The sequence below is a fragment of the Stenotrophomonas sp. YJH_SMC_91 genome (genome assembly GCF_059368495.1).
This window is the reverse complement of sequence record NZ_JCAFRT010000009.1, coordinates 1-112,000: the sequence shown is the minus strand read 5'-3', so window position 1 is coordinate 112,000 and position 112,000 is coordinate 1. Positions and strand designations below refer to the sequence as shown.

Below are 112,000 nucleotides of genomic sequence, written 5' to 3'. Positions count from 1 at the left end.
CAGCAGCAGCGGCGAGCGCAGGCCATCGATATGGGTCAGCACGCGCGCTTCGCGGTAACCCGCTTCATTGCGCGCCGGCAGGTCCATGTAGCGTTCGGTGTAATGGCTGTCGTACAGGCCCCAGTCGGTCACCGGCGCACCGGCCACGCCACAGGCGTACTGGTTCGAAGCCTTGGCCAGCAGCATCAGGGTCATGTAGCCGCCGTTGGACCAGCCCTGCACGCCGATGCGCGCCGGGTCCACCCATGGCTGCTGCTTCAGCCAGGCCACGCCGCGCAGCTGGTCGGTCACTTCCACCGTGCCCTGCTTGCCATACAGCGCACCACCGAAGTCGCGGCCACGGCGCGGGGTGCCACGGTTGTCCAGCGAGAACACCACGTAGCCCTGCTGGGCCAGGTACTGGTTGAACAGGTGGTCGCCACGGCCGGGCCAGCTGTCGGTGACGGTCTGGCTGGCCGGGCCACCATAGACGTACACCGCCACCGGGTAGCGCTTGGACGGATCGAAGCCGGCCGGCTTGATCAGGCTGTAGTTCAGCGGGGTCTTGCCGTCGGCAGCCATCAACGTGCCGAACTCCACCGGGCGCTGCGCATCGCGGTAGCGCGCATACGGATGCTTGGGATCGGCCAGGTCGTTCTCGAGCAGGGTGGCGATCTTCTCGCCATTGGCGCGGAACAGTTCGATCTGCGGCGGCGTGGTGCTGTTGGACCAGCTGTCCACGTAGACGCTGGCGTTGCGGGCGAAGCTGGCGCTGTGCATGCCCGGCGCCTTCGACAGGCGCTGCGGCTCACCGCCCTGCAGCGACACCGCGTAGATCTGGCTTTCGCGCGAACTTTCGATGCCGGCACGGAAGTAGGCCTTGCCGGCCTTTTCATCGACCGCCAGCAGCTCGTCCACCGGCCAGTTGCCGTGGGTCAGCGCGGTGGCCTTGCCCTTGCTGTCGATGCGGTACAGGTGCTGGAAGCCGGTGCGTTCGGACGACCACAGCACGCTGCCATCGTCGAGGAAACGCAGGCTGTTGTGCAGCGGCACCCAGGTCGGGCTGGTCTCGTGGGCGAGCACGCGCTGGCGGTTGGAGTCGAGTGCCACTTCCACCAGGTCCAGCTGCTTCTGGTCACGCGACTGGCGCTGGAAGCTCAGGTGCTGCGCATCGCGCCAGTCCACGCGGGCCAGGTAGATGTCCTGTTCCTTGCCGAGGTCGACCCAGCGCGGCTGCGCATCGGCGGCCGGTGCGATCACGCCCAGCTGCACGCGCACGTTGGCGTCGCCGGCGGCCGGGTAACGCTGTTCGATCACATCGGTGCGGTCGGCGTAGACCTCGTAGCGCTTCTGCACCGGCACCGGTGCCTCGTCGATGCGGGCGAAGGCGATGGCCGAATCGTCCGGTGCCCACCAGTAGCCGGTGTGGCGGTCCATTTCTTCATCGGCGACGAACTCGGCAACGCCGTTGCCGATGGTGGTGCTGCCGTCGCGGGTCAGCTGCAGCTGCCTGCCGCTGGCCAGGTCGATCACCCACAGGTTGCGGCCGCGGATGAAGCTGACGAAGCCGCCCTTGGGCGACAGCTTGGCGTCGGTGGCGAAGCCTTCACCATGGGTCAGCTGGCGCACCGCCGCCTGGCCCTGCTGCTTGAGGTCGTACAGGTACAGCTCGCCGCCCAGCGGGAACAGCAGGCGCTGCGCGTCCGGCGACCACTGGTAATCGACGATGCCGGTCATCGCGGCGATGCGCTGGCGCTCGCGGCGGGCCTTCTCCTCGTCGCTGAGGGTCTCGGTGCCGGGCAGCACCACCTTGGAATCAACCAGCAACCGGGTCTGGCCACTGTCGATGTCGTAGGTCCACAGGTCCAGCTGGTTGCGGTCGCTGTCCTTGCCGCGCAGGAAGCTGACCTGCGAACCGTCGGGCGCCACCTTCGGCTTCATCAGGGTTGGGCCGGACAACGGCAACGGGCCGGTGATGGCTTCCAGGGTCAGCTTTTCAGCGTGGGCGGCGGTACTGGTGGCGAGCATGAGGGCGAGCGAAGCGAACAGGTGGCGCATGGAGGATCCCGGCAAACGGCAGGTCCGCCCCCGCGATGGACGCGGAGCGGTCGTCCCCCATCCTAACCAAGCCTGTGCGGGAAGGCAGCATGACCTTCTGCCCATGGCCTGGTGCTGGGGTCAGAGCCCTTTGCGCTGCAAAGGGATCCGACCCCGAGGCGGTCAGCGCTGGCCGAACAGGTGCTTGCGCTCTTCGTCGCTGAGCGGCTTGCCGGCGTTGGGGTTCACCTGCTGGCGCAGGGCATAGGCCCGCTGGGTGGCCGGGCGTGCGGCAATGGCTTCATGCCAGCGCTTGAGGTTCGGGAACGCGGTGAAATCCACCGGCAGCTTGTCGTAGGCGCCGATCCACGGGTAGCTGGCCATGTCGGCGATGGTGTACTCGTCGCCGGCCAGGAAGGCGTGCTGGGCCAGGCGCTTGTCCATCACCCCGTGCAGGCGGCGCACTTCGTTGTCATAGCGCTCGATGGCATACGGGATCTTTTCAGGCGCGTATACGTTGAAGTGGCCCATCTGGCCGCTCATCGGGCCCAGGCCGGCCATCTGCCAGAACAGCCACTCCAGGGTGGTGACGCGGCCGCGGGGGTCGCTGGGCAGGAAGCGGCCGGTCTTCTCGGCCAGGTACAGCAGGATCGCGCCGGACTCGAACACGCTCTGGGGAGCACCGCCATCGGCCGGGGCCTGGTCGACGATGGCCGGCATCTTGTTGTTCGGCGAGATCGCCAGGAATTCCGGCTTGAACTGGTCGCCCGAGCCGATGTTGACCGGGTGGATGCGGTATTCCAGGCCGGTTTCTTCCAGCAGCAGGGTCACTTTGTGGCCGTTCGGGGTGGGCCAGTAATACAGGTCGATCATGGCGGCGGCTCGGGGTGCGGAAAGGAACCTGAAGTCTAGTGCGTGAGTTGGGTTGGCACCGTCATGGCGGGCCGGTAACCTCGCCTCTCCCCCGCAACGCAGCATCCCTCGCATGAGTGCAAACCGCCCGCCGCTCTCCCCCTTGTCCACGCTGATCTTCGCCTCACGCTGGCTGCAGCTGCCGCTGTACCTGGGCCTGATCGTGGCGCAGTGCGTCTACGTGTTCCTGTTCGGCAAGGAACTGTGGCACCTGATCTCGCACTCGGTGTCGATGGGCGAGCAGCAGATCATGCTGATCGTGCTGGGCCTGATCGACGTGGTGATGATCTCCAACCTGCTGGTGATGGTGATCGTCGGCGGCTACGAGACCTTCGTCTCGCGCCTGCGCCTGGAAGGCCACCCGGACCAGCCGGAATGGCTGAGCCACGTCAATGCCAGCGTGCTGAAGGTGAAGCTGGCGATGGCGATCATCGGCATCTCCTCGATCCACCTGCTGAAGACCTTCATCGCCAGCGGTGCGCTTGGCGGCATCCCGCTGTGCACGCCGGAGCAGATGAGCGTGGCCGCTGCCAACATCGGTGTCGCCCGCTGCTCGATGCTGACCCAGGATGGCGTGCTGTGGCAGACCATCATCCATTGCGTGTTCATCCTGTCGGCGATCGGCATCGCCTGGACCGACAAGCTGATGTCCAACAGCCACAGCAAGTCGCACGACAAGGCACACGACCACTGAGGTCGCCGCCGCCAGCGGCTTGACCGCCGCTGCCCCATTCCGGCCACCGTCCCTTGTGCGCGGCGGTGGCCGGGATGCTAGATTGCACCCTCGCCGTTGCCGGCGGTGGCGTCGGGAAACGTCACCCTGCCGCGCCCGGACCGCAGGTCCCGGCCATGCGTATCAATGATTTACGTCACGTCGTCTTCTAGAGGGGAGCAGGATGTCGCACGTCTCAACGATCACCGCCGCGCGCCGGTGGCTGCCGGTTGCCCTGGCACTGGCACTGGCCGCCTGCTCGGGCAAGGAAGAATCCGCAGCGCCTGCTGCCGCCACGGCGCCTGCCGCTGCCGCACCCGCCGCACCGGCGGTTGCTGCCAAGGTGCAGTCCATGGGCACCGAGCAGCTGCGCGAGTCGGCCAGCCAGGCGCTGCGCGAGAACCGCATGTATGCACCGGCCGGCGACAACGCCATCGAGTACTACCTCGCCCTGCGTGACAAGACGCCGGACGACGCCTCGGTGAAGAGCGCACTGACCGACCTGCTGCCGTACACCCTGATCGCCGCCGAGCAACACCTGGGCCGCGAGGACTACACCGAAGCGCAGCGCCTGGTGGCACTGATCGAGAAGGTGGATGCATCCGCGCCGGCCCTGCCGCGCCTGAAGGACGGCCTGGCCAAGGGCGTGCAGAACGCAGCCAAGCGCACCGAAGCGGAAGCCGAGAAGGCCAAGAAGGACGCCGAGGACCGCAGCAAGCAGCAGACCGAGCAGCAGCGCCTGAGCGAGCAGCGCGCCAAGGAAGCCGACGCCGCCAAGCAGATTGCCGCGCAGCAGGATGCCGCGCGCCGCGACAACGAGCGCCAGGAAGCCGAGCGCCAGGCCGCCGCCCGCCGCGAGGCCGAGCAGAAGCAGCAGCAGGCTGCCGCCCAGCAGGCCAGCGCCGCACGCCAGGCCGCCGCACCGGCAGCGCCCACCCTGCGCCCGGTCAGCACACCGGCGCCGCGCTATCCGGGCGAAGCGCTGCGTTCGGGAACCTCCGGCGAAGTGCTGGTGGAGATCACCGTCGGCACTGACGGCTCGGTGGTGAACGCTCGCGTGCTGCGCGCGACGCCGGGACGCGTGTTCGACCGTGAAGCCCTGAACGCGGTCAAGCGCTGGCGCTTCGAGCCGGTCAGCGCGCCGGTGACCACCCGCCGTACGCTGGTGTTCGCGCCGGGCAACAACTGAACGAAAAAGGGGACGGAGGGGATTAAGTCGTTTCTGCCCCTGCAATGACGCCAAGGCCCGGCATGTCCGGGCCTTGTCCGTTTCAGGCCGCTCCATCGATCAGGTGTTGCAGTGCCGGATCGCGCGCCGTCAGCACCTGGAACAGGCCCAACGCGTGCAGGCCCGGCAGCAGCGCACGCAGGTCGGCTTCGGCAGTGGAACGGGTGGCAACATCGCTGGCGGGATCCTGCCAGTCACGGACGCTGGCCAGGAAGGCGCCGACACTGCCCTTGCGCACGGTGAGGCCGTTCACCTGCACGTCGTTCTGATGGTCGGGGAGGATGTCGTGTGGCTGCATGGGGAAGCGCTCCGTTGAAGTGGGCCCCAGTGTGGGGGTCCGGAGGCGACGTTTCTGCCGTATAACTGCCAATCGATATGGCAGATCAGACAACCGCCGCATTGCTCGCCCCCGCGCTGGCCGATGCCACCGATGGACCGGCGGTGCTGGCGGCCCGGCTGCACCAGCTCGGCAAGCGTCGCACGGCCCGCCACCGGCATGCGCGTGGGCAGCTGCTGGGTGCGTACCAGGGGCTGCTGCGGATCGCCGCCGACGACCTGCACTGGCTGCTGCCCGCAGGTCACGTCGCCTGGATACCGCCCTTGCTGCCCCACGCGCTGCTGGGCGCAGACGGGTTCAATGGCTGGAGCCTGTACTTCAACGCGGAGGCCTGCCTGGGTCTGCCCGCCACACCACGCATCTTCCAGCCCAATGCGCTGCTGCAGGCGGCGACAGCACGTGCGCTGCAATGGCCCCATGCGCCACTGGATGCTGCGCAGGCACGCCTGGCCGGCGTGATCGCCGATGAGATTGCCGCCAGCACGCCGCTGCCGCTGGCCCTGCCACAACCGCGTGACCAGCGCCTGGGCCGGATCGCCGCCGCGCTGGCTCGCGCGCCGCACGACAACCGCAGCGTCGAGGACTGGGCCGCCAGCAGTGGCCTGTCCGGCCGCAGCCTGGCCCGCCACTGGCTGGCCGAGACCGGCATGACGCTGAGCCAGTGGCGGCAACGCCTGCGGGTGCTGCTGGCGCTGCCACGCCTGCTGTCCGGCGAGCCGGTGATCAGCGTCGCGCTGTCGATGGGGTACGACACGCCTAGTTCATTCATCGCCGTGTTCAAGCGCGAGATGGGGGTTACGCCTGCGCGGTATGGAAAAGGGGACGGAGGGGATTAAGTCGCTTCTGCCCTCCCCCACGCCATCTCGCGGCATCGCCTGATGCCCTTCAAGGTCACGGAGGCGGCAGTCTGATGAATTCTTGAAGCCCCGAACTGCCATGCCTCGACAAGCACGCCTGATGTTGGCCGAACAGCCGTACCACGTAACCCAGCGCGGTGTGAACAAGGGGGCGATCTTCGTTGACGATATCGACCGTCAGCTGTTTCTGCACCTGTTGCACAGCGCGTTCCTGAAGCATCAGGTCGCACTGCATGCCTACGTATTGATGGGCAATCACGTTCATCTGTTGGCCACACCTTCCACGCGTGTTGGCTTGGCGAATGCGATGCGGATGCAGGGCAACAACTATGTCCAGGCGTTCAATCAGCGGCATCAGCGCAGCGGACCGCTCTGGCAGGGCCGCTTCCATTCTTCGATGGTGGACAGCGACGCCTATCTGCTCAGCGTCTATCGCTACATCGAACTCAATCCGGTTCGTGCAGGCATGACTGCCGCCCCGGAAGATCACCCATGGTCGAGCGTGCATGGAAACCTGCAGCGGCGCCACGATCCGATGCTGACGGAACATCCCGCATTCCAGGCGCTCGCCCCGACCCAGCGACAGCGGGCAATGCTCTATGCGGAGTTTCTGCAGGACATGAACGCGTCCGCTGACCTGCCGGCAATCCGTGCGCACAGTGCCGGCCAGCATCCGTTGGGAAATGCAGCTTACCTGCGAATGGTGGAACAGACCCTGGGTCGCCCCGTGATGCTGCGCAAGCGGGGGCGCCCTCAGAAGAAGGGCGCGGGGGGGTTAGAAACGACTTAATCCCCTCCGTCCCCTTTTACGGTCAGCCGGAGATGGCCAGGCGCTCGTTGTGGTAGCGACGCACGGCGGCGAACCACAGCACGGCGGCCAGGCCGAGGCTGGCGCCGAGGTAGATGGCCCAGACCGCGGGTGTGATGGTCTCGTGGCGGATCACCTTCAGCAGCATCTGGTTCTGCGACAGGAACGGCACGGCGTACTGCCACAGCTGGCTTTTCACCGGGTAGGCGATCAGCGCATAGCCCGGCAGCATCGGCAGAAGCATCAACCAGGTCATGTGGCTCTGCGCTTCCTTCATGCTCTTGGCCGCTGCGGCCAGGAAGGTCAGCAGCGAGGTGCCGATCAGCAGCATCGGCAGCATCACCAGCAGCATCTGCACCATCGCCATGATGTTCATGTTGAGCTGGCGGCCGATGTTGCCGGGGGCGATCTGCGCGCTCACCTTGAACGCGGCCAGGGTCAACAGCAGCGACGCAAAGCCGACCATGCAGGCGGCGGCGATCTTGCCGCTGACAATGGCACTGCGCGACCCCGGCGTGGCCAGCAGCGGCTCCAGCGACTGCCGCTCACGCTCGCCGGCGGTGGTGTCCATTACCAGATAGGCACCACCGAGGAACGAGGTGAGGGTCAGCAGGATCGGCAACAACGCCGACAGCATCAGGCCACGCTTGGCTTCGGCACTGGCCATGTCCTGGCTGGCCACGTCCAGCGGCCGTGCGACCTGGGCGTCGATGCCCCGCGCCATCAGCCGCAGCGCCCCTACCTGCCCGTTGTACGTGGCCAACGCCGCCTGCAGGCGCGCAGTGGGCACCTCGGCGGCACGTCGTGTGCTGTCACTGATCACCTCCACCAGCGCTGGCTTGCCATCGGCCCAGTCCCTGCCGAAGTCCGGGCTGATGCGCAGCGCCACGTCGATGTCCTGCGAACGGATGGCCTCGGCCAGGTCCTTCGGCGCAGCAGCGGTATTCAGGCCCTGGGCAGCCAGGAAGCGCACCAGGTTCGGCGCATGTTCGGCGCCGATGGTGGGAATCTGCAGCGGCTGCTCGATCTGCGTGCGCACGCGGCTTTCGGACAGCTTGCCCATGCCCAGGATCAGCAGCGGGTACAGCAGCGGCCCGAACAGCAGGGTCAGCGCCAGCGTACGGCGGTCGCGCGACAGGTCACGCAGCTCCTTGCGCATCACCGTCATCAGGGTCGACATCATGCTCATGCGTGCAGGCCCTCTTCGCTGCCGATCAGTTTCACGAACGCATCCTCCAGGTTGGATTCGCCGGACTGCGCGCGCAGTTCATCGGCGCTGCCGGCGGCCATCACCGTGCCCTTGGCGATGATCACGATGTGATCGCACAGCGCGGCCACCTCCTGCATGATGTGGCTGGACAGGATCACGCAGCGGCCTTCTTCGCGCAGGCCCAGCAGGAAGCGGCGCAGTGCGCGGGTGGTCATCACGTCCAGGCCGTTGGTCGGTTCATCGAGAATGACGTTGCGCGGGTCGTGCACCAGTGCGCGGGCGATCGCGGTCTTGGTGCGCTGGCCCTGCGAGAAGCCATCGGTCTGGCGGTCGAGGATGTCCCCCATGTCCAGCGCGTGCGACAGCACCTCGATGCGCTCGCGGATGCGCTCGGCCGACAGGCCATGCAGTTCGCCGAAGTAGGCGATGTTCTCACGCGCGGTCAGGCGCTTGTAGACGCCACGCGCGTCGGGCAGCACGCCGAGATGGCGACGCACTTCCACCGGATTGCGCGCAGCATCGACACCATCGACGCTGATGCTGCCCTGGTCGGGGGTCATCAGCGTGTACAGCATGCGCATGGTGGTGGTCTTGCCGGCACCATTGGGCCCCAGCAGGCCGGTGATGCGGCCATCCTCGGCGCGGAAGCCGACGTTGGACACGGCCTGGATACGGCCGGTGCGGGTGTCGAAGGCCTTGTGCAGGTTGTCGGCGACGATCATGGTTCCCATCCGTTGAACGAGGTGAACGCCGGCACGTAGCTCAGCGTGTCCAGGCAGCCGGCATCCAGCGCCTTGGCATCGGTCGTGTCGATGAACTGGCCAAGCAGGCGCGGCATGCAGCCGGCGGTCAGCGTGCCGTGGCCCTGGCCACGGGCAACCAGCGCGCGTCCATTGGGCAGGCCCTTGAGGACCTGCTCGGCATAGCGCGGCGGGGTTACCGGGTCCAGTTCACCAGACAACAGCAGCGCCGGTACGTCACTGCGCAGCGGCACGGCATTGGCTGCCGGTGCCGGCCGGTGCGGCCATGCCGGGCAGGCGGCAAAGAAGGAACTTGCCACGTCGTTGCCGAACAGGCGCCCGGGATCCTCGGCCGGCGCCTGGTAGCGCGGCGCGTCTTCGCTGCAGATCACCGACCAGTGCATGCCACGGTTGATCTGGAAATTCATGCTGCGGTTCGCACCGCGCGCCAGCGAGGCGAGCGGCGCGTAGCGGCCGTGCGCGGCTTCATCAAGAACCAGCGGCAGCAATGAGGCGTACTGGGGTACGTAGGAAAACGCAAACGCCAGGCCCACCACACTGTCCGGTGTCAGCACATCCTTCCGGGTGTCGTAGGTGCCAGGATCGCGATACTCGACCGGAACCGGTGCACGGCGCAGGGTCTCGACCACGCTGCGCAGCTGCGCACGGGTATCGGTCGGGAAGCGCCGGCTGCAGGCAGCGTCCTTGCGGCACTGCGCCGACTGCAGGGCGATCGCGTCTTCGAACGTCCTGGCGAAATCGCCGCCCACCACCAGCTCATTCGGCACCACGCCATCGATGACGATGCTGCGGGTGTGCTGTGGATAGGTACCCGCATAGCGCTGGGCCACGCGGGTGCCGTAGGACGCACCGATCAGATTGACCCGGTCCACGCCCAAGGCCTGGCGGACCGCGTCCAGGTCGGCAATGGCTTCGGTGGTGGTGTAGAAACGTGCGTCCGCACGTCCCTGCAGGGAAGCCGCGCATCGCTGGGCATAGTCGCGCAGCAAGGCCTCGGAGGGCGCCGCGTCCTCGTCCATCGGCAGTTCCTTTCCGTCCGCGCCGAGGCAGCTGAGCGGGTTGGAGCCGCCGGTGCCGCGCTGGTCGACCAGGAAGATGTCCCGCTGCTTGCGCACCTGGCGCAGCGCGGTATCGACGATGACGGCCAATTCGCTGGCGGCCTGGCCGGGGCCACCGGCCAGGAAGAACACCGGGTCGGGCTGGCTGGAGCCGCTGCTGCCCGATTCCAGCCAGGCGATGCGCAGGCCGATGCGCCGGCCAGCGGGCTGGGCCCGGTCCTCCGGCACCTGCAGGGTGGCGCACTGCGCTTCCACGTTGGCACTGGCACCTACCGTGGACAGCGTGCAGGGCTGGAAGTCGATCGTGCCGAAACGGCGGCTGGGTGCATCGCTGGCGCTTTCGGCGCCGGGTGACGGTGACTGGCTGCAACCGGCAAGCATCAGGCTGGCCAACACTGCGGCCAACGCGAGGTGGTGTCTTTGCATCGTGCTCGTTTCCCCTGGAGGACGTTCCTGGCAACCACGACGGGCTGCCGCGGAAGATGTGACTCAACTTACACGGGCACGGCGTCGTCGGCGATGGGCAGACGCGAAATCTCCGCCGGCGTGGCGCAGGCCAGGTGATCGCGGCCGGCGGCCTTGGCCCGATACAGCGCCGCGTCTGCCGCTGCCAGCAGCGTGGACAGCTCGCCCTGGCCGTCGTCCATCGCCAGGCCGATGCTGGCAGTGAACGTCACCGGCCCGGTGGCCAGCCGCGCCGGCTTCTGCTGCAGAACGGTACGGATCGCCGCAGCCCGCGCCATCGCTTCCGCCTGCGTGCTGCCGGCCAGCACCAGCACGAACTCCTCGCCACCGTAGCGGCCCAGCAGCGTGTCATGGCCCTGCAAACCGTGCTGCATCAATGCAGCGAAGTGGCGCAGTAACTCGTCTCCGGCCAGATGGCCCCAGCGATGCAGAGCAGGAAGCCAAGCACGGTGAGGGTGGGGACATCCAGCGACATGCGGCGCTCATCGGCCGGGGTGGCGCGCGCATCTTGGCGCCTTGTGCTGCGTTCCCCGCGGCGCTGCCTGGCCCGATGGAGATGCGGGGTCTGAAAACGGCGAGCACGGCGGCCGGTGCCTGCGCAGAATCCGCGGAAAACCAAGGAGACGCCCATGCATGCGTGGTACCTCGGTGGCATCGACCACCGCCCGTTCCTGCACCTGTTCGAAAAGAGCGACACCGCGCTGGCTGCGCTGGGCATCCGGCGTCGCTGGGCCGGCGAATCAGGAGGACACCCCTGCCGGATCAGCCTGAGCGATCCGCCCGGTGGCAGCGAGCTGCTGCTGTTGTCCCATGTGCACCTGCCCCTGCACTCGCCGTATCACGCCTCGGGCCCGATCTTCGTGCAGCGTGGCGTGACCCGCTGCGTGCTGCCGCCGGGCGAAGTACCCCCGTACGTGCAGCGCCGGATGATCTCGTTGCGCGCCTATGACCAGGCTGCATTGATGCTGGCCGCCGAGATCAGCGCAGGCACGGATGTCGGCGCTCGGCTGGACGCGCTGTTTGCCGACCCTGACGTGGCCTTCGTGCAGCTGCACAACGCGGCCCACGGCTGCTTCTCGTGCCAGGCGGATCGCGTCGGCATGGCGCCGACATGACCGGATCTCCACGACGTGATCGTTGCCACGCCGGACACGTGATCGCCAGCGCATCCGTTCAGGCCCACGTGAAGCCCGCGGGAAGGGCTTCACACCCACAGTCACGGATCAGCATTTCCATGGTTCCGCACCCGGCACCGCAACTCGATACTCGCCATGGTGCCGCCGAAAGTCCGCCGCGCAGCGCAACTCTGCGGTCACCGCTCTCTTTCGACGACCACAAGGAAGCGCCATGTCATTCCAATCCACACCGCTGCTGCTGGCTACTTCATTGGCCGCCGCTGGCCTGTTGCTGGCCGGCGATGCTTTTGCCCACGGCACCATGACCACGCCGGTCAGCCGCGTCTATGCCTGTTTCCAGGGCAATCCGGAGAACCCGACCAACCCGGCCTGCGCCGCCGCGAAAGCGGTGGGCGGATCGCAGGCGTTCTACGACTGGAACGGCATCAACCAAGCCAACGCCAACGGCAACCATCAGGCGGTGGTGCCCGACGGCAAGCTGTGCAGCGGCAACAATCCCACCTTCCGCGGCCTGGACGTGAACCGCAGTGACTGGCAGACCACGCCGATCCACGCCGATGCCAATGGCAAGTTCACCTTCGTGTTCAAGGCGACCGCGCCGCACGCCACGCGCGACTGGCGCTTCTTCGTCACCCGCGACGGCTGGCAACCGGGCAGCCCGTTGCGTTGGGCCGACCTGCAGGAGTTCTGCACGCTGGGCAATACACCGCTCTCTGCCGATGGCACCTACAAGCTGCAGTGCACGCTGCCGCAGCGCACCGGCCAGCATGTGATCTACAACACCTGGCAGCGCTCGGATTCGACCGAAGCGTTCTACACCTGCATGGACGTACGCTTTGAAGGCGGCAGCGGTGGTACGACGCCGGCACCGCAATGGCAGGATGCCGGCCCGGTCACCGCCCGCGGTGAATTGCCGGTGGGTACGACGCTGGCACTGCGCGTGTTCAATGCCAGCGGCAACGATGTCGAACGTGTGGAAGCGACGCTGGCCAGCGGCCAGACCTCGGCCGCGCAATGGCCCTTGGCGCTGGCCCGCAAGGTCAATGCCAGTGCCCAGCATGCGCGCGTGGGCGTGCTTGCCAATGGCGTGATCACGCCGTCGGCGTCAGCCACCGACAATCGCGTGTACCTGAAGGACGGCAACCGCTTCCAGCTCGATACCCAGGTGCCGGACCCGGGTACGCCATCGCCGGGTGGTGATTTCGACCACGTGTACCCGGCGGGCATCGGCAGCTATGTGCCGGGCCAGACCGTGGTGAAGAGCAGCGACGGCAAGCTGTATGCCTGCCGCCCGTTCCCGGAGGGTGCATGGTGCAACGTCAATGCCGAGGCCTACCGGCCGGGCGTGGGCGCGGCCTGGCGCGATGCGTGGATCGCGTACTGACGCAGTGATGTGGGAGGCGGTGCACATCACACCGCCTCCTGGCTCCCCTGTCGCGCAGTGGGGCGCGCGTTGCAGAAACAGAGGAACGCAGCAGCCTTTCAAACTTGTCTGATGGGCATATGGCGGCTACATGGGAAGACTCCGCGAGGTTTCCAACACTTCGCAAAGGAGTTCCTGCATGCACCTGTCCCATCGGGCCGTCCTCGCACTGTCCGCCGTTGTCGGCCTGGCACTGTCCGGCAACGCCTTCGCCCACGGCACCCTGTCCAAGCCGCTCAGCCGCGTGAAGCAGTGCCACGAGGGCAATCCGGAGAATCCGACCAACCCGGCCTGCGCCGCCGCCAAGGCCATCGGCGGCGCCCAGCCGTTCTACGACTGGGCCGGTGTCAACCAGGCCAACGCCAATGGCAACCATCAAGCGGTGGTTCCAGATGGCGAGTTGTGCAGCGGCGGCAACAGCAAGTACCGCGGCCTCGATCTGAACCGCAGTGACTGGCCGACCTCGCCGATCCGCGCCGATTCGCGCGGGCGCTACACTTTCGAGTTCAAGGCACCGGCCCCGCATGCTACCCGCGAGTGGAAGTTCTACGTCACCCGCGACGGCTGGCAGCCGGGCAGCCCGCTGCGCTGGGCCGACCTGCAGGAATTCTGCACGCTGGGCAACGTGCCGGTCTCCGGCGACGTCTACAAGCTGGATTGCCCGCTGCCCAAGCGCAGCGGCCAGCACATCATCTACAACACCTGGCAGCGCTCGGATTCCGGTGAAGCGTTCTATACCTGCGCGGACGTGCGCTTCGAAGGCGGTGGTGGCGTTGAACCGCCGCCGCAGTGGCAGGACGCCGGCCCGGTCACCGCCCGCGGTGCGTTGGAAGAAGGCACCACCCTGACGCTGCGCGTGTTCAACGCCCAGGGCAATGATCTGGAGCGTCCGGAGATCACCCTGGCCGCAGGTCAGACCGCTGCGAACCAGTGGCCGCTGGCGCTGGCCCGCAAGGTCAACGCCAGTGCACAGCAGGCGCGTGTGGGCGTGATGAGGAACGGCGTGATCACGCCGGTCGCCTCGGCCACCGAGAACCGCGTCTACCTGAAGCCGGGCAACCTGTTCCAGATCGATACCCGCCTGCCGGGCCCGGTCGATCCGGTCGATCCGCCGGGTGGCGATTTCGACTTCGTGTATCCGGCAGGCCTCGGCAGCTACAAGCCGGGCGAGACCGTGGTGAAGGGCACCGACGGCAAGCTGTACGCCTGCCGCCCGTTCCCGGAAGGCGCCTGGTGCAACATCAACGCCGATGCCTACCGCCCGGGCACCGGATTCGCCTGGCGTGATGCCTGGATCGCGTACTGAGGCAGGGCACCGGGGGCGGCGTGATGCCGCCTCCGGTCTGCGGGATTGCCGGCCAGCGGCCGGCACTACCAGGGTTCGTGGGGTCGCCGGCCAGCGGCCGGCACTACCCTGGCTTACTTGCTGCTGACGTACTTCTCGCGGCGGATCTGCGGGTTGCCCAGGCCAGCCGCCTTGAGCAGCTCGGCGCAGGCATCGACCATGTCCGGGTTGCCGCACAGGTAGGCGATGTCGGTGGCCGGGTCCGGCGAGAAACCGGCCAGGGCCTGCTGCACGTAGCCATGCTGCACGTCCGGGTGTGGATCGGCCGGCAGTTCGCGCGACAGGCACGGAACATAACGGAAGTTCGGGTGCTTTTCGGCGAAGCTGTAGAAATCTTCGCTGTACAGCAGCTCGCCCGGGCTGCGCGCACCCTGCAGCAGCACGATCTGCACGCCACGCTCAGCCATGGCCGTTTCCAGCAGTGGCAGCATCGAGCGGTACGGCGTGACGCCGGTACCGGTGGCAATCAGCAGGTAGCGGGCATTGTGGTCGCCGGGGTTCAGGCAGAAACGGCCGTAAGGGCCGGACGCGCTGACCTGGCCGCCGTGCTCCAGCGCCTCGAACAGCGCCGTGGCGGCGCCGCCGGGCACGAAACTGACCGCGATATCCACCGCCTCGCCCGGGCCCAGCGCGTGGTCGTGGATGGTCGCCAGCGAGTAGCTGCGCTTGGTTTCGGTGCCGTCGGCGTAGCTGAAATGGACCTGGATGAACTGGCCCGGCTGGAAATCCAGCGGCTGTCCATCGTCACGCACGAACTGGTAATGGCCGACGGTCGGGGCCAGCATGCGGCGGCCGACCAGCTTGAGGGGGAATTGAACAGGCACGACTTTTCGGGACAGTGTGTAGCCGGGGCAAGCCCTCGGGGTCTTCTATAATAGCCCCTCCCCGCCCCCTCTCCAGCGCCAGCCCATGGGCGCGAAGGCTTCGAGCTTGGCATCCCAGAACGATACGGCGCCCGCCCTGCGCGTGCGCGACCTGCGCAAGACCTACGACAACGGCACCCAGGCCCTGAAGGGTGTTTCCCTGGAAGTGGCCCCGGGCGACTTCTTCGCCCTGCTGGGCCCCAACGGCGCCGGCAAGTCGACCCTGATCGGCATCATCAGCTCCCTGGTCAACCTCAGCGAAGGCCAGGTGGAAGTGTTCGGCAGCGACCTGGTGCGCAACCGCAGCGCCACCATGCGCCTGATCGGGCTGGTGCCTCAGGAAATCAACTTCAACCTGTTCGAGAAGCCCTTCGACATCCTGGTGAACTACGCCGGCTTCTATGGCGTACCGCGCGAGGAAGCCGAGCAGCGCGCCGAAGAGGAACTGAAGCGCGCGCACCTGTGGGAAAAGGCACAGGTGATGAGCCGCACGCTGTCCGGCGGCATGAAGCGCCGGCTGATGATCGCCCGCGCGATGATGACCCGCCCGCGCCTGCTGATCCTGGACGAGCCGACCGCCGGCGTGGACATCGAGATCCGCCGCGACATGTGGCGCGTGCTGAAGGAGATCAATGCCGCAGGCACCACGATCATCCTTACCACGCACTACCTGGAAGAAGCCGAGTACCTGTGCCGCCACCTGGCGATCATCAACCATGGCCAGATCGTCGAGCAGGGGCCGATGCGCACCCTGCTGGCCAAGCTGGACGTGGAGGGCTTCCTGCTGGACATCGACGGTGACCTGCCGGCACAGCTGCCGGTGATCGAAGGTGCGACGCTGACCGCGCCGGACCCGCACACGCTGGACATCGACATGCCGCGCGCAATGGACCTCAACCGCGTGTTCGCCACGCTCAACGAGGCCGGTATCCGCGTGCGTTCGATGCGTACCAAGAGCAACCGCCTGGAGGAGCTGTTCGTGCGCCTCACCGGCAACCTGGAGAAGCCTGCATGAGCACCACCGAGCTGACCGACGGCCAGCGCAACCGCATCGCGCTGATGACCATCGTGCGCCGCGAAGTCGCCCGCATCATGCGCATCTGGGGCCAGACCCTGGTGCCGCCGGCGATCACCATGACCCTGTACTTCCTGATCTTCGGCAACCTGATCGGGTCGCGCGTGGGTGACATGGGCGGCTACACCTACATGCAGTTCATCGTGCCGGGCCTGGTGATGATGAGCGTGATCCAGAACAGCTACGGCAACATCAGTTCCTCGTTCTTTGGCGCCAAGTTCGGCCGCCACGTGGAAGAACTGCTGGTCAGCCCGATGCCGAACTGGGTGATCCTGTGGGGCTACGTGGCCGGCGCCGTGCTGCGCGGCCTGATGGTGGGCGTGATCGTGCTGATCATCGCGATGTTCTTCACCCCGGTGCGCATCCCGCACCCGCTGGTGATGCTGACCACGGTGATCCTGGGCGCGACGATCTTCTCGCTGGCCGGCTTCATCAACGCGGTGTATGCGAAGAAGTTCGATGACGTGGCGATCGTGCCGACCTTCATCCTGACCCCGCTGACCTACCTGGGTGGCGTGTTCTATTCGGTGAAGCTGCTGCCGGGCTGGGCCGAAGCGGCCACGCACGCCAACCCGATCTTCTACATGGTCAACGCGTTCCGCTATGGCCTGCTGGGCAGCAGCGATGTACCGCTGCCGGTGGCCTACGGCCTGATGATCGGTTTCGTGGTGGTGCTGACGGCGTTGGCGCTGTGGCTGCTGCGTCGCGGCGTGGGCATGCGCAGCTGAGTTTTGCCTGCAGGGCCTGCGGCCCTGCACCCGCTGAATCAACGTCAACGTCAACTTCAACGGCAAAAGCTGACTAGCCGGGGATGGCGGGGTGGGTCCGGTTGCGGGCGACGCCGTGAATCCGTCCATGGAGGCTTGGCCGCGGCATCCATGCCGCAGACACCCCCGCAACCGGACCCACCCCGCCTTCGACAGATTGCCGCTGCTGTTGGTGGGTGTCGACCTTGGTCGACACGATGGATCCACGCCATGCGTGGATGGAGCGTTCACGGCAAGGCCGACGCCCGGATCTTTTCGTTCGGAATTGCGGCTAGGCTGTGGCGATGAAGATCACTTCCATTCCATTGGACAAGGCCGTTGTGGACGGCCCCATCGATGCCTTCAGCCATGCGTTGCTGGGCGATTCACCCACGCTGGATGAGGTGCTGGAATACCTGGCCTCGCGGCACGCGGCTGATCCCCGGTATCGCTACCTGTGCACGCTCGATGATGTCGGCCAATGCCGCTACACCAGCATGCATGCGTCCGACGACGCGCGCATCGCGCTGTACGAGGACGAAGATCCGGAAACCCCCGAAGATGCATTGGCGGCACGCGAGCGGTTGCTGGCGCATGTGGTCGCGCAGCTCGAGCATTCCTCTCATCGGCTGGAATGGAGCGCGCTGGCGGGCACGCTGATGTGCAGCAACGAGGACGTCGAGGCGCTGGTCGCCGCCAATGCAACGCCGGACCTGATCGTCGACGAGGTGGTCTGCGTACAGCAGGTGCCGGTGGACCGCGATGACCTGCTGATTGCCGCCCTGCCCAACGGTTACTTCAGCGCGGACTGGGACATCTTCCAGAATCACGCCCTGATCCGGCACCTGCAGGAACACCATGACTACCGCTTGTTCGGGCTCGGCGCATCGTGGCTCGGCTTCCAGCGCGACAGCGCGCCGTCGCCTGCACAGGCAAATGCGTTGGTCGCGGACCTGCAGCGCGTCTACGCGGCCGGACCGCACGACACGTGGTCAAAACTGGCTGCAACCCTGGCCACCCGCGCCACACTGCTGTTGGGCTACACCGAAGACTTCAGCGAACAACTGCCCTGAGCACCGCTCTACACGAGCGAGCGCAGCGAGCGACCCGCCTCCGCTCCTGATCTGTTTTCCGTGGTGGCCGCACCCGGAAACTGTCAGGGGTCGTGTGCGATGGGCTCGCGGGGGTATCCGCGCCTTGGATGGCGCGGCTAAGCCCCCAGGGGTGAGGGCGCTTTGCTTGCGAAGCATTGCTTCGCAAGCGCCCGAACGCACAGCCGCCAGCGGCTGGGCCGGACCGCGGAGCGGGGTTCACGGCGTCCCCCGCGAACCCATCGCACACGACCCAGCTCATGAAACCAACTGCGCGAACCACCACGAGGGGCTCCGCCGTTGGCCGCAATCTCCGGCACAATCGCAGATCTGATTCCCCAGAAAGCGGTGAACGTGCAATGCGCATCCTGATCCTCGGCGCCGGCGGTACCGGCGGTTACTTCGGTGGTCGCCTGGCCCAGGCCGGCGTGGACGTGACCTTCCTCGTGCGCCCCGCGCGCGCCGCACAGCTGGACCGCGATGGCCTGGTCATCCGCAGCCCGCTCGGCGATGCCAGCTTCCCGGTGCAGCACGTCACCGCCGATGCGCTGCCCGCATTGGCCGCGCAGAAGCCGTTCGATCTGGTCATCCTCAGCTGCAAGGCCTACGACCTCGACAGCTCGATCGACGCCATTGCTCCAGCCGTGGGCGCGAACACCACCGTGCTGCCGATCCTCAACGGCCTGCACCACTACAACGCGCTGGACCTGCGCTTCGGCCGCGAGGCGGTGCTGGGCGGCCTGTGCTTCATCAGCGCCACCAAGGCACCTGATGGCGCCGTGCTGCATCTGGGCAAGCCGGCCAAGCTCACCTTCGGCGAACGCGATGGCGGCGCGGCGTCCGCACGCGTACGTGCCTTCGCCGCCGCCTGCGCGCAGGCCCATCTTGATCACCTGGCCAGCGAACACATCGGCCAGGAACAGTGGATCAAGTACACCTTCCTGACCGCGCTGGCCGCCGCGACCTGCCTGCTGCGTGCGGATATCGGCACCATCGTCGCCACCGATGATGGCGAGGCGATCGTGCGCGGCCTGTACGACGAATGCCTGGCCGTGGCCGAAGCTGCCGGTGAGCCGATTCCCGATGCCGCGCAGGACACCGCGCGCGGCACCCTCACCCAGGCCGGCTCTGCATTGAAGGCATCGATGTTGCGGGACCTGGAGGCTGGCCAGCAGGTCGAGGCCGAGCAGATCGTCGGCGACATGCTGGCGCGTGCACGCAAGGCCGATCAGGAAGCCCTGTTGCTGCAGGTCGCCTACAGCAGCCTGCAGGCCTACCAGGCACTGCGCGGCGCGTGAGCCTCCCGTTGCGGGCCAGCGCGCTGCCTACGCGGGTGCTGATCCTCGGTATGGGCTGGAGCGGATGCGTGCTGGCCACGCAGCTGCAGGCACGGGGAGTGCACGTCGTCGGCACGGTGCGTGACCCCTCGTCGGCGCCGGACGATGGCCTGCTGCGGCATCAGCTGCACGCTGACACTCCACCGTCGCCCGCCCTGCTCGATGAGGTCGCGCAGGCCGAGGCCGTGCTGTGCAGCGTGCCGCCAGATGCTGCGGGCGACCCGGCACTGCGCCTGCTGCTGCCGGCTCTGCGGGCCAGCCCGGCACTGCGCTGGGTGGGCTATCTGTCGTCCACGTCGGTGTATGCCGATCGGGCCGGCGGCTGGGTTGACGAGCACAGCGCAGCCGATGCCACCGAAGCAGCCGGCGTGCAGCGCCTACGTGCCGAAGCGCAATGGCGTGCGCTTGCAGAGGAACGTGGCATCGCTTCGGCGGTGTTCCGCCTGCCCGGCCTGTACGGGCCGGGGCGCAATGCGTTGCTGCAGCTGTCACAGGGCCGTGCCCGCCATGTGATTCGGCCGGGCCTGGCGTTCAACCGCCTGCACGTAGAGGATCTTGCGGCAGTGATCGTCGCGGCGATGCAGCGACCGGTTGCGCAGGGGATATACCTGCCCAGCGATGACGAGCCGGCACCACCGCAGGATGTGCTGGCCTTCGCCGCGAAGCTGGGCGGGTTTGCGATGCCACCTGCCGTGGCCTGGGACGACCCTGCACTCAGCCCGACGCTACGCCGCTTCTACGAGAGCAACAAGCGCATCGACAGTCGTGGCACGCGTGAAGCGCTGGCGTGGCAGCCGCGCTTCCCCAGCTACCGTGAGGGCCTGCGCGACCTGCTCCGGTAGTGCCGGCCGCTGGCCGGCACCACGGTTGATTGCCGGCCAGCGACCGGCACTCCCATCAACCCGCGTCGGGCAGGCGGAAGAACGCACGCGTCGCCGCAGTCGCATTGGCCGCCGTCACTGCAACGTCCTCGCCACGGTCACGCGCCAGTTCTTCCACGATGTGCGAGAGGAACATCGGTTCGTTGCGGCGGTCCTTCGGCATCGGCTTCAGCGTGCGTGGCAGCAGGTAGGGCGCATCGGTCTCGATCATCAGGCGGTTGGCCGGGATGTTCTTCACCAGTTCGCGCAGGTGCGCGCCACGGCGCTCGTCGCACAGCCAGCCGGTGATGCCGATGTACCAGTCCTGGTCCAGGTAGTCGAACAGCTCGTCGCGTTCGCCGGTGAAGCAATGCACCACCGCCGGGCCTATGCGACCTTCGAAGTTCTTCATCTGTGCCATGAAATCGGCATGCGCGTCGCGCTGGTGCAGGAACAGCGGCTTGCCATTGTCCGCGGCCAGCTGCAACTGGCGCTCGAAGGCACGGTGCTGCGCCGGGCGCGGCGAGAAGTCACGGAAGTAGTCCAGCCCGCACTCACCCACCGCCACCACTTCCGGGTGATCATGCAGCGCGCGCATCTCGGCATCACATTCCTCGGTGTACTCCACCGCATGATGCGGGTGCACGCCGGCGGTGGCATACAGGAAGCCCGGGTGCTGCTGCGCCAGCTGCACGGCCAGCGGCGAGTGCTCGCGGCTGGCACCGGTGATGACCATCTGCACCACGCCGGCCTGCCGTGCGCGGTCCAGCACGGCATCGCGGTCGCGGTCGAAGGAGTCGTGGGTCAGGTTGGCGCCGATATCGATCAGGTGCATGGTCATCGCGGGGGAAAAGTGCCCGCGCATTGTACCTGCGGCCGCCATGGCCCCTTATCCTTTGTCCATGAATGCCCCGCTCTTCCCGATTTCCCCGCTGCTGCCGCAGATCCAGCAGCACCTGGCCGTGCAGCCACGGCTGGTGCTGGAAGCCCCGCCCGGCGCCGGCAAGACCACCCAGGTACCACTGGCCCTGCTCGAAGCACCATGGCTGCAAGGCCGGAAAATCATCCTGCTGGAGCCGCGCCGGGTCGCCGCACGCAGCGCCGCGCTGTTCATGGCACGGCAGCTGGGCGAAGAGGTCGGCGGCACGGTCGGCTACCGCATCCGCTTCGAGAACAAGGTCTCGGCACGCACCCGCATTGAAGTCGTCACCGAAGGCATCCTGACCCGCATGCTGCAGGACGACCCGATGCTGGAAGAAGTCGGTGCGATCCTGTTCGACGAATTCCACGAGCGCCATCTCAGCGGTGACCTCGGCCTGGCGCTGGCGCTGGACGTGCAGGCGCAGCTGCGCGATGACCTGCGACTGGTAGTGATGTCGGCCACGCTGGATGGCGAGCGCCTGGCACGCTTCCTCGATGCGCCGCGGCTGAGCAGCGAGGGCCGCAGCTACCCGGTGACGGTCAGCCATTTCCCGGCGCGCCGCGATGAGACGCTGGAACTGCAGGTGCGCCGCGCGGTGCAGCAGGCCCTGGCCGATCACCCCGGTGACCTGCTGGTGTTCCTGCCCGGCCAGCGCGAGATCGCGCGGGTGCAGGCTGGCCTGCAGGAATCGCTGGATGCCGGCGTCGAAGTACTGGCCCTGCATGGTGAGCTGCCGGTGGAACAGCAGGCGCGCGTGCTGCAGGCCGCCAGCGATGGCCGCCGCCGCGTGGTGCTGGCCACCAACGTGGCCGAGTCGTCGGTGACCCTGCCCGGCGTGCGCGTGGTGATCGACAGCGGCCAGGCACGCGAACCGCGCTACGACCCCAACAGCGGCTTCACCCGGCTGGACGTGGTGTCCATCGCCCAGGCGTCGGCCGACCAGCGCGCCGGTCGCGCCGGTCGCGTGGCCGAAGGCGTGGCCTGGCGGCTGTGGCCGCAGTCGCAGCGATTGGAGCCGCAGCGCCGCGCCGAGATCGACCAGGTGGAACTGGCCGGACTGGCACTGGAACTGGCCGCCTGGGGCAGCAGCGACCTGCGCTTCCTCGATCCGCCACCTGCCGGCCCGATGGGCGCCGCCCGCGAACTGCTGCAGCGGTTGGGCGCATTGTCCAGCAGTGGTGCGATCACCGCACTCGGCCGCCGCGTACTGGCGCTGGGTACGCACCCACGGATGGCGGCGATGCTGCTGGCCGCGCCCGATACACGTTCGCAGGCGCTGGCGGCCGATCTGGCCGCGCTGCTGGAAGCGCGCGATCCGCTGCGCCAGGGCGGTGACGCGCTGGCGAGCCGCTGGCGCGCACTGGCCGCGTTCCGCAATGGCCGCACACCGGGCGATGCCAACCGCAGCGGGCTGGCCGCCATCGATGCCGCCGCCAAGCAGTGGCGTCGCCGCCTGCGCTGCGAAGCCACGCCGCCGGCCAGCATCGAGGCCCATGAGCTGGGCGACCTGCTCGCTCACGCCTTCCCTGATCGGATCGGCTTCCAGCATCCCAGCGATCCACTGCGTTACCTGCTGGCCAATGGGCGCAGCGCGCGCCTGCACGAGCTGAGCGACCTGCGTGGCGAACCGTGGCTGGTGGCCAGCGAGCTTCGCTTTGAGGCACGCGATGCGCTGCTGCTGCGTGCCGCACCGGTGGACGAAGGCCAGCTGCGCAGGGCGTGGCCGGAGCGCTTCGTCACCGAAGACGTGGTGCGCTGGGACAGCGAGCGCCGCGCCCTGGTGGCCCTGCGCGAGACCCGTTTCGACCGGATCGTGTTGGACAGCCGCTCGGCCGGCCGGGTCGATCCGCAGCACGCCGCGCAGGCACTGACCGATGCGGTGGCCGAGCTCGGCCTGCAGGCGCTGCCGTGGACCGAAGGCCTGCGCCAGTGGCAGGCACGGGTGGAATCGCTGCGCCGCTGGATGCCCGAGCTCGGCCTGCCCGACTGCAGCGACGACGCCCTGCTGGCCAACCGTGCGCAGTGGCTGCAGCCCGCGTTCGCCGGCAAGACGCGACTGGATGCGCTGGACGAATCCAGCTTTGGCGAAGCGCTGAAATCGCCACTGGAGTGGTCACAACGGCAGCTGGTCGAACGCCACGCACCGACCCGCATCACCGTGCCGTCCGGACTGGAGCGGCCGATCACCTATGCGCTGGACAGCGAGAGCGGCGATCCGCTGCCGCCGGTGCTGGCGGTGAAGCTGCAGGAACTGTTCGGCCTGGCCGACACGCCGCGCATCGCCGATGGCCGCGTGCCGCTGACCCTGCACCTGCTTTCCCCCGGTGGCCGCCCGCTGCAGGTCACCCAGGACCTGCGCAACTTCTGGGAAAGCACCTACGCCGAAGTGAAAAAGGAGATGAAGGGCCGTTACCCGCGCCACCCATGGCCGGATGATCCGTGGACGGCGACGGCCACGCACCGGGCCAAGCCGCGCGGAACCTGAAGGGCGGGGTCGGATCCCATTGCATCGCGATGGGCTCTGACCCCAGGCGTGGCGCTGGGGTCAGAGCCGTTTCCCAACGGAAAGGGATCCGACCCACCCTGCCTGATCCTGAATGGCTACGCTAAAGTCACACCGCCTGCGTCCCCGACTGACATACCGTTTACGGGCAACACGCGACACTGGACTTCGACCCGAGGCAAAGGACCCCCGCATGAGCAAGCTGACCGTAATCACCGACCGCGCTCTGGAGCGCGCCCTGGAGCTGGCCCACACCGCCGGCGATGGCCTGAAGAGCGCCGGTGGCAGCCTGCGCAACGCGGACTGGATCAAGACCGGCGCCGCCCTCGGCGCAGTGAAGACCGGCGGCAAGGTCGCCACCAAGTTCGCCCGCCGCAACCCGGCCGTGACCATTGCCGCGGCTGCCGTCGGCGTCGGCCTGCTCGGCTATGCGCTGTACCGCAAGCAGCAGAAGAAGAAGGCTGCCAATGGCCACGTGGTGAATGGGCAGGCGCAGCGCATCAACGCACGCGACCGCCGCAACGACACCGTGGTGGACGAGCACAGCGATATCGGCAGCGACGCCTGAGTGTGACCAACCGGGTCAGAGCCCTTCCTGCGGAAGGGATCTGACCCCGAGCCGGGGCCGGATGCCGCGAGGTATCCGGCCCTTTCTGTTTCAACCGATCTGCCGCCACTGCCCCGGCTGCAGGTCGTCCAGCCGGTAGGGCCCCATTGCCACCCGCACCAGCCGCAGCGTTGGCAGGTTCACTGCCGCGGTCATGCGCCGCACCTGGCGGTTGCGGCCCTCGCGGATCGTGATCGCCAGCCAGGCATCGGGCACGGTCTTGCGGAAGCGCACCGGCGGATCGCGTGTCCACAGCGACGGCGCCGGATCGAGGCGCTCGATCTTCGCCGGCAAGGTCGGCCCGTCGTTCAGCTCGACGCCGTCGCGCAGCTGTTGCAGCTGCTCATCGCTGGGCGTGCCTTCCACCTGCACCCAGTAGGTCTTGTCGGCCTTGTGCCTGGGATCGGTGAGCTTGTGCGCCAGCGTGCCGTTGTCAGTCAGCAGCAGCAGCCCCTCGCTGTCATGGTCCAGGCGGCCCGCGGCATACACGCGCGGCGGCAGGCCGAACCCGGCCAGCGTCGGCCGCGCCGGCACGCTGCGGTCGGTGAACTGGCAGAGCACGTTGAAGGGCTTGTTGAAGGCGATCAGCATTGCGGGCACGGCAGTCGGCGGGTGGGGCATTGTCCCATTCCCGCATCGCCGCCGCGATCACCACTCAGCCGAAGACCTTCCTTTCCATCAACAGCGCAACGAGCACCACCACGGCGCCGCACGTGGCGGCAGCGTTGGCGCGATACCGTAGCCGCGCTACCGGTGGGCAGGCCCTGCGCGCACGTTCGTCCCACAGGCAGCCCACGAGCAGCACCGCAAAACCTGCCGCCGCCACGAGATCATGCACGTGACCCGCATGGAACACGAAGTCGTACAACCGCGGCAGCGCCATCAATGCGAAGGCGAAGTACAGCACTTTCTTCAACAGCACACTCCATTGGTGGCAGCGCCGGGCATTGCTCGGCCGCTACCCATTCCGCCCAACACCGCGCTGCGCGCTCACCAGGCACGGCCCGGCGCCCCGCTTTACGGCTTGATGAAGCGCAGGGTCATGCGGTCGCTTTCGCCGATCGCCTGGTACTTCGCATCGTCGGCCTTGTCGTGCTGGTTGGTCGGCGGCAGCGTCCACACGCCGTTCGGGTGGTCCTTGGTGTCACGCGGGTTGGCGTTGACCTCGCTGCGCGCGTCCAACCTGAAGCCGGCGGCCTCGGCCATCGCGATCACCTGCTGCTGGCCGACATAGCCGGTGTCATCGTCGTCGGCCACGTCCGCCTTGGCGCGGTGCTCGACCACGCCCAGCACGCCGCCCGGCTTGAGCACGTTGAAGAAGCCCTGGAACATGCCCTGCGCCTGGCCGGCCTTGCGCCAGTTGTGCACGTTGCGGAAGGTCAGCACCACATCGGCTGAACCGTCCGGGCCGAACACCGGCTTGGCCGGATCGTAGGCCACCACGGCAGTCTTGCCGAACTGTGCCGGTGCAGCGGCGTACTTCTTTTCCAGGCTGTCGCGGCTGCGCTGCTGGTAGTCACGGCCGCGGCCTTCGGGCACCGCCATCGGATCGACCACCGCAGCAACGTAGTGGCCCTTGTCGTGCAGCAGCGGCGCCAGGATCTCCGAGTACCAGCCGTTGCCGGGGGTGATCTCGATGACGGTCTTTTCCGGCGTCACTTTGAAGAACGACAGCGTCTGCGCCGGGTGGCGGAAGCCGTCGCGCTTGACGTTGTTGGCATCACGGGTGGGTGCCTTCACCGCCGCGTCGATGGCCGGCGACACCTGGATCTTCGCCGGCGCCACCGTGGCCGGTGCGGCGAACGCGGGAACAGCGGCAAACAGGGCCGAAGCAAGCAGCAGGCGGCAACCACGCAGGGACGAAGCAGGCATCATCGGAGCGACTCCAGCGGAAGATGCGGCGAGACTAGCAGCCGCGGCGTCCCAGGTGTTCACAAAACGTTAGCTGCGTGCGTATCGCGGAACACTGTTTTGTGGTCGCCGCCGCAGCACGGTCACACTACGCGTTTTATTCTGGAGCACTTCCCCCAAGGAGTCCGTGCCCATGACGGCAACCCGCGAACTGGGCCGTTCCGGCCTGCATGTACGTCCGCTCGCCTTCGGTGGCAACGTGTTCGGCTGGAGCGCCGATGAGAAGGCCAGCTTCGCCCTGCTCGATGCCTTCGTCGACGCCGGCTTCAACCTGGTCGACACCGCCGATGTGTATTCGGCCTGGGTGCCGGGCAATGCCGGCGGCGAATCGGAGACGCTGATCGGCAAGTGGTTTGCCCGCAGCGGCAAGCGCGACAAGGTGGTGCTGGCGACCAAGGTGGCCAAGTGGGCCGAACGCCCCGGCCTGACCCCGGACAACATCAATGCGGCGGTCGAGGATTCGCTGCGCCGCCTGCAGACCGACGTGATCGATCTGTACCAGGCCCACGAGGATGACGAGTCGACGCCGCTGGAAGCGACCCTGGCTGCATTCGGCCGGTTGATCGAAGCTGGCAAGGTGCGTGCGATCGGTGCTTCCAACTACAGCGCCACGCGCCTGGCCGATGCGCTGAAGGTGTCCACCGACTACAAGCTGCCGCGTTACGAAACCCTGCAGCCGGAGTACAACCTGTATGACCGCGCCGGCTACGAAAAGGAACTGGAACCGCTGGTGCAGCGCGAACAGATCGGCGTGATCGGCTACTACGCGCTGGCCAGTGGCTTCCTCAGCGGCAAGTACCGCACGCCGGCCGATGCGGCCAAGAGCCCGGCGCGTGGCGAGAACGTGGTGAAGCGCTATCTGAATCCGCGTGGCCTGCGCATCCTGCAGGCACTGGATGACGTGGCCAGCAAGCACAACGCCAGTGCCGCGCAGATCGCGCTGGCATGGCAGATCGCACGGCCGTCGATCACCGCGCCGATCGTCAGCGCCACCAGCGTCGAGCAGCTGCACGATCTGCTGGCGGCGGCCAACGTGTCGCTGAGCGTGCACGATGTCGCGCAGCTGGATGCCGCCAGCGCGGAAGCGTGAGGGCCGGTAGTGCCGGCCGCTGGCCGGCATTGCACACATACCGCAGAAAATAATTGAACAAAATGGTTGCGCACGACTAAATCGTGGTTTATCGTGCGCACCTCGTTTCAACAACCACTGGAAACTTCCCTTGAACGCGCATTCCGTCGCCATCGCCAAACTGCTGCCATGCCTGCGCATGGACGGGCCGGCGCGCGCGTTCGGCAAGGAAGACCAGCTGACAACGGCCTGATACCCGCCCTGCGGAGATCGGCCACCCCGATCTCCGAGGCCTGACGACGCCCTCGGAACGCAAGTCCCGGGGGCGTTTTCGTTTGCGTCGACACAAGGACCCGCGATGCCAGAACTGCACCCCGCGCGGCGACCCGCCGCTCACTGACCCAGGCTTTTCCCGCCCCGCCGAAGGATTTACTTCGCGCGACTGGCAGCGCCTGGACATTATCTGCATCGCATCAGAACATTATCGCTCGCCGATAATGTCGGTGGCCTGCACCCTCGATTATCCAACGGTCCCGTTTCAACCACGGGCTGGTGCGCGCGGCGTTGCCGTGGCGTATGCCGGAGGTCGCGGACATGCCATCGCCTGGATCGCCTGCTGGAGGCAGGCACCGGTTCGCCGGTACGCGGTTCGATTCCGCGCGGTCCCCAACTGGATAGCTCAGCTTGGTCAGAGCAACGGATCCGTAATCCGTCTGTCGTGGGTTCGATTCCCACTCCAAACCACATGACCTGTCACGTCATGACTTGAAGCAACACCCGGGGCGCAAGCCCCAGCGGCCATCGTCGCCGTCCACCGACATCGCCTTCGGGCAGGAACGTGGAAGGCAACGGACCTCACGCCGGGCCCCGGCCCGCCGCCACTGCCAGCCACGTTCCGCACCGGTGCTGCCTGCCGGGAACGACGATGGCAGCACTGCCGGCGCATCGAAGGCTCCGCGCGCGGACCGTCCGCCGATGGCCGCCCTCTTCCGCTGCCTGCACGTGATGTGCAGGCAGCCTCGCCACGACCGGATCGACCCGGGTCATGGCGATTCATCCGCAACGGGTCGAACCACCAGAGCCATACAAGGAGAGACTCCCATGTTCTGGACCATCAAGGTCGTGATCGGCGACGGCGAGCGCGGCCTGGTGTATCGCAACCGTCGTTTCCAGCAGATCCTGCTGCCGGGCGTGCACCGCCTGTCGCCGTTCGGCGGCCGGCCGCACGTGGACATCCACACTGCATCGAAGGGCGCGGCCTACACCGGCAGCGACCAGGACAGCCTGATCGAAGCGCTGGGCGCACAGCTGGACACGCACTTCGTGCTGGCCAACGTCGGCGCCAGCGAGGTCGGCCTGTTGCTGCGCAACGGCCGCATCGATGAAGTGCTGCCGCCGGGCAGCCGCCGTCTGTACTGGCGCGGTTCGGTCGATACCCAGGTTCAGGTAATGGCGTTGGGTGACGAGCCGCGCATTCCGGCCGACGTGCAGCAGCGGCTGGGTCAATTGGGCGTGCTGCCGCGTGTGGCGGTGATCAGCACGGTGCCGAGCGAGTCGGTCGGCCTGCTGTTCATCGATGGCACGCTGCGGCAGACGCTGGACGCCGGCCTGCACGCGTTCTGGAACTTCAACGGCAACGTGTCGGTGGAGCGTGTGGAACTGCGTGCACGTTCACTGGACGTGTCCGGCCAGGAACTGCTCAGCCGCGACAAGGTGACCCTGCGGGTGAACCTGGCCGCGACCGTGCAGGTGGTCGACCCGGTGCGTGCGCACCGCACGCTCAGCAATGCCGATGATTTCGTCTACCGGCAGCTGCAGTTCGGCCTGCGCCAGGCAATTGCCGCGCGCAGCTTGGACGAGCTGCTGGGTGACAAGGCGGCACTGGACGGCGAGATCGCTGCGCATGTGCAGGCGGCGATCGAAGGCCACGGCGTGCGCTTGCTCGGCGTCGGCATCAAGGACGTGATCCTGCCGGGCGAGATGAAGGAGATCCTCAACGGCGTGGTGCTGGCCGAAAAGCAGGCCCAGGCCAGCGTGATCCGTCGCCGCGAGGAGGCCAACGCCACGCGTTCGCAGCTCAACACCGCAAAGCTGATCGAGGACAACCCGGTGCTGATGCGCTTGAAGGAGCTGGAGGCACTGGAGAAGGTCACCGAGAAGATCGACACGCTCACCGTGTTCGGCGGCCTGGATGGCGTGCTGAAGCAGCTGGTGACGATCAGGTAGGGGGTAGCGGTGGCGCAGGGACGCGCCGCCGGCCCATCAAGGACATTAAAGAAGACATGGACACTCAACAGAACTATCAATGGCTGCATGCCGAGGGCACCACGCCGATCAAGGGCTGGGTCAACGGTGTGCCGCTGGAAGCGCAGGCGCATGAGCAGCTGCGCAACATCGCTGCGATCCCGTTCGTCGGGCCGTGGGTGGCCGTGATGCCGGACGTGCACCTGGGCAAGGGCGCGACCGTAGGCTCGGTGATCCCGACCCGCGGGGCGATCATCCCGGCCGCGGTCGGCGTCGACATCGGCTGCGGCATGGCGGCGGTGCGTACCACGCTGCGCGCCAACGACCTGCCCGATGACCTGCGGCAGCTGCGCAACAGCATCGAGCGCAGCATCCCGGTCGGCAATGGGCGCGGCGGCGAACATCACCGCATGCCCGACAGCATCCACACCCGGCTGGTGCAGTCCGGGCTGGCCGCCGGCCTGGAGAAGATCAAGGACAAGCACCGCCGCATCCGCACCGACAAGCTCGACCGCCAGCTGGGCACGCTGGGTGGCGGCAACCACTTCATCGAACTGTGCCTGGACGAGACGGACACGGTGTGGGTGATGTTGCACAGCGGCTCACGCAGTACCGGCAACCTGATCGGCACCTACTTCATCGAGAAGGCGCGCGAGGAACTGGCCCGGCGCGTGCTGGGCTTCCACCTGCCGGACAAGGACCTGGCGTTCTTCATGGAAGGCGAGCCGCTGTTCGATGACTACGTCGAAGCGGTGTCGTGGGCGCAGGACTACGCCCGGCAGAACCGCGAGGCGATGATGTCGCGCGTGCTGGCCGAGATGCGCCACCGGCTGCCGAAGTTCCAGCTGGCGGCGATGGCGGTGAACTGCCACCACAACTACGTACAGAAGGAGACGCACAACGGCCAGGAACTGCTGGTGACGCGCAAGGGCGCGGTCAGCGCGCGTGAGCGCGAGCTGGGCATCATTCCCGGCAGCATGGGCACGCGCAGCTATATCGTGCGCGGCAAGGGCAACGCGGACAGCTTCCACAGCTGCAGCCACGGCGCCGGCCGGGTGATGAGCCGTGGCACGGCGCGCCAGCAGATCACGCTGGCCCAGCACCGCGAGGCCACCGCGCACGTGGAATGCCGCAAGGACAGTGGCGTTCTGGACGAGTCACCGGCCGCGTACAAGTCGATCGACGATGTGATGGCTGCGCAACTGGACCTGGTCGACGTGGTGCACACGCTGCGGCAGGTGCTGTGCGTGAAGGGGTAATGGAGCGGTGCCGACCAAGGCCGGCCTCTACCAGAGCAACACGTCGCGTCGGGGGTCAGATCCCTTTCTGCGAAAGGGATCTGACCCCGGCACATTCAGCGCGGCACGCTGTCTTCGGCCACCAGCGCATGGTGCACGCCGATGCCCGCGCGCACGCCTTCGGCCATGGCCAGGGTGATGTTGCCCACCGTGGTCGCATCGCCTGCGGCATACACGTTCGGCACCGAGGTGTGCTTCATCGCATCGACCTCGATCAGCACGCCCAGCGGGCTCTCGACCAACGTGCAGCCCAGCTGCTGCACCAATGGCGTGGCCATCGCCTGGGTGGCCGGCACGAACAACGCACGCTGGGCGATTCGGCGGCCGTCGGCCAGCTCCACTTCCAGCCAGGTCGGCTGGTCGCCCTGCACGCCCAGCACGGGTGACGTCTCGATCTGCACGCCGCGCTGCTGCATGGCAGCGCGTTCCTCATCCGTGATGTCCAGTCCCATGCTGAAGAACGTGACATTGCCCCAGTCCGCGAACAGCGGCGCCTTGCTGGCGGACATCGGATGACCGCCAAGCAGGCCAATGGCACCACCACCCACTTCATAGCCATGACAGTACGGGCAGTGCAGCACGGTGCTGCCCCAGCGCTCGGCGAGGCCCGGCAACGCCGGCAACTGGTCGGCGATGCCGCTGGCGAGCAGCAGCTTGCGCGCGGCCAGCACCTGGCCATCGGCGGTACGCACTTCCACGCCTTCGGCGCTGGCGGTGGCCTGCACGGCTTCGGCATGCACCCAACGCACCGTGGGGTAGTCCAGCAGCTGCTGGCGCGCCGTCTTCAGCAGCTCGGCGCCACTGATGCCATCCAGCCCGAGCACCCCGTGCGAATGACTGGCGAAACGGTTGCGCGGCGAACCGGCGTCGATGACGGTGACCGGGCGACGGGCACGGGCCAGGATCAGGCCGGCGGCAATGCCGGCATAGCTGCCGCCGACGATGAGCACATCAGGATTCATGGTGACCTTCCAGGGAACGGTGATGGGCAAGATGGCGGGCGAAGTCGGCGCCGAGCTGGTCCAGCGTGGTCGCCTGCAGCCGCGCTTCGAGCAGGCGCTGCGCTTCGCGCGCCCCTTCGAGCAGGGCGCTGTTGACCAGCTGCTGGATCGGGCAGCCACCGCCGGAGTCGCGTGCGCCGACCTGGACCAGCGGTGGTGCGCCCACCGCCAGGTAGATGTCATGCAGGGTGATCGCCGCGGCATCGCGTGCCAGCAGGCTGCCGCCGCCGTGGCCGCGGGTGCTGCGCACCAGGCCGGCCTTGTGCAGCTGCGCCAGCAGGCGACGGATCACCACCGGATGCGTCGGCAGGCAGGACGCCAGCTGCTCGGACGTACGCGGGGCGGCATGGCCGACCAGGTGCGCCATCACATGCAGGGCGTCGGACAGTGGATTTGCGGATTTCATGTAACAACGATAGTTACATTTAAATTCTCTGTCGAGGGTCTTCTTTCGTTCCATATGGACACATTTGTCCTATGAAACATCCCCTTCACATCACTAAACGAAACGGTAATGTGATGAGCGTCGCACTTCAGACGCGTGGGGACAGGTCGATACCGCATTGCCCCTTCCCGAGAGTCCCTTCCATGAAAGCGTCTGTCCGTGCTCCGCGCCTGCAGTCCAAGCTGCTCGGCGCGGTTTCCGTTGGTCTGGCCGTGGTCCTGCTGTGCGCATTGGCGGGCCTGGCCTCCGCCTGGTTGAAGCTGTCCACCGAGGTTCCACCCGAAGTCGCGCACAGCCGCGACGCCGAACGCCTGCAGCGCGAGTTCCGCGGCCAGGTGCAGGAATGGAAGAACGTGCTGCTGCGCGGCCACGACGACGCGCTGCGCCAGCGCCATCTGGACGCCTTTGACAGCGAGGGCCGCCTGGTCGAGCAGCTGGCCAGGGGCCTCGTAGCCAGCCCGGACATACGCACGCGCGAACTGGCGCAGTCCTTCATCGGCCTGCACACGCAGCTGCAGAAGGACTACCACGCCGCCCTGCAGGCGTTTGCGGAAGCCGGCTACGATCCCGCCGCCGGCGACAATCTGGTGCGTGGCAAGGACCGCCCGGTGGCGACCGCACTGGATGCGCTGAGCACGCATGCCACGCAGGTGGCCGAAGCAACCGTAGCGGCGCGGTCGCAGCAGGCGCGGCAGACCCTGCTGCTGTGCGCGGCGCTGACCGTGCTGGCCGCCGTGTTGCTGCTGATGGGCCTGGCCTGGTGGCTGCGGCGCGCGGTGGTGCAGCCGGTGCTGGCGGTGGAAGCCGCTGCGCGTGCCGTGGCCGCCGGTGATCTGCAGCACGTGGTGCAGGTGCGCAGCCGCGACGAGATCGGTCGCCTCGCGCAGGCGATGCAGGCGGTGCAGTCTACGCTGCGCGGCGTACTGGACGCACAGGCGACGATGGCGCAGGCGCATGACGCCGGCACCATCAGCCATCGCATGGATGCCAGTGCGTTCCCGGGCGCGTTCGGCACCATGGTGGCCGACTGCAACACGCTGGTTGACGCGCACATCCAGGTGAAGATGCGCGCGATCTCGATCATGGGCCGCTATGCCGTCGGTGACCTCAGCCAGGACATGGAACGCCTGCCCGGCGAAAAGGCCGTGATCACCAACGCGTTGGATACGGCCAAGGCCAATCTCGGCATGATCAACGGCGAGATCCGCCGCCTGGCCGAAGCCGCCGCCGCCGGTGACTTCAGCCAGCGCGGCGACAGCGCACGCTTCGAGCATGATTTCCGCGCAATGGTCGACGGCTTGAACCGATTGATGCAGACCACCGAACTGAACCTCGGCGAGGTCTCCAGCATGCTGCGCGCGATTGCCGATGGCCGCCTCGGCGCGCGCATGCACGGTGATTTCCAGGGCGTGTTCGCGCGTATCGCCGGCGACGCGAACACCACCGCTACGCAGCTGGCAACCATCGTCACCGACATCAAGCACGCCTCCGGCAACATCCACACGGCGGCGGCGGAGATCGCCGCCGGCAACAACGATCTGTCGCGCCGTACCGAACAACAGGCCGCCAACCTGGAAGAGACGGCGGCATCGATGGAGGAACTGACCTCCACCGTGCGCCAGAACGCCGAGCATGCGCGCCAGGCCAACCAGCTGGCGATCGGCGCGCACACCGTTGCCTCTCACGGCGGCAGCGTGGTCGGCCAGGTGGTGAGGACGATGGGCGCGATCGAAACCTCGTCGCGGCAGATCGCCGAGATCATCAGCGTGATCGACGGCATCGCCTTCCAGACCAACATCCTGGCGCTGAACGCCGCGGTGGAAGCGGCACGCGCCGGCGAGCAGGGCCGCGGCTTCGCGGTGGTTGCCAGCGAAGTGCGCACCCTGGCACAGCGTTCGGCGGCAGCCGCGAAGGAGATCAAGGCGTTGATCGAAGCGTCGGTGGAACAGGTCGGCCACGGTGCACGGCGCGTGCGCGAGGCCGGTGACACCATGGCCGAGATCGTGGCGTCGGTGCAGCGTGTCACCGACATCATGGCCGAGATCTCCGCCGCCTCGCAGGAGCAGAGCGCGGGCATCGAACAGGTCAGCCAGACGGTGATCCAGATGGACGGCACCACCCAGCAGAATGCCGCGCTGGTGGAGGAAGCCAGCGCCGCCGCGCGCAGCCTGGAGCAGCAGGCGAACCGGTTGATCGACGCGGTGGATGTGTTCGATCTGTCGACCACCGCCGCAGCGAAGGACGCGCTGGCGCGCGCGGCCTGATTGATCCGGTTGCCGGCCAGCGGCTGGCAACCCCGCCACCACATGGGTAGCGCCCGACCGTTGGTCGGGCGATGGCAGGGGCCGTGCGGACCAACGGTCCGCACCCACCGTAACCTGCGGTAGTGCCGGCCGCTGGCCGGCAACCCCATCACCACATGGGTAGCGCCCGACCGTTGGTCGGGCGATGGCAGGGGCCGTGCGGACCAACGGTCCGCACCCACCGTAACCTGCGGTAGTGCCGGCCGCTGGCCGGCGACCCCACCACCACATGGGTAGCGCCCGACCGTTGGTCGGGCGATGGCAGGGGCCGTGCGGACCAACGGTCCGCACCCGCCGTAACCTGCGGTAGTGCCGGCCGCTGGCCGGCAACCCCGCCACGACCTCAGCGCAGGTAATCGCTCCGCGCCATCGCTTCACCCAGGTAATCCAGGAACGAGCTGATCCGCGCCGACACCGCCGTGTTGCGGTAATACACCGCGTGGATCGGCTGGTACACATCCAGCGTCTGCGTCGCCAACACCGGTACCAGGGTGCCGGCGGCGCGGTCGCGGTCGGTCACGAAGTCGGACAGGCAGGTGATGCCCACGCCTTCCACCGCCAGTCGGCGTAGTGTTTCGCCGCTGGACACCGCGATATCCGGACGCACCCGCAGCAGGCCATCGGCATCGCCCGGCAACGGCCAGTGATTCAACGATTCCGGTTCGTTGAAGCTGAGCAGGGTGTGCTGGCCCAGCGCGGCGACGCTGGCCGGTTCGCCGTGTGCCGCCAGGTAGGCCGGACTGGCCACCAGCCGCAGCTGGCAGCGACCCAACGGCCGCGCATGCAGGGTGGAGTCGGCCAGCGGCCCGATCCGGATCGCCAGATCGGTGCGCCGTTCCAGCAGGTCGATGTAGCGCTCGGAGCTGTTCAACTCCAGCTGCACCTCCGGGTAGCGCGCGCGGTACCCGCCCACCAGCGGCGCGATCACGTGCAGCACGAACGGCATCGCCGCATCCACGCGCAGGCGTCCGGCCGGGCGCTCGCGGCGGGCGGCCATCTGTTCCTCGGCGGACTCCACCGCATCGATGATCGCCCGTGCATGGCGCAGGTAGGCCTCGCCCTCTGCGGTCAGGTGCAGGCGGCGGGTGGTACGGGTCAACAGGGTGGTGCCGAGCTTGTCTTCCAGCCGCCCCAGCGCCCGGCTCACGCCCGACGGCGTCTGCCCCAGCTGTTCGGCGGCAGCACTGATCGACCCGCTGTCGATCACCGCGAGGAAGGCCTGCATTTCATCGAGAGTGGTCTTCATGCCTCCATTATTGACTGGGCGGCAATAGTGATTGGCGTGAAGACCGGTTTTTCGGCAAAGGTGCGCCGCGCACACTGCGCGCCTTCCTTCCCTCCGGAGCCGGCCATGATCCGTGGCATTCCCCTCGCCCTGCTGGCGCTGACCCTCGGTGCCTTCGCCATCGGTACCACCGAGTTCGTCATCGTCGGCCTGATTCCCACCATTGCCGCCGACCTGCAGGTCAGCCTGCCCTCGGCCGGCCTGCTGGTCTCTCTGTATGCCCTCGGCGTGGCCATCGGTGCGCCGGTGCTGACCGCGCTCACCGGCCGCGTACCGCGCAAGTCGCTGCTGGTGGCGCTGATGGTGCTGTTCACCCTCGGCAACGTCATCGCCTTCCTGGCGCCGGGCTACACCTCGCTGATCGTCGCCCGAATCCTCACCGGCCTCGCCCACGGTGTGTTCTTCTCGATCGGTTCGATCATCGCCACCGCGGTGGTGCCGAAGGAGAAGGCCGCCAGCGCGATCGCCATCATGTTCACCGGCCTCACCGTGGCGCTGGTGACCGGGGTGCCGCTGGGCACCTTCATCGGCCAGCACCTGGGCTGGCGCGCCACCTTCCTGGCGGTGGCCGCTCTGGGCGTGATCGCCCTGCTCGGCGCGCTGCTGTTCGTGCCGCGCAGCGTGCCGCAGAGTGCGCCGGCCAGCTTCCGCCAGCAGCTGGCCGTACTCGCCCAACCCCGCCTGCTGCTGGTCTATGCGATGACCGCGCTGGGCTACGGCGGCACCTTCCTGGCCTTCACCTATCTGGCGCCGATCCTGCAGGACGTCACCGGTTTCTCCGCCAATGCGGTCAGCCTGGTGCTGCTGGTGTACGGCGTGTCGGTGGCAATCGGCAACCTGTGGGGCGGGCGCATGGCCGACCGCATGGGTCCGGTGCCCGCACTGAAGCGCATCTTCGCCCTGCTGGCCATCGTGCTGTTCGTGCTCACCTTCACCGCCTACAACACCTGGCTGATGCTGCTCACGGTGCTGGCACTGGGTGCGGTGGCGTTCGGCAACGTGCCCGGCCTGCAGGTCTACGTGGTCAAGCAGGCGCAGCGCTATGCGCCGCAGGCCACCGACGTGGCCTCGGGGCTGAACATCGCCGCCTTCAACATCGGCATCGCGCTGGGCGCCTCGCTCGGCGGGCTGGTGGTGGAGAACATCGGCCTGATGCACACGCCGTGGCTGGGCGCGCTGGTGGTGGTGGGCGCGTATGCATTGACCGTGCTCAGCGGCCGCCTGGACCGCCGCGACGGCATCGATGACCGCGCCGATGGCATCGCCGTGGCCGCGCATTGAGATAAGTCATGCCGTGCCGGCGCCCTGCCGGTACGGTGGTGCAATGCACCGTTGCCGGCACGCATGCGGCCACTGGCCTACCCTTTGCCGGATATTCGCATCCCTCCCCTTTGCTGGAGCTCCCCATGACTGTCCCCGCCTTCGGTCTCGGCACCTTCCGCCTCAAAGACCAGACCGTGATCGATTCCGTGCGCAATGCGCTGGATGTCGGCTACCGCGCCATCGATACCGCGCAGATCTACGGCAATGAAGCCGAGGTCGGCCAGGCCATCGCCGATTCCGGCGTGCCGCGCGAAGAGATCTACCTGACCACCAAGGTCTGGATCACCGAGTTCAAGCGCGAAGCGCTGCTGGCCAGCCTGCGTACCAGTCTGGAAAAGCTGCGTACCGATCATGTGGACCTGACGCTGATCCACTGGCCGTCGCCGAACGACAAGGTCGACGTGCCGATGGAGGAGTACCTGACCGCACTGGCCGAGGCCAAGGCACAGGGCCTGACGAAGCAGATAGGCATCTCCAACTTCACCATCGCACAGACCCGCAAGGCGATCGGCATCCTCGGTGCAGGCGCCATCGCCACCAACCAGATCGAGATCCATCCGTACCTGCAGAACCGCCTGCTGGTGAAGTTCCTGCAGGACAACGGCATCCACATCACCGCCTACATGAGCCTGGCCTATGGCGAGGTGATCAAGGACCCGGTGATCCAGGCCATTGCCGGCCGCCACCAGGCCACTCCGGCGCAGATCGCGCTGGCCTGGGCGCTGCAGCAGGGCTTCTCGGTGATCCCGTCGTCGACCAAGCGCGAAAACCTGTCGGGCAACCTGGAAGCAGCAGCGATCCGCCTGACCGACGAAGACATGGCGCAGATCGCCAAGCTGGACCGCGGCCATCGCCTGGCCAACCCGGAAGGTATCGCCCCGGCCTGGGATTGATCCCGCTGCGGTTACGGATCGGAATCGGTAGGTGCCGCCCTTGGTCGGCACCTACCGGACGGTCAGCGCTCGGCAACACCGCGCAACATATCCAGGACGCTCTCGATGTCCAGTGGCTTGCACAGAAAGCCAGCCGCGCCCAGCGCCTGCGCCCTGTCAATCACCTCTACCCGGGTGTCTGCGCTCATCACCAGAACGGGAGGCGCCGCAGGGTCCCTGACCAGCGCCTCCAGTACGTCCCATCCACTGCAACCTGGCATGTGCAGATCCAGCAGAACTACGTCGGGCGCCAGCGCCTTGATGACGGCCTGAGCATCGTGACCATCTTTCCGGAAGCTGAGGCGATGGCCTGCACACTGCAGCAGGTGCTGCACCACCTCGCGGTTGGTCTCCACGTCTTCGAACAGCAGGCAGTGCAGCGGACGAACCACCGCCGCGTGCAACTGGAAAAGCTCACCCAGGGAAGGAAGCGGCTCAGCCTCATCGGCCACGGCAGCAGCGAAGCACCACACGAATGAGGCGCCGCCGACATCGCTGCGGCCGACGCTGATCGTTCCGCCCATGGCATCGGAAATCAGCCGAACGATGTACAGCCCGAGCCCGACGCCCTGTTCGCAACGTGCTTCGCCCTGACTGACCTGCACGAAAGGCGAGAAAATCATGTCTCTCTGCGCTTCGTCGATGCCCGTCCCGGAGTCGCAGACCGAGATCCGCACCTGCCAGTCATCCACCGCTCGAACGGCGCCAACCGAGACCCTCGCCTCGCCCGCCATGGGACTGAACTTGATGGCATTGCAGAGAAGATTGGTCACCACCTGTTCGATGCGACCGCCATCTGCCAACAGCCATACGTCTGCTCTCCCCACATCCACCTGCAGTACCACGCCTTTGTCTGCAGCCGCAGGCATGCAGCTCGCCTGCGCCGCCTCGATGATGGAACGCAGCGAACAAGGATGTGGCCGCAGTTTCAGCTTGCCACCATCAATGCTGGCAACATCAAGTACATCATCAATGCGACGTCGGAGCGCCTGGGCCTGCCCTGCAACGGTGGCCAGTGCGTGTCGCTGGGCAGCACTTGCCGTATTGACCTCCAGAAGCTGGATGCCGCTGATGATGGCATTGAGCGGCGTGCGAAGCTCATGACTCATGGTGCCGACGAATCGCCCCTGCGCCTCACGCGACGCAATGGCACGCAACGCGATTTCGCGCATCGCTGCCACCAATGACGCCACGACCAGCGGCAACAGGATGGTCAGCGCCAGCGCATAGGCCAGATAGGCGGGCCGCGAGAACCAGTAGCCTTCGGGGGCTGCCCAAAGCAGCGCCACGGCCGTTACCGCGATTGCCGGCGCCATGGCCTTGCGTCCGTAAGCCACCGTCGCGGCGATGACGAGGAACGGCAGGATTGCATTGAGTGCCATCAACAGGATGAAGGCCGCGTGCACCTGGATGGCCACCATCGCCAGACTGAGCAGAAGGCCCGCCGCGTCGTACCACGTGTCGTGACGCGCCCTGCGAAGGTTTACAAAGAGTGCCCACGCTACAGATACCGCCAGAAGTACAACGGCGGCCGGCAGCACCCGCGCTGCCTCATCGGCCAGAACAGGCTGAGGGCCATCGATCCAAAGCCAGCACCACAGCACCGCAAGCGCCTGCAGCAGCACACGGAACCCACTGGCGCGCGGCTCCTGGAAGCATGACAGCAGTAGAGCCAGACGATGCATTTCCAGCACGCGCGCAGCATGCAGCAGCGCTGCCGGGGACGACATTGGAGAGGGCGTGTACGGATCATGCATGTCAGCGGCCCCCGGTCAGTGATTGACCTGTCGTGCGTCCCAGAAGGCGCTTTGCCGAGATTGCCAGCGCGCAGCCGCGCAGCCGCACGCTGCCGATGGCTTCGCCGGAGCGGAGAGCATCAGCCAGATTTTCGCAGGCATCGGCAATCCTGCAGCTGCCCAAGGCCGAGGTCACACTTTTCAAGGCATGCATGCGCGAAAGCTCCTGTTCCAGGCAACCCGGGGATTCATTCTCCGCAGCGCTCATCCAGCGCGAAATCGCCTCGTCCAGGTCAACGACAAACGATGAGAACTGGTCTGGCGCGGTCGCTGCAATCAGGTTGAGCATCGATCGCTCCCCGAGCTCAGGTCCGTCTGCAGGATGTCGCCGCGGCTCTACGCCTTGCGTTGAGTTCAAGCGTCGCATTGCTTTCCTCTGCTTGTCGCATTCAACACCTGAAGAGATGCGTTTCCGCGTTCCGCGACACCCAAACAGAGGCCTGAAGCGACAACGTGCGGAGCGTACGGACTACTGCATCCGTTGATGGATCTGCAGGAACAGCTGCGGAAACATGCTACCCAGTAGATGCCCGCCTGCAACCGCGAGCAGGATGGCGCCCACGATGGCAACACATCTGACCGGGAGTGACATTCGCTTCAGATCCATGGCATCCAGCATGGAAGCAACGATCGCGTAACGCCATCGGATTCCTTTCAAATTTTCCTGAGGTTCGACATGCTCGCCCTGACACTCTTTCTGCTGCTCTCGTGTGCGGTTCTGGTTCGAAAGCGACACGTGCGTAGCGGCGCCCTGCTCGCCGTAGCGCCACTGGCCATCCTGGCCAGCGCGAGCGCGCCCATCACGCAACTGCTGCTGGACCTGGCACAGGACGCGCCGCCAAGCACTGCAACAGCGCACCATCCACGCACGGCGATTGTCGTGCTGGGCGCTGGCATCGATCAGGACGCTCACGGCTCCAGGCCCGGCCTGGCTGGCTATAGCCGGTTGATGGCCGCAACGCAGCGCTACCTCGCCTGCGAACGCACCGGCGAATCCTGCGTGGTGCTGGTCAGCGGTGGCGCTACTGCGCCAGACAATGCCGCAGAAGCCAACGTCTACGCGCGTGAACTGATTGCGCTGGGCGTGCCTGCGGAACACATCATCCGCGAGCACGCCAGCGTGAACACCTGGCAGAACGCCAGCAACAGCAGCCGAATGATCCAGCGCGACAGTGTCCGGGTAGTGCTGGTGACCTCTGGCCTGCACCTAAGGCGAAGTCTGATCTACTTCCGGCACTTCGGTGTCGTGGCCGAGGGCTTGCCCAGTGATCGCCTCCGCGCCTCGCCGGGGTGGCTTCCCTCTGCGTACAACCTGCTGCTGATCGAAGTGATGCTGCACGAGTACATCGGCGTCCTGCGCTACCACGTTTACAACGGCATGGGTTGGAACGAGGAATCCATCAAGCTGGACAGTGTCACGCCTGCAGCAACCACCCACGCATCGCCGCACTGACCTCGTCCGGCTTCTCCATCGGGGCAAGGTGCCCGCAATCGGGCACCACCACCAGCTGCGAGTGCGGCACCAGGGCATGCATTTCCTCGCTTACTGCCAGCGGCGTGATGCGATCGTTGGCCCCGCAGATGATCAACAGCGGATCGCGGTAGCCAGCCAGCACGTCATGGCCGTCAGGGCGTTCCAGCGCGCTCTGGCGCAGGAACACTTCCGCGCCCAGGCGGGCGGTCATGTCGCGCACGCGCTGCACCAGCACGTAGTCATCCAGCCGCGAGGCGTCGATGTAGCTGCGCATCAGCGCATCGCCGAAGCCGTGGAACTTCCCCGGCAGGCGCACACTGGCGCGTTGGCTGCGGCGTTGTTCGGCACGTTCCGGTGAATCGGCGTGGATCGAGGTATCGACCAGCGCCAGCTGCAACACGCGTTCCGGCGCGATGCGCAGAATCTGCTGGGCGACGAAACCGCCCAGCGAGAAACCGGCCAGCGCGAAGCGCTCCGGCGCCTGCGCCAGCACATCCTCGGCCACGGCGTGCAGGGTCTCACCACGGGTCTGGTCGCCTACGGTGCAATCGGCAATGTCGGCCAGATCGGCCAACTGCGCGCGCCACAGCTCGCCATCGTTGAGCAGGCCGGGCAGCAGCAACAGGGGGGTACGGTCGGTCATGGGGGTATTGTCGCGCCGGTGCGGTGACGGCGCCATGCCAGCGACCGCGCCAAGCGCGGCGACGTGCCGCCGGATGAGCCAGGCGCGCCGGACCCACGCCCGCTTCTGGATACCCTGTGGGACGCGAGTCAGACCGATGCCGCGACGCATTCCTCGGCGTCGGAAGCAGGCGCCGTCGACGCCCCACGCTGGGGCCGCACCTCCTGGACGATCCGCCCCTGCTCCATCACGAGCACGCGGTCGGCGCTGTTTATGGTCTCCGGCCTATGGGCCACGATCACCTTGGTCAGCTCCATACGCTGCACGGCTTCGTTGACCAAGCGCTCGCGCATGACATCAAGATGGCTGGTGGCCTCATCCAGAAACAGAATCCGTGGCCGGCGGTAGAGGGCGCGGGCCAGAATCACTCGCTGCTTCTGACCGCCTGAGAGCGAGTTGCCCATGTCGCCGATAAGACCGTGGTAACCCATCGCCATCCCCGCGATGTCATCGTGCACCGCGGCCATTCGAGCAGCTTCCTCAATGCGCTGTTCATCGAAGCCACTGTCGAAGCCGCTGATGTTGTCGGCAATGCTCCCGGCAAACAACTGGTCATCCGGGATCGCATCAAGCTCGCTGACCCGGGCGAACAGCCGCATCGAAGCGATCTCGTGCAGCGCTTACTACATGCCCGGATCGCTCCAACGCATATCACTGCTGCAGCAGGTGGGTGCGCACCATCGTCTCCATCGCATACTGCGACTGACCCACGCGACCCGAACGCGGGTAATGTGGCTCGATCCGAGCCAGCAGTGCCTTCCATGGCACTACCTAGTCCACCTTGTAAAGGAGAATCTCGCGCCGAGTCTGCTTGCGCTTGCCCAGACCCTGCGTATCGCCAAATGTCAGCTGCATGGATGGCTTCTCAACGTGTGCCTCTATTGTCTCTCAGGCCGCCGGCCAGCGGACAGCACTACCGAAGTAGTTGTTCAGAGCATCCGTAGATGCAGGTCATGAGGACGACAAATCTCGCTCAGCCATCAGCGACCAATGGACTAAGAATAAGCAAATCTATAGATAAATAACGTTAGTCATCCCCCTCGACCTGTATATCGACCTTATCCCGAAAAATAACTGAAATTAAAGACAGGAGCAGAGCTGGAAGCCCCAAAAGAAGCACGAACGACAAAGGCGCACCGAACGACCATAGAGCGGCCGAAAACACGACAGCCGAAGCCCCAAGCAGCAGGAACGAGCACTTAATTTTCCCTATTAGCAGGTAACTTGCCGTCGAACACATCAGCGAGAATGCGGCAACAGAAACTCCGACCTCCTGAGGAACCTGCAAAGGCTCAGCACCCCGAAGCGCCGCCACCAGCATCAGCGCTGAGGCAGACGCCATTGCTACCAGGGAAATAAAATAGAACTTGCCATGCCGCCCATCAAATCCATCAGTAATCTTCATATCGACCCTCAAAGGATCGCAGGGCGAAAGCCCCGCGATCCAGCCAATGATTTACCAGCGCCAAGGATGTTCTGAACAGCTCCCTGCGAACTGTGCAGCAGTGCCCGCCACAGATTGCCGCTTCGGGGGACACTATTGAGTCGCGTAGTGGAATACATCATACGGCTGACATTTGGGGATGCGCAGGGCCTGGGCAAGCGCAAGCAGACCCGGCGCGAGATTCTCCTTTACGAGGTGGACTAGGTAGTGCCATGGAAGGCACTACCGGCCCGGATCGAGCCACATTACCCGCGTTCGGGTCGCGTGGGTCGGTCACCGTATGCGATGGAGACGATGCTGCGCATCCACCTGCTGCAGCAGTGATATGCGTTTGAGCGATTCGGGCATGTAGCAAGCGTTGCACGAGATTGATTCGATGCGGCTGTTCGAACGGCTCACCAGTCGTTCTCAGGTCAAGATGCCCTGCATAACTCGCGTGGACTCCATGCCAAGCGTCGAGAAGAGTCATGACGATTGCTCTGGTCCATCAACTGCCGCATTGAAACCAATACGGACTTGGCGTCCTTGCAGGAATCAGCCGCAGCTGCAGCTCAAGCGGCATCCTTGCAAAGTGATCATTTCGACGCGTGCTCTTCCCGAATCCGCTCGCGCCTGACGTCGGCACGCCTGGCTATCACAATGACAACCGCTCCTATGAACAAGAACGGCAAGGTCCGACCGTCTGCAGTTGCCGCCACCATAGCTAGGCAGCACACGCAGATGGCGAAGGTCTTTTCGTTGATACCTTGGATCCTCACAAATTTCCTCATTCCTGCAACATCGGGAAACATCTTCTTTCAATAAGGTCACGAAGGGTCGCCGCCACGCAGTGGCGCAATGGTAGCGTTGCTTCTTCGCTGAGTTGAAGAGCGAAATGCGTCAGTAGCCGCTTCTTTCCTTCTGGTGATTCAGTCACTCCTACGCAAGAGACACAGCAGGCACCCGGTACGCCGACATGCGTGGACCACTCGGACGTCACTGGCGTAGGGTATAAGCCATCGTTGTAGTCTATATTCAATCGTCGGAACGACTGACAGCAGCGCAATCATCAGCATGAGCTTGCTTTACGACGCCACCGATGTGATGACCGGGCTGACCGAGGTGCTGTGCTATGGCACGGCGGTGGTGGTGGAACCATTGCGTTGACCTGACTGTAGCGTCGAACTTGCTCGACTGCTTTTCGATGATGGCAGTCGAGCAAGCTCGACTCTACAAGAGCGGGGTGGGGACTTCGACCTGCTGCACCGGCAGAGTCACCATCATCACCGTCGGGTCGTCCGGATCGAGCTTGGTCTTGAAGCCCAGGCTCTGGCACATCGCCAGCATGGTGCTGTTCTCGCGCAGCACCTGACCTTCGACCACGTCCAGGCCCAGCCACTTGGCGTACTCGATCATGATCGCCATCAGCCGCCAGCCGATGCCGTGGCCCTTCAGGTCCGAGCGGATCAGGATGCCGTACTCACCGCGGTGGTAATCCGCATCGGCGTGCAGGCGCACCGCGCCGAGCATTTCGCCACTGCGCGGTTCGATCGCCACCAGTGCGATCGAGCGTGCATAGTCGAGCTGGGTCAGGCGCGCGATGAACTCGTGGCTGAAGTGCTTCACCGACTGGAAGAAGCGCAGGCGCAGATCCTCGTCGCTGACGCGGGCGAAGAACGCACGGAACAGCGCGTCATCCTCCGGCCGCACCGGGCGCACGAAGGCGCGGCCGCCATCGGACAGTTCGATGGTGCGCTCCCACTCCTTCGGGTACGGGAACACCGAGAAGCGCGGATGGCCACGGCCTTTGTGCAGGATGCGCGACGGCGCCACCGCCACGCGTGCGTCGAGGGCGAGGATGCCCTTGCCGTCGACCAGCAGCGGATTGATGTCCAGCGTACGCACTTCGGGGATGTCAGCGGCCAGCTGTGCCAGCTTGACCAGCGCCAATGCCAGTGCGCGCTCGTCGGCGGCAGGCACATCGCCATAGGCCTTGAGGATGCGCGAGGCACGGGTCTGGCCGATCAGCTCATGGGCCAGGCGCAGGTCCAGCGGCGGCAGCGCCAATGCCTTGTCATTGATCACTTCAACCGCGGTACCGCCACGGCCGACCACGATCACCGGGCCGAACGTCGCGTCATCGGCGATGCCGACAATCAGTTCGCGCGCCTTCGGGCGAACGATGGTCGGCTGCACCAGCAGGCCGTCGATGCGCGCATCCGGCCGCAGCTGGCGCGCGCGCGACAGGATCGCGTTGGCCGCGCTCTGCACCGCCGGCAGGGTGGACAGGTTCAGGCGCACGCCGTCCACTTCGGACTTGTGCGGGATGTCCGGTGACAGGATCTTCAGTGCCACGGTGGCACCACGTTCCAGCAGCGGCTGCGCCAGGTCCATCGCCTCATGCGCATCGCGCGCATGCATCACCGGCGCGGACGGAATGCCATAGGCCTTGAGCAGTTCATGCGTAGCCAGCGGGTCCAGCCACTGCTGGCCGTTGGCCAGCGCGGCATCGACCAGCGCGCGTGCGGCCGCCGCGTCGACATTGAAGTCCTGCGGCAGGCTGGGCGGCGTTTCCATCAGCGCGTTCTGCGCTTCGCGATAGCGCACCAGATGCTGGAAGCCGCGCACCGCTTCGGCCTCGGTCGGATAGGTCGGCACCCGTGCCGCGTTGAGCGTGGCGGTGGCCTGGTCATCGTTGCCCAGCCACACCGCGAATACCGGCTTGTCGCGATGGTGGCGCGGACGCAGGCCGAGCGTGCGGGTCAGCGCCTGCGCAGCGTCTGCAGACGAGGTGAATGCGGTGGGCACATTGACCACCATCACCGCGTCGTTCTCGTTGTCGGCCAGCAGCGCTTCAATGGCGGCGGCATAGCGGTCACCATCGGCGTCGACCACGATGTCGACCGGATTGCTGCGCGACCAGCCCTGCGGCAACACGGCGTCGAGTTTCTCGACCGTGCTGTCGGACAGGTTGGCCAGCGTGCCACGCAATGCAATGAGCTGATCCACGGCAAGGCGGCCGACACCGCCACCATTGCTGAGAATGGCCAGGCGACGACCGGGGAACGTCCCCAACCGGCCCAGCGATTCGGCAGCCGTGAACAGCTCGTCCAGCGCGCTGACGCGCAGCAGGCCGGCGCGGTTGAAGGCCGCACCGTACACGTCGTCGGTGCGGGCCAGGGCCTGCACATGGGTATCGCGGCTGCCCGGCTGCACGCGCTCGGCGCGGCCGGACTTCACCACCACCACCGGCTTGGCGCGGGCGGCGGCACGCGCGGCCGACATGAACTTGCGCGCATCCTTGATCTGCTCGACGTAGAGCAGGATGGCGCGGGTGCGGTAGTCGGTGGCGAAGTAGTCGAGCAGGTCACCGAAGTCGACGTCCATCGTGTCGCCCAGCGAGACCACCGCGGAAAACCCGACCGAGCGGGCCACGCCCCACTCCACCAGCGCGGCGGCAATGGCCGAGGATTCGGAGATCAACGCAAGATCACCGGCCTGCGGGAAGTGCGCGGCGATGCTGGCATTGAGCCGTGCGTGCGGTGCAATCACACCCAGGCAGTGTGGGCCGAGGATGCGCAGGCCATGCTTGCGCGCCACCGCCTCCACCTGCGCCGACAGCGAGCCCGGGCCTTCACCCAGGTGCGCGGTGAGGATGATTGCCGCCTGCACGCCGCGTTCGGCAGCGGTGCGCACCACCTGCGGCACGATCGACGCCGGCGCGGTGATCACCACCAGATCCGGCACCCAGTCCAGGTCCTTCAGCCGCTTCACGGTGCGGATGCCATCAATTTCGGCATGCCGCGGGTTGATCCACGCCACCTTGCCGGGGAAGCCGGTGCCGCGCAGGTTGCGCATCACCGCACGTCCGGCCGAGCGCTGACGCGGGCTGCCGCCGATCACCGCGACCGACTGCGGACGGAACACGGACTGCAGGTGGTAGGTACTCATGCGCCTACGGTAACCAAATTCCATGACGATGGGGTCAGATCCCTTTCCCCAGGAAAGGGATCTGACCCTTGCGTGACCCTTGCGTGCCGACCAAGGTCGGCAACTACCGGAGCACGCTGCTTCAGGGGTCCGAGCCCTTCGCTGCGCGAAGGGATCCGACCCAGTAAACGACCCCGGCCTACAACAGCGTGCCGTGCAGGATCATCGCGGCGATGCTGAAATAGATCACCAGTCCGGTCACGTCCACCAGCGTGGCCACGAACGGGGCCGAGGCACTGGCCGGGTCGAAGCCGAGCCGCTTCAGGATGAACGGCAGCATCGATCCGGACAGCGAGCCGAACGTGACGATGCCGACCAGCGCCGCACCGATGGTGATCGCCAGCAGGATCCAGTGCTCGCCGTAGTCATGCAGGCCACCCAGCTGCCAAATCACGATGCGCACGATGGCCAGGCAGCCGAGGATCGCGCCCAGCACCATGCCGGTGGGCACTTCGCGCAGGGCCACCTTCCACCAGTCGCGCAGGCGCAGCTCGCGCAGCGCCAGGCTGCGGATCAGCAGCGAGGTGGCCTGCGAACCGGAGTTGCCGCCCGAACTCATGATGAGCGGAATGAACAGGGTCAGCACCACCGCGCGCGCCAGTTCGTCCTCATAGTGCTGCATCGCGCTGGCGGTCAGCATCTCGCCCAGGAACAGCACGCTCAGCCAGCCGGCGCGCTTGCGCAGCATCTCAAAGAAGCCGATCTGCATGTACGGCTTGTCCAGTGCTTCCATGCCGCCAAACTTGTGCGCGTCCTCGGTGGATTCCTCGATCAGCGCATCCAGTACGTCATCGACGGTGACGATGCCGAGCATCTGCTGCTGCGCATCGACCACCGGGATCGCCAGCAGGTCGTGGCGACGGATCAGCCGTGCCACTTCTTCCTGGTCCATCAGTGCGTCCACCGTCACCGGTGGATTGACCTGAGCCACGTCCAGGATCGACTCCTCCGGCAGGCCGGTGATCAGCCGGCGCATGGTCACCACCTGCTGCAGCTGCTGGCTGGCCGGGTCCAGCACGTAGATCGCGTACACCGTTTCACGGGTGCGCTCGACCTGGCGGATGTGCTGCAGGGTCTGCGCCACGGTCCAGCTGGCGGGTACCGCCACGTACTCGGTGGTCATCAGCGCGCCGGCGGTGTTCGGCGGGTAGCTGAGCAGCTTCTGGATGGCCTGGCGGGCGTCGGTGCCCAGCAGCGGGATCAACCGCGCGCGTTCTTCCTCATCCAGCTCATGGACGATGTCGGTGGCGCGGTCGTCGGCCATCAAGCCGAGCAGGGCGGCAGCGCGCGCCGGCGGCAGCGCAGCCACCAGTTCGCCGCTGCGGTGCAGTTCCGGCGCTTCCAGCATTTTCACTGCACGCGGCAACGGCAGCGCAGCCAGCGTTTCCGCGGCGCGGGTCAGTTCCAGCGTGTTGAGGAATTCCACCGCATCGGCGGTGTTGAAGTTCGCCAGCGGCGCGGCCAGTGCGGCGGCATCGGCCACCGGGCGCAGCAATTGCTTCTGGTTCATCGGGTTTGCCTTGTGGGGGTGCGACCTCGCGCAACGCCAACGCAGGCAAACCGTCCCGATGTCAGGCGGTGGCCATCGCTGGCGTCGAACGAGGTCGACTTCTACTGTCGCTGGACATGGGTTGGGGACTCCGGGATGCGTGTGCCGACGGACGCGCCGCCAGCGGCGGGCAGTCTGGACCCGTGGACCATGCAGGTCAACCCGGTCCCGCCGCGGCAGCACCCTGCCCGCAGGTTGTTCTCGTGCATGCACAGGCCGGCGCGCATAATGGCGCGGTGGTGTTCGCCACGCTTTTCCCAACCCGAACGGACGCACAGCGGCTCCCCCGATGACCAGGTATTCCCATGCATAGCGGTGGTCTGGAACTGGCGCTGGTGCTGCTGCTGGCAGCGGTCATCGCCGTGCCGGTGTTCAAGAAGTTCGGCTTCGGCGCGGTGCTGGGCTACCTGGCGGCCGGTGTGGTGCTGGGCCCGGACGGGCTCGGCTTCGTGCAGGACGCCGACCGCATCCTCGGCGCCGCCGAGATCGGCGTGGTGATGCTGCTGTTCGTGATCGGCCTGGAGCTGTCGCCGGCACGCCTGAAGGTGATGCGGCGCTCGGTGTTCGGCGCCGGTGCGGCACAGGTGGCGCTGTCCGGGCTGGTGCTGGGCGGCCTGCTGCTGCTCGACCACTTCCAGTGGAAGAGCGCGCTGGTGGTAGGCGTGGCGCTGGCGCTGTCATCCACGGCGGTGGGCCTGCAGCTGCTGTCCGAGCACAAGGCGATCAACAGCGACCATGGCCGGCTCGGGTTCGCCATCCTGCTGTTCCAGGACCTGATCGCGATTCCGCTGCTGGCGGCCATCCCGCTGCTGGGCGGGGTCAAGAACGAGACCCTGCGCTGGGAAGATGCGGCCGTGGCGCTGGGTGCGCTGGCAGTGGTGATCCTGTGCGGACGACCGGTGCTGCGCAAGGTGTTCAGCATCATCGCGCGCACCCGCAGCCCGGAAGTATTCACTGCCACCGCCCTGCTGGTGGTGCTGGGCACCGCCTGGTTCATGCAGGAAGCCGGCCTCAGCCCCAGCCTCGGCGCGTTCCTGGCCGGCGTGCTGCTGTCCGATTCGGAGTTCCGGCATGAGCTGGAAGCGCAGATCGAGCCGTTCAAGGGGCTGCTGCTGGGCCTGTTCTTCATCGCGGTGGGCATGGGCATCGACCTGGACCGCATCGCCGCCGAGCCGTGGCTGATCGCCGCAGGTGTCGGCATCCTGCTGGTGGTCAAGTTCAGCCTGCTCTACGCGGTTGGACGTGTCGCCCGGCTCAGCTCGCGGCAATCGCTGCTGCTGGGCAGCGTGCTGTGGCTGGGCGGTGAGTTCGCCTTCGTGGTGTTCAACGAGGCACAGCGCGCGCACCTGCTGGGCAACGCCAACCACGACCGGCTGGTGGCGATCGTCGGCCTGTCGATGGCAATCACGCCGCTGTTGATGATCGCGCTGCTGAAACTGCTCGGCCAGGAGAAAGCCACTCCGCGCGAGCCGGCCGAGGCCGACAAGGTGGCGCCGGACAACCGGCCCAAGGTGCTGATCGCTGGCATGGGCCGCTTCGGCCAGGTGATCGCGCGCCTGCTGACCGCGCAGAAGGTGCCGTTCGTGGCGCTGGAGGCGAACCCGGATACCGTGGCCGACCTGCGCCGATTCGGCAACCAGCTGTATTACGGCGACCCGACCCGGCCGGAGATGCTGCGCGCGGCCGGGGGCGAGCACATCGATGTGTTCGTGATCACCGTGGATGACCCGGAAACCAACCTGCGCGCGGTGCGCATGGTGCGCCGGCTGTACCCGGACGCGACGGTGCTGGCGCGTGCACGCAACCGCCAGCATGCGTGGCGGTTGATGGACATGTCGGCCGAGCCGTTCCGCGAAGTGTTCGGCACCAGCCTGGAGATGAGCGGCCGCGTGCTGACCGCGCTGGGCGTGGCACCGGACGTGGCCGAGCGCCACGTGCAGCGCTTCCGCGAGCACGATGAGCAGCTGCTGCGCGACCAGTACCTGGTGTACGACGACGAGGCAGCGGTGATCCAGACCTCGCGCGACGCACGCAACGACCTGATGCATCTGTTCGAGGCCGACGCGGAAAGCGACGGCAAGTAGGCGTGCCGACCAACGGTCGGCACCCACCCGATCAATGGCGGACCCGGTAGTGCCGGCCGCTGGCCGGCAATCCCGTCATCCCGGAGATGTCATGAGGTAGCCGGCCAGCGGCCGGCACTACCCTTTTCCAGCGATCAACCGTTGTCGCGCAGGAACCGCGCCATCGACGAGACACCCGGCACGCGCGGTTCGAACTCGCCGGCCACGTCGATGAAGCCACGCATCACCGCGATCTCGCGCGGGCTGCGGTTGAGGCTGTCGCGCGCCTCGGGGTCGGCACCAGCGCGCAGGAGGCGCTGCACCAGCAGCGGCAGACCGTGCAGGGCCGCGAGGTGCAGCGGTCCGAAGCCGCGCGGATCACGCACCTCAAGGCTCACGTCTTCGTCCAGCAGGCGTTCCACTGCGGCCATCACCACCTGTTCGTCGCAGGCGGTGCCGGGCTCGGCGCGTGCGCCCAGCAGCAGCAGCAGCGGCGTGACCGAACCAGCCGCGGCCTGGTCCGGTTCGGCACCGGCCAGCAGCAGGGTGTCGAGCAGGGCGAGCAGGCGCGAGCGGTCGCGGGCACTGAAGCCATACAGCGCGGCACAGTGCAGTGGGCCCAGCTGCTGGGCGTCACCGGCGTGCACGTCGGCACCGGCGGTGAGCAGGCGGGCAACGATGTCCGGCAGGCCCAGCGCGGACGCCAGCATCAGCACGGTCACGCCGCCCGGCAGGCGGTGTTCCAGCTTGGCGCCAGCGTCGAGCAGGGCCGAGACGATGTCCACCTGGCGCATGCTGACCGCCGCCGACAGCGGCGTGGCACCACTGGCCGCTGCGTGCTGCGGATCGGCGCCACGCGCCAGCAACAGGTCGGTCACCGCCAGATGGCCACCACCGGCGGCACGCAGCAGCGCGGTGCAGCCCTGCGCATCAACCGCATCGACGGCGAAGCCCAGATCGATCAGGCGGCGTACCGCGTCGACGTCACCGGCCATTGCGGCGGCCGGCAGATCGGACTCGCGCAGGGTGCGACGCGGCAACGGCCACACCCGCCAGTCCAGCCAGTCGGCCAGGTCGCGGCGACCAATCGACAGCGCCACGCCCAGCGGCGTCTGGCCATCGGCGGCGCGTGCTTCCGGCGAGGCACCGTGCTGCACCAGCAGCTTCAGCGCGCCTTCGCGGGCCAATGCGGTGGCCAGATGCAATGCGGTCATGCCATGGCTGTCGCGCGCTTCGCGATCGACGCCCGCCTTCAGCAGCGCCTGCTGCAGGCGCAGCCAGCCCAGGCGCACCGCCAGCGACAACGGCGGATCACCGGCCGGCGAAGCCGCGAACGGATCGGCGCCACGCTCCAGCAATTCCAGCGCCAGCTGTTCCAGGCCACGGGCAGCCTGGTCGTGCTGCGCACAGGCCGCCAGGAAGCGCGCCAGGCCACCGCGTCCGGCCGGCGACAAGCCACGCTGCAACATCACCTGCAACGCCGGCACCGCATCAATGCCGCGCGACAGCAACGCGAACATGGGCGTATCGGAACAGGCGTCGCGCACGTAGGGATCGGCGCCGTGGCCCAGCAGCCAATCCACCGCGCGCGGCTCCAGCGCCAGCTCGGGGTCGAGCAGCAGGCCGCCCAGTTCTTCCGGCTGGCACAGCTTGGCCAGCGCGGCCATGCCTTCGGTGTTGCCGAAGCCCAGCGCCTCGCGCAGCAGGGTCAGCGGCGGGCGGTCCGGCAGCAGGCCGCTGGCACTGGCTGCTTCGCCACGCTCGGCCAGGCCGTCACTGACCGCGGCCGGCAACGGATAGGACGGATCCAGCAGGGCGACAATCGCCCAGCGCCCGGCTTCGGCAGCGTAGTCCACTGCACGGCGACCGACCGGATCGGTCGCGTCGGCGGCGATGCCCAGCTCCACCAGACGCTTGACCAGCAACGGCGAGACATCCTCTGCCATCACCGCCAGCTGCACTGCGTTGCGCCCTTCGCCGTCGACGGCAACCAGGTCCGGCTTGTGCGGCAGCAAGTGTTCGACCACCGCGGCACGCCCGGCACGGGCGGCTTCCAGCCAGGGCGTACGCCCCAGTGCATCGCGTGCTTCCAGGTTGGCACCGGCGGCCAGCAGCACGCCGATGATTTCAACGTGGCCGGCCAGCGCCGCCTCGTGCAGCGCGCTGCGGCGCTGGCGATCACGCGCGTCGGCACGCGCCTTGTGCTTGAGCAGCAGCTGCACGCCAGCCGGATCGTCGTCTTCGGTGGCGGCGGCGGCCAGCAGCACCGGGGTGCCCTCTGCCGGTTCGCTGCGCGCACCGCGTTCGAGCAGGAAGCGGGCCAGGCGCCAGTTGCCGACCTGGCAGGCCACGGCCAGCGGCGACCAGCCCTCGTTGTTCAACGCATCGACTTCGGCGGCGGCATCGCGCAGCAGCGCGGCCACGCCTGGGTCGGAACTGCGCGCGGCATGGTGCAGCGGGGTGTTGCCATCGCTGTCGGTGGCACGCGAATCGGCACCGTTGGCGAGCAGGGTCATCACGGCTTCGGGGCGGCCATGCCAGCTGTCGCGGGTGGCGGCCAGCAGCGGGGTCATGCCCCGGTGTGGCGCGTTCACGTCAACGCCGCGGGCAATCAGTTCGCGCAGCAGGCGCAGGTCCGGCAGCACCGCCGCCAGCACCGCCAGGCTGCGCTGGTCGCGCCAGCTCGGGTCGGGCAGCGCATACGGATCGGCGCCGGCCTGCAGCAGTTGCAGGCCGCGGTCGATGCGGCCGTGGCGGGCGGCTTCATACAGGGCCGGGGTCAGCTCCTGCGGAGCCATCGCCTCCAGCGGCGCGGTCTCGGCCGCGGCAGCGAACATCGGTTCGTGTTCTGCGCCGGACGTCGCCATCGGGCTCGGTCGCAACGACACCAGCGGCGCCGGCGCGACCCGCTGCAGCAGCAGGTGCAGCACGGGAGACACCACCACCACGGCCAGCGCAGCGGGCCAGCGCGCGCTCTCCGGCAGCAGTCCCGGCCAGGCCGGCAGCACCACCAGCGCGGCCAGCGCGATCACCAGCGCCGCCACGCCGAGACCGCGCCAGGCGGTCAGGTCGCGACCGGCCAGCGCCTGCCAATGATGGGCCAGGCGGCCATCAAGCCGTTCGACATCGTTCCACAACGGCCAGGTGCGCCAGGCAGCGAGCAGGCCGGCACTGACCAGCACGCTCAGGCCCAGCACCGCCGCAAGGCTGCCACTGTCACGCAGCGCCGCCAGCGGCCAGGCCAGCAGCAGCGCCAGCAGCAGCGGTGCGGCCGCCCACAGTGCCAGCAGCGCCGGCAGGTCCTGGCGTGCAACCACCTTCAGCGGCAGCAGCGCACGGCTGCGCCGCCACCACGACACGCCCAGCGCGAACGCCGGTTGCGCCAGGGCGGCGAGGATGGCACCGGCAACGCCGCCTACGGCAGCACCCAGTGCCAGCACGGCGCCCACGGCGAAGGCGATCGACAGGGCGCGCGGACGGGAGACGTCAGTCATAGTGGCGCGGCATCAGGCTGGCCACCGACGGCGGCACCTGCAGGTAGAACCCGCGCTCGCTCATGTCACTGCGAACCTTGTCCGGGTCGGCCTGGGCCAGGCGACGCTGGGCATCCAGGGCCACATCCAGGACGAAGGTGAGCGCACCCAGCGAGGTGAGCAGCGGCGCAGGCAGCGCGCTGAAATCATCGCGTCGGGGAACGTAGACGTAGGTGTCAGGCTTGAGTTGGCTTTTATAGACGTAGGCGTGCATGTCCGCGGGACGATAACCCGGGAAGAGCCATGATTGTGTCGGAAAGCCGACACCGGGGAAAGCCGTCGGCCGACGATGGCGGCGTGATCGACGGCGTTTCCCCGACGGGGTTCAGCAATGTGGCGGCGGCGTTCAGGCAACGCCGCTGCCCTGCGGTCGCTTACTTGACCTTGGCGTAGGTGCCCTTCAGCGCCACGCCGGCGAGGATCGTACCGGCATAACATTCGTAGTTGGTGCTGCTCTTGAACTCGTTCTTCTTGTAGTAGCTGACGATGTCGACCACCGCGTTGGCACCGCGCGACTTGGCGCCGTCCTGCAGTGCGCGCAGCGCCGACAGCGCGACCCAGCGGCAGGCCTCGGCATCGCTCTTGTTGGCGGCGTTGGTCTTCTTGTTGGTCACGTCCTCGCCCAGGCGCTGCTGCACGCTGACCGGCTGGCCGGCCAGGTAGAAGCGCACGCTGCCGTCGATGCCGGCGTCCCGGGCGGCCTGCGAGGTGACCAGCTCCTGCAGGGACTGCTCAACGCGGGTGTCGCGGGCGGAGGCGGTGGAGGTCAGGGCCAGCAGTGCAGTGGCCGTGGCGATCATCAGGGTGCGGCGCATCGGAACATCTCCTTGTCGGGGGTGCGGGTGGGTTGAGGAAAAAGGCGGGATGGGACGGTGGATCATTCGCTCCAGCGGCGGAACACCAGCGAGGTGTTGATGCCGCCGAAGGCGAAGTTGTTGCTCATCACGTACTCGGCCTGCAATTCGCGGCCCTGCCCGGTGATGAAGTCGAGCTGGCCGCAGCGCGGGTCAACCTCGGCCAGGTTCAGCGTGGGGGCGAACCAGCCGGCACGCATCATCTCGATGCTCAGCCAGGCCTCGAACGCACCACAGGCACCGAGCATGTGGCCGACGTAGCTCTTCAGCGAGCTGATCGGTACGCGGCTGCCGAACACCTGCGCGGTGGCCTGGGTCTCGGCGATGTCGCCGTGATCGGTGGCGGTGCCGTGGGCGTTGACGTAGTCGATCTGCGCCGCCTCCAGGCCCGCATCCTCCAGCGCCAGGCGCATGGCCTGGGCCATGGTGTCGGCGCTGGGCTGGGTGACGTGCTGGCCGTCGCTGTTGGTGCCGTAGCCGACCACCTCGGCAAGGATGGTGGCACCGCGCGCCTGCGCGTGCTCCAGGTCTTCCAGGATCAGCGTGCAGGCACCCTCGCCCAGCACCAGGCCATCGCGGCCGGCATCGAACGGGCGCGGCGTGGTCTGCGGCGCGGCGTTGCGCACGCTGGTGGCGAACAGGGTGTCGAACACCGCCGCAGCGGTAGCGTCGAGCTGCTCGGCACCACCGGCGACCATCACCGTCTGCTTGCCGCTGCGGATCGCTTCATAGGCCGCGCCCACGCCCTGGCTGCCCGAGGTGCAGGCGCTGGAGGTGGTATAGACACGCCCGGACAGGCCGAAGAACACGCCGATGTTGACCGGCGCGGTGTGGCTCATCATCTTCAGGTAGGTGGTGGCGCTGATGCCTTCGGTGGTGAACTCGTTGAGCATGCGCCCGAACTCGCCGGTGGCTTCGTGGCTGCCCGACGAGGAACCATAGGCCACGCCGGTGCGACCGCTGCGCAGCACCGGGTGCTCGTGCAGGCCAGCTTCGCGCAGCGCCACTTCGGTGGCACGCACCGACATGATCGCGACCTTGCCCATGGAGCGGGTGGTCTTGCGGTTGTAGTTCGGCGGCAGCGCGAAGTCCTGCGCCGGCGCAGCCAGCTTGGTGTTCAGCCCGGCATAGACATCCCACTCGGGCATCGCGCGCACCGCGTTGCGGCAGCTGCGCAGGTGCGCCTCGATGGTCGGCCAGTCATGGCCGAGCGGACTGATCGCGGACGCACCGGTCACCACGACGCGACGATCGGTGGCCATCAGAGCATGCCCCCGTTCACCGAGATCACCTGGCGGGTGATGTAGCCGGCCGGTTCGGACAGCAGGAACGCCACCGTGGCCGCCACTTCGTCGGGACGGCCGACGCGGCCGGCGGGAATCAGCTTGAGCGCGTGTTCGATCACTTCATCGTTGAGCATTTCGGTCTCGATCAGGCCCGGGGCCACGCAGTTGACGGTGATCTGGCGGCTGGCCAGTTCCAGCGCCAGGGCCTTGGTGGCACCGATGATGCCGGCCTTGGCGGCACTGTAATTGACCTGCCCGCGGTTGCCGGCCAGTCCGGACACCGACGACAGGGTGACGATGCGGCCCGGCTTGCGCCGCCGCACCATCGGCATGATCAGCGGATGCAGCACGTTGTAGAAGCCATCCAGGTTGGTGTGGATGACCTGGTCCCAGTCTTCCGAAGAGAGCGCCGGGAAGGCGCCGTCGCGGGCGATGCCGGCATTGCAGACCACGCCGTAGTACGCGCCGTGCGCTTCGACATCGGCCTCCAGCGCGGCGCGTGCGGCCTCGCGGTCGGCCACGTCGAACATCAGTACGCGGGCCTGCTGGCCCAACGCGTGGATCTCGGCCACCACGGCCTGTGCCTCATCCAGGCGGCTGCGGCAATGCACCACCACGTCGAAGCCATCGCGCGCGATGCGCAGCGCGATGGCCCGGCCGATGCCCCGGCTGGCGCCGGTCACCAGCACGCTTCGATTCCCTGTCATGCCTGTCCACTCTCCAGATAGGCCATCGCATCGGCCGGTTCGAACACCGACACGTTGGCTGTAGCCCATTCGTCCTCGCCCGCCAGGATGCGGCAGGCGAACATCCCCAATCCATTGTCACCCAACAGCTCGCAGCGCGCCTGTACGCGCAGCCGCGAGCCGCTGGGGAAGCTGCAGCGCGTGCTGTTGTAGCGGCGGCTGCCGAGCAGGAAGCCCAGCTGCGGTGGCTTGCCCGCTGCACGCGCACGGCAGCCGGCCCAGGCCGCGATGGCCTGTGCCATGTATTCGATACCCACCCAGGCCGGCACTTCGTGGTTTTCCACGAACAGGCCGGCCTCGGGCACCACCAGTTCCGCCTCGATGGTGTCCTGGTCCCAGTGCGTGATGCGCTCCAGCAGGCACATGTCCTGGCGGTGCGGTACCACCTCTTCAATTGCATACAGCATCTTCATCGACGCTCCAGCGCCAGCACGGCATTGCTGCCGCCGAAGGCGAACGAATTGCTCAGCACCCGCCGCGGTGCCTGCGCCAGGCGGGTAGCTGGTGCGACCAGCGGCAGTGCCGGCAGCGCGGGGTCTGCCACGCCGTCCCACCAGTGCGGTGGCAGCTGCTGCTGCGGGTTCTCGGCCAGCACGATCCAGCACAATGCAGCTTCGATCGCGCCTGACGCACCCAGCGTATGGCCGGTCAGGGGCTTGGTCGAACTGGCCCGAATGCCGTTGCCCAGCACCTGCGAAACCGCCAGGCTTTCCATCGCATCGTTGTGCCCGGTGGCGGTGCCATGCAGGTTCACGTAGTCCACTTCATCGGCCGCCCAGCCGGCGCGCTGCAGCGCCTGCTGCAGTGCATCGATGGCACCCACGCCCTGCGGATCCGGCGCGGACATGTGGTGGGCGTCGGCCGATTCGCCCCACCCGGCCAGGCACACCGGGCCCGGCTCGCGGGTGAGCAGGAACAGCGCGGCGCCCTCGCCGATGTTGATACCGGCGCGGTGCTGCGAGAACGGATTGCAGCGCAGGGCCGACACCGATTCCAGCGCACTGAAACCGGCCACGGTGAAGCGGCACAGCGAGTCCGCGCCGCCTGCGATCACGGCGTCGACGATACCGGCTCGCAGCATGCGTGCAGCCGACATCAATGCCTTGGCACTGGACGAGCAGGCGGTGGACAGGGTCCACGCGGGCCCCTGAGCGCCGCTGCGCTGGCGCACGAACTGCGCGGCAGTACCCATTTCCTGCTGGGCGTAATCGAAGCCCTGCGGCCACTGGCCCTGTTCGGCGTGGGTGCGCAGGGCCTGCTCGGACTCACCAATGCCCGAGGTGCTGGTGCCCAGCACCACCGCCACGCGCTCGGCGCCATGGCGGGTGATCGCGGCGGCCACCGCCGGAGCGATCTGCGCCAGTGCCACGTCCAGCAGGGCGTTGTTGCGCCCGCGCAGGGCCACCGGCAGTTCCTCCAGCGCCGGCAGTGGCGTGCGTACTTCTCCCAGCGCCAGGGTGCGCCCCGGCAACAGGCTGTCGTTGTCACTGAGCCCGCCCGGCACGTCGGCGAACATCGCCGACGCGACAGCGGCGCGGCCATCGCCGAGCGCGCAGACCACGCCCAGGTCGTTCAGGTAGATCGGTGCACTCATCGGTCCTGTCCGGCCATGTCGATCGATTCGATGCGCAGCGCATAGCCTTCGGCACGGTTGTCCAGCTGCACGCTGCCATCGTCCAGGCGCTGCAGTTGCAGCCACACCGTGCCATCGCGCGACAGGCTGCGCTGCTGGCCGTCGTCGCTGACCTGCCAGTCGGCCGGCAGCGCGGCGGCGATGGCCGCGGTCGGCCACAGCGCGAACTGCAGGTCATCCAGCACACGCTCGGCACGTACCTGCGGCGGCAGCCACGGCGCGCGCTGCTGGGTCAGCTGCTGGCCGTCCCACTGCAGGCGCACGCCGGTCTGGCCCATCGCCTGCACCGCCAGCTGCACCTGCTGCGCGTCGGCTTCCAGCAGCGCGTCGAGGTCGCGCTCATGGCTGCCGAAGCGGAAATGCAGCTGCTGTTGCAGGGCCAGCGGCGCCGGCAGGCTGGCCGGCGACAGCCGCAGCGGCGGCAGCTCCACCTGGGGCTTGGGCATGCGCCCGGCACAGGCGGCCAGCAGCAGGCACAGCAGCAGGGCCGCAGTACGGAAGATCAGGCGCTGCACAATTCCTCCAGCACGCGCATGCGGCGACCACTTTCATCGGCCACATACGGATTCTTGGTGTCCCAGGCGTAACCGGCCAGGATGGAGCTGATCATGTCGCGCACTTCGGGCTGCTGCTGCGGGTGGTAGATGATCTTCTGGAAGCCGCCCTGGTACCAGCTTTCCACGAAGCGGCGGAAGGTCTTCACGCCGGCGCGCAGCGGGATCGAGAATTCAGCTTCCCAGTCGACGGTTTGGCCGGCATAACGGCGCTTGAGGCACTCGCTGGCCAGCTGCGCGGACTTGAAGGCAATGGTCACACCGGACGAGAACACCGGGTCGAGGAACTCGCCGGCGTTGCCCAGCAACGCGTAGCCGGGGCCCCACAGCGAGCTGACATTGGCCGAGTAACCCGTGATGCGGCGCACCGGCAGCACCGCCCATTCGGCATTGGCCAGCAGGCGGGTCAGGTTGGGGTCCTCGCCGACGATGGCCTGCAGCTTCTGCAGGTCGTCGCCTTCGTAGCGCTCGAAGAACGACGGCTCGGCGACCACGCCCAGCGAGCAGCAGCCGTTGGAGAATGGAATCGTCCAGTACCAGACGTCGATGTGTTCGGGATGGGTGGTGATCAGGATCTTGTTGCGGTCGAAGTCGGCTTCGGCCGGAATGTTGTCGCGCACGTGGCAGAAGATCGCGCCGCGCACCGGGAAATTGGATGGCGATTCCAGCTGCAGCAGGCGCGGCAGCAGGCGCGCGAAGCCCGATGCGTCGAGGATGAAATCGGCCTCGATGCGGTATTCGCTGCCATCCGGGCGGCGCACGTTCACCGCAGGCTGTTCACCGGGTTCGACCGACAGCACTTCATCACCGAAACGCAGCGTGGTTCCCATGCGCTCGGCGCCGCGTGCCAACACGTTGTCGAAGTCGGCGCGCTGCACCTGGTAGGTGGTACCCCAGCCCGGCGAGAACTTCTTCCGGAAGTCGAAGGCAGTACGCGCTTCACCGTGCACGAAGGCCGCGCCGTTCTTGTACTGGAAGCCGGCCTCGACCACATCCTGCAGCAGCCCGGCTGCTTCGATGTACTCCATGCTCTGTGGCAGCAGGCTTTCGCCGATGGAGAAGCGCGGGAACTGCTGGCGCTCCAGCATCAGCACCTGTCGGCCCTGCTGGCGCAGCATCGCCGCGGCCACGGAGCCGGCCGGGCCTGCGCCGATGATCAGGATTTCAGTGCGTTCGACAGCATCCACAGCAGTACTCATCGGGGCGTCCTTGTTGCTCGATCAGGGAAAGAAGAAAAGCGGAAGGCGGACTCAGGCCGGCGGCAGGTCATGCGGTGGCGGCCGGAACAGTGGCGAGATCAGCCAGACCAGGCCGATGCCGAACAGCAGGGTCAGGCCGAACGCGCGCAGCGCCGGGGTCTGCGACAGGCCCAGCAGGCCGAACGACAGCCAGGTGCTGGCCGCACCCACGCAGACCGCCAGCCATGCGCTGGCATCGCCACGGTGTTCGATCAGGAAGATGCCGTAGTCGATGCCCATGCCCAGCAGCAGCATCAGCGCCAGCACGTTGAACAGCTGCAGCGGCTGGCCGAACAGGCCCAGCAGGCCGAGGGTCAGTGCGCCGGCAATCAGGGTGGGGGCAAATACGCGCCAGGCCTGGCGGCGGTAGCGCAGCCACAGCGCACCGAACACCAGTGCGATGCCGACCAGCAGCAGCCCGCCCATCAGCTTGCGGTAGTGGCCCAGCAGCTTGGAGAAATCGGAGGTGCGGTCTACCCAGCGCACGCCGGGCAGGCCTTCGGCGGCACCCTGCAGCGTGGCCAGGGCATCGGCGCGCGACAGGTCATCGACCATCACCACGCTGATCATCTGCCCACCGACTTCACCCACCCACAGGTGGCGGAACGGCTGCGAGGCCGGCGAGGCAAGGAAGGCTTCGGCGGTGAGCGGCGCGGCGGCGAACTGCGGTCGCTGCAGCGGCTCGCCCACCGCCTCGGACACGGCCGACAGCACGCCGGGTTCCACCTTCGCGGTCAGCGCAGCATCGGCCTGCTGGCGTGCCGGTGATGGCAGCCAATCGCTGATCGCGCGATAGCCACCAATGCGCTTGTCGGTGGCCAATACACGCAGGCGCTCGGTCAGTGCTTCCTCGCGCTGCAGCAGCTGCGCCGCATCGGCGCCCTGCACCAGGTAGAACTGCGCCGGGCTGGGCATGCCCAGCAACTGGCTCAGGCGGATCTGCTGCGCCATCAACGCCGGCGGTGACGACTGCAGGCTGCGCAGGTCGTCGTTGCTCTGCAGGCGCACGATGCCGATGGCAGACAGTGCCAGCGCGGCCACCACGAAGACCGTCACCGCGCGGCGGCCATGCAGCCGCGGGAAACGCTCCAGCGTATTGCCCAGCCACTGCGAGAAGCGGGTCTGGCGGATCTCGCCACCGTCGAGCCACGGAAACCAGAAGATCACCGTAAGGAAAGCTGCGGCCAGGCCCACCACCGAGAACAGCGCCATCTGGCGCAGGCCGGGGAACGGGGCCAGGCCCAATGCCAGGTAGGCCAGCGCACTGGTCAGCAGGGCCAGCCACAGGCCGGGCAGCAGATGCCGCAGCAGTTTCCAGCGACGATCGGCCGGTTCGGCCTGGCGCGAGGCGAACCAGTGAATGCCGTAATCCTCGGCCACGCCCACCAGCGACGCACCAAACACCAGGGTCAGCACGTGCACCTTGCCGAACACCAGCACGGTCACCGCCAGCGCCACGCCACAGCCGATCAGCAGCGAGGCGGCGACCAGCAGGATCGGGCGCAGCGAGCGGAATGCCAGCCATACCAGCAGCAGCACCGCCGCCAGCGACCCCCAACCGATGGTGTTGATCTCCTGGTTGGCCTGCACCGCGGCGGCCTCGGCATGCAGCGGCACGCCGGCATGCAGGATTTCAAGCTCAGGCGCCGCCGCCGTGGCGGCCTGCCCGGCACGTTCCAGCAGGCCATCGAGGTGGCGCTCGCCATCCAGCTGGAACGCCGAGCCGGGCGTATCGAACTGCAGCACTGCCCAATGCCTGCCCTCGGCTTCAAGCAGGCCGTCATCGCCCAACCGCAGGCCCGAACCCTGCGCCTGCTGCTGCCACCACTGCGGCCACAGCGACAACGGATCCTGGCGCCATTCAGTCAATCGCGGCGCACCCATCGGGCCATACAGCGCAGCCAGCGCCTGCTCGGCCAACACGCCCGGTTCGCTGCCCAGCAACTGCTCGCGCTGGGCCGGTGTCAGCAGGCGGTCGCGGTACGGCGCGTAGAACGCGCGCGCCTCGTCAAACCAGCCTTCGATCGAGCCGCTGGGTACCAGCAAGGCATGGTCGGCATCCTTGGCCATGGCCGCCGCAAAGGCCACCTGCGCGCGCTTGGCAGCCGCGCTGTCCTTGCTGCCGAGCAGCACCACGACCTGCCGCGAACTGCCATCGGCAATGCGCCGGGTGACGTCGCTCAACAGGCGGTCGTGCGCATCCTGCGGCAGCAGGGCGAGGATGTCGGTGTCGATCCGCGATTGCTGGCTCCACAGCTGCCACTGCTGTGCGCCCAGCGCCAGCAGCACCAGCAGCCAGGCAATGCCCAGCCAGTGCCACCAGCGCCGCAACCGGTCCGGTGCGTTCGATGCCACGGCCTCACTCAAAGCGGCGGGCCTCGTCGGCATTGAGCGTGGCCGGCGCCTCGCTCAACGCGCTGAACTGGATCTGCGTGCGGTCCTTGTTGGCCTCGACGATCTCGACCTGGCGCACGTAGCGGTCGCCCTGCAGGGTCAGCGATTCGAAGGCCTTGGCCAGCATCGCCGACTTCGGCGTCAGGCGCAGCCGCCAGCCCTGCCCTTCACGGCTGGCCGCCACGTTGAACTGGCTGGACAGTGCCTGCACGTCGCCACTCATCAACGCGAACATGATCGCATTCACTGAACGCATCGCCGGCTGCTGCCGCGCGTCCAGTTCGACGCGGGTGCTGCCATCACGCTGCCGGCTTAGGATGCGGTCGGCGGTGACCACTACTTCCGAGGGGAACGGCTTGAGCGTGGTCCAGATCACGCCGTGCTGGCGCGCGACCACGAACCGGCCCTGCGAGCGCAGCGGGTTCCTGAAGCCACTCACCTGCTTTTCCTGAGTGAACTGGCCACGCAGCACATCCGGCCGCGCCACCGCCTGGGTAATCGCATCGATGGCGGGGTCGGCCGCCTGCACCAGTGGTGCGGCCACCAGCAGCAGCGCGCACAGCAGCGCACGCGCGAAACGGTTCGCTCGGTTCATGGCGCAGGCACTCCCAGGCGTTCCCACAGTACCGGCGGGCACTGGTACAGCATTTCCTTGCTGGCCGCGTCCACCGCGACCTGGATGGTCATCGCCCGGGTCAGCACCTGGCCGCTTTCCGCATCGAGGATTTCGTACTCGATCTTCAGCCGGTTCTCCCATTCCACGATGCGCGCGACCACGCGCAGCGCCTGGTTGAACAGCAGCGGGCGCACGTACTTCACCCGCGCGTCGACCACCGGCCACAGGTAGCCCGATTCGAGCATCTGCGGGTAGTCGTAGTCGTAGCGACCGAGCAGCGCGCAGCGCGCGATCTCGAAGTACTTGAAGTAGTTGCCATGCCAGACCACGTTCATCGGATCGCAGTCATGGAAGGCGGGGGTCAACGCAATCTCGCCAACCCGTTCAATGGCCTCATTCACCGGCATACAGCTCCCAACGTTGCGCGCGGATCTCCACCAGCAGTTCCCGCAGTTCGCGATCCAGCGCGCGGTCTTCCTCGACCAGGGCGATGCGTTGCCCCAGGTCGGCGTACATGTCGGCCAGACTGCCATGCAGCTGCGCATTCAGGCCAACCCGTTCACGCAGGGCCAGGCCCTGGCGCGCGGCGATCAGCATTGCCGCCACCACCTGTTCGGTCAGCTCGATCACGCGCAGGCAGTCGCGCGCGGCGATGGTGCCCATGCTGACCTTGTCCTGGTTGTGGCATTCGGTGGAACGCGAGAACACGCTGGCCGGCATGGTCTGCTTCAGCGCTTCGGCAGTCCAGGCCGACACACTGATCTGCAGTGCCTTCAGGCCATGGTTGATGGCCGCGCGCGGACCGGTGGCCGCCGACAGGTTGGCCGGCAGGCCATGGTTGTAACGGGCGTCCACCACCAGCGCCAGCTGCCGGTCGAGCAGATCGGCAACGTTGGCCACGGTGTTCTTCAGGGTGTCCATCGCCAGCGCGATGTGGCCCCCGTAGAAGTGGCCGCCATGCAGGATGCGCTCGCCGTCGGCGTCGATCAGCGGGTTGTCATTGGCGCTGTTCAGTTCGGTCTCGATCAGCTGGCGCAGGAACGGCAGGCTGTCCTCCAGCACGCCGATCACATGCGGTGCGCAGCGCAGCGAGTAGCGATCCTGCAGGCGCTGTTCGTTGCGCGGCGGGCGCTCGCTGTGCAGGTCGCTGCGCAGGCGCGCGGCGATGCGGCCCTGGCCCGGGTGCGGCTTGGCGGCGAACAGGGTTTCGTCGAAGTGGTGCGCGTTGCCGTCGCTGGCCAGCACGTTGAACGCGGTCAGGCGCGTAGCCATGCGTGCCAGGTAGTCGGCGCGCTGCCAGGCCAGGCAGGCCAGGCCGGTCATCACCGCGGTGCCGTTCATGATCGCCAGGCCTTCCTTCGGCCGCAGCTTCAGCGGGGTCATGCCGATCTTCGCCAGCACGTCCGCCGCCGGCTGCACGCGGCCGTCGTGCAGCACCTCGCGCTCGCCGCACAGCACCGCCGCCACGTAGGACAGCGGCGTCAGGTCACCGCTGGCACCGACCGAGCCTTCGGCCGGAATCATCGGCAGCACGTCGTGCTGCAGCAGCGTGGCCAGGCCTTCCAGCAGCGGCAGGCTTACACCGGACATGCCGCGCACCAGAGAGGCCAGGCGCGCCGCCAGCACCGCACGGGTCTCGACCGGGTCCAGGTAACGGCCCAGGCCGCAGCCATGGTAGGTGTACAGGTGGTGCGGCAGTTCAGCCACCAGCGCCGGTGGGATGTTCACCGTGCACGAATCGCCATAGCCGGTGGTCACACCGTAGATCACGCCGTCCTCGCGCAGCAGGCGGTCGAGGAAGTCGGCACCGCGCTGGATGTGCGCGCGGAACGCCGGCGCGTCGCTCAGTGCGGCCTCGCACTGGCGCTGGGCCAGGGCAACCACGTCTTCGATGGTCAACGGTGCATCGCCAAAGCGGCATGCGGGTACGGCGTCAGTCGTCATGCGGAGCCTGATCCCAGAAGGGGAAGAAATTGAACCAGTCCAACGGGGACTGGATGACCTGGAGTTCCAGCCAACGCGCGAAGCGCTGTGCCTGTTCGGCCAGTGCCGCATCGCGTGAGCCGCGCGGCAGCACGATGCGTTCGGCGAACTGTTCGAATGCCACGCGGTAGCCCTCGCCCTGGTGCAGGCAGGCCATGGTGTAGACCGGGCAGCCCAGTGCGGCGGCGAGCACATAGGCGCCGATCGGGAACGGGGCGCGGTGGCCAAGGAAATCGGCGGTGACGCTGCGTCCGCCCTGCACCGGCGTGCGGTCGCCGACGATGGCGACGAAGCCCCCCGCCGCGACGCGCTCGGCCAGCATCACTGCCGTGGCCGGGCCCATTTCGGTTACCTGCACCAGTTCCACCGCCGCCAGCGGGTCCAGCCGTTGCAGCAGGCGGTTGAAGCGCTGCGCATGCGCGGTGTGCACCAGCACGGTGATGCGGAACCCCGGCACCTGTTCGGCCAGCACCTGGCACAGTTCCAGGCAGCCGATGTGCGCGGTCAGGATCAGCCCGCCTTCGCGGCGCGCGATCTTGTCCAGCACCAGGTCGCGATGCAGGTGGATGCGTTCGGCCGGATAGCGCCCGCCCAGGCCGAGGATCTTGTCCAGCATCGTGTCGGCGAAGGCGAAGAAGTGGCGCAGGCTGTCGCGCCGGGTCGGCGCACGGCCCAGCACACCGCTGTGTGCCTGCAGGCGCTGGAGGTACTGCATGGAGGCCTGGCGGCCGACGCGGTTGCCCAGCCAGTGGCAGGCCACCACCGGCCACACGCACAGTCGGAACGGCCAGCGCCCGAACCAGCGGTGCACCCAGCACAGGAACAACACGCCGGCCACCGACGTCGATTCGCCGATGTCGGCCCAGTGCGGAGCGCCCTGCGCGGCCGCCATCTCAGCGCTGCCCCCGCAGGCGGCGCCACAGCAGGCGCGGCGCGCGCCAGAGCATGCCGAAGAACAGGCGGGTATGCATGCGGCTGATGCGCACGTTGTCACGCCACACATCGAAGTGCGACACGCCATCGGCGGGATAGGTCACCCGCGTGGCCAGGTGCTCGACCGGCAGCTGTCGCCAGTACAGGCGCACCATCACCTCGGTATCGAAATCCATGCGGCGGCCGATGGTCTCTTCACCGATCAGGCGCAGCACCGGCGGCAGCGGATACACGCGGAAGCCGCACATGGTGTCGCGCAGGTGCAGCGACAGCGTGTTGATCCAGACCCAGATATGGGTCGCGTAGCGTCCGTACAGGCGCGCCTTGGGAACACTGGCGTCGTAGGCCGGGATGCCGCAGATCACCGCACCCGGGTGCGCACGCGCCGCCTCGATGAAACGCGGCAGGTCGGCGGTATCGTGCTGGCCGTCGGCATCGATCTGCAGCACGTGGCTGTAGCCACGCGCAGCGGCCTCGGCAAAGCCGGCCAGCATCGCCCCACCCTTGCCCTGGTTGATGTCCAGGCGCAGCACGTCGACGCCCTGGCGCTGTGCCAGCGAACGCAGCACCGTCGCGCACGCTTCATGCGAGCCATCGTCGACCAGCAGGCACGGCAGGCCAGCGGCCTGCACGCCGTCGACCACCGCCGCGATGGCGTGCTCGTGGTCGTAGACGGGAATCACCACCAGTGGCGCGAACGCGGCACCGGCAACGGCCGGATCAGTCCGCATCGGCGAAAACCACCTTGCCGCTGGCATGCACACCGTGGCTGGAGGTGTAGCGGAAGGCCAGCACATTGCGCGTGGCATCCCAGTCCAGCTGCAGGGTCAGCTCATCGCCCGGGCGGGCCACGTGCTGGAACTTCACCGCATCCATGCGCAGGAATCCGGCCGGCATGCTGAACGCCTGGCGGCCAAAACGCACGGCCCAGTCCAGCTGCGCCACGCCGGGCAGGATCGCCGCCTGCGGGAAGTGGCCCTGGAACGGCCGCAGCGCCGGGTCGAGGGTCATGCGCAACGTAGCGCTGGCAGCATCGCGGTGAACCCAGACCGGCACCGGCATGAGCGGCTGGAACAGCGCCGCCAGTGCCGCCTGGGTGACCTTGCCCTGTGCATTGATCGGCAGCGCCTTCACCAGGCGCCAGCGGCGCGGCCGGGTGACCGCGTCATGCGCCTGTGCCAGGCGCGCGCCAAGGCGCTGGCCCAGCGCGCGGCGCGCGGCGTCACCGCCCTCCAGCAGCGCCAGGTTGGCCGGTACCACCACCGCTGCCAGCTGCTCACGCTGTCCTGGCAGGACCAGTACTCTCACATCGTCCACTTCGGTGTCTTCGCGCAGCGCGCGTTCCAGCGCATCCAGCGAAACGCGGCGCTCCTCGATCTTGACGATGCGGTCGGCACGGCCCAGCAGGCGGAAGCGGCCATCGGCCAACGCTTCCACGCGGTCCTGGGTGCGCCACCAGTCGAGGGTTTCCAGATGCGCCGAGGCGACGGCCAGGCAGCCATCCTCGATGCGCCATTGCACGCCTGGCAACGGCTGCCACGGCGGCAGGTCGGTATCCCAGCGGCGCCAGGCGATACCACCGGTTTCGCTGCTGCCGTAAACCTCGGTCGGTGCCACGCCCAGCCATTGCCGTACCTGGCGTGCGGCTTCTTCGGGCAGCGGGCCACCGGAGGAGAACACTGCGCGCAGGCGGCCGTGCAGGCTGGCCCAGTCGAGCTGCTCGGGCAGGCGCTTGAGGTGGGCTGGCGTCGCCACCAGCACCGTGTCGGTACCGGCCAGCGCGCCCACCAGGTCTTCGTGGAAGAACCGGCGCGGATGGATCAGGCGGCCGGCGGCCAGCGGCCACAGCACCCGGAACAGCAGGCCGTAGATGTGCTGGTGGGACACCGTGCCATGCACCTGCACGCCTTCCAGCTGCGCGCCGAACGCAGCCTGCAGCGCATCCACCTCGCGCGCCAGCTGGTCCATGCGCTTGTTGATCGCACTGGGCTGGCCCGTGCTGCCGGAGGTGAACACGCACAGCTCGCAGGCGCGCTCGTCCAGCACCTGCAGTTCGCCGTCCACGCCAACGGTGGGGGCAACCAGCGCTCGGTAGTCGGCGGAAACATCGCCGGCGAAACCGCTCACCTGTGGCTGCAGCGCCTGCAGCGTGGCCGGCAGGTTGTCGGCAGCCAGAAACACCCGCTTGCCGGCATGCCAGGCGCCGAACAGCGCAGCAGCGAAGGCCACCGCATCATCGAAGTACAGGGCCCAGTCACGGCCATCGGCAGCAGCAAAGGCCGCACGCCAGGCCAGCACCCGCTGGCGGAAGCGGGCATGGTCGATCACCTCGCCATCGCACACGCCGATGCTGCGCTGCGGCTGCGGGTCCACCAGCAGCCGGTCCAGGGCAATCCACTCAGCCATGCGCGTGCGCTGCCTTGACCCGACGCCGCACCAGCCACTCACCTGCAAACAACACGCCCATCATCACGTACGCCAACAATCCGTTGTAGAGCATCCAGACCCGGTCCGACGCGTAAAGCGCGGTCAGCAGGGCCAGGCTGCCGTTGAGAACGAAGAAGCCACACCACACCTGGGTGACGCGGCGGGTATAGGCCACCGCGAACGCCGGCAGGTCCGGCTCCTGCAACCGCGCCAGGCGTTCCACCAGCGGCGGGCCGAAGCGCAGGCTGGTGCCGAACACCGCCAGCATCACCATGTTGACCAGCGCCGGATACAGCTTCAGCGGCAGGGCCTGGTTCAGCACGGTGGCCAACACGGCCAGCAGGCCGGTTCCCGCGGCGGCGGCCCACCACAGCGGCTGGCGCGTACTCAGCGCACGCAGCAGGGCCAGGGTGAACAGCAGCAGCGACAGCCAGCGTGGCTCGAAACGGCCCATCGCCAGGTACACCAGCACCGGGTAGGCCAGCGAGATCGCAGCCACCACGACCGTGCGTGCGCGTGCCATGGCGGAGCCGCCGGCGCTGCGGTCAGGCGGCTGCCTGGTCCGGCAGCAACCCATGCACGACATCGACGATGTCCTGCACGGTGCGCACGGCCTTGAACGCTTCCGGCTGCAGATTGCGGCCCAGCAGCGGCTTGAGCTGCACGATCAGGTCGACCGCATCGATGCTGTCGATATCCAGGTCGTCGTACAGGCGTGCCTCGGGGGTGATCCGGGCGGTTTCGATCTCGAAGCTGTCGGTCAGGATGCTGACGATGCGTTCGAACAGTTCATTCTTGGTCATGGCAATTCCTGGCGCCGTTACGACTGGCGGGCGGCGACGAACTCGCCGAGCGCGCGCACGCTGGAGAAATGGCGACGGGTTTCTTCCGAATCGGCCGAGAGGCTGACACCGTACTTCTTCTGCAACGCCAGGCCCAACTCCAGCGCGTCGATCGAATCCAGGCCGAGGCCCTCGACGAACAGCGGCGCGGTCGGATCGATGTCCTCCGGCGTGATGTCCTCCAGCGAAAGGGAGGAAATGATCAATTCCTTGATCTCGTGCTCAAGTGCTTGCACGGGGCGGCTCTCCAGACAGGTCGAAATAACGAGAAAGGTGCTCGGTAACGCGGCGTGCCGCCAAGGCATCCCCCCTTGGCGAGTCGTCTTCGGCCAAGAAAGGCGCGATCGGGATATCTTCGCCGATCTGCAGCCGAACGTGAAAGCGACGTGAGGGGACACGATACCACTTCTGTCCCTTGGTCAGGGTTGGCGGGCTGCAGGTGATCCGCACCGGGGTGACGTCGATGCGGCCCCGTACGGCGATGTTGGCGGCCCCGCGCTGCAGGCGCGGCGGCTGCCCGGGCACGCTGCGGGTGCCCTCCGGGAAGATGACCAGGGTGCCGCCGGCATGCACCGCGGCCACGCAGTCATCGACCAGGCCGGCGCCATCGTCATTGGAGATGTAGCCGGCGGCCCGTACCGGACCGCGCATGAACGGGTTGCAGGCCACGGCCCGCTTGACCACGCAGTCGGCGTTGGGAAGCAGCGAGATCAGGCAGACCACGTCGATCAGGGTCGGGTGGTTGGCCAGCACCAGCAGGCCGTCACGCTGCAGGCGTTCACCGCCCTCGATCTCGTAGGTCATCACCCCCAGCCCGCGCATCAGCCGCAGATGGCTGGCGAACGCGACCTGGACCACGCGCCGGGCGCGCCGGCGACGGGCCACCGGGTCCCGCATCAGCAGCAGTACCGGCATCACCAGGACGCCGAGCAGCAGCCCGCCCAGGCCAAACGCAACAAAGCTCAGGCCGGTGCCAAACACCCGCCAGGCGTGGTCGAGGCGGCGCGGCAGCTCACTCACGGCGGCCCCAGCGCCAGCGCTGGCCATGGGCCACGTGCTCCAGCGCTGGCGCGCCGGACAACAGGAAGCGATGCAGGTCCAGCGCGTGCGGCAGCAGGCCGGGTACAGTGCTGGCCTGGCCGTCGGCCGGCTGCCACTGCAGCGCCAGCGTCGGCCGGCCCTCTGCTGGCGCGGTCAAACGCCAGCACCAGGCGAAGAACGGGTCGGGTTCGTCGGCGAACGTCGCGTAAACCTCCGGTAGCGGCGACTCGTAGACCACCACCCGTACCTCGCGGGCGCCATCGGCAAGCAGGGCGACGGCCTCCAGGCACGCGGCTTCGACCGTTGCCTGGCCAGCAGCCAATGCCAGGTAGTTGCCGCGATGGCCGCGGGCGATTGAATACAGCGCGGCGATCGCGTTGTGCACCGACAGGCCAAATCCGGTGGGCGACAACGGCTGGTCGCCGACCAGCGCCCCCAGCAGGTCCATCGAACGTGCGACGTCGCCATGGCGGCTGGCGAACACCAGCGGCACGTCGCTGTCGGCCCCCTGCCCGTCCTCGCACCAGCACGCGGTCTGGATCGCCATGCGGCCCAACCGCTCGATGCGACGGCGTTGCATTGCCGGAACCTCTGCCAGTGCCGGCGTATCCCCGCCGTGCGGCAGGTACGGCGCTTCGGCCCAGCCCAGCCACTGGCTACGCTCGCTCAGGCCGGGCGCCCACGCGGCCCAGTCGACGATGGAGAATTCAATCATTTAGCGTTGGTGCTTCAACGGGAGAACGATAGGCACGAGCCATTACGGCGACGCGCGGCGGCCCCCCATTCCTGCAGCCGTGCGTCCGTCCAGGACGTCGCCGGCTGCCCCCCTGGCTGCCGGAAAGGAGCGCACGCTAGCACGTCCCGCCCGGGGTGTGCAGGTTTCACATTCCCCAACACGGGGCCCGGCACCGGCGGGCCCCGCCTTCAACCCATCAGTGGTAACCGGTGTCGGCGTGCACCTTGCCGCGGAACACCCGGTACGACCACGCCGTATAGCCCAGGATGACCGGCAGCAGAATGACCAGCCCGACCAGGGTGAAGCCCAGCGAGGAGGCCGGCGCGGCGGCCTGCCACAGGGTCATCGACGGCGGCAGCAGGTACGGCCACATGCCCAGCACCAGGCCAAGGAAACCAAGCACGAACAGCGCCAGGCTGAGCAGGAACGGCGGCAGGTCGCGGCGCGGATGGGTCGCACTGCGCCACAGCGCGGCGGCCACCGCCAGGGTCAACAGCGGCACCGGCGACAGCCACCAGAAGTTGCCGTCGCTGAACCAGCGGGCCATCAGCCGCGAATCGAGGAACGGCAGCCAGCTGCTGACCAGGCCCATCGCTGCGATCACCGCCACCACCAGCGGCCGGGTCATCTGCCGTGCCAGCGCCTGCACGCGGCCTTCGGTCTTCAGGATCAGCCAGGTGCTGCCCAGCAGCGCGTAGCCGGCCACCAGCGCAGCACCGGTCAGCATCGCGAACGGGCTGAACCAGGCGAACGGCCCGCCCTGATAGACACCGTCCACCAGCGGGATGCCCTGCACCAGGGTGCCGAGGATCACGCCCTGGGCAAACGTGGCCAGCAGCGAACCGAGGCCGAACGCCACGCTCCACAGCCGGCGCGATCGATGCGCCTTGAAGCGGAACTCGAAGGCCACGCCGCGGAACACCAGCGCCACCACCAGCAGCAGCACCGGCAGGTACAGCGCCGACAGCAGCACCGCATAGGCCTTCGGGAACGCCGCCAGCAGGCCGGCGCCACCCAGCACCAGCCAGGTCTCGTTGCCGTCCCAGATCGGCGCGGCGGTGTTCATCATCAGGTCCAGCTGTTCCTCGTCCTCGGCGAACGGGGCGAGGATGCCGATGCCGAGCACGAAACCGTCCAGCACCACGTACATCAGCACGCCGAAGCCGATCACCGCGAACCACGCCACCGGCAGCCAGGTCATCAGGTCCATGTCAGCGCTCCTCCAGCGGTTCGTCGGCTGCCGACAGCGGGCGTGCCGGGGTGTGGCTGCCGTGGTCCAGCGATGGCCCATCATCGTGCGGACGCGGTCCGTGGCGCAGGATCTTCACCAGGTACCAGATGCCCCAGCCGAACACGAAGGCATAGCCGACCACGTAGACACCCAGCGACAGCGCGGTCATCCACGCGCTCTGCGGGCCGACCGCATCAGCGGTGCGCAGCACGCCATACACCACCCACGGCTGGCGGCCCATCTCGGTGACGAACCACCCGGACAGCAGCGCGATGAAGCCGCTGGGCAGCATCCAGTTCCAGCCGCGCAGCAGCCACGGCGAATCCAGCAGCTTCCTGCGCCACAACTGGAACGCCGACACCCAGGCCAGCAGCAGCATCAGCGTGCCCAGCCCGACCATGATCCGGAAGGCGAAGAACACCGGCGTCACCGGCGGCCGCTCGCTGGACGGTACCGAAGTGAGCGGGTCGAAGGTGCCGTCCAGGCTGTGGGTGAGGATCACGCTGCCCAGCTTCGGGATGGCAACTTCGAAATCATTGCGCTCTTCCTTCTCGTTCGGCAGCGCGAACACCACCAGCGGTACGCCCTCGCCTTCCTTGGTTTCATGCCAGTGCGCTTCCATCGCCGCGATCTTCATCGGCTGGTGCTTGAGCGTGTTCAGGCCATGCATGTCGCCGACGAAAATCTGCACCGGCACGGTCAGTGCCGCGAACGCCACCGCTGCGATCAACATGCGCCGGCCCGCTTCCACGTGCGTGCCCTTGCGCAGGTACCACGCGCCCACGCCACCGATCACGAAACAGGTGGTGATGAACGAACCCAGCGCCATGTGCGCCAGCCGGTACGGGAACGAAGGATTGAACACCACCTGCCACCAGTCCACCGGATGCACCACGCCGTTGACCATCTCGTAGCCGGCCGGCGTATGCAGCCAGCTGTTGGACGACAGGATCCAGAACGTGGAGAACAGCGTGCCCAGCGCCACCATGCAGGTGGACAGGAAATGCAGGCGCGGCGAGACGCGGCCCCAGCCGAACATCATCACGCCGAGGAAGCTGGCTTCCAGGAAGAACGCGGTCAGCACTTCGTAGGTCAGCAGCGGGCCGATGACCGTGCCGGCCACCTCGCTCAGCCGTGGCCAGTTGGTTCCGAACTGGAAGGCCATGACGATGCCGCTGACCACGCCCATGCCGAACGACACCGCGAAGATCTTCTGCCAGAAGAAATACAGCTCGCGCCACACGGGCAGCTTGGTGCGCAGCCAGCGCCATTCGATGAAGGCCAGCCAGCTGGCCGTGCCAATGGTGAAGGCGGGGAACAGCACATGGAAACTGATGACGAACCCGAACTGGATCCGGGACAACAACAACGCGTCCAAGGGACGCCTCCTGCCTGTGACCGGTGGGATACCGGACCACTTTAGGAGGATTTCGTTAAGACGGGATGCGACCGGGTGACGCGCTGCTTCACTTTGTCGCAGGTGAAGCTGGGTGACAGGATGAATGGGCTACAGGGGCTTCAGCAAGGTCAAGGGCGGCTCCTTGGCGATTCGCAGGGCCCGGGGTACCAGTGCAGTCAAGCAGGCCGCCATCACCAGCACGACAGCGCTCGATATCGAGAACCACGGTGAACCTGTGCTGCCGTCCTGCGGCGACCCTACCCACTGCAACGACAACGCGCCGAGCAGGGTGCCCAGCGTGGTGAACAGTGAAACCTCGAACATGATTTCGGCAAAGATCACGGACCTGCGAGCACCCAATGTCCGTCGGACCCCAATGGAGTGCCGGCGCCGATCAAGCCACGCGCCCACAACTCCGGAAACGCCGGCCATCAGCACACCGAGAACAACGGCGGTCATGACCGCGAGCACGGTCGTAGCGAAGCGATCAGCTTTGACGTAGGCGTCGCGATAACCCGCCAGCGTCTCGACACCGGCTGGATGCATGATCCGATAAGGCCGCTGCAGCGCATCGGCGGTGCGATCAAGCGATGAACGATCAACCTCCGACCTCCACTTCGCCAGATAATAGCGACTGGCGCCCATGGGAAGGCCCGGGAGCAGCACCCACTGCGAGTCCCGCTCATTGCCGCCTGGCGCCGGTCCAGCAACAGACGCAAATACGCCCACGATGACCCGGCTGCTGCCGGGGCCGAAATACAGGTGGCGGCCAACAGCATTCCCCGTTCCGAACAGATGGGCAGCCAGCGATTCACTGATCAGCACCACCGGAGCGCCTTCAACCATGTCCTCCTCCATGGCATCGCGCCCCAGGACGATTCCCGCGCCCAGCATCGCCAGCAAGCCAGAGCTTGCAGTTACAACGGGAACGCGATCACATCCAGCAACGTCTGCCGTGCCCGCGTTCATCGAATGCACCATGGCCGACTCACTGGTGCATACGCCGTATCGATGGGCTCTTCCCCCGAACGGAACAGCGTCGCTCACAACCGTGTCCTGAACACCGGGCAGCCGGATCGCGGACAGGTCTGCCCGCAGCACTGCCGCATCCGCGCCTTCTTCGACATCAGAGACTCTGACCACACCAATCGATGCTGCCTCCCGGATGCTCCCGGCGTTCAATCTGGCGAAGCTGTCCAGCGCAGATTGCAGTGCGAACGCACATGCCAGGCTTGCAAGCGCTGCCTGCACTGCAAGCAGTGCGGCGCTTCCCAAATGTCGTCGGGTCTCCCTCATCGATTCGAACATTTCAGGCAGCCCCCTTCGCGAAGGCACTCGACAGGGAGCTGACCCTGCAGATTTCAAACGACGGGACCAATGAACAGAGCAACGTCGTGACGACTCCCAGGCCAGCGGCCATCAGCATTGCCCCAGCATGCATCGCCGTTATCGCGCTGGGCAGAACGTCTCCCGCAGCAACCACCCGGATTCCCAGCGTGTAGGTGACGACAGCGAGCACACTGCTTGCGGCTCCCGCCGCGATGGATTCCCACATGAGCTGGATGAACACGTCCCGACGTCGCGCTCCCAGTGCACGTCGTATCGCGAGCTCCCGCCGACGGCGCCCCAGACTGAAGCTCAGCAGCGCCGCCGCGTTGACGATGCACACACCGAGAAGGATCAGTGACAGCCGAAGCTGCATCCTGGCCCGCTCCGGAACCAATCCCAGCCTATCCAGCCACTCCATCAACGGCCAAAGTGCCACCTGCTGGGTGCCTGGTTCGATCCGAAGGCCCTTTGCCTGTGCATAGGCATCCAGATTCGCCCGGTAGGCGGCGACATCGTCCGCGGTGGGCAGCCACGCCCACAATTGGAGCCATGACACGTTGGCTCCTGCAGGGTCCGTGTCCTGGTCACCCCCCCAGATCGCCGTCCCATCCACAACAGTCAGCCTGTCCGCGATTGCGGTCTCAACTGGCAGGTAGATCTCGTCAGGTTCCACAAACGGCCGGCGTGTGAGATCTCCCTGAAACATCGGTACCGGATGCCAATCCTCCGCGACACCCACAACAGTGTAGGTGCGCCTGCCCAGTTCCAACCGATGACCAACACAGTCCTGCGCACACTCGCGCTCGGCGAGCGCACGCGACAGGACCACTATCCGACTCGCAGCATGCCCCTCCTCGGCGGTCCATGCCCGCCCTTGAACAACGGCGATGCCAAGGACACTGAAGACTTCAGAGGTGGCGAACCTCGCACGCAGCCTTGCGCTGGCGGCTCCCGGCCGGGAGAGCGTCACCGCCCCGCCCGCCATGGCGGCCTGCTTCCACGACCTCCCCTGGCCCAGAAGCGCCTTCGCATCCGGCCAGGTCAGTGCCTGTCCCGGATCCGGGGAACCCCTGCGCAGTGCGTCTGGACGCGCGTCAAGGTACGGGCGGAACAATGCCGAGCTCCTGCCTGGCGCGGGATCCGACGATGCCTGGAGAACAATGGAGAGCATCACGGTCGTGATCCCCACCCCCGCACCCAGCATGAGAGCGATTGCCAGATGAGTGCCGATCCGTTGCTTGAATCGGGCAAGCGAAAGCTGGATGTAGTAGAGCATCATCCAATTGCATCCGGCGTTGGATTACTGGCGCACCTGTCCATGTGATTCTCACTCCATACCCGTGGAAGCTGATGGTTGAGAGTCTCTGATTGTGAAACTCCGACTCAAGCGGAGGCATGGAGTTTGCAACTTTCCTCAGGAAACACACGTAGCTCGCGGACCCTGAATAGAGCGACTGCCACTGATGACGAGGCCGACGTGACGGAGTCTGACGGGAAAGGCCAACTGCCGACGTGGAGACAACGCCCGACGCTTGGATATCTGATCGGAAGTTGGAGGAAGAAGCGTCCCAAAGCAGTTGCGGGCGTCAATGTTCTTCTAGACCCAGAAGTACCAGGCCGCTGCAGCCAGCAGCGCGCCAAACAACAGCACCTGCACCACCACATAGCCCACGCCACTGTCGCGTGACTCAGCGGCAATGCGCTTCTGCAGCGCCTCACTCACATCCGGCGTTTCTTCCCGCTGCACCTGCTCACGCAACGCCTGCGCCAGCGCGCGCTTTTCCGCATCGCGAGGGTCGGTCGGTCGGTTCACAGCAGTTCTCCGGCGGCGGCACGCCGCGTCAGTTCCTGCTTCAGGACCTGGCGCGCACGGTGAAGGTGGCTCTTGATGGTACCGCGCGCCAGCCCGGTCACCTGCTCGATTTCGGCCAGATCGAAATCCTCCAGGTAGTGCAGGCCGACGATCAGGCGCTGCGGTGCACTCAGCCGTTCCAGCGCCGCGCCGAGCTGGCGCCCTGCCTGCAGCGCCTCGCTCAACTCAACCGGGCCCGGGCCTTCATCGCCGACACCCAGTTCCTCCGGCACCTCCACGGCCACCATCCATTGCGCCTCCAGCCGCCGCCGGCGCAGGTGCTGCAGCGCCGTGGTGTAAGCGACCCGGGATACCCAGGTGCGCAGCGAGCATTCAAAACGAAACCGGTGCAGCTGGCGGAACACCGCAAGGAAATTTTCCTGCAGCAGGTCGGCCACCTGATCACGATCGCCCACCATGCGCCCGATCACATGCGCGCAGGTGCGTTGATGGGTCTCGACCAGCTGCGAAAACGCCACCTGCGAGCCATCGATGATGGCCCGCACCAGGGCCTGGTCCGCGTCCAGCGGTCCGATGGGTGCCTCCGTCTTCGCGTCGTGGCGGCGACGGCCCCGCAGTGCCGACAGTGCGTCGTCGAGCAGGCTCATCTACGGGGCGCCCCCTGTGCCCGTGGCACGCCTGCCTCAGCCCTTGCGCGCAGCAGGACGGGTGAAGTGCCAGGCCAGCAGCTGGCCCAGGCCGGCACTGCCGACCAGTGCGGCGGCGGCGCCGAAGGTCAGGTCACGGGCACCCATCGCTTCCAGCAGGGCCATGGCCAGCGCCAGGCAGACCAGGCTGATGCCCCAGCGCAGCGCGCCCTGGCGGCGGCGCTCTTCTTCCAGCACGGCCAGCGAGCGGATCACTTCCTCGGGCACGTGCGGGGCCACCAGCTTGCTGCGCGCGCGGGCATCGGCAATGGCGTGGATCGCGTAGGCGATGCAGATGAAGAGGGTGATCGGGATCAGTTCCTGCATGGTCGGGCTCCTGTTCGGTGGATGATGCGGGTTCAGGAGAATGGATGCGCGAGGCCGGCCAGCGGTTGCACTACTTTGCCAATCCCGCTGCCATGACCTGTGGCCCCTGCCCCCGGCCCTTGCGGCTGCTACGCTTGGCCGGTTTTCCTCTACTGGTGCCGTCCGCCCATGTCCCGAGTGCTGCCCCTGTCCCTCCTGCTGTCGGCCGTGCTGGCCGCACCGGCCGCGCATGCCGCGCCGACGCCGATCACCATCGAACAGGCCATGGCCGACCCGGACTGGATCGGTCCGCCGGTCGAGAAGGCCTGGTGGTCGTGGAACAGCCAGCAGGTGGAGTACCAGCTCAAGCGCAACGGCAGCCCGGTGCGCGATACCTTCCGCCAGCCGGTGGCCGGTGGCGTGGCCGCGCAGGTGGCCGATGACCAGCGCGGCACCCTGGACGTGGCCGAGCCGGTCTACGACCGCAGCCGCAGCCGCAGTGCCTTCGTGCGCAATGGCGACGTGTTCGTGCGCGACCTGCGCAGCGGCGCGCTGACGCAGCTGACCCGCAGCAACGAGCGCGCGGGCAACGTGAACTTCGCCGCCGACAATGGCGTGATCTGGCGCGTCGGCCAGAACTGGTTCCACTGGACCGCCGCCAGCGGCGTGCAGCAGGTGGCCAGCCTGAAGGCCGAAAAGGATCCGCGTACACCGCCGAAGGCCGACGTGCTGCGCGACCAGCAGCTGCGCACGCTGGAAACCCTTCGCCGCGACCGTGACCAGCGCGAAGCACTGAAGGACCAGGACCAGCGCTGGCGCCAGGCCGACCCGACCCGCGCGCCGGGCCCGGTGTACCTGGGCGCCGACGTGGAGATCGCCGACAGCGTGCTGTCGCCTGACCTGACCCACCTGGTCGTGGTGACCAAGCCGAAGGACTTCGATGACGGCCGTGGCGGCAAGATGCCGCTGTACGTGACCGAGTCGGGCTACGAGGAAACCGAGGACACCCGCACCCGCGTCGGCCGTAACGGCTTCGAGCCGCACACGCTGTGGTACGTGGACGTGCGCACCGGCAAGGCCGAGAAGGTTTCGCTGGCCGGCCTGCCGGGCATCAGCACCGATCCGCTGGCCGAGCTGCGCCGCAAGGCCGGCAAGGACGCGCTGAAGGGCGAGCGCAGCCTGCAGGTGATGAGCGACTTCATGGGCGGTGGCATCCGCTGGAGCCCTGATGGCCAGCAGGCCGCGGTGATGCTGCGTGCCAACGACAACAAGGACCGCTGGATCATCAGCGTCAACGCTGCCGACGGCCGCGTGCAGAACCGCCATCGCCTGACCGACAACGCCTGGATCAACTGGGGCTTCAATGATTTCGGCTGGATGGCCGATGGCCGCACGCTGTGGCTGCTGTCGGAGGAATCGGGCTTCTCGCACCTGTATACCCAGTCCGGTACGGGCAAGCCGCAGGCGCTCACCAGCGGCAAGTGGGAAACCTCGGCGCCGGTGCTGTCGGCCGACGGCAAGGGTTTCTACTTCCTGTGCAACCAGCAGGCGCCGCATGACTACGAAGTCTGCGCGGTCGACACCGGCAGCCGCCAGGTGCGCGAGCTGACCAGCCTCAACGGCGTGGAAGACTTCTCGCTGTCGCCGGACGGCCAGCAGCTGCTGGTGCGCTACTCCGGCGCCTACCTGCCGGCGCAGCTGGCCGTGGTACCGAGCACCGGCGCAGGCCAGGCCCGCGTGCTGACCGACACCCGCACTGCCGAGTTCAAGGCGCGCCAGTGGATCCAGCCGAAGCTGGTGGCGGTGCCGTCCAAGCATGGCGCCGGCGTGGTCTGGGCCAAGTACTACGAGCCCGAAAACAAGGAACCGGGGAAGAAGTACCCGATCGTGATGTTCGTGCACGGCGCCGGCTACCTGCAGAACGTGCACCAGCGCTACCCGGCCTACTTCCGCGAGCAGATGTTCCACAACCTGCTGGTGCAGAAGGGCTACATCGTGCTGGACATGGATTACCGCGGCAGCGAGGGCTACGGCCGCGACTGGCGTACGGCGATCTATCGCAACATGGGCCACCCGGAACTGGAAGACTACAAGGACGGCCTGGACTGGCTGGTCGACACCCAGCAGGGTGACCGCGACCATGCCGGCATCTACGGTGGTTCCTACGGCGGCTTCATGACCTTCATGGCCCTGTTCCGCTCGCCGGGCACGTTCAAGGCCGGCGCCGCGCTGCGCCCGGTGGTGGACTGGCACCAGTACAACCATGGCTATACCAGCAACATCCTCAATACCCCGGACATCGATCCGGAGGCGTACCGCGTGTCCTCGCCGATCGAATACGCGCAGAACCTGCAGGACAACCTGCTGATCGCCCACGGCATGATGGATGACAACGTGTTCTTCCAGGACTCGGTGAACCTGACCCAGCGCCTGATCGAACTGCACAAGGACAACTGGTCGATCGCACCGTACCCGCTGGAGCGCCACGGCTATGTGCGCGCCGATTCCTGGCTGGACCAGTACAAGCGCATCCTCAAGCTGTTCGAGCAGAACCTGAAGTGAGCAACGCCGCGGCCACGGTCCACATCGTGGCCGCGGTCATCCTGGATGACCGCGGCCGGGCGCTGGTGGTGCGCAAGCACGGCGCCAGCCGCTTCATCCAACCGGGCGGCAAGCCCGAACCCGGCGAAGCGCCGCTGCAGGCGCTGGCCCGCGAACTGGACGAAGAACTCGGTGTGCAGCTGTGCGCCGAAACCGCCATCGCGCTGGGCACCTTCGAGGATTGGGCGGTGAACGAACCCGGCCATCGGGTGCAGGCACAGGCCTGGTGGGTGCGGGTGGACGGCACGCCACAGGCATGTGCCGAGATCGCCGAACTGGCCTGGGTGCCACTGCAGCCGCCGCATGGCCAGCCCTTGGCACCGTTGAGCGAACACCATATCCTGCCGGCCGTCGCCACCCGGGTGACGGCCCGCTGATCGCGCGGGCACCGATTGCAAGGACACCGGATGTCAATGTCGATCCCGCCGATTCCCTCGCTGGTCCAGCCGACCTATCACGCCTGGGTGCGCCCGATCGCACACGCTTCGTTCTGGCTGTCGCTGCTGCTCACGGTGTACTTCGTGATGCAGGGGCTGCTGCTGTGGCCGCTGCACAACCTTCCGATCTGGCATCTGGTTGAGAGGGAAGTACAAGACCAGCACCTGCACAGCCTGACCTGGCTGTTGGCGCATCCGGTGGCCGCGTCGATGATTGCCGCGCTGCTGTGCCTGGCCTCGACGCTGGCCAGCTGGGGCCTGCTGCGCGAGCGCAGCTGGGGCCTGTGGAGCTTTGTGGTGATCCTGCTGCTGAGCGCATTGGCCAACTTTGCGATCGCCGGCTGGTTGGACGTGTTCATGCGTGACGTCATCCCGTTTCTCTCCGACGACGCCGTCCTGCAGCAGGAACTCCATCTGAAACGCTGGTTGATCACGCTGACCGTGGTGGCCATGTCATTGGTGCTCCTCGGCCTGCAGGGCTGGCTGGCCTGGCGCCTGTTGCGGCCGGACCTCCGCTCGCGCTTCCACTGAGCCCCCCCCTTTCCCGCACGACAAGGACCGTCGCTTGCGCTTGCCGACCCTTCTCCCCGCATTGCTGCTGTTGACTGCGCTGCCTGCCAGCGCCGACGCGCTGCAATGTGGCGAATACCGCAGCGCCGATGGCGGCATGGCGCTGGTGTTCACCAGTCCCGGCAGCGGCTACCACCACGATGATGGCAGCGAGCCGCAGCCGCTGTGGGTTGATCGCGGTGCGGCACAGACGCGGTTGGTCATGCTCGACGATGGCGTGGCGCAGCCGATCCGGATCAGCGCCGATGGGCAGCGCATCGAGCACGACGGGGTGGTGCTCTACATCCTGCGCCAGCCCCGCGCCTGCGCCAGCGAGCCCAGCGCGATGGACGGCAGCTGCCGCGCCGCCGGCAGTCACTGCGTTGCACGGCTGCCCACGGCCTCACCCGGCCAGGCCCAGCGTGCGTGCAGCGAAGGCGTTGGCGCGGGCTGCTCGGCGCTGCTGCGCCAGCTTCGCGATGGAACAACCGTAGCCGGCAGCGATGACACCAGCCCCGCGCGCTTCGAACGCCCGCCCATCTGCCGCGAACACACGCCCGGCCATGACCCGCAGGCCTGCGAGACGCTGACCGGCGATGCGCTGGCCGCCGCCATGCAGAAGGTCGGTGAACGCCTGCAACAGGAAGACGAAGACATGCCGGATTCACCGCTTCCGGCCGCTGCACGCGATCGCCTGCAGCAGTTGTGCCTGCAGCAACGTGGTGGCCGCTTCTGCGTCGAAGTAGCCGCACAGCAGCTGATCGCGCTGGAGCCCGCATTGGCGGTGCAGGCGCTGCAGGTGGTCTGCGATGCCGGCCGCGCCAGCGCCTGCGAACGCATCGCACCGCTGCGCGGTCCCGGCGCCGACCTGCGCCTCGTCCCGGCCCAGCAGGTGCCCTGCGGCCGCTACCAGGCCGATGGAGGCGTGATCGACAGGCTCGACTTCGGCGATGGCACCCGGGCCCGCCTGCAGAACGGCGCCATCCACATGCAGCAGAACGGCGAAACCCTTGTGCTGCGCCAGCTCGGCAACGGCGATCTGCTCGGCATGGATGCGCAGACCGCCTACCAGCGTTACCAGCCCGTGCCCGGCACGGCAGAATGTACGCCCCCGCGCGAGGGCCCTGGTTCGCCGTAGCGCCTGGAGTTTCCCGTTCGATCGTCAAGGAGACGACATGCATTCACCCGCACCGCGCCAGCGCTGGCTGGCCTGGGCGTTGCTGCTGGCCGCACCGATGGCCGCCGCACAGTCACCACAATGCGGCCTGTTCAAGGCCGACGAAGGCAGCAGCACGCTGCGCATCAGCTCACCCAACCGTGGCGAGCAGAAGCACTTCGGCAGTGCGCCGTCTCCGGTCGCGTTCCAGCAGATCGACGGAAAGCTGCAACTGGTGAACCTGGAACATGGCCTGCCCAGCGCGCTGCAGGTGCGCGACCGTGGCCGCACGGTCGAGGTGGATGGCACGACCTACATCCTGCTGGCCCCCGAACAGTGCGCCGCAGCAACCACGCCGGCTGAAGGCAGCTGCCTGGCCAATGCCGTGGCCTGCCTGGACAACCGTCACGAAGCCACTCCGGCCACGCTGGAAGCAGGGTGTCGGGAAGGCGTGCCCGGCATGTGCCTGCAACTGGCTGATCGTTGGCATGAGGAGGCTAAACCTGTCGTCGAAGCCGATCCTGTCCAGCAGAAGGCGGCCCTCGACGCCGCCCTGTCCGGTATCAAGCTCCCCGCTGCCTGTGACAACGGTGGCTTCGAACAGGAAACCCCGGCATGTGCCGCCGCGCTCGAGGCCGACCCCGCAGTGCAGGCGCAGCTGGTCAAGGCCGCGATGACGGCAGCCATGACCGAAGCCATGGTGACGATGACGGCGCCGACCGTGCCGGTGATCATTCCGGCTGAGCGGCGGCAACAGTTGTTGCGGCTGTGCCGCGAGGTAGCGCATGGCGGCTTCTGCGAGCGGGTGGCCGAACTGTCCTGGGACGCGGGAGATCCCCTGCTGGCGGTGCAGGCGCTGGCTGCGGCCTGCACACCGGGCAACGACACCGCCACCTGCGAGCGTCTGCCGGCGTTGCAGGCGCTGGGCGCATCATTGCGACCGCAACCGGCAACGGCCCTGCCCTGCGGCAACTACCGGGCCGATGGCGGTCTGATGGACACGCTGGACTTCGGTGACAACGGCCTGGTCGGCGTTGGCTGGAACAGCCATCTCCGCGCCCGCGTCGAAGAGGGCGACATCCGCATCCGCCACGACAGGGGCGGCGACTTCGTGCTGCGTCCGCTGCCTGGCGGCCAACTGCTGGGCCTGGATACCTGGACCCGCTTCCAGGTGTTCACCCCCACTGGCGATGGCCCGGGCCGCTGCAGTGCACCGAAGCAGTACACCGTGCTGCCGCTACCCCAGGATTGCCCGCAGGCGCTCGCTACCGGCGGGGCGGAAGCCTGCTGCGCGCAGGGCAAGCTGCAGGGCTGCAACGTACTCGGCAACCGCCTTGCGCTGTCCGGGCACTGGCTGCAGGCCGCCGAGCACTACACCACGGTCTGCCGCGCCGGCGTCCGCGAGGGCTGCGAGAACCTGGTCACGGCCCAGGGCAACGATGCCGAGGTGGATGCACATGCACTGCTGGACCGGCTGTGCAAGGCCGACCGCAGTGGCCTGCACGTGGCCTGCGACGTGCTCGGCACCCAGAACTGGGAACTGATCGATCTGGGCCGCGCGCTGCAGAAGGCGGCCGATGACGCGGCATCAGACGACACCCCGCCGCCACGCCATTCCAACCGCAAGCGCTGAGCCGGCCAGGGCCTGTCCGCAGCTTCGGGCGGGCCCTGCGGTAAAGTACGCGCCATGAACGAATTCGAGCGCGTGCGCGCCTACCTCACCGACCTGCAGGACCGCATCTGTGCGGCGATCGAGGCCGTCGATGGCCGGGCCCGCTTCCAGGAAGACCTGTGGCAGCGTGCCGAGGGCGGCGGTGGGCGCACCCGCGTGCTGCGCGACGGCGCGGTGTTCGAGCAGGCCGGTATCGGCTTTTCCGATGTGTCCGGCAGCCGCCTGCCGCCGTCGGCCTCGGCCAACCGCCCGGAACTGGCCGGCGCCTCCTGGCGCGCCACCGGCGTGTCGCTGGTGTTCCACCCGCTCAACCCCTACGTGCCGACCACCCATGCCAACGTGCGCTTCTTCCAGGCGCAGCGCGATGGTGAAGTGGTGGCCAGCTGGTTCGGCGGCGGCTTCGACCTGACCCCGTTCTATCCGTTCGACGAGGACGTGCAGCACTGGCACCAGGTGGCACGCGATCTGTGTGCGCCGTTCGGCGACGAACGCTATGCCGCGCACAAGCGCTGGTGTGATGAGTACTTCTTCCTGCGCCACCGCAATGAAACGCGCGGCGTCGGCGGGCTGTTCTTCGACGACCTGCACGGCGACTTCGAGCGCGACTTCGCTTATCTGCGTGCGGTCGGCGATGGTTTCCTCGACGCCTACCTGCCGATCGTGCAGCAGCGCAAGGACGCCATCTATGGCGAGCGCGAACGCGAGTTCCAGCTGTACCGCCGCGGCCGCTACGTGGAGTTCAACCTGGTCTACGACCGCGGCACCCTGTTCGGGCTGCAGAGCGGTGGCCGCAGCGAAAGCATCCTGATGAGCCTGCCGCCCCGGGTACGCTGGGAGTACGGCTTCACCCCGGAAGCGGGCAGCGCCGAGGCGCGCCTGGCCGACTATCTGGTGCCGCGCGACTGGCTGTGATCTTCCGGCGCCACGCCTGACCCGTGGCGCCCTCTCCTGCCTGTGGTGCGCCCCGCACCGGACAGGCCCTGCTCACTTCCTTCAAGGATGACCCCATGCCCGCTGCTGTTTCCCCCCGCCCTCGCGCTGCGGGCTGGCGCTCCCTGCTGTTGCTTGCATTGGCCTCGGCCAGCCTGCCGGCCGCCGCTCAGTCGATGGCCTGCGGCACCTACAAGGACAGCAACGGCAACACCACGCTGACCCTGGAGAGCGAAGGCCACGGCTTCCTGTCCGGCCCCTACCAGGCCACCGAGGAGCTGCGCATCGCCCGCCAGGAAGACGTGCTCGGTACCGGCAACCTGTCCACGGGCCAGCTGGAAAACTGGTACTTCTCGGACAACGACCGCACGATCAGCACGCCCTATCGCGAGTTCACCCGTGAGCACGCCGCCGCCTGCAAGACGATGCCGCAGCCCGTCGAGGGCGGTTGCGTGATGAACACCTCCGAGTGCCTGGAGGCGCTGCCAGAGGCCGCACCCGTGAAACTGCACGCCTGGTGCGCCGAGGGCGTGGGCGCAGCCTGCATGCGCCTGCTGGAGACCTACCAGCAGCAGGCCAAGGACGCAGCGCCCGGAAAGGAAGAACCGCCGATTCCCGAGATCTGCAGGGAGGAGCTGCCCTCGTTCGACGCCGAGGGTTGCATGACGGCAGCCAAGGAGATTGCCTCGGAAATGATGGGCAAGGCCCTGCTCGGCCTGCAGCATTCCGTGGATGCGCCTCTGCCACCTGCACAGCTTGATGAACTGATCGACCTTTGCCGCGTGCAACAGGGCGAAACGTTCTGCGCCGACACCGCCGAAACCTTGTGGAGCAGTGGCCGCCTGCAGGAGGCCCGCGATGCGCTGCAGCGATCCTGTGCACAGCGCGCGGATGCCCCGGCCTGCGGTCCGGCCAAAGACCTTGCCGTTCTCGCCAGCGCCCCCGCGGCAGCGCTCACGCCGGTGCCGGCCGCCGCACTGCCCTGTGGCAGCTTTGAAGCCGAGCGCAGCGTGCTGTCGCAGCTGCGTTTCCTCGAGGGTGGTGTGGTTGAGGCCGGTGGCCGCGAACAGCCACTGCGGGCAAGCCTGCGCGATGGCCGCATCCTCATCCACCGCGATATCGGCAGCGACTTCGTGCTGCAGCTGCTGCAGAACGGCAACCTGGTCGGTATCGACAGCGGCAATCGTTTCGCCTATTACGAGCGCAAACCGGCGGCCGGCACTACCCGCTGCACACCGTGAATGATGCGCTGTAGCGCCGAGCCCATGCTCGGTGCTGCACGATCAGGTGCCCTTCCGCGGAAGGATGGTGATGTGCCCGGTCGTCTCCAGCAGGGCGATCTGCACATCCTCGATCCGCAGGCCACCCTGCTGGCGCAACGCAGCATCGAAATCGGCCCGGCTGATCAGTTCGCGGCGAAGAACACCCTCCAAAAGCCGGCCATCGCGCGCGATTACGGTAGGTTCTCCTTCGATCATCCGCTCCATGCGTCGATTCCGGGTGGTCAGCCAGCCCACCCCATAGTTGAGCAGGATGAGGGTCGCGGCCAGCAGCAGGCCGCCGCCCAGCGAGGTATCGGTGCCCAGCAGCGCGTTCTGCACCGCATTGCCCAGCAGCACGATCAACAGCACGTCGAAGGGCGTGATCTGCCCTAGAGCCCGCTTGCCGCCAAGCCGGACCATGCCCAGCACCACGACATAGACCACCACCGCGCGCAGGATGAACTCCCACCACGGCATCGCCAGTGCGAACAGATCGGGCATCGCGGGTTCCCCTGCTGGACGGTGGCCCAGCCTAGCACCTGGGGTCAGATCCCTTTGCCCAGCGGGCAAAGGGATCTGACCCCATCCGAGATGTTCCGGCGGCACAAATAAAAAGCCCCGCTGACCAGGGGGAGGTCAACGGGGCCGGGGAACGGGCACTTGGGGAGGAGTCCCCGTTCCGAGATCTGCTCCAGGGGATGGGAGAGATCCACAACAGGCGTTGCGCCTGTCGAGAGTTATAGAAGCACTCCGAACACTAACGGTTCGTGAAGGGGCCCAATTTAATGAACCTCGATCAGGACAACATTCATGATCGAGTCAGAAACCTCTGACGAATGAACGAATTCACGTCGTTTTCGGCCTGAAATACCCTCAGTGCGCTTCGTCCCAGTTGTTGCCGACGCCGGTATCGACCACCAGCGGCACCCGCAGTTTGGCCGCTTGCGACATGCGCTCGACCACCTGCAAACGCAAGTCTTCAACGAAACTGCTTTCGGTTTCGAACACCAGTTCATCGTGCACCTGCAGGATCATCCGTGCCGGTGCGCCGCTGTCACGCAGCCACTGGTCCACGTCCACCATCGCGCGTTTGATGATGTCGGCGGCGGTGCCCTGCATCGGCGCGTTGATCGCCGCGCGTTCGGCACCGGCGCGCAGGCCCTGGTTACGTGCATGAATGTCGTTCAGGTACAGGCGACGACCAAACAGGGTTTCCACATAGCCCTGGTCGCGGGCCTGCTGGCGCATCCGCTCCATGAAATCGCGCACGCCCGGGTAGCGGCTGAAGTACAGCGCCACGTAGTCCTGCGCCTGGCCACGGTCGATGCCCAGGTTGCGGGCCAGGCCGAAGGCGCTCATGCCGTACATCAGCCCGAAGTTGATCGCCTTGGCGGCGCGGCGCTCGTTCGGGGTCACTTCCTCCAGCGTGCGCCCGAACACCTCGGCGGCGGTGGCACGGTGCACGTCGGCGCCCTGCTCGAAGGCACGCACCAGGCCCGGGTCCTCGGACAGGTGGGCCATGATCCGCAGTTCGATCTGCGAATAGTCGGCCGCCAGCAGCTGGAAGCCCTCCGGCGCCACGAACGCGCGGCGGATGCGACGGCCGTCCTCGGTGCGGATCGGGATGTTCTGCAGGTTCGGGTCCGACGAGGACAGGCGGCCGGTGGCGGCTCCGGACTGGTGATAGCTGGTATGCACGCGGCCGGTATCCGGGTTGACCATCTCCGGCAGCTTGTCGGTGTAGGTGCTGCGCAGCTTGGCCAGCCCGCGGTACTCCAGGATCACGCGCGGCAGCTCGTGCTGGTCGGCAATCGCCTCCAGCGCCTCTTCATTGGTGCTGGGCTGGCCCTTGGGGGTCTTCACCACCGCCGGCAGCTTCAACTCGTCGAACAGCACCGCCTGCAGCTGCTTGGGCGAATCCAGGTTGAAGCTGCGCCCGGCCAGCTCGGTGGCTTTCTGCTGCGCGGCCAGCATGCGCGAAGACAGGTCCTGGCTCTGCCGGCGCAGTTCGTCGGTGTCGACCCGCACGCCGTTGGCTTCGATGCTGGCCAGCACCGGCACCAGCGGCATCTCGATGCCGCGGTAAACGCTGTCCAGCGCCGGCTCGGCCAGCAGCTGCGGCTGCAGCGCGTGGTGCAGGCGCAGGGTGATGTCGGCGTCCTCGGCGGCGTAGCGGCTGGCCTCGTCGATGCCCACCTGCGAGAACGGAATCTGCTTGGCGCCCTTGCCGGCCACGTCCTCGAACTTGATGGTGCTGTAGCCCAGGTAGCGCAGCGCCAGCGAATCCATGTCGTGGCGGGTGGCGGTGGAATTGAGCACGAAGCTCTCGAGCATGGTGTCGTCGTGGTAGCCCTGCACCTGCACGCCGTGGCGTCGCAGCACGTGCAGGTCGTACTTGCCGTGCTGGCCCAGCTTCTTCTTCGCCGGGTCCTGCAGCACCGAGCGCAGTGCGTCCAGCACCTGCTGCATCGGCAGCTGGGCCGGCGCACCCGGGTAATCGTGGCCGACCGGAATATACGCCGCCCTGCCCGGCTCGACGGCCAGGCTGATGCCCACCAGCCGCGCACGCATCGCGTCCAGCGCATCGGTTTCGGTATCGAAGCTGATCAGGTCGGCCTGCTGCAGGCGTTCGACCCAGGCCTGCAGCTGCTCGGCGCTCAGCACGGTCTCGTATTCACCCGGCGCGGACAGTGCCGGATCCAGCGTGCCGGCGGCGGGCGCCTCGACGCTGCCACGCGCGAAGCCGGCCGCAGTGCCGCGCAGGCTCGGGGTCGCCTCGCTGGCGGCCACCGGTGCCGGCACCGGCGCACCCAGCTCCTTCAGCGCCTGGGTGAAGCCGTAGCGCGCATACAGCTCGGTCAGCTCCGGCACGTCCTGCTCGCGCAGGGCCAGCGTGGTCGGGCTGGCGTCCAGCGCCAGGTCGGTGCGGATGGTCACCAGCTCGCGGTTCAGCGGCAGGCGCTCCAGCGCCGCGCGCAGGTTTTCGCCGATCTTGCCCTTCATGGTCGGCGCGGCCGCCATCACCCCATCCAGGTGCTGGTACTCGGCCAGCCACTTGGCGGCGGTCTTCGGCCCGCACTTCTCCACGCCCGGCACGTTGTCGACGGTGTCGCCCATCAGCGCCAGCAGGTCGATGATCTGGTCGGCGCGCACGCCGAATTTCTCCATCACCGCCGCATCCGAATCCATGCGGCTTCCGGTCATGGTGTTGACCAGCTCGATGCCCGGGCGCACCAGCTGGGCGAAGTCCTTGTCGCCGGTGGAAATGGTCACCTTCAGGTCCTGCGCCAGGCCCTGGAGGGCCAGCGTGCCGATCACATCGTCGGCTTCCACGCCGGGGACGCGCAGGATGCTGATGCCCAGCGCCTCGACGATGCGGCACATCGGCTCGACCTGGCTGCGCAGCTCATCGGGCATCGGCGGGCGGTTGGCCTTGTACTGGTCGTACAGGTCATCGCGGAAGGTCTTGCCGGGCGCATCGACCACGAACGCGACGTAGGCCGGGCGTTCCTTCAGCGTCGAACGCAGCATGTTGACCACGCCGAACAGTGCGCCAGTGGGTTCACCCTGTGCATTGGACAGGGGCGGCAGCGCGTGGAACGCGCGGTACAGGTAACTGGACCCGTCGATCAGGACTAATCTGCTCATGGGCCGATTCTACGCGCCCGTGCCTGCACCGCGACGACACGGCACGCACCTGGCGATGGGGCATAATCAGGGCTCTCTCCAGGCAAAGGCCCCCGCCGATGAAGACCCTGATGCTGGCTTCCCTGCTCCTGCTCGCTGGCTGCGCCAGCATGGGTGGCGCAGGTGCTCCCCCGGTGGACGTCAAGGGCGCCGATGTCTCCAAGCGCACCATGGACAACGGCGATGTCATCGAGGAATACCGTGTGTCCGGCCAGCTGCGCATGGTCAAGGTGACGCCATCGCGCGGTGCTCCGTTCTACATGTACGACAAGAACGGCGATGGCCGTTTCGACAACGACAAGGACGGTGTGTCGCCGGTGTACTGGAAGCTGTACAGCTGGTGATGTGACCGGGGTCGGATCCCTCTCCACAGGAAAGGGCTCTGACCCCTCAAGGCCATCGGCACGGCCCATCCACGCATGGCGTGGATCTACCGGGACAACGAACGTGGATCCACGCCATGCGTGGGTGACCGCCTATCAGTAGATCCACGCCATGCGTGGATCCGCCCCCCGATCCCCGACAAAAAACAACGCCGGCGCGCATCCTGCGGCCGGCGTCGGGTCCCCTCCCCGGGAACGCTTGAATCAGTGGTGTGGATCAGCGGATGACCAGCACCGGCAGCGTGCTGCGTGCCAGCACTTCGGCGGTCTGGCTGCCCAGCAGCACGCGGGTCACGCCACGGCGGCCGTGCGAGGTCATCACGATCAGGTCGCTGTTGCGCTCGCCGGCGGTCTCGATGATGCCGTCAGCCGCGTAGCGGTCCAGCACGTGCACCGGATTGGCGGTGATGCCCTGCTCGGCCGCCTTGGCCAGCGCCGGCTGCAGCACCTTCTGCGCACCTTCCTCGCGGTCGGCCTTGTACTCGGGGCTGTTCATGTAGCCCACGCTCCAGCCCATGGCATCGTACATGCCGACGGCCCATGGCTCGGAAACAGTCACGATATCGACCTCGGCATTGAGGTCCTTGGCCAGCTCCAGGCCCTTGGCCAGGCCCTTGTCGGCCAGCTCGGATCCGTCGGTGGCAATCAGGATGCGCTTGTACATGGTGGGGCTCCGTAGCGATCTGCCAGATGGGAACGACACCATTGCACACCGGATGTGCAGGCCGTGCCTTGAGCAGAATCAATCCGGCGCCGCGCATTGGCGTGTGCGCACCGCCCGCTTGCACGCACCGGTCGGGCGGCGCATGCTCGGCGGGCGGCGCACTGCCGCGCCCAAGGACGACCGACATGCAGGACAACAAGCCGCCCGTCTGGAGTTCCCAGAAGTCCATCATGGTCGCCGCGATCATCGCCTTGGCGGTGCTGTTCGGCGGCTACCAGATCGGCAAGGACATGGCGCTGCGCGACAACGCCCGGCAGTCAGCCGGCCGATAACCTGCTGCCGTAGAGTCGAGCTTGCTCGACTCTACAGCGCCCCTACCTTCAGGCGATCTGCACCACGCGTGCGTTCTGGCACAGCGGATAGCTGCCCACGAATCCGGCAATCGCATCACGCATCGCTTCGAACGATCCGCCGTACATGTACAGCGCGGTTTCGGTCGGGCCCTGCCACCAGCTGCAGATCTCGCCCAGGCCGTCGATGTTCTCCGACAGCTGTTCGAACACGTGGTTGGAATCGCACTGCTCGTAGACTTCGTCCGGCAGGTTCAGGCCATCCAGGTAGATGCCCAGCCCCTCGGTCACGCCGAAGCTGCGGTCGGCTTCACCCGCGCCCTGCAGCTGCGAACCCTTCGGTGCACCCAGCTGTTCCAGCAGGTCGATCAGCTTCGGCACGCCGGCCGCATCGACCAGGGTAACTTCGATATCACCGTATTCGACCTCGCCGAGATCGGACATCGCGGTGCCGCCGCCAGTCAGCTCGCCCACCTGGGCCGCCTGCAGCAGCGCATCGAGCGGATCTTCGAACAGTTCGTGGCGATGCTCCGGCTGCAGCCGGGCGTTCAACTTCACGGTGACGTGCAGCGTGGGTTCGGTCATGGGGGCGTTCCTGGAGGATGTCAGGCCCCATTGTAGAGTCGAAGGGAGCGGCAGGAGCCGCTGCCAACGTCGCTTGCGACCGCCCAAAGGGTGCCGGTCAGGACGACCGGCATAGCCATGCTCGACTGCATTTTGCTCGTCCCAGTAGAGCCACGCCTATGCTCGGCTGCCCCGCTGTGACCAACGCCACTCCCGCTGCCTGCGAGCCACGCGATAATGCGCGTCGCAAGGACACCATTCCAACAGGGGGAATACATGAAGTCGATCATTGGTCTTTCGCTGCTGCTGCTCCTCACCGGCTGCGGCATCCGCACCGAAGTGGTGCGCGTGAACGTGCCCGATATCCGGGTGAATCCCGAAGAGGGTCCGGTAGTGGTGGTGGGGCCGGTGCGCGACGTCCGTCCGGTCTATTACCCGGAAGTTGCGGCAGCCGACCGTGCGAAGAACATTGCCGGGGTGGTTCGTCAAGGCAACGGCGTCCTTGTCTCCATCGAGTCCACCACAGCGGCGGACAAGACACGCGCAATCATGATCCAGGCATTGCGAAACATGGGCTATCGCACCGCCGATCAGTGCGAAACCTCATGTACGCAACTGGAGGCCTCGCTCACCGATTTCTCGGTCAAGATGCCGGCGAACTTCTTCCGGATGGTGTCATCCACACAACAGATGCTGGCCGACATTTCGGTGCAGGTCGTTGCGCGGAAGGAAGGCCAGACCCGTACCTTCACCGCCACCGGGCATGGCGCGAACATCTTCCAGGTGCCATCACGCGAGAACTGGGAAATCGCACTGGAGCGCGCGGTAAAGAGTTTCACCAGCAGCCTGCAGCAGTCGATGTCCGAACAGGATGCGACGGCCGGTTCAAAGGCGCAGGACTGACGCTCTGTCTTTCTGGTAGACCCGAGCCATGTTCGGCTGCCTTTCCCGCCAGAAGCAGCCGAGCATGGGCTCGGCTCTACACCACCAACGCTCAACGCAGGAACGGCGCCACCTTGCGCTTCAGCAACTCCACCAGCACCGGGTCCATGTAGTCGTAGTCATCCGGGATATCCAGGCAGATCACCCGCTTGTCCTTCAGCCACGGCTTGTAGCGGCTGGACAGCCGGTTGCGGTGAGCACGCTCCATCACGAACACGATATCGGCCCACTGCAGCAGCTCGGGGCTGAGCACTTCCTCGGCATCGGCCAGCAGCCCGGCCGATGCGGTTTCGATGCCCGGCCACTCGGCGAACACTTGCTCGGCCGTCGGGCTGCGCAGGCGGTTCTGGCTGCAGAGGAAGAGCACGTTGCGGGTCATGGCTGCAGCGTATCGGGGTCGGATCCCTTTTCCAACGGAAAGGGGCTCTGACCCCATACGTGTAACGTCCAACCGCTTTTGTAGAGCCGGGCCTATGCTCGGCTGTTCTTCCCCGCCAACAGCAGCCGAGCATGGCTCGGCTCTACAGGGATCCCGCCCCCCGACGGTGATCAGATCACCGTCAGGTTGGCGTAGGCCATCACCAGCCACTTGCTGCCGGCGTCGGCAAACTCGACCTGCACGCGGGCGTGGGCGCCGCTGCCTTCGTAGTCGGTCACCATGCCTTCGCCGAACTTGGGATGGGTGACCAGCGCGCCGAGCTTGACCGGCGGCGCCTCGATCGAGGCATGGCCCATCACCCGGCTGGCACCCATCGAGGCCGGCCGCGAGACCTGTACCTTCGGGCGCACTTCGTGCAGCAGTTCGCGCGGGATCTCGCGCAGGAAGCGCGACGGCAGGCTGTAGTTGTCCTGGCCGTGGATGCGGCGCGACTCGGCATAGCTCAGCACCAGCTTCTGGCGCGCGCGGGTGATGCCGACGTAGGCCAGGCGGCGCTCTTCCTCCAGCCGCCCGCTTTCCTCCAGCGAACGTGCGCTGGGGAACAGGCCGTCTTCCATGCCCGCCAGGAACACCAGCGGGAATTCCAGGCCCTTGGCCGAATGCAGGGTCATCAGCTGCACGCCGTCCTCGCCGGCCTGCGCCTGGCCTTCACCGGCCTCCAGCGCGGCGTAGGCCAGGAACGCGACCAGCTCGTCCATGTCCTCGCCCACTTCCTCGATGTCGTCGGCGCGGCGCACGAAGCGCGAAGCGACCGAGACCAGTTCGTCGAGGTTGTCGGTGCGCGATTCCGAATCCAGCGAATTGCGGCTTTCCTTGCTCCAGTGCTCGCGCAGCTGCGAGCGGGCCAGCACGTGGTCCACGCGCTCGGCGAGGGTCATGTGCACGGTCTGCGCCTGCAGCTCGTTGACCAGCCCCAGGAAGCCGGCCAGTGCATTGCGCGCGCGTGCGGCCAGCGCGTTGCCCTGGGTGACCAGCATCGTTGCTTCCCACAGCGAGATGCCCTGCGCGCGCGCCTCGCGGCGCACTTCGTCCAGCGTGCGGTCGCCGATGCCCCGGGTAGGCGTGTTGACCGCGCGCTCGAAGGCGGCGTCATCGTTGCGGTTGGACAGCAGGCGCAGGTAAGCCAGCGCGTCCTTGATTTCGGCCCGTTCGAAGAAGCGCATGCCGCCGTACACGCGATAGGGCACCTGTTCGCTCAGCAGCGCCTCTTCAAGCGCGCGCGACTGTGCGTTGCTGCGGTAGAGCACGGCCACTTCGGTGTAGCTGCCACCATCGCGTACCCACTGGCGGGCACGCTCGACGATGTAGCGCGCCTCGTCCATCTCGTTGTACGCCGCGTACAGGTCGATCGGTTCTCCGTCGCCACTGTCGGTCCACAGCTGCTTGCCGATGCGATCCGGGTTGTGCGCGATCACCGCATTGGCAGCGCCGAGGATGTTGGCAGTGGAGCGATAGTTCTGTTCCAGGCGGATGGTCTGCGCACCTGGGAAATCACGCAGGAAGCCCTGCACGTTCTCGACCTTGGCGCCGCGCCAGCCGTAGATGGCCTGGTCATCGTCGCCGACCACGAACACGTGGCCGGAATCGCCGGCCAGCACGCGCACGAAGGCGTACTGGATGGCATTGGTATCCTGGAACTCGTCCACCAGGATCTCGCGGAAGCGGGCACGGTAGTGCGACAGCAGCGCCGGGTTGTCGCGCAGCAGTTCATGCGCGCGCAGCAGCAGCTCGGCGAAGTCGACCAGGCCGGCGCGGTCGCAGCGTGCCTGGTATTCGATATAGGCCTGGCGCATGGTTTCCAGCCACGCATCATGCGGCTCGGGCTGGATGTGCTGCGGGCGACGGCCCTCGTCCTTCTGCGCGTTGATCCACCACGCGATCTGCTTGGCCGGGTACTTGCCGTCGTCCAGCTCCAGCGCCTGCACCACGCGCTTGACCAGCCGCAGCTGGTCGTCCGAGTCCATCACCTGGAAGCCTTCAGGCAGCTTCGCGTCCTGCCAGTGCAGGCGCAGCAGGCGGTTGGCCAGGCCGTGGAAGGTACCGATCCACATGCCACGGCTGCCGTTGGGCAGCTGGGCGTCGATGCGGTGGCGCATTTCGCCGGCCGCCTTGTTGGTGAAGGTCACCGCGAAAATGCCGTGGGTCGGCACGCCTTCGACTTCATGCAGCCAGGCGATGCGGTGGGTGAGTACGCGGGTCTTGCCGGAACCGGCACCGGCCAGCACCAGGTGGTGGCCGGGGGGAGCGGAGACGGCTTCGCGCTGGGCCGGGTTCAGGCCATCAAGCAGGTGGGAGACATCCATGCCCCCATTTTACGGCATCGCCGTCGCGGCTCCTGCGACCACCTGGGTGGCCAGTGCCTGCGCCTGCTGACGCAGTTCAGGCACCGCCAGACTTTCCCACAGGCTGCCGATGCGCAGGCTGCCGAGCACGCCCAGCCGCGCCTGCGGTTGGCCACCGGCGGCACACAGGCGATCGCCCGGCACCGTGCTGTCCAGGCCCAGCCCATGCGGGCCGGGGCGGGCCAGGCCATCGGCCTGCAGCTGCTGCAGCAGCAGGTTGCGCAGCGCACTGGCGCGGGTTTCCACGCCGGTAGCGTTGATCACGCCGCTGATCGTCCACTGCTGTTCATTGCCGGTGGCATCGCGACCCGACAGCCGCAGGGCATCGCCTTCGCGGCCGACGCGTTGCAGGCGGGACCGGTGAACACGCAGTTGGCCGCTTTCGATCAGCGCCTGCAGCTGTGCGTCGACCTCTTCGGCGATGCGGTGGCGATGCACGTCCCAGTAGCGCACCACATGGCGCAGGAAGCGGCGCTGGTCGGCCGCGTCGAGGCTGCACCACAGCGCCTGCCCGTGCGGACGGATGCGGTCCATCACGCCCTGCCACGGCAGGCCGTCGGCCTGTGCCTGGCGTGCGAACCCACGCAACGCGCGCAGGCGCTGGCGCAGGTTCATCGGCAGCAGCGTGGCCGGGTCGAACCTGGGCAGGCCACCATGCGCATGCGGCAACGGCAGCAGGCCGTGGCGCGAGATCACATGCAGCGGGCCGGTGTGGCCGGCGGCGACCAATGCCAACACGGTGTCGGCCATGCTCAGGCCGGAGCCTACGATGGCCACGGCCTGCTCGCCGGCCAGGGTGCGTACGCCGTCGTAGTCCCAGGCCTCGATCACGTCATCGGCGGGCAGTGCCTCGGCACCGGCCACCGGCAGCGGCCGCATGCTGTTGCCGGTGGCCAGCACCGCCTGCGCGGCGTGCAGCGTGCTGCCATCGCCGAGTGTCAGCTGGTAGCCATGGTCATCCGGCTGCAGGCCCAGCACCGGCTGCGCGATCACTTGCAGCTGTGCCGGGCTGGTCGCAGCGGCCTCCTGCAGGCGCTGCTGCAGGTAGGCAGCAAAGTAGTGGCGGCACACATAGCGCTCGCCCAGCACCTCGCGCGCCTCGCCCGGGTAGGCATTGGCGGCCATCAGGTAGTCGAGGAAATCGCCGGGCTGGTCGGCAAACGCACTCATCTTCGCCGCCGGCACGTTCAGCAGATGCTCCGGCCATGGCGTGGCATAGGCGATGCCCTGCGCCAGCTGCGAGGCGGGTTCGAAGATGGCCAGCGCCAGCGGCGCCTTGGCCTGGCGCAACACCTGGATCGCCACCAGCACCCCGGCCGCACCACCACCGATGATTGCCAGGTCCAGTTCGCCATTACGCGGTGAATCAGTCATGTGCCGATTGTAGGCCATCGGCGATGACGGGCCGGATTGCCGGAATGGGCGGCCGGCATTGCTTCACATCAACGCATCGGCCAGCCGTGCAATACCTTCGCGGCTGCGCCGCCACGTGGGACGGCTGCGCCACTGCTGCAGGTCCAGCTGCCGCGACTCGCGCAGGTAGCCGTCCTCGATCGCGCACAGCTGCTGGACCAGCGCGCGGTCGTAGCAGATCAGGCCGATCTCGGCATTCAGCGCGAACGAGCGGATATCCATGTTGATGGAGCCGAGCACGGCGATGTCCTCATCCACGCTCATGTGCTTGGCGTGCAGGAACTGCGGCTCGTACAGCGCGATGCGCACGCCACAGCGCAGCAGTTCATCGTAGTAGGCCTCCTGCGCCCACGACGTCAGCCGCTGGTTGTTGCTGGCAGACAGGATCAGCTGCACCTGCACGCCGGACAATGCGGCGATACGCAGCGCACTCAGTGTGGCTTCGTCAGGCACGAAGTACGGGGTGACCATCACCAGCCGGCGTCGCGCCAGGTGGATCAGCGCGGCTACCGCGTCGCGCGCGTTGCTGTACGGGTAGGCCGGGCCGCTGGGCAGCAGCTGGGTGGCGATGTCGTCGCCGCATTCGGGCACATCGGTGATCACATCCAGGCGCTGGCCGGTCTCCATGTACCAGTCGCTGGCGAATACGGCTTCCAGGTGCGCCACCGCCGGGCCGCGGACGCGCGCCACCAGTTCGCGGTTCGGGTGGCCCGGCACGAACTGCGGGCCCGCCAGGTTCTGCGAACCGACATAGGCCACTTCGTTGTCGATCACCGCGATCTTGCGGTGGTTGCGCAGGTCCATGCGTCCGCTGCGACGCCAGCGCAGGCCACCGGGCAGCATCGCGCGCACTTCGATGTCGCGCGCCTGCAGGCGCTTGCGATAGGCGCGCAGGCCACGCTTGGCGCCCACCGCATCGAGCAGCACGCGGCACTGCACGCCACGCGCGGCGGCACGCTGCAAGGCCTCGACAATGGCCTCGCCGACCGCGTCGTCGAACATCAGGTAGTACAGCAGGTGCACGCGGTCTTCGGCCTGGTCGATGTCGGCGATCAGCGTGTGCAGCGACTCGTCGTAGTCGGTCAGCAGATCGACGGCGTTGCCGTGTACCGGCATGAAATCGCCCTGGCGCTGCACCAACGGCACGATCTCGGCGCTGGCGGTGTCGGGCTGTGGGGTCCAGCGCAGGCGATGCTGCAGCGCCTGCTCCTCGCGGATCACCTGCGAGGCCTCGGCCTGGCGGCGGATGCGCTCGCGCGACAGCCACGGGTGGCCGAACAGCAGGTACAGCGGCAGGCCCAGCAGCGGTACGAAGCCGACCAGCAGCAGCCAGCTGCGCGCCGCGCCGGGCGTGGTGCGGGTGGGAATCCAGCACAGCGCGACCAGCCGGATCAGCCAGTCGATCAGCAGCAGGTAGGAACCCAGCAACCACTCGAACAGCATCGTGTCGCCCGTCGGGAGGTGATGGGCCATTCTGCCCACCGGCCTTTGTAGAGTCGAGCCGCGCTCGACTGCGTTGAAGCAGCGTGCCAACCAAGGTTGGCACCTACCGGGGGCGGGGACCGCGTGTCGACCAAGGTCGACACCTACCGAGCACGGGGACAGCGTGCCAACCAAAGTTGGCACCTACCGGGGGGTGGAGGGAGTGTGCCGACCAACGGCCGGCACCCACAGGCACCCACCACGGGAACATCGGGCATGAAAAAACCCGCCACAAGGGCGGGTTTCTTCGCGGGGACCAGCAATCCTTGCGGATTACTTGATCTTGCCTTCCTTGTACAGGACGTGCTTGCGCACGACCGGATCGTACTTCAGGAATTCCATCTTCCCCGGGGTGTTCTTCTTGTTCTTGTCGGTCGTGTAGAAGTGGCCGGTACCGGCCGAGGAAATCATACGGACCTTATCGCGCTTGCCTGCCATGATGCTTTACTCCTCAGACCTTTTCGCCGCGCGCACGCAGCTCAGCCAGAACGGAATCAATGCCGTTCTTGTCGATGGTGCGCAGTGCATGCGCGGAAACACGAAGCTTGACCCAGCGGTTCTCGCTGGCCACCCAGAAACGGCGCTCGTGCAGATTCGGCAGGAAACGACGACGGGTCTTGTTGTTGGCGTGCGAGACGTTGTTACCCGTCTGCACTCGCTTGCCGGAAACCTGGCATACGCGGGACATTGCGCACCTCGATAGTAGTAGTTGTCAGCCCGTAGCCCGGGAGACGGCGGCCTCGATGGTTGCCCACCACACGTCAAGAGAATCAAAGGGTTACGCTGGCGTTGGGCGGCCGGGGACGTGCTCCCGGGGGCGCCGCCCGGTAGAAAACCGGACACAGCGAGCCGCGCATTATGCACGGGTTCAAGCACTTGCGCAAGTTACCCACAGGCTGCGGCTGAACCGGCAGGGCCGGGAGCCCGCCAACCGGCATACTGCTCCGGTTCACTGCGGAGCTTTCCATGCGGCTGCTGGCCCTGACCTACGGAACCGAAGGCGATACGCGTCCGCTGGCCATGCTCTGCCATGGGCTGATCGGCGCAGGCCACGAGGTGGCACTGCTTGCCGATGGCGGCACCCTGGGCAGCGCGCAGGCACTGGATGTGCCCCATGCGGCTCTTGAAGGTGACATCCATGACGAAGTGGTCGCGCTGGTCTCGCGTGGCAACGGTGTTGCCGCCGCCAGTAGCGGGCTGGCACGGATGGCGCTGCAGCATGTCAGCGGCTGGATGCGCCAGGCAGATGCCGCTGCCGAAGGCTGCGATGCGATTCTGACCGGTGGCCTGGCGGCCTTTGTCGGCATGAGCGTGGGCGAACGCCGCGGACTGCCGGTCATCGGCACCGGCATGATCCCGCTGACCCCGACGCGGGCCTTCCGCTCTCCGTTCCTGCCACCGGGACGCTCGCCGGGCTGGTTGAACCGCGCCAGCTATGGGCTGGTCAACGGCCTGATCTGGCGCCAGTTCCGTCGGCCGATCAACGCAGCCCGCAAGCAGCTGGGGCAATCGCCGCGCCGCTCGCTGTGGCCCGGCCTGCCGATGCTCTATGGCATCTCGCCGCAGCTGCTGCCGCCACCGGCGGATTGGCCGGCCGACCACATCGTCTGTGGCCAATGGCGCCTTCCCGATGCGCCCTGGATACCCCAGGCCGATCTGCAGGCCTTCCTCGATGCCGGCTCGGCGCCGGTGTATCTGGGCTTCGGCAGCATGACCGGCTTTGATCGCGAGCGCGTGTTGCCGGCCCTGCTGCAGGCGCTGGCGCCACGCCGGGTGCTGCTGTTTCCTGGCTGGGTGGGACTGCCTGCGATGCGCTTGCCCGATTCGGTCTTCGTACTGGGGCCGACTCCACACGAAGCGCTGTTCCCGCGTTGCGCATTCGCCATCCATCACGGTGGCAGCGGCACCACGCATTCGGCCTGCCGCGCCGGTGTTCCTTCGCTGGTGATGCCGTTCGCCGCCGATCAGTTCTTCTGGGCTGATCGTCTGTATCGGTTGGGCGTGGCACCGGCACCGTTGTCACCGAAGCGGCTGGACGCAGCAACGCTGGCGGCAGCCATCACCTTCGTTGAAACCGACGCAACACGCGCACGCGCGGCGGCCCTGGGCGTGGCGATGCGCCATGAGGACGGGGTGGCCTGTGGCGTTGCAATGATCGAGCGATGGTTGCGGCCGGTGTGACAGCGGCCAGGCCTCAGCGCAGGTGCGGAATCACCTGCGCCAGCAGGTGCGCATCCTTCAACGCGCCATGCAGGCCGCGCTGGCTGGGAATGCGCAGGCGCTGCAGCACATCATCCAGCTTGTTGCCCTGACCCGGCCAGCGTCCCCGCGCAAGCTTCAGGCTGCAGGTGATGCGGCAGTGCTGGGCCAGCGTGCCGGGGATGCCGGACAGGCGCAGCTCGTTGTCCAGGAAGCCCACATCGAAGGTAGCGTTGTGCGCGACCATCTCGCTGCCGCGCAGGAACTCCAGCAGTTCGGCCGCCTTGCTGGAGAACAGCGGCTTGCCCACCAGCATCGCATCGCTGATGCCGTGCACGCGCTGTGCGCCCCAATCCACCTTGCGCTGCGGCTGCAGGTAGGTGTGGAACTGGCGGCCGGTGAGCTGGCCATCGATCAGTTCGACGGCACCGATTTCGATCACCCGGTGCCCCAGGCGGTGGGAGATGCCGGTGGTTTCGGTATCCAGTGCGACGATGCGGCTCATCAGGGTGTGCGTTCTCCAGTACGTGCACGCCGATTCTCGCACGCGGCCGATGCACTCACCCCAACGCTTCCACCACCCAATCGATGAACACCCGCAGCCGCTGGCTCATGTGCCGGTTCGGCGGGAACATCACATGCATCGGCATCGGCGGCAGCTGCCAGTCCTGCAACACCGGCAGCAGCTCGCCGCGCGCCACGTGCGGTTCGGCCATGTAGCTGGGCAGCGCCACCACGCCCAACCCCGCCAACGCAGCGGCCAGATAGGCATTTCCATCATCGAAGCCGACCGTATAGCGGCCCTGCACCTCAACGCGCTCATCGCCGCGCTGTGCGCTGAACACCCGCGCCCGGCCACTGCGCGGGCTGAGGAAGCCGATCATGTGGTGGTCGGGTCCTTCCAGCGCGCGCGGGTCGGTCGGCAGGCCGAAGCGCTGCACATAGCCCGGACTGGCGTGGAAACCGATCGGCAGCGCGCCGAGCGGTCGCGCCACCAGTGCCGGGTCGGCCGGGGTGCCACCCCGGATCACGCAATCGACGTTGTCTGCGATGACGTCGACCTCGCGGTCGCTGACGCCGATGTCCAGCTGGATCTCCGGGTAGCGCGCCTGGAAATCCGGCAACGCCGGCACCAGCCGCAACCGCGCGTACGGCCCGGGCACATCCACGCGCAGCCGCCCGCGTGGCTGGGTGGCCGCGTCACCCAGCCCGCCCTCCACTTCTTCCAGCTCGGCCAGCAGGCGGGCGATGCGCGGGTAGTAGGCCGCGCCGTCGGCGGTGACGCTGACCCGGCGCGTGGTGCGGTTGAGCAGGCGCAGCCGCAGGTGTGCCTCCAGCTGCTGCACCAGCTGGGTGACCGTGGTGCGGCTGATCTGCAGCGTGTGCGCGGCGCGGGTGAAGCTGCCGGTTTCCACGACCCGGGCAAACGCCCGCATCGCCTCGAAACGGTCCATGGCGGGCCATGATTGTTTGGAATTGGCAATCAATCTAGGCTGATCATCGCGGTTTATCCAGACAGCACTGGCGCGGAGGATGGCGTTCTCTCCCACGGGATCTTCCCCATGTCACAGCGTGATGTCGTTTTCCCCGCCGGCCGCCAGGCCCTGTACGAGCGCAACCGCTACTCGCCGGCGATCCGATCCAACGGCTTCCTGTTCGTCTCCGGCCAGGTCGGCAGCCGCGAGGACGGCTCACCCGAGCCGGATTTCGAAATCCAAGTGCGCCGCGCGTTCGAGAATCTCAATGCGGTGCTGGCCGCCGCCGGCTGCACGTTCGATGACGTGATCGATGTGACTGTATTTCTGGTCGATCCGGAAGAGAACTTCGAGAAGGCCTGGGCGATCGTGCCCGAGTACTGGGGCGAGGCGCCGCACCCGACCCTGACCGGTATTGGCGTGACCTGGCTGTATGGGTTCCAGTTCGAGATCAAGGTGATCGCGAAGCTGCCTGCAGACCGGTAGTGCCGGCCGCTGGCCGGCAGCAAGGTGTCGGGGTCAGAGCCCTTTCCGGCGGAAAGGGATCCGACCCCGCGCCCGGCCCACCTGAACGGGAGATTCCGACGTATTCCCGAAGCGGCCATTGATATTGTATCCGGCGAAAACCGCTTGCTAGCCTCCCTTCCATGCGCCGGATCACCCGCCAACTGCGTACGTACCTGATGATGCTGCTGATGGCGGCATTCGTGGTCGTGCCGGTGGCCGACGCGCTGGCCTGCACGGTAGAACCGCACGCCAGCACGGTGCACGTGGAGTCCGCACCGGATGCCGATGGCGATACCGACGGCAAGCATGTTGGTGCCTGTGGCCACAACCACTGCCACCACTCCAACCTGAGCCTGCCGGCCAGTACCCTCGCCGCCTTCGGTGCGCCACTGCCGGCGCGCTGGATGAATGCCGGCGACGCGGCGACCTATGCGGTCGCCCAGGATGAATTGACGCGTCCCCCCCGGGCGTGAGTTGAGCGCGTCCCGCGATTGCGGGCTCCCGTTTCACTCACAACCGGAATCCTCCTATGTCGATCCTGACACCTCGGTCGCCGCGCGCGGCCGGGCTGGTCGTCGCCGTGTTGCTGGGCCTGGCCCCGGCGGCATCGGTGATGGCGCAAGCCGCCCCTTCCTACGACGCCCTGCTTGAACGCCTGGACCAGCTGCCCGGCACCCGCGTGGGTGCGGCGCTGGCCGAGGCCGCCGACGCGCGCGCCGACCAGGCCCGTGCATTGCCCAACCCTTCCCTCTCCTACTCAGCTGAAAATGCCTGGGGCACCGGCTCCTATGGCGGCATGGGCAAGGCCGATACCGTGCTCACCTTGTCCCAGCCGCTGGAGGTCTGGGGCCAGCGTGGCGCGCGCGTCCGTGCGGCCCGGGCCGAAGCCCAGGCGGCCAACCTGCGTGGTGCCCAAAGCCGCAGCGACGTGGCCAGCCAGCTGGCGGTGGTCTACGCACAGGCGGAAAGTGCACTGCGCCGCTACACCCTGGCCGAAGAAGCACTGACCCTCACCCGCGCTGACGCCAACGCCGTCAACGCGTTGGTCAAGCAGGGCCGCGAACCGCAGCTGCGTGCGGTGCAGGCGCAGAGCGAGGTGGCCAACGCCAGCGCCGCGCTGGATGAAGCGCAGGCGTTCCGCGATGCCGCGCTGGCCCGCCTGGCCGGTGCTGCACTGCTGGATGCACCGGTGCAGTCGATCAACGACAGCCTGCTCGACCGTGCGCCGCCGCTACCGCGTGGCGCCACCGACGTGGCACTGGCGGTGCGCATCGCCGAAGCCGAAGCCGATGCGGCGGGCAAGCTGGTCGAGCTGGAGCGCAAGCGTGCCCTGCCCGACCTAAGTGTCACCGCCGCGCAGACCCGCTTCCGCGAAGGCGGCGAGCGTGCCTACAACCTCGGGGTCAGCCTCAGCATCCCGCTGTTCGACCGCAACCGCGGTGGCATCCGCGCCGCCAATGCCGACCAGCGCGCGGCCGAAGCGCGCCTGGACCAGCAGCGCCGCGACAGCGAGGCCGAGCGCCTCTCTGCGGTGGCCGGGTTGAAGGCCGCCAGCAGCCGTACCCGCGCCGCCGATGAAAGCGTGGTCGCCGCCGAAGAGGCGTATCGCCTGGCCCGCATTGGCTTCGACGCCGGACGCATCTCGCAGCTGGAACTGCGCAGCACGCGCAGCGCCCTCATCGCCGCCCGCGGCACCGCCGTGGATGCGCGCCTGTCGCGCGTCGCCGCGGAAATCGATCTTGCCCGCCTGGAAGGGCGCGCACCCTTTGTGGAGGCTCCATGACTCTCTCCCGTACTTTCCCGCTGATCGGCGGCGTACTGCTGACCGTCCTGCTGGCTGGCTGCGCCGGCAACGCGCAGACGCCTGCCAATGAAAACCCCGCTGCGGCCAAGGCCGGCACCGACGATGGCCACGGCCATGCCGCCGGCAGCAAGGAAGCCAAGGCAGAAACCGCGAAGGCACCTGCTGACGCCGACGAAGGCGTGGTGCAGCTGACCCCGGAGCAGATCAAGGCCTCCGGTATCGAAGTGGTCGCGATCGGTCGCGGTGGCGGTGGCTCCACGCGCCTGTCCGGCCGGGTCGAACCGTCGGTCGGTGCACGCGCCTCGGTGGCGTCGACCGTGACCGGCCGCGTCGAACGCGTTCTGGTCGCACCGGGCACCGCGGTGAAGCAGAACCAGGCACTGGCGATCGTGGTCAGCGGCGAAGCGGCGGTGTTCCGCGCCAATGCGCTGGCCGCAGCGGCCGAAGCCGAAGCCGCGCGGCTGGCCTATGGCCGCGACAAGGCGCTGGTCGACCAGGGCGTGGTCGCCCGCCAGGAGATGGAAGCCTCCCGTGCACGTTCGCTGGCGGCACAGGCCCAGGCTGCTGCCGCGCAGGCCCAGGCCGCCGCCAACGGTGCGCCCGATGCCAGCGGTCGCGTGCGCATCACCAGCCCGGTGGCCGGCATCGTCGGCAACGTGCAGGTCACCCCGGGCGGCGTGGTCGCCGCCGGCAGCGCGGTGGCCGACGTCGCCGACCCGACGATGAACGAGCTGGTGTTCACCGCACCGCCGGCGCTGGCCGCGCAGGTCACGCCCGGCATGAAGCTGGAAGTCAGCGTGCCGGGTGGCAGCTTCACCGCCACCGTCACCGGTTCGGCCGCCGATGTGCGCCAGCAGGGCGGCGTCGCGGTCATCCGTGCCACGCCGGTGGATGCCTCGTTGCCGCCGGCAGGTTCGCCGGTATCGGCGGTGGTGGTCACCGAAGGCCAGGACGACTCGCTCAGCGTCCCGGCCGATGCAGTGCAGAACGTCGATGGCAGCAGCGCGGTGTTCGTCGCCGTCGAAGGCGGCTTCAAGGCGCAGCCGGTGCTGGCCGGCCGTCGCGCTGGTGAACGCATCGAGATCCTCGGTGGCCTGACCGGCAGCGAGCGCATCGTTGGCAGCAACGCCTTCCTGCTCAAGGCCGAGCTGGCCAAGGGCGAAGCCGAGCACGGCCACTGAGGAGGCGACCATGTTCAAGCTGATCATTGAAACAGCGGTGCGCCACCGCTGGCTGGTGGTGTTCATGGCGGCGCTGATCGCCGCGGTGGGCCTGTTCCAGCTGGGCAAGCTGCCGATCGACGCGGTGCCGGACATCACCAACCGCCAGGTGCAGATCAACACGGTGGCACCGGCGCTGACCCCGGAGCAGATCGAGCGGCAGGTGACCTACCCGCTGGAAACCGCGCTGGCCGGCATCCCCGGCCTGACCACCACGCGTTCACTGTCGCGCAATGGCTTCTCGCAGGTCACCGCGATCTTCACCGATGCGACCGACATCTACTTCGCGCGCCAGCAGGTGGCCGAACGCATGCGCGAGGCATCTGAAGACCTGCCCGATGGCGCGTCGCCGATGCTGTCGCCGGTTACCACCGGCCTCGGCGAAGTGCTGATGTGGACCGTGGACTTCACCACGTTCGATCCGGCCAAGCTGGCCAAGCCGGGTGAAGCCGGCTGGCAGGCCGGCGAGGTCTACCGCACGCCGGAAGGCAATCTGCTGTGCACGCCGGAAGAACGTGCGACCTACCTGCGCACCGTGCAGGACTGGATCATCGCGCCGCAGATGCGTTCCAGCCCGGGGCTGGCCGGCGTCGATACGGTCGGTGGCTACGTCAAGGAATATGGCGTGCATCCGGACAGCGCCCGGCTGGCCGCGCACGGCCTCGGCCTGGCCGATCTGGTCACCGCCCTGCAGCGTTCCAACGTGCAGGCCGGTGCCGGTTTCGTGCAGCGCGCCGGCGAAGGACTGGTGGTGCGTGCCGATGGCCTGGCGCTGACCACCGAGGATCTGGCACAGGCCCCGGTGGCGACCCGCAATGGCGTGGTGGTGCGCGTGGCCGATGTGGCCGAGGTCGAGCTGAGCCGCGCGCCGCGCCTGGGTGCGGCCAGCCGCAACGGCCATGAAGCCGTACTGGGTACCGCGCTGATGATTGCCGGCGGCAACAGCCGCACCGTGGCGCAGGCCGCTGCGGCGCGCCTGGAACAGGTGAACAAATCGCTGCCGGCCGACATTGTGGCCGCGCCGGTGCTGGACCGCAGCGTGCTGGTCAATTCCACCATCAAGACCGTGGCCAGGAACCTCACCGAGGGCGCGCTGCTGGTGGTGGTGGTGCTGTTCCTGCTGCTGGGCAACCTGCGTGCAGCGACGATCACCGCGCTGGTGATTCCGCTGTCGTTCCTGTTCGCAGTAATCGGCATGAACCGCTTCGGGATCAGCGGCAACCTGATGAGCCTGGGTGCGCTGGACTTTGGCATCCTGGTGGACGGTGCGGTGATCGTGGTCGAATCGACCCTGCTGATGCTGGGCCAGCGCCGCGCCGAACTGGGCCGTGCGTTGACCGCGATGGAGCGGCTGCGCGTGGCTGCCGATTCGGCGATGAAGATGGCGCGTCCAGCTGCGTTCGGACAGTTGATCATCCTGCTGGTGTTCGCGCCGATCCTCACGCTGGAAGGTGTGGAGGGCAAGACGTTCCACCCGATGGCAGCGACCTTCATGCTGGCCCTGGTCGGTGCCTTCCTGTTCTCCTTCACCTTCGTGCCGGCGATGGCCGCGCTGCTGGTGCGCGAGCCGAAGGTAAAGGACGGCGATACGCATGCCGAAGATGGCGAGCACGAGACCAGGCTGATCCGCGTGCTGCGTGCGCGCATCGAACCGGTGGTGCGCAAGGCCGTGGCACATCCGCGCACGGTGCTGGCAGCTGCGGTGATGATGGTGGTGGTGGGCATCGGCGCGTTCTCGCTGCTGGGCCGCGAGTTCATGCCGACGCTGGACGAAGGCAACGTGGCGATGCAGGCCCTGCGCGTGCCGTCGACCTCACTGGAGCAGTCGCTGGCGATGCAGCTCGCGCTGGAGAAAGCGATCGCCAAGCAGCCGGAAGTGGAAACCGTATTCTCGCGTACCGGTACCGCCGAGGCGGCCATCGACCCGATGCCGACCAACATCTCCGACAGCGTGATCGTGCTGAAGCCGCGCAAGGACTGGCCCGATCCGAAGCTGGCCAAGGACGCACTGGTGGCGCGCTTCGAAAAGCTGGCCGGGCAGCAGCTGGGCAACAGCTTCGAGTTCAGCCAGCCGATCGAACTGCGCTTCAACGAGCTGATTTCCGGCGTGCGTACCGACCTGGCGGTGATGATCTTCGGCGATGACTTCAGCCAGCTGCAGAAGGTGGCCGACCAGGTGGCGCTGAAGCTGCGTGCGGTGAACGGCGCGGCCGACGTGCGGGTGGAACAGATCTCCGGCCTGCCTACGCTCAACGTGGCGATCGACCACGTGGCGGCGGCGCAGTACGGCCTGACTGCCGCAGACGTCAGTGATGCACTGTCCACCGGCATTGGCGGCACGGCGGCCGGCAAGATCTTCGAAGGTGATCGCCGCTTCAACGTGGTGGTGCGCCTGGACGATGCCTCGCGCAACGATCCGGACCAGCTGGCCTCGCTGCCGATCGCCACGCCTTCGGGGCTGGTGATTCCGCTGTCGTCAGTGGCGCGCATCACGGTGAGCGAAGGGCCGAACCAGATCAGCCGCAACAACGGCAGCCGCCGCGTGGTGGTGCAGGCCAACGTGCGCGGTCGCGATCTGGGCGGCTTCGTCGGCGAGGCGCAGGCAGCGGTGGCCGACGTGGCACTGCCGCCGGGTGCCTACCTGACCTGGGGTGGCCAGTTCGAGAACCTGCAGCGCGCGGAGAAGCGGCTGGCGACGGTAGTGCCGGTGGTGTTCCTGCTGATCGGTAGCCTGCTGTTCATGGCCCTGCGCAGCGGCAAGGAAGCCATTCTGGTGTTCAGCTGCGTGCCGTTGGCGCTGGTCGGCGGCATCCTCGCGCTGCTGCTGCGGGGCATGCCGTTCTCGGTGTCGGCGGCGGTCGGCTTCATCGCCGTCTCCGGCGTGGCCACCTTGAACGGCCTGGTGCTGATGCAGGCGATCCGCGAACGCCTGGATGCCGGTGACCTGCCGCTGCAGGCAGCGATCAACGGTGCCTCCAGCCGCATCCGCGCGGTGCTGACCACGGCGCTGGTGGCGATCGTCGGCTTCATTCCGATGGCGATTGCCAGCGGTTCCGGTGCGGAAGTGCAGAAGCCGTTGGCGACGGTGGTGATCGGTGGCCTGATCACCGCCACCGTGCTGACCCTGCTGGTGCTGCCGACCTTTGCTGCACGAGTGGCCAAGCCGCGGGCGGTGGGGTGAGCTGAGAGGGGGTCGGAGCCCTTTCCTTGGGAAAGGGATCCGACCCCGTGACCGGGTCGGATTGCCGGCCAGCGGCCGGCACTACCCGGTAGCGGTCAGGCCTTCTTGCGCTCGGCGATGTAGGCTTGGATCTGCTGTTCCAGCACCGGCAGCGGCACCGAGCCCTGCTTGAGCAGGGTGTCGTGGAAGCCCTTGATGTCGAACTTGTCGCCCAGTTCCTTCTCGGCCTGCGCGCGCAGGCGCACGATGGCGATCTCGCCCAGCTTGTAGCTCAGTGCCTGGCCCGGCCAGGAGATGTAGCGGTCCACTTCGGTGGTCACTTCATGCTCGCTCAGCGCGGTGTGGTCACGCAGGTAGGCCAGCGCCTGCTCGCGGGTCCAGCCCTTGCTGTGCACGCCGGTGTCGATCACCAGGCGCGCGGCGCGCCACATCTCATAGGTCAGGCGGCCGAAATCCTCGTACGGGGTTTCGTAGATGCCCATCTCCACGCCCAGCTTCTCGCAGTACAGCGCCCAGCCTTCGCCATAGGCGGAGATGTAGGCGTTGCGGCGGAACTCGGGCAGGTTCTTCTGTTCGGCGGCGATCGCGCCCTGCAGCGCGTGGCCCGGATCGGACTCATGCAGCGTCAGTGCCGGCAGGTTGTACAGCGGGCGCGACGGCAGGTTGTAGGTATTGAGCCAGTAGGTGCCCATGCCACCACGGCCGGCGGTCCAGAACGGCGCGATATCCGGCGGCACCGGCACGATGGTGAAGCGCGCGCGCGGCAGCGTCATGTACTTGCCGAGCTGGCCGTCCGCCCGCTTGGAGATCCACGCGGCACGCGACAGCAGCTCTTCCGGCGTCTTGGCATAGAACTGCGGATCGGTACGCAGGAAGGTCAGGAACTCGGCGAAGCTGCCCTTGAACTTCACCTGCTTGATGATGTCGTTCATTTCCTTCTGGATGCGTGCGACTTCATCCAGGCCGATGCGATGGATCTCGTCCGGCGACAGGTCCAGCGTGGTGTATTCGTGGATCTGCTGCTTGTAGTACGCCTTGCCATCAGGCATCGCTTCGGCGGCCAGGGTGGTGCGCGCCTGCGGCACGTACTCGTTGACGAAGAAGGTGCGCAGCTGCTGGAACGCCGGCACCACCTTGCCGCTGATCGCTTCACGCGCCTGCGCCTGCAGCCTAGCCTGCTCGGCGGCCGGGATGGTGGTGGGCAGCTTCTTGAACGGCGCGTACAGCGGCGACTCGGTGGGATCCATCAGCTCGGCGACGGTGGCGATGGAGACCTCGCGGCCATCGAGCACGGCACGCGGCACGCTGAAGCCACGCTTCAGGCCGGCACGCATGTTCTCGGTCTGCTGGCCGAAGTAACGCGGCACATCGTTCAGCCGTGCGATGTAGTTCTGGTAGTCCTGCACGGTCTTCATCTCGCGCCGGGCCATGAAGGATAGGTTGGACCAGAACGAGGAGTCGGCGTTGAACGGCATCTCGTAGCCGCGCAGGCGCGTCTCTTCGGCCAGGTTGAACACCTGGTCGTGGTAGATCGCGTAGTTGACCTGGTTGTCGGGCGACAGGGTCTTCGGGTCGATCTTCTTCAGCGCGGCGAGGGTCTCGTCCCACACCTTCAGGCGCGCCTGCTGCGCGGCCGGGCCGACATCGGGCATGCGGGTGGCATTGGCCGGCGCGTCTTCGTCCTCGCTGGCCTCACCGCCGCCCTGCTGGCGCCACTTCCATTCCTTCTCGTACAGCGCGCGGAAGGCGGCATCGGCGGGCGATTCGGTGGCCACGCTGGCCGGTGCGGCGGTGGCAGGCGGCGCGGCAAGGGCCACGGCGGGGGCGGACAGGGCAATCAGCAGGGCAACGGCAAGACGGGTTTTCACGAGCACAGGTTCCCGGGAAGGCAGACCCCGATGATGGCACCGCCCACGGCCCACGGCATGGGACGAAGGTCCTGCCTGCAGCGCAGGCAGGACCGGGAACCGGCCGCAGGCCGGGGCCCCAGCGCCGGGGGCGCGTGGTAGAGCCGACTGTCAGTCGGCTGCTCTTCCGCCACATGCAGCAAACCCCGCGCTCCGCGCGAAAGTCGACTGACAGTCGACTCTACCCACGGCAG

General features: G+C 67.3%; 101 protein-coding genes, 1 tRNA gene and 3 pseudogenes (1 of these 105 cut by a window edge). 41 read left to right on the top strand and 64 right to left on the bottom strand.

What is annotated here, in order from left to right:
* Positions 1-2,037: the 5' portion of a S9 family peptidase gene (locus AC5P5X_RS12725; RefSeq protein ID WP_043035573.1), read on the bottom strand. It extends 189 nt beyond the left edge of the window; the window shows 2,037 of its 2,226 coding nt (coding positions 1-2,037); its start codon is at positions 2,035-2,037; its stop codon lies beyond the left edge, outside the window.
* A 162-nt stretch (positions 2,038-2,199) separates the two neighbouring features.
* On the bottom strand, positions 2,200-2,889 hold the full coding sequence (locus tag AC5P5X_RS12720; protein ID WP_005411553.1) for a glutathione binding-like protein: 690 nt from the start codon (positions 2,887-2,889) through the stop codon (positions 2,200-2,202).
* Positions 2,890-3,001: 112 nt separating this feature from the next.
* Here AC5P5X_RS12720 and AC5P5X_RS12715 point away from each other — a divergent pair, with 112 nt between their 5' ends.
* Entirely contained in the window at positions 3,002-3,622 is a 621-nt protein-coding gene (locus AC5P5X_RS12715; RefSeq protein ID WP_005411554.1) for a TIGR00645 family protein, read from the top strand.
* Between the two features lie 202 nt (positions 3,623-3,824).
* Positions 3,825-4,829 carry an energy transducer TonB gene (locus AC5P5X_RS12710; protein ID WP_005414830.1) on the top strand — a complete coding sequence of 335 codons (1,005 nt, stop codon included), beginning with the start codon at positions 3,825-3,827 and terminating at the stop codon, positions 4,827-4,829.
* Positions 4,830-4,911: 82 nt separating this feature from the next.
* Here AC5P5X_RS12710 and AC5P5X_RS12705 read toward each other — a convergent pair whose 3' ends face one another.
* The gene (locus tag AC5P5X_RS12705) at positions 4,912-5,166 is read right to left on the bottom strand and encodes a hypothetical protein (protein ID WP_005414831.1); all 255 of its coding nucleotides are present in this window, start codon (positions 5,164-5,166) and stop codon (positions 4,912-4,914) included.
* A gap of 77 nt (positions 5,167-5,243) precedes the next feature.
* Here AC5P5X_RS12705 and AC5P5X_RS12700 point away from each other — a divergent pair, with 77 nt between their 5' ends.
* The gene (locus AC5P5X_RS12700; RefSeq protein WP_111189618.1) at positions 5,244-6,041 is read left to right on the top strand and encodes a helix-turn-helix domain-containing protein; all 798 of its coding nucleotides are present in this window, start codon (positions 5,244-5,246) and stop codon (positions 6,039-6,041) included.
* Between the two features lie 100 nt (positions 6,042-6,141).
* The gene (locus tag AC5P5X_RS12695; protein ID WP_049397678.1) at positions 6,142-6,852 is read left to right on the top strand and encodes a transposase; all 711 of its coding nucleotides are present in this window, start codon (positions 6,142-6,144) and stop codon (positions 6,850-6,852) included.
* 22 nt (positions 6,853-6,874) lie between these two features.
* Here the strand turns inward: AC5P5X_RS12695 and AC5P5X_RS12690 are convergent, their stop codons facing one another.
* The 4 genes from AC5P5X_RS12690 to AC5P5X_RS12675 all read right to left on the bottom strand — a co-directional run bounded on the left by AC5P5X_RS12690 (position 6,875) and on the right by AC5P5X_RS12675 (position 10,777).
* Positions 6,875-8,059 (bottom strand): ABC transporter permease, encoded by a 1,185-nt coding sequence (locus AC5P5X_RS12690; RefSeq protein ID WP_012481564.1) that lies wholly within the window; start codon positions 8,057-8,059, stop codon positions 6,875-6,877.
* Positions 8,056-8,802 (bottom strand): ABC transporter ATP-binding protein, encoded by a 747-nt coding sequence (locus tag AC5P5X_RS12685; RefSeq protein WP_005411560.1) that lies wholly within the window; start codon positions 8,800-8,802, stop codon positions 8,056-8,058. Before AC5P5X_RS12685 ends, AC5P5X_RS12690 begins: the two co-directional genes overlap by 4 nt.
* Complete coding sequence (locus AC5P5X_RS12680; protein WP_111189617.1) at positions 8,799-10,325, bottom strand: alpha/beta hydrolase; 1,527 nt, start codon at positions 10,323-10,325, stop codon at positions 8,799-8,801. The genes AC5P5X_RS12685 and AC5P5X_RS12680 overlap by 4 nt, the downstream gene beginning before the upstream one ends.
* A 68-nt stretch (positions 10,326-10,393) precedes the next feature.
* Positions 10,394-10,777, bottom strand: a complete 384-nt coding sequence (locus AC5P5X_RS12675) for a GGDEF domain-containing protein (protein WP_258391109.1) — start codon at positions 10,775-10,777, stop codon at positions 10,394-10,396.
* Positions 10,778-10,993: 216 nt separating this feature from the next.
* Between AC5P5X_RS12675 and AC5P5X_RS12670 the strand changes: the two genes are divergently transcribed.
* The 3 genes from AC5P5X_RS12670 to AC5P5X_RS12660 all read left to right on the top strand — a co-directional run bounded on the left by AC5P5X_RS12670 (position 10,994) and on the right by AC5P5X_RS12660 (position 14,229).
* Positions 10,994-11,479, top strand: coding sequence for a DUF1203 domain-containing protein (locus tag AC5P5X_RS12670; protein ID WP_049397677.1), 486 nt, complete (start codon positions 10,994-10,996; stop codon positions 11,477-11,479).
* Positions 11,480-11,711: 232 nt separating this feature from the next.
* A complete protein-coding gene (locus AC5P5X_RS12665; protein WP_111189616.1) occupies positions 11,712-12,884 on the top strand; it encodes a lytic polysaccharide monooxygenase auxiliary activity family 9 protein in 1,173 nt (390 codons plus the stop codon).
* A 178-nt stretch (positions 12,885-13,062) separates the two neighbouring features.
* Entirely contained in the window at positions 13,063-14,229 is a 1,167-nt protein-coding gene (locus tag AC5P5X_RS12660) for a lytic polysaccharide monooxygenase (protein WP_111189615.1), read from the top strand.
* Positions 14,230-14,342: 113 nt separating this feature from the next.
* Here the strand turns inward: AC5P5X_RS12660 and AC5P5X_RS12655 are convergent, their stop codons facing one another.
* The gene (locus AC5P5X_RS12655) at positions 14,343-15,092 is read right to left on the bottom strand and encodes a ferredoxin--NADP reductase (protein ID WP_106550660.1); all 750 of its coding nucleotides are present in this window, start codon (positions 15,090-15,092) and stop codon (positions 14,343-14,345) included.
* Between the two features lie 85 nt (positions 15,093-15,177).
* On the opposite strand from AC5P5X_RS12655, the gene AC5P5X_RS12650 reads away from it, so the two are divergent.
* From AC5P5X_RS12650 to AC5P5X_RS12630, 5 genes are all read left to right on the top strand, one after another.
* Positions 15,178-16,146, top strand: a complete 969-nt coding sequence (locus tag AC5P5X_RS12650; RefSeq protein WP_005411567.1) for an ABC transporter ATP-binding protein — start codon at positions 15,178-15,180, stop codon at positions 16,144-16,146.
* Entirely contained in the window at positions 16,143-16,934 is a 792-nt protein-coding gene (locus AC5P5X_RS12645) for an ABC transporter permease (RefSeq protein ID WP_005411568.1), read from the top strand. Before AC5P5X_RS12650 ends, AC5P5X_RS12645 begins: the two co-directional genes overlap by 4 nt.
* 323 nt (positions 16,935-17,257) lie before the next feature.
* Positions 17,258-18,025, top strand: coding sequence for a hypothetical protein (locus AC5P5X_RS12640; protein ID WP_043034472.1), 768 nt, complete (start codon positions 17,258-17,260; stop codon positions 18,023-18,025).
* A 377-nt stretch (positions 18,026-18,402) separates the two neighbouring features.
* Complete coding sequence (gene panE / locus AC5P5X_RS12635) at positions 18,403-19,341, top strand: 2-dehydropantoate 2-reductase (RefSeq protein ID WP_043034471.1); 939 nt, start codon at positions 18,403-18,405, stop codon at positions 19,339-19,341.
* Positions 19,338-20,222 (top strand): NAD-dependent epimerase/dehydratase family protein, encoded by an 885-nt coding sequence (locus AC5P5X_RS12630; RefSeq protein ID WP_099485135.1) that lies wholly within the window; start codon positions 19,338-19,340, stop codon positions 20,220-20,222. Before panE ends, AC5P5X_RS12630 begins: the two co-directional genes overlap by 4 nt.
* 55 nt (positions 20,223-20,277) lie before the next feature.
* On the opposite strand, the gene AC5P5X_RS12625 is transcribed toward AC5P5X_RS12630, so the two are convergent.
* Positions 20,278-21,075 (bottom strand): TatD family hydrolase, encoded by a 798-nt coding sequence (locus AC5P5X_RS12625; RefSeq protein ID WP_043034484.1) that lies wholly within the window; start codon positions 21,073-21,075, stop codon positions 20,278-20,280.
* Between the two features lie 67 nt (positions 21,076-21,142).
* On the opposite strand from AC5P5X_RS12625, the gene hrpB reads away from it, so the two are divergent.
* The gene (gene hrpB / locus AC5P5X_RS12620) at positions 21,143-23,647 is read left to right on the top strand and encodes an ATP-dependent helicase HrpB (RefSeq protein ID WP_111189048.1); all 2,505 of its coding nucleotides are present in this window, start codon (positions 21,143-21,145) and stop codon (positions 23,645-23,647) included.
* A 211-nt stretch (positions 23,648-23,858) separates the two neighbouring features.
* Positions 23,859-24,233, top strand: a complete 375-nt coding sequence (locus AC5P5X_RS12615) for a hypothetical protein (protein ID WP_005411574.1) — start codon at positions 23,859-23,861, stop codon at positions 24,231-24,233.
* Between the two features lie 90 nt (positions 24,234-24,323).
* Here the strand turns inward: AC5P5X_RS12615 and AC5P5X_RS12610 are convergent, their stop codons facing one another.
* The 3 genes from AC5P5X_RS12610 to AC5P5X_RS12600 form a co-directional block, all read right to left on the bottom strand.
* On the bottom strand, positions 24,324-24,863 hold the full coding sequence (locus tag AC5P5X_RS12610) for a pseudouridine synthase (RefSeq protein WP_012481576.1): 540 nt from the start codon (positions 24,861-24,863) through the stop codon (positions 24,324-24,326).
* A 64-nt stretch (positions 24,864-24,927) separates the two neighbouring features.
* Entirely contained in the window at positions 24,928-25,194 is a 267-nt protein-coding gene (locus AC5P5X_RS12605; RefSeq protein ID WP_012481577.1) for a hypothetical protein, read from the bottom strand.
* A gap of 95 nt (positions 25,195-25,289) precedes the next feature.
* On the bottom strand, positions 25,290-26,147 hold the full coding sequence (locus AC5P5X_RS12600) for a class I SAM-dependent methyltransferase (protein WP_111189047.1): 858 nt from the start codon (positions 26,145-26,147) through the stop codon (positions 25,290-25,292).
* 169 nt (positions 26,148-26,316) lie between these two features.
* On the opposite strand from AC5P5X_RS12600, the gene AC5P5X_RS12595 reads away from it, so the two are divergent.
* From AC5P5X_RS12595 to AC5P5X_RS12580, 4 genes are all read left to right on the top strand, one after another.
* Positions 26,317-27,273, top strand: coding sequence for an aldo/keto reductase (locus tag AC5P5X_RS12595; protein WP_049397671.1), 957 nt, complete (start codon positions 26,317-26,319; stop codon positions 27,271-27,273).
* Between the two features lie 649 nt (positions 27,274-27,922).
* Positions 27,923-27,996, top strand: a tRNA-Thr gene (locus AC5P5X_RS12590).
* 357 nt (positions 27,997-28,353) lie between these two features.
* Positions 28,354-29,478: a slipin family protein gene (locus tag AC5P5X_RS12585; protein WP_495215991.1), complete on the top strand. Its 1,125-nt coding sequence runs from the start codon at positions 28,354-28,356 to the stop codon at positions 29,476-29,478.
* A gap of 56 nt (positions 29,479-29,534) precedes the next feature.
* Positions 29,535-30,755 carry an RtcB family protein gene (locus tag AC5P5X_RS12580; RefSeq protein ID WP_111118220.1) on the top strand — a complete coding sequence of 407 codons (1,221 nt, stop codon included), beginning with the start codon at positions 29,535-29,537 and terminating at the stop codon, positions 30,753-30,755.
* 95 nt (positions 30,756-30,850) lie between these two features.
* Here the strand turns inward: AC5P5X_RS12580 and AC5P5X_RS12575 are convergent, their stop codons facing one another.
* Together AC5P5X_RS12575 and AC5P5X_RS12570 are read right to left on the bottom strand one after the other, a co-directional pair.
* A complete protein-coding gene (locus tag AC5P5X_RS12575) occupies positions 30,851-31,756 on the bottom strand; it encodes an NAD(P)/FAD-dependent oxidoreductase (protein WP_012481581.1) in 906 nt (301 codons plus the stop codon).
* A complete protein-coding gene (locus AC5P5X_RS12570; protein ID WP_044571046.1) occupies positions 31,746-32,201 on the bottom strand; it encodes an Rrf2 family transcriptional regulator in 456 nt (151 codons plus the stop codon). The genes AC5P5X_RS12575 and AC5P5X_RS12570 overlap by 11 nt, the downstream gene beginning before the upstream one ends.
* A 182-nt stretch (positions 32,202-32,383) precedes the next feature.
* Between AC5P5X_RS12570 and AC5P5X_RS12565 the strand changes: the two genes are divergently transcribed.
* Positions 32,384-34,504 (top strand): methyl-accepting chemotaxis protein, encoded by a 2,121-nt coding sequence (locus tag AC5P5X_RS12565; RefSeq protein WP_111189046.1) that lies wholly within the window; start codon positions 32,384-32,386, stop codon positions 34,502-34,504.
* A gap of 382 nt (positions 34,505-34,886) precedes the next feature.
* Here AC5P5X_RS12565 and AC5P5X_RS12560 read toward each other — a convergent pair whose 3' ends face one another.
* Complete coding sequence (locus AC5P5X_RS12560; protein ID WP_495215990.1) at positions 34,887-35,789, bottom strand: LysR substrate-binding domain-containing protein; 903 nt, start codon at positions 35,787-35,789, stop codon at positions 34,887-34,889.
* 105 nt (positions 35,790-35,894) lie between these two features.
* Here AC5P5X_RS12560 and AC5P5X_RS12555 point away from each other — a divergent pair, with 105 nt between their 5' ends.
* Positions 35,895-37,109: an MFS transporter gene (locus tag AC5P5X_RS12555; RefSeq protein WP_076739399.1), complete on the top strand. Its 1,215-nt coding sequence runs from the start codon at positions 35,895-35,897 to the stop codon at positions 37,107-37,109.
* 125 nt (positions 37,110-37,234) lie between these two features.
* On the top strand, positions 37,235-38,044 hold the full coding sequence (dkgB, locus tag AC5P5X_RS12550) for a 2,5-didehydrogluconate reductase DkgB (RefSeq protein ID WP_076739400.1): 810 nt from the start codon (positions 37,235-37,237) through the stop codon (positions 38,042-38,044).
* Between the two features lie 62 nt (positions 38,045-38,106).
* Here dkgB and AC5P5X_RS12545 read toward each other — a convergent pair whose 3' ends face one another.
* From AC5P5X_RS12545 to AC5P5X_RS12535, 3 genes are all read right to left on the bottom strand, one after another.
* A complete protein-coding gene (locus AC5P5X_RS12545; RefSeq protein ID WP_049395767.1) occupies positions 38,107-39,840 on the bottom strand; it encodes a hybrid sensor histidine kinase/response regulator in 1,734 nt (577 codons plus the stop codon).
* A gap of 1 nt (position 39,841) precedes the next feature.
* Positions 39,842-40,168 carry a hypothetical protein gene (locus tag AC5P5X_RS12540; RefSeq protein WP_099527226.1) on the bottom strand — a complete coding sequence of 109 codons (327 nt, stop codon included), beginning with the start codon at positions 40,166-40,168 and terminating at the stop codon, positions 39,842-39,844.
* Between the two features lie 180 nt (positions 40,169-40,348).
* Entirely contained in the window at positions 40,349-40,792 is a 444-nt protein-coding gene (locus AC5P5X_RS12535) for a hypothetical protein (RefSeq protein ID WP_223846451.1), read from the bottom strand.
* Here AC5P5X_RS12535 and AC5P5X_RS12530 point away from each other — a divergent pair.
* Entirely contained in the window at positions 40,760-41,332 is a 573-nt protein-coding gene (locus AC5P5X_RS12530) for a YdcF family protein (protein WP_223846452.1), read from the top strand. The two genes, AC5P5X_RS12535 and AC5P5X_RS12530, sit on opposite strands and share 33 nt — an antisense overlap.
* Here AC5P5X_RS12530 and AC5P5X_RS12525 read toward each other — a convergent pair.
* From AC5P5X_RS12525 to AC5P5X_RS12515, 3 genes and pseudogenes are all read right to left on the bottom strand, one after another.
* Positions 41,295-41,996: an alpha/beta fold hydrolase gene (locus tag AC5P5X_RS12525; RefSeq protein ID WP_099473848.1), complete on the bottom strand. Its 702-nt coding sequence runs from the start codon at positions 41,994-41,996 to the stop codon at positions 41,295-41,297. The genes AC5P5X_RS12530 and AC5P5X_RS12525 overlap by 38 nt on opposite strands.
* A gap of 128 nt (positions 41,997-42,124) precedes the next feature.
* Positions 42,125-42,890: pseudogene (locus AC5P5X_RS12520) on the bottom strand (transposase).
* A 172-nt stretch (positions 42,891-43,062) separates the two neighbouring features.
* Complete coding sequence (locus tag AC5P5X_RS12515) at positions 43,063-43,440, bottom strand: hypothetical protein (protein ID WP_043034456.1); 378 nt, start codon at positions 43,438-43,440, stop codon at positions 43,063-43,065.
* Between the two features lie 159 nt (positions 43,441-43,599).
* Between AC5P5X_RS12515 and AC5P5X_RS12510 the strand changes: the two are divergent.
* Positions 43,600-43,828, top strand: a pseudogene (locus tag AC5P5X_RS12510) (transposase); the annotation flags it as partial.
* 686 nt (positions 43,829-44,514) lie between these two features.
* A pseudogene (locus AC5P5X_RS12505) lies at positions 44,515-44,625 on the top strand (YbjQ family protein); the annotation flags it as partial.
* Between the two features lie 63 nt (positions 44,626-44,688).
* Here the strand turns inward: AC5P5X_RS12505 and AC5P5X_RS12500 are convergent.
* Both AC5P5X_RS12500 and mgtE read right to left on the bottom strand, forming a co-directional pair.
* Complete coding sequence (locus AC5P5X_RS12500; RefSeq protein WP_043034453.1) at positions 44,689-47,409, bottom strand: bifunctional acetate--CoA ligase family protein/GNAT family N-acetyltransferase; 2,721 nt, start codon at positions 47,407-47,409, stop codon at positions 44,689-44,691.
* 178 nt (positions 47,410-47,587) lie between these two features.
* Positions 47,588-48,958, bottom strand: a complete 1,371-nt coding sequence (mgtE, locus tag AC5P5X_RS12495; protein WP_005411590.1) for a magnesium transporter — start codon at positions 48,956-48,958, stop codon at positions 47,588-47,590.
* A gap of 344 nt (positions 48,959-49,302) precedes the next feature.
* Between mgtE and AC5P5X_RS12490 the strand changes: the two genes are divergently transcribed.
* Complete coding sequence (locus AC5P5X_RS12490) at positions 49,303-51,081, top strand: monovalent cation:proton antiporter-2 (CPA2) family protein (RefSeq protein ID WP_005411591.1); 1,779 nt, start codon at positions 49,303-49,305, stop codon at positions 51,079-51,081.
* Positions 51,082-51,215: 134 nt separating this feature from the next.
* On the opposite strand, the gene AC5P5X_RS12485 is transcribed toward AC5P5X_RS12490, so the two are convergent.
* The 28 genes from AC5P5X_RS12485 to AC5P5X_RS12350 all read right to left on the bottom strand — a co-directional run bounded on the left by AC5P5X_RS12485 (position 51,216) and on the right by AC5P5X_RS12350 (position 78,661).
* On the bottom strand, positions 51,216-54,554 hold the full coding sequence (locus AC5P5X_RS12485) for an ankyrin repeat domain-containing protein (RefSeq protein WP_111118217.1): 3,339 nt from the start codon (positions 54,552-54,554) through the stop codon (positions 51,216-51,218).
* On the bottom strand, positions 54,547-54,807 hold the full coding sequence (locus AC5P5X_RS12480) for a YcgL domain-containing protein (RefSeq protein ID WP_005411593.1): 261 nt from the start codon (positions 54,805-54,807) through the stop codon (positions 54,547-54,549). The genes AC5P5X_RS12485 and AC5P5X_RS12480 overlap by 8 nt, the downstream gene beginning before the upstream one ends.
* 160 nt (positions 54,808-54,967) lie before the next feature.
* Positions 54,968-55,408: a hypothetical protein gene (locus AC5P5X_RS12475; RefSeq protein WP_005411594.1), complete on the bottom strand. Its 441-nt coding sequence runs from the start codon at positions 55,406-55,408 to the stop codon at positions 54,968-54,970.
* Positions 55,409-55,470: 62 nt separating this feature from the next.
* A complete protein-coding gene (locus AC5P5X_RS12470) occupies positions 55,471-56,709 on the bottom strand; it encodes a beta-ketoacyl-ACP synthase (protein WP_099524101.1) in 1,239 nt (412 codons plus the stop codon).
* Positions 56,709-57,440 (bottom strand): 3-ketoacyl-ACP reductase FabG2, encoded by a 732-nt coding sequence (locus tag AC5P5X_RS12465; protein ID WP_012481595.1) that lies wholly within the window; start codon positions 57,438-57,440, stop codon positions 56,709-56,711. Before AC5P5X_RS12465 ends, AC5P5X_RS12470 begins: the two co-directional genes overlap by 1 nt.
* The gene (locus AC5P5X_RS12460; RefSeq protein ID WP_111118215.1) at positions 57,437-57,892 is read right to left on the bottom strand and encodes a hotdog family protein; all 456 of its coding nucleotides are present in this window, start codon (positions 57,890-57,892) and stop codon (positions 57,437-57,439) included. Before AC5P5X_RS12460 ends, AC5P5X_RS12465 begins: the two co-directional genes overlap by 4 nt.
* Entirely contained in the window at positions 57,889-59,073 is a 1,185-nt protein-coding gene (locus AC5P5X_RS12455) for a beta-ketoacyl-ACP synthase (RefSeq protein ID WP_111189045.1), read from the bottom strand. The genes AC5P5X_RS12460 and AC5P5X_RS12455 overlap by 4 nt, the downstream gene beginning before the upstream one ends.
* Complete coding sequence (locus AC5P5X_RS12450; RefSeq protein ID WP_005414865.1) at positions 59,070-59,627, bottom strand: DUF3261 domain-containing protein; 558 nt, start codon at positions 59,625-59,627, stop codon at positions 59,070-59,072. Before AC5P5X_RS12450 ends, AC5P5X_RS12455 begins: the two co-directional genes overlap by 4 nt.
* Positions 59,615-60,865 carry an NAD(P)/FAD-dependent oxidoreductase gene (locus AC5P5X_RS12445; RefSeq protein WP_043034447.1) on the bottom strand — a complete coding sequence of 417 codons (1,251 nt, stop codon included), beginning with the start codon at positions 60,863-60,865 and terminating at the stop codon, positions 59,615-59,617. The genes AC5P5X_RS12450 and AC5P5X_RS12445 overlap by 13 nt, the downstream gene beginning before the upstream one ends.
* Before the next feature lie 51 nt (positions 60,866-60,916).
* Positions 60,917-63,292 carry an MMPL family transporter gene (locus AC5P5X_RS12440; protein ID WP_111189043.1) on the bottom strand — a complete coding sequence of 792 codons (2,376 nt, stop codon included), beginning with the start codon at positions 63,290-63,292 and terminating at the stop codon, positions 60,917-60,919.
* Positions 63,264-63,893, bottom strand: a complete 630-nt coding sequence (locus tag AC5P5X_RS12435) for an outer membrane lipoprotein carrier protein LolA (protein ID WP_005411602.1) — start codon at positions 63,891-63,893, stop codon at positions 63,264-63,266. The genes AC5P5X_RS12440 and AC5P5X_RS12435 overlap by 29 nt, the downstream gene beginning before the upstream one ends.
* A complete protein-coding gene (locus AC5P5X_RS12430) occupies positions 63,890-64,321 on the bottom strand; it encodes an acyl-CoA thioesterase (RefSeq protein WP_005411603.1) in 432 nt (143 codons plus the stop codon). Before AC5P5X_RS12430 ends, AC5P5X_RS12435 begins: the two co-directional genes overlap by 4 nt.
* Positions 64,308-65,858, bottom strand: a complete 1,551-nt coding sequence (locus AC5P5X_RS12425; protein ID WP_005411604.1) for an HAL/PAL/TAL family ammonia-lyase — start codon at positions 65,856-65,858, stop codon at positions 64,308-64,310. Before AC5P5X_RS12425 ends, AC5P5X_RS12430 begins: the two co-directional genes overlap by 14 nt.
* Positions 65,848-66,789, bottom strand: coding sequence for a lysophospholipid acyltransferase family protein (locus AC5P5X_RS12420; protein ID WP_024957723.1), 942 nt, complete (start codon positions 66,787-66,789; stop codon positions 65,848-65,850). The genes AC5P5X_RS12425 and AC5P5X_RS12420 overlap by 11 nt, the downstream gene beginning before the upstream one ends.
* Before the next feature lies 1 nt (position 66,790).
* The gene (locus tag AC5P5X_RS12415) at positions 66,791-67,561 is read right to left on the bottom strand and encodes a glycosyltransferase family 2 protein (protein WP_109337362.1); all 771 of its coding nucleotides are present in this window, start codon (positions 67,559-67,561) and stop codon (positions 66,791-66,793) included.
* Positions 67,551-69,236: an ApeI family dehydratase gene (locus AC5P5X_RS12410; RefSeq protein WP_109337363.1), complete on the bottom strand. Its 1,686-nt coding sequence runs from the start codon at positions 69,234-69,236 to the stop codon at positions 67,551-67,553. Before AC5P5X_RS12410 ends, AC5P5X_RS12415 begins: the two co-directional genes overlap by 11 nt.
* A complete protein-coding gene (locus tag AC5P5X_RS12405; protein WP_005414874.1) occupies positions 69,229-69,780 on the bottom strand; it encodes a COG4648 family protein in 552 nt (183 codons plus the stop codon). Before AC5P5X_RS12405 ends, AC5P5X_RS12410 begins: the two co-directional genes overlap by 8 nt.
* Positions 69,781-69,802: 22 nt before the next feature.
* On the bottom strand, positions 69,803-70,060 hold the full coding sequence (locus tag AC5P5X_RS12400; RefSeq protein ID WP_005411609.1) for an acyl carrier protein: 258 nt from the start codon (positions 70,058-70,060) through the stop codon (positions 69,803-69,805).
* Positions 70,061-70,077: 17 nt separating this feature from the next.
* Positions 70,078-70,335 carry a phosphopantetheine-binding protein gene (locus tag AC5P5X_RS12395; RefSeq protein WP_005411610.1) on the bottom strand — a complete coding sequence of 86 codons (258 nt, stop codon included), beginning with the start codon at positions 70,333-70,335 and terminating at the stop codon, positions 70,078-70,080.
* Positions 70,322-71,119, bottom strand: coding sequence for a lysophospholipid acyltransferase family protein (locus AC5P5X_RS12390; protein WP_005414875.1), 798 nt, complete (start codon positions 71,117-71,119; stop codon positions 70,322-70,324). The genes AC5P5X_RS12395 and AC5P5X_RS12390 overlap by 14 nt, the downstream gene beginning before the upstream one ends.
* Positions 71,112-71,855 carry a beta-ketoacyl synthase chain length factor gene (locus AC5P5X_RS12385; RefSeq protein WP_005411612.1) on the bottom strand — a complete coding sequence of 248 codons (744 nt, stop codon included), beginning with the start codon at positions 71,853-71,855 and terminating at the stop codon, positions 71,112-71,114. Before AC5P5X_RS12385 ends, AC5P5X_RS12390 begins: the two co-directional genes overlap by 8 nt.
* A 217-nt stretch (positions 71,856-72,072) precedes the next feature.
* Positions 72,073-73,086 carry a cytochrome d ubiquinol oxidase subunit II gene (gene cydB, locus AC5P5X_RS12380; protein WP_005414876.1) on the bottom strand — a complete coding sequence of 338 codons (1,014 nt, stop codon included), beginning with the start codon at positions 73,084-73,086 and terminating at the stop codon, positions 72,073-72,075.
* A gap of 1 nt (position 73,087) precedes the next feature.
* The gene (locus AC5P5X_RS12375) at positions 73,088-74,485 is read right to left on the bottom strand and encodes a cytochrome ubiquinol oxidase subunit I (protein ID WP_024957719.1); all 1,398 of its coding nucleotides are present in this window, start codon (positions 74,483-74,485) and stop codon (positions 73,088-73,090) included.
* Positions 74,486-74,614: 129 nt separating this feature from the next.
* Positions 74,615-75,814, bottom strand: coding sequence for an FtsX-like permease family protein (locus AC5P5X_RS12370; protein WP_099473863.1), 1,200 nt, complete (start codon positions 75,812-75,814; stop codon positions 74,615-74,617).
* A 1-nt stretch (position 75,815) separates the two neighbouring features.
* Positions 75,816-77,111: an ABC transporter permease gene (locus AC5P5X_RS12365; RefSeq protein WP_239502327.1), complete on the bottom strand. Its 1,296-nt coding sequence runs from the start codon at positions 77,109-77,111 to the stop codon at positions 75,816-75,818.
* Between the two features lie 321 nt (positions 77,112-77,432).
* A complete protein-coding gene (locus tag AC5P5X_RS12360; RefSeq protein ID WP_049417918.1) occupies positions 77,433-77,648 on the bottom strand; it encodes a hypothetical protein in 216 nt (71 codons plus the stop codon).
* A complete protein-coding gene (locus AC5P5X_RS12355) occupies positions 77,645-78,295 on the bottom strand; it encodes an RNA polymerase sigma factor (protein WP_049417915.1) in 651 nt (216 codons plus the stop codon). Before AC5P5X_RS12355 ends, AC5P5X_RS12360 begins: the two co-directional genes overlap by 4 nt.
* Before the next feature lie 36 nt (positions 78,296-78,331).
* On the bottom strand, positions 78,332-78,661 hold the full coding sequence (locus AC5P5X_RS12350) for a hypothetical protein (RefSeq protein ID WP_005411618.1): 330 nt from the start codon (positions 78,659-78,661) through the stop codon (positions 78,332-78,334).
* 168 nt (positions 78,662-78,829) lie between these two features.
* Here AC5P5X_RS12350 and AC5P5X_RS12345 point away from each other — a divergent pair, with 168 nt between their 5' ends.
* The 7 genes from AC5P5X_RS12345 to AC5P5X_RS12315 all read left to right on the top strand — a co-directional run bounded on the left by AC5P5X_RS12345 (position 78,830) and on the right by AC5P5X_RS12315 (position 87,226).
* Positions 78,830-81,202 (top strand): S9 family peptidase, encoded by a 2,373-nt coding sequence (locus tag AC5P5X_RS12345; RefSeq protein ID WP_088429552.1) that lies wholly within the window; start codon positions 78,830-78,832, stop codon positions 81,200-81,202.
* Complete coding sequence (locus tag AC5P5X_RS12340; RefSeq protein ID WP_024957715.1) at positions 81,199-81,618, top strand: NUDIX hydrolase; 420 nt, start codon at positions 81,199-81,201, stop codon at positions 81,616-81,618. Before AC5P5X_RS12345 ends, AC5P5X_RS12340 begins: the two co-directional genes overlap by 4 nt.
* Positions 81,619-81,648: 30 nt before the next feature.
* On the top strand, positions 81,649-82,209 hold the full coding sequence (locus AC5P5X_RS12335; protein ID WP_005411621.1) for a hypothetical protein: 561 nt from the start codon (positions 81,649-81,651) through the stop codon (positions 82,207-82,209).
* A gap of 34 nt (positions 82,210-82,243) precedes the next feature.
* Positions 82,244-83,365: a hypothetical protein gene (locus AC5P5X_RS12330; protein WP_012481611.1), complete on the top strand. Its 1,122-nt coding sequence runs from the start codon at positions 82,244-82,246 to the stop codon at positions 83,363-83,365.
* A 37-nt stretch (positions 83,366-83,402) separates the two neighbouring features.
* The gene (locus AC5P5X_RS12325) at positions 83,403-85,016 is read left to right on the top strand and encodes a hypothetical protein (RefSeq protein ID WP_012481612.1); all 1,614 of its coding nucleotides are present in this window, start codon (positions 83,403-83,405) and stop codon (positions 85,014-85,016) included.
* A 54-nt stretch (positions 85,017-85,070) separates the two neighbouring features.
* Positions 85,071-85,967, top strand: a complete 897-nt coding sequence (gene hemF, locus AC5P5X_RS12320; RefSeq protein ID WP_012481613.1) for an oxygen-dependent coproporphyrinogen oxidase — start codon at positions 85,071-85,073, stop codon at positions 85,965-85,967.
* Between the two features lie 95 nt (positions 85,968-86,062).
* Positions 86,063-87,226: a hypothetical protein gene (locus tag AC5P5X_RS12315; RefSeq protein ID WP_076739418.1), complete on the top strand. Its 1,164-nt coding sequence runs from the start codon at positions 86,063-86,065 to the stop codon at positions 87,224-87,226.
* Positions 87,227-87,268: 42 nt separating this feature from the next.
* Here the strand turns inward: AC5P5X_RS12315 and AC5P5X_RS12310 are convergent, their stop codons facing one another.
* Both AC5P5X_RS12310 and polA read right to left on the bottom strand, forming a co-directional pair.
* Positions 87,269-87,748: a DUF421 domain-containing protein gene (locus AC5P5X_RS12310; protein ID WP_024957711.1), complete on the bottom strand. Its 480-nt coding sequence runs from the start codon at positions 87,746-87,748 to the stop codon at positions 87,269-87,271.
* A gap of 372 nt (positions 87,749-88,120) precedes the next feature.
* A complete protein-coding gene (gene polA / locus AC5P5X_RS12305; RefSeq protein WP_012481616.1) occupies positions 88,121-90,895 on the bottom strand; it encodes a DNA polymerase I in 2,775 nt (924 codons plus the stop codon).
* A 98-nt stretch (positions 90,896-90,993) separates the two neighbouring features.
* Here polA and AC5P5X_RS12300 point away from each other — a divergent pair, with 98 nt between their 5' ends.
* A complete protein-coding gene (locus AC5P5X_RS12300) occupies positions 90,994-91,278 on the top strand; it encodes a DUF2782 domain-containing protein (RefSeq protein WP_005411628.1) in 285 nt (94 codons plus the stop codon).
* Between the two features lie 256 nt (positions 91,279-91,534).
* Here AC5P5X_RS12300 and AC5P5X_RS12295 read toward each other — a convergent pair whose 3' ends face one another.
* Positions 91,535-91,981: a universal stress protein gene (locus AC5P5X_RS12295; RefSeq protein WP_005411629.1), complete on the bottom strand. Its 447-nt coding sequence runs from the start codon at positions 91,979-91,981 to the stop codon at positions 91,535-91,537.
* Between the two features lie 185 nt (positions 91,982-92,166).
* Between AC5P5X_RS12295 and AC5P5X_RS12290 the strand changes: the two genes are divergently transcribed.
* Positions 92,167-92,313 (top strand): hypothetical protein, encoded by a 147-nt coding sequence (locus tag AC5P5X_RS12290; RefSeq protein WP_005411630.1) that lies wholly within the window; start codon positions 92,167-92,169, stop codon positions 92,311-92,313.
* Positions 92,314-92,361: 48 nt separating this feature from the next.
* On the opposite strand, the gene AC5P5X_RS12285 is transcribed toward AC5P5X_RS12290, so the two are convergent.
* Positions 92,362-92,916: a hypothetical protein gene (locus AC5P5X_RS12285; protein ID WP_111189042.1), complete on the bottom strand. Its 555-nt coding sequence runs from the start codon at positions 92,914-92,916 to the stop codon at positions 92,362-92,364.
* A 255-nt stretch (positions 92,917-93,171) separates the two neighbouring features.
* On the opposite strand from AC5P5X_RS12285, the gene AC5P5X_RS12280 reads away from it, so the two are divergent.
* On the top strand, positions 93,172-93,798 hold the full coding sequence (locus AC5P5X_RS12280) for a hypothetical protein (RefSeq protein ID WP_024957802.1): 627 nt from the start codon (positions 93,172-93,174) through the stop codon (positions 93,796-93,798).
* Between the two features lie 91 nt (positions 93,799-93,889).
* Here the strand turns inward: AC5P5X_RS12280 and AC5P5X_RS12275 are convergent, their stop codons facing one another.
* From AC5P5X_RS12275 to rpmB, 6 genes are all read right to left on the bottom strand, one after another.
* Positions 93,890-94,216 (bottom strand): low molecular weight protein tyrosine phosphatase family protein, encoded by a 327-nt coding sequence (locus tag AC5P5X_RS12275; RefSeq protein ID WP_049396047.1) that lies wholly within the window; start codon positions 94,214-94,216, stop codon positions 93,890-93,892.
* A gap of 170 nt (positions 94,217-94,386) precedes the next feature.
* The gene (uvrD, locus tag AC5P5X_RS12270) at positions 94,387-96,579 is read right to left on the bottom strand and encodes a DNA helicase II (RefSeq protein ID WP_012481620.1); all 2,193 of its coding nucleotides are present in this window, start codon (positions 96,577-96,579) and stop codon (positions 94,387-94,389) included.
* 9 nt (positions 96,580-96,588) lie between these two features.
* Positions 96,589-98,010 carry an FAD/NAD(P)-binding protein gene (locus tag AC5P5X_RS12265; protein WP_111189041.1) on the bottom strand — a complete coding sequence of 474 codons (1,422 nt, stop codon included), beginning with the start codon at positions 98,008-98,010 and terminating at the stop codon, positions 96,589-96,591.
* A gap of 45 nt (positions 98,011-98,055) precedes the next feature.
* Complete coding sequence (gene cls / locus AC5P5X_RS12260; protein ID WP_005414897.1) at positions 98,056-99,474, bottom strand: cardiolipin synthase; 1,419 nt, start codon at positions 99,472-99,474, stop codon at positions 98,056-98,058.
* A 312-nt stretch (positions 99,475-99,786) separates the two neighbouring features.
* Positions 99,787-99,954 (bottom strand): 50S ribosomal protein L33, encoded by a 168-nt coding sequence (gene rpmG, locus AC5P5X_RS12255; RefSeq protein WP_169411268.1) that lies wholly within the window; start codon positions 99,952-99,954, stop codon positions 99,787-99,789.
* Positions 99,955-99,964: 10 nt separating this feature from the next.
* Complete coding sequence (gene rpmB / locus AC5P5X_RS12250; protein WP_005411638.1) at positions 99,965-100,201, bottom strand: 50S ribosomal protein L28; 237 nt, start codon at positions 100,199-100,201, stop codon at positions 99,965-99,967.
* Between the two features lie 278 nt (positions 100,202-100,479).
* Here rpmB and AC5P5X_RS12245 point away from each other — a divergent pair, with 278 nt between their 5' ends.
* The gene (locus AC5P5X_RS12245) at positions 100,480-101,694 is read left to right on the top strand and encodes a nucleotide disphospho-sugar-binding domain-containing protein (protein ID WP_111189040.1); all 1,215 of its coding nucleotides are present in this window, start codon (positions 100,480-100,482) and stop codon (positions 101,692-101,694) included.
* A gap of 13 nt (positions 101,695-101,707) precedes the next feature.
* Here the strand turns inward: AC5P5X_RS12245 and dnaQ are convergent, their stop codons facing one another.
* The gene (gene dnaQ / locus AC5P5X_RS12240; RefSeq protein ID WP_005411640.1) at positions 101,708-102,217 is read right to left on the bottom strand and encodes a DNA polymerase III subunit epsilon; all 510 of its coding nucleotides are present in this window, start codon (positions 102,215-102,217) and stop codon (positions 101,708-101,710) included.
* Positions 102,218-102,272: 55 nt separating this feature from the next.
* Positions 102,273-103,166: a LysR family transcriptional regulator gene (locus AC5P5X_RS12235; RefSeq protein ID WP_099497364.1), complete on the bottom strand. Its 894-nt coding sequence runs from the start codon at positions 103,164-103,166 to the stop codon at positions 102,273-102,275.
* A gap of 108 nt (positions 103,167-103,274) precedes the next feature.
* On the opposite strand from AC5P5X_RS12235, the gene AC5P5X_RS12230 reads away from it, so the two are divergent.
* From AC5P5X_RS12230 to AC5P5X_RS12210, 5 genes are all read left to right on the top strand, one after another.
* Positions 103,275-103,673, top strand: a complete 399-nt coding sequence (locus tag AC5P5X_RS12230; RefSeq protein WP_043034426.1) for a RidA family protein — start codon at positions 103,275-103,277, stop codon at positions 103,671-103,673.
* Between the two features lie 161 nt (positions 103,674-103,834).
* Positions 103,835-104,167, top strand: a complete 333-nt coding sequence (locus tag AC5P5X_RS12225) for a hypothetical protein (RefSeq protein ID WP_005414902.1) — start codon at positions 103,835-103,837, stop codon at positions 104,165-104,167.
* A 56-nt stretch (positions 104,168-104,223) separates the two neighbouring features.
* Positions 104,224-105,477: a TolC family protein gene (locus tag AC5P5X_RS12220; RefSeq protein WP_005414903.1), complete on the top strand. Its 1,254-nt coding sequence runs from the start codon at positions 104,224-104,226 to the stop codon at positions 105,475-105,477.
* Positions 105,474-106,679 carry an efflux RND transporter periplasmic adaptor subunit gene (locus AC5P5X_RS12215; RefSeq protein WP_062605319.1) on the top strand — a complete coding sequence of 402 codons (1,206 nt, stop codon included), beginning with the start codon at positions 105,474-105,476 and terminating at the stop codon, positions 106,677-106,679. Before AC5P5X_RS12220 ends, AC5P5X_RS12215 begins: the two co-directional genes overlap by 4 nt.
* Before the next feature lie 10 nt (positions 106,680-106,689).
* A complete protein-coding gene (locus AC5P5X_RS12210; RefSeq protein WP_109337379.1) occupies positions 106,690-109,899 on the top strand; it encodes an efflux RND transporter permease subunit in 3,210 nt (1,069 codons plus the stop codon).
* A 95-nt stretch (positions 109,900-109,994) separates the two neighbouring features.
* Here AC5P5X_RS12210 and AC5P5X_RS12205 read toward each other — a convergent pair whose 3' ends face one another.
* Complete coding sequence (locus AC5P5X_RS12205; protein WP_111173864.1) at positions 109,995-111,767, bottom strand: DUF885 domain-containing protein; 1,773 nt, start codon at positions 111,765-111,767, stop codon at positions 109,995-109,997.
* Between the last annotated feature and the right edge of the window lie 233 nt (positions 111,768-112,000).

What these genes read in the sequence shown, in the direction of transcription:
- AC5P5X_RS12720 (WP_005411553.1), bottom strand. Translation starts at nt 2,889, where the DNA reads ATGATCGACCTGTATTACTGGCCCACCCCGAACGGCCACAAAGTGACC.
- AC5P5X_RS12715 (WP_005411554.1), top strand. Translation starts at nt 3,002, where the DNA reads ATGAGTGCAAACCGCCCGCCGCTCTCCCCCTTGTCCACGCTGATCTTC.
- AC5P5X_RS12710 (WP_005414830.1), top strand. Translation starts at nt 3,825, where the DNA reads ATGTCGCACGTCTCAACGATCACCGCCGCGCGCCGGTGGCTGCCGGTT.
- AC5P5X_RS12705 (WP_005414831.1), bottom strand. Translation starts at nt 5,166, where the DNA reads ATGCAGCCACACGACATCCTCCCCGACCATCAGAACGACGTGCAGGTG.
- AC5P5X_RS12700 (WP_111189618.1), top strand. Translation starts at nt 5,244, where the DNA reads ATGGCAGATCAGACAACCGCCGCATTGCTCGCCCCCGCGCTGGCCGAT.
- AC5P5X_RS12695 (WP_049397678.1), top strand. Translation starts at nt 6,142, where the DNA reads ATGCCTCGACAAGCACGCCTGATGTTGGCCGAACAGCCGTACCACGTA.
- AC5P5X_RS12690 (WP_012481564.1), bottom strand. Translation starts at nt 8,059, where the DNA reads ATGAGCATGATGTCGACCCTGATGACGGTGATGCGCAAGGAGCTGCGT.
- AC5P5X_RS12685 (WP_005411560.1), bottom strand. Translation starts at nt 8,802, where the DNA reads ATGATCGTCGCCGACAACCTGCACAAGGCCTTCGACACCCGCACCGGC.
- AC5P5X_RS12680 (WP_111189617.1), bottom strand. Translation starts at nt 10,325, where the DNA reads ATGCAAAGACACCACCTCGCGTTGGCCGCAGTGTTGGCCAGCCTGATG.
- AC5P5X_RS12670 (WP_049397677.1), top strand. Translation starts at nt 10,994, where the DNA reads ATGCATGCGTGGTACCTCGGTGGCATCGACCACCGCCCGTTCCTGCAC.
- AC5P5X_RS12665 (WP_111189616.1), top strand. Translation starts at nt 11,712, where the DNA reads ATGTCATTCCAATCCACACCGCTGCTGCTGGCTACTTCATTGGCCGCC.
- AC5P5X_RS12660 (WP_111189615.1), top strand. Translation starts at nt 13,063, where the DNA reads ATGCACCTGTCCCATCGGGCCGTCCTCGCACTGTCCGCCGTTGTCGGC.
- AC5P5X_RS12650 (WP_005411567.1), top strand. Translation starts at nt 15,178, where the DNA reads ATGGGCGCGAAGGCTTCGAGCTTGGCATCCCAGAACGATACGGCGCCC.
- AC5P5X_RS12645 (WP_005411568.1), top strand. Translation starts at nt 16,143, where the DNA reads ATGAGCACCACCGAGCTGACCGACGGCCAGCGCAACCGCATCGCGCTG.
- AC5P5X_RS12640 (WP_043034472.1), top strand. Translation starts at nt 17,258, where the DNA reads ATGAAGATCACTTCCATTCCATTGGACAAGGCCGTTGTGGACGGCCCC.
- panE (WP_043034471.1), top strand. Translation starts at nt 18,403, where the DNA reads ATGCGCATCCTGATCCTCGGCGCCGGCGGTACCGGCGGTTACTTCGGT.
- AC5P5X_RS12625 (WP_043034484.1), bottom strand. Translation starts at nt 21,075, where the DNA reads ATGCACCTGATCGATATCGGCGCCAACCTGACCCACGACTCCTTCGAC.
- hrpB (WP_111189048.1), top strand. Translation starts at nt 21,143, where the DNA reads ATGAATGCCCCGCTCTTCCCGATTTCCCCGCTGCTGCCGCAGATCCAG.
- AC5P5X_RS12615 (WP_005411574.1), top strand. Translation starts at nt 23,859, where the DNA reads ATGAGCAAGCTGACCGTAATCACCGACCGCGCTCTGGAGCGCGCCCTG.
- AC5P5X_RS12610 (WP_012481576.1), bottom strand. Translation starts at nt 24,863, where the DNA reads ATGCTGATCGCCTTCAACAAGCCCTTCAACGTGCTCTGCCAGTTCACC.
- AC5P5X_RS12600 (WP_111189047.1), bottom strand. Translation starts at nt 26,147, where the DNA reads ATGATGCCTGCTTCGTCCCTGCGTGGTTGCCGCCTGCTGCTTGCTTCG.
- AC5P5X_RS12595 (WP_049397671.1), top strand. Translation starts at nt 26,317, where the DNA reads ATGACGGCAACCCGCGAACTGGGCCGTTCCGGCCTGCATGTACGTCCG.
- AC5P5X_RS12585 (WP_495215991.1), top strand. Translation starts at nt 28,354, where the DNA reads ATGTTCTGGACCATCAAGGTCGTGATCGGCGACGGCGAGCGCGGCCTG.
- AC5P5X_RS12580 (WP_111118220.1), top strand. Translation starts at nt 29,535, where the DNA reads ATGGACACTCAACAGAACTATCAATGGCTGCATGCCGAGGGCACCACG.
- AC5P5X_RS12575 (WP_012481581.1), bottom strand. Translation starts at nt 31,756, where the DNA reads ATGAATCCTGATGTGCTCATCGTCGGCGGCAGCTATGCCGGCATTGCC.
- AC5P5X_RS12570 (WP_044571046.1), bottom strand. Translation starts at nt 32,201, where the DNA reads ATGAAATCCGCAAATCCACTGTCCGACGCCCTGCATGTGATGGCGCAC.
- AC5P5X_RS12565 (WP_111189046.1), top strand. Translation starts at nt 32,384, where the DNA reads ATGAAAGCGTCTGTCCGTGCTCCGCGCCTGCAGTCCAAGCTGCTCGGC.
- AC5P5X_RS12560 (WP_495215990.1), bottom strand. Translation starts at nt 35,789, where the DNA reads ATGAAGACCACTCTCGATGAAATGCAGGCCTTCCTCGCGGTGATCGAC.
- AC5P5X_RS12555 (WP_076739399.1), top strand. Translation starts at nt 35,895, where the DNA reads ATGATCCGTGGCATTCCCCTCGCCCTGCTGGCGCTGACCCTCGGTGCC.
- dkgB (WP_076739400.1), top strand. Translation starts at nt 37,235, where the DNA reads ATGACTGTCCCCGCCTTCGGTCTCGGCACCTTCCGCCTCAAAGACCAG.
- AC5P5X_RS12545 (WP_049395767.1), bottom strand. Translation starts at nt 39,840, where the DNA reads ATGCATGATCCGTACACGCCCTCTCCAATGTCGTCCCCGGCAGCGCTG.
- AC5P5X_RS12540 (WP_099527226.1), bottom strand. Translation starts at nt 40,168, where the DNA reads ATGCTCAACCTGATTGCAGCGACCGCGCCAGACCAGTTCTCATCGTTT.
- AC5P5X_RS12525 (WP_099473848.1), bottom strand. Translation starts at nt 41,996, where the DNA reads ATGACCGACCGTACCCCCCTGTTGCTGCTGCCCGGCCTGCTCAACGAT.
- AC5P5X_RS12515 (WP_043034456.1), bottom strand. Translation starts at nt 43,440, where the DNA reads ATGAAGATTACTGATGGATTTGATGGGCGGCATGGCAAGTTCTATTTT.
- AC5P5X_RS12500 (WP_043034453.1), bottom strand. Translation starts at nt 47,409, where the DNA reads ATGAGTACCTACCACCTGCAGTCCGTGTTCCGTCCGCAGTCGGTCGCG.
- mgtE (WP_005411590.1), bottom strand. Translation starts at nt 48,958, where the DNA reads ATGAACCAGAAGCAATTGCTGCGCCCGGTGGCCGATGCCGCCGCACTG.
- AC5P5X_RS12490 (WP_005411591.1), top strand. Translation starts at nt 49,303, where the DNA reads ATGCATAGCGGTGGTCTGGAACTGGCGCTGGTGCTGCTGCTGGCAGCG.
- AC5P5X_RS12485 (WP_111118217.1), bottom strand. Translation starts at nt 54,554, where the DNA reads ATGACTGACGTCTCCCGTCCGCGCGCCCTGTCGATCGCCTTCGCCGTG.
- AC5P5X_RS12480 (WP_005411593.1), bottom strand. Translation starts at nt 54,807, where the DNA reads ATGCACGCCTACGTCTATAAAAGCCAACTCAAGCCTGACACCTACGTC.
- AC5P5X_RS12475 (WP_005411594.1), bottom strand. Translation starts at nt 55,408, where the DNA reads ATGCGCCGCACCCTGATGATCGCCACGGCCACTGCACTGCTGGCCCTG.
- AC5P5X_RS12470 (WP_099524101.1), bottom strand. Translation starts at nt 56,709, where the DNA reads ATGGCCACCGATCGTCGCGTCGTGGTGACCGGTGCGTCCGCGATCAGT.
- AC5P5X_RS12465 (WP_012481595.1), bottom strand. Translation starts at nt 57,440, where the DNA reads ATGACAGGGAATCGAAGCGTGCTGGTGACCGGCGCCAGCCGGGGCATC.
- AC5P5X_RS12460 (WP_111118215.1), bottom strand. Translation starts at nt 57,892, where the DNA reads ATGAAGATGCTGTATGCAATTGAAGAGGTGGTACCGCACCGCCAGGAC.
- AC5P5X_RS12455 (WP_111189045.1), bottom strand. Translation starts at nt 59,073, where the DNA reads ATGAGTGCACCGATCTACCTGAACGACCTGGGCGTGGTCTGCGCGCTC.
- AC5P5X_RS12445 (WP_043034447.1), bottom strand. Translation starts at nt 60,865, where the DNA reads ATGAGTACTGCTGTGGATGCTGTCGAACGCACTGAAATCCTGATCATC.
- AC5P5X_RS12440 (WP_111189043.1), bottom strand. Translation starts at nt 63,292, where the DNA reads ATGCCGACGAGGCCCGCCGCTTTGAGTGAGGCCGTGGCATCGAACGCA.
- AC5P5X_RS12435 (WP_005411602.1), bottom strand. Translation starts at nt 63,893, where the DNA reads ATGAACCGAGCGAACCGTTTCGCGCGTGCGCTGCTGTGCGCGCTGCTG.
- AC5P5X_RS12430 (WP_005411603.1), bottom strand. Translation starts at nt 64,321, where the DNA reads ATGCCGGTGAATGAGGCCATTGAACGGGTTGGCGAGATTGCGTTGACC.
- AC5P5X_RS12425 (WP_005411604.1), bottom strand. Translation starts at nt 65,858, where the DNA reads ATGACGACTGACGCCGTACCCGCATGCCGCTTTGGCGATGCACCGTTG.
- AC5P5X_RS12420 (WP_024957723.1), bottom strand. Translation starts at nt 66,789, where the DNA reads ATGGCGGCCGCGCAGGGCGCTCCGCACTGGGCCGACATCGGCGAATCG.
- AC5P5X_RS12415 (WP_109337362.1), bottom strand. Translation starts at nt 67,561, where the DNA reads ATGCGGACTGATCCGGCCGTTGCCGGTGCCGCGTTCGCGCCACTGGTG.
- AC5P5X_RS12410 (WP_109337363.1), bottom strand. Translation starts at nt 69,236, where the DNA reads ATGGCTGAGTGGATTGCCCTGGACCGGCTGCTGGTGGACCCGCAGCCG.
- AC5P5X_RS12405 (WP_005414874.1), bottom strand. Translation starts at nt 69,780, where the DNA reads ATGGCACGCGCACGCACGGTCGTGGTGGCTGCGATCTCGCTGGCCTAC.
- AC5P5X_RS12400 (WP_005411609.1), bottom strand. Translation starts at nt 70,060, where the DNA reads ATGACCAAGAATGAACTGTTCGAACGCATCGTCAGCATCCTGACCGAC.
- AC5P5X_RS12385 (WP_005411612.1), bottom strand. Translation starts at nt 71,855, where the DNA reads ATGATTGAATTCTCCATCGTCGACTGGGCCGCGTGGGCGCCCGGCCTG.
- cydB (WP_005414876.1), bottom strand. Translation starts at nt 73,086, where the DNA reads ATGGACCTGATGACCTGGCTGCCGGTGGCGTGGTTCGCGGTGATCGGC.
- AC5P5X_RS12370 (WP_099473863.1), bottom strand. Translation starts at nt 75,814, where the DNA reads ATGTTCGAATCGATGAGGGAGACCCGACGACATTTGGGAAGCGCCGCA.
- AC5P5X_RS12365 (WP_239502327.1), bottom strand. Translation starts at nt 77,111, where the DNA reads ATGCTCTACTACATCCAGCTTTCGCTTGCCCGATTCAAGCAACGGATC.
- AC5P5X_RS12355 (WP_049417915.1), bottom strand. Translation starts at nt 78,295, where the DNA reads ATGAGCCTGCTCGACGACGCACTGTCGGCACTGCGGGGCCGTCGCCGC.
- AC5P5X_RS12350 (WP_005411618.1), bottom strand. Translation starts at nt 78,661, where the DNA reads ATGCAGGAACTGATCCCGATCACCCTCTTCATCTGCATCGCCTACGCG.
- AC5P5X_RS12345 (WP_088429552.1), top strand. Translation starts at nt 78,830, where the DNA reads ATGTCCCGAGTGCTGCCCCTGTCCCTCCTGCTGTCGGCCGTGCTGGCC.
- AC5P5X_RS12335 (WP_005411621.1), top strand. Translation starts at nt 81,649, where the DNA reads ATGTCAATGTCGATCCCGCCGATTCCCTCGCTGGTCCAGCCGACCTAT.
- AC5P5X_RS12325 (WP_012481612.1), top strand. Translation starts at nt 83,403, where the DNA reads ATGCATTCACCCGCACCGCGCCAGCGCTGGCTGGCCTGGGCGTTGCTG.
- hemF (WP_012481613.1), top strand. Translation starts at nt 85,071, where the DNA reads ATGAACGAATTCGAGCGCGTGCGCGCCTACCTCACCGACCTGCAGGAC.
- AC5P5X_RS12315 (WP_076739418.1), top strand. Translation starts at nt 86,063, where the DNA reads ATGCCCGCTGCTGTTTCCCCCCGCCCTCGCGCTGCGGGCTGGCGCTCC.
- AC5P5X_RS12310 (WP_024957711.1), bottom strand. Translation starts at nt 87,748, where the DNA reads ATGCCCGATCTGTTCGCACTGGCGATGCCGTGGTGGGAGTTCATCCTG.
- polA (WP_012481616.1), bottom strand. Translation starts at nt 90,895, where the DNA reads ATGAGCAGATTAGTCCTGATCGACGGGTCCAGTTACCTGTACCGCGCG.
- AC5P5X_RS12300 (WP_005411628.1), top strand. Translation starts at nt 90,994, where the DNA reads ATGAAGACCCTGATGCTGGCTTCCCTGCTCCTGCTCGCTGGCTGCGCC.
- AC5P5X_RS12295 (WP_005411629.1), bottom strand. Translation starts at nt 91,981, where the DNA reads ATGTACAAGCGCATCCTGATTGCCACCGACGGATCCGAGCTGGCCGAC.
- AC5P5X_RS12290 (WP_005411630.1), top strand. Translation starts at nt 92,167, where the DNA reads ATGCAGGACAACAAGCCGCCCGTCTGGAGTTCCCAGAAGTCCATCATG.
- AC5P5X_RS12285 (WP_111189042.1), bottom strand. Translation starts at nt 92,916, where the DNA reads ATGACCGAACCCACGCTGCACGTCACCGTGAAGTTGAACGCCCGGCTG.
- AC5P5X_RS12280 (WP_024957802.1), top strand. Translation starts at nt 93,172, where the DNA reads ATGAAGTCGATCATTGGTCTTTCGCTGCTGCTGCTCCTCACCGGCTGC.
- AC5P5X_RS12275 (WP_049396047.1), bottom strand. Translation starts at nt 94,216, where the DNA reads ATGACCCGCAACGTGCTCTTCCTCTGCAGCCAGAACCGCCTGCGCAGC.
- uvrD (WP_012481620.1), bottom strand. Translation starts at nt 96,579, where the DNA reads ATGGATGTCTCCCACCTGCTTGATGGCCTGAACCCGGCCCAGCGCGAA.
- AC5P5X_RS12265 (WP_111189041.1), bottom strand. Translation starts at nt 98,010, where the DNA reads ATGGCCTACAATCGGCACATGACTGATTCACCGCGTAATGGCGAACTG.
- cls (WP_005414897.1), bottom strand. Translation starts at nt 99,474, where the DNA reads ATGCTGTTCGAGTGGTTGCTGGGTTCCTACCTGCTGCTGATCGACTGG.
- rpmB (WP_005411638.1), bottom strand. Translation starts at nt 100,201, where the DNA reads ATGTCCCGCGTATGCCAGGTTTCCGGCAAGCGAGTGCAGACGGGTAAC.
- AC5P5X_RS12245 (WP_111189040.1), top strand. Translation starts at nt 100,480, where the DNA reads ATGCGGCTGCTGGCCCTGACCTACGGAACCGAAGGCGATACGCGTCCG.
- dnaQ (WP_005411640.1), bottom strand. Translation starts at nt 102,217, where the DNA reads ATGAGCCGCATCGTCGCACTGGATACCGAAACCACCGGCATCTCCCAC.
- AC5P5X_RS12235 (WP_099497364.1), bottom strand. Translation starts at nt 103,166, where the DNA reads ATGGACCGTTTCGAGGCGATGCGGGCGTTTGCCCGGGTCGTGGAAACC.
- AC5P5X_RS12230 (WP_043034426.1), top strand. Translation starts at nt 103,275, where the DNA reads ATGTCACAGCGTGATGTCGTTTTCCCCGCCGGCCGCCAGGCCCTGTAC.
- AC5P5X_RS12225 (WP_005414902.1), top strand. Translation starts at nt 103,835, where the DNA reads ATGCGCCGGATCACCCGCCAACTGCGTACGTACCTGATGATGCTGCTG.
- AC5P5X_RS12220 (WP_005414903.1), top strand. Translation starts at nt 104,224, where the DNA reads ATGTCGATCCTGACACCTCGGTCGCCGCGCGCGGCCGGGCTGGTCGTC.
- AC5P5X_RS12215 (WP_062605319.1), top strand. Translation starts at nt 105,474, where the DNA reads ATGACTCTCTCCCGTACTTTCCCGCTGATCGGCGGCGTACTGCTGACC.
- AC5P5X_RS12210 (WP_109337379.1), top strand. Translation starts at nt 106,690, where the DNA reads ATGTTCAAGCTGATCATTGAAACAGCGGTGCGCCACCGCTGGCTGGTG.